The sequence below is a fragment of the Streptomyces sp. NBC_00510 genome (assembly GCA_036013505.1).
Taxonomy (GTDB): Bacteria; Actinomycetota; Actinomycetes; order Streptomycetales; family Streptomycetaceae; genus Actinacidiphila.
This window is the reverse complement of the sequence record CP107851.1, coordinates 5371372-5484014: the sequence shown is the minus strand read 5'-3', so window position 1 is coordinate 5484014 and position 112643 is coordinate 5371372. Positions and strand designations below refer to the sequence as shown.

109 protein-coding genes, 1 tRNA gene and 1 riboswitch (2 of these 111 only partly in view) are annotated in these 112643 nt (G+C 73.2%); of the genes, 44 read left to right on the top strand and 66 right to left on the bottom strand.

Annotated features, from left to right (window positions below; all coding sequences use genetic code 11):
- Positions 1-395, top strand: partial view of a GPP34 family phosphoprotein gene (locus OG937_24765; GenBank protein WUD74676.1) — the 3' portion only. The gene continues 220 nt to the left of window position 1, outside the view; only the last 395 of its 615 coding nucleotides appear in the window; its start codon lies beyond the left edge, outside the window; it ends in the stop codon at positions 393-395.
- A gap of 23 nt (positions 396-418) precedes the next feature.
- On the opposite strand, the gene OG937_24760 is transcribed toward OG937_24765, so the two are convergent.
- From OG937_24760 to dacB, 12 genes are all read right to left on the bottom strand, one after another.
- Positions 419-913: a DUF3180 domain-containing protein gene (locus OG937_24760; protein WUD78867.1), complete on the bottom strand. Its 495-nt coding sequence runs from the start codon at positions 911-913 to the stop codon at positions 419-421.
- A 54-nt stretch (positions 914-967) separates the two neighbouring features.
- Positions 968-1558 (bottom strand): 2-amino-4-hydroxy-6-hydroxymethyldihydropteridine diphosphokinase, encoded by a 591-nt coding sequence (folK, locus tag OG937_24755; GenBank protein WUD74675.1) that lies wholly within the window; start codon positions 1556-1558, stop codon positions 968-970.
- Positions 1555-1914, bottom strand: a complete 360-nt coding sequence (gene folB, locus OG937_24750; GenBank protein ID WUD74674.1) for a dihydroneopterin aldolase — start codon at positions 1912-1914, stop codon at positions 1555-1557. The genes folK and folB overlap by 4 nt, the downstream gene beginning before the upstream one ends.
- Before the next feature lie 217 nt (positions 1915-2131).
- Positions 2132-2617, bottom strand: a complete 486-nt coding sequence (locus tag OG937_24745) for a nuclear transport factor 2 family protein (protein WUD74673.1) — start codon at positions 2615-2617, stop codon at positions 2132-2134.
- 136 nt (positions 2618-2753) lie between these two features.
- Complete coding sequence (gene folP, locus OG937_24740; protein WUD74672.1) at positions 2754-3608, bottom strand: dihydropteroate synthase; 855 nt, start codon at positions 3606-3608, stop codon at positions 2754-2756.
- Positions 3609-3631: 23 nt separating this feature from the next.
- On the bottom strand, positions 3632-5317 hold the full coding sequence (locus OG937_24735; protein ID WUD78866.1) for a phosphatidylglycerol lysyltransferase domain-containing protein: 1686 nt from the start codon (positions 5315-5317) through the stop codon (positions 3632-3634).
- 265 nt (positions 5318-5582) lie between these two features.
- On the bottom strand, positions 5583-6191 hold the full coding sequence (folE, locus tag OG937_24730; GenBank protein WUD74671.1) for a GTP cyclohydrolase I FolE: 609 nt from the start codon (positions 6189-6191) through the stop codon (positions 5583-5585).
- Between the two features lie 133 nt (positions 6192-6324).
- Positions 6325-8379: an ATP-dependent zinc metalloprotease FtsH gene (gene ftsH, locus OG937_24725; protein ID WUD74670.1), complete on the bottom strand. Its 2055-nt coding sequence runs from the start codon at positions 8377-8379 to the stop codon at positions 6325-6327.
- A gap of 192 nt (positions 8380-8571) precedes the next feature.
- On the bottom strand, positions 8572-9111 hold the full coding sequence (gene hpt / locus OG937_24720) for a hypoxanthine phosphoribosyltransferase (GenBank protein WUD78865.1): 540 nt from the start codon (positions 9109-9111) through the stop codon (positions 8572-8574).
- A gap of 36 nt (positions 9112-9147) precedes the next feature.
- Complete coding sequence (tilS, locus tag OG937_24715) at positions 9148-10134, bottom strand: tRNA lysidine(34) synthetase TilS (protein ID WUD74669.1); 987 nt, start codon at positions 10132-10134, stop codon at positions 9148-9150.
- Positions 10135-10311: 177 nt separating this feature from the next.
- On the bottom strand, positions 10312-11490 hold the full coding sequence (locus OG937_24710) for a zinc-dependent metalloprotease (GenBank protein WUD74668.1): 1179 nt from the start codon (positions 11488-11490) through the stop codon (positions 10312-10314).
- Positions 11491-11723: 233 nt separating this feature from the next.
- On the bottom strand, positions 11724-13232 hold the full coding sequence (gene dacB / locus OG937_24705; protein ID WUD74667.1) for a D-alanyl-D-alanine carboxypeptidase/D-alanyl-D-alanine-endopeptidase: 1509 nt from the start codon (positions 13230-13232) through the stop codon (positions 11724-11726).
- Positions 13233-13272: 40 nt separating this feature from the next.
- Here dacB and OG937_24700 point away from each other — a divergent pair, with 40 nt between their 5' ends.
- Positions 13273-13767 (top strand): inorganic diphosphatase, encoded by a 495-nt coding sequence (locus OG937_24700; protein WUD74666.1) that lies wholly within the window; start codon positions 13273-13275, stop codon positions 13765-13767.
- A 76-nt stretch (positions 13768-13843) separates the two neighbouring features.
- Here OG937_24700 and OG937_24695 read toward each other — a convergent pair whose 3' ends face one another.
- The 3 genes from OG937_24695 to OG937_24685 all read right to left on the bottom strand — a co-directional run bounded on the left by OG937_24695 (position 13844) and on the right by OG937_24685 (position 17875).
- Positions 13844-15250, bottom strand: a complete 1407-nt coding sequence (locus OG937_24695) for a wax ester/triacylglycerol synthase family O-acyltransferase (GenBank protein WUD74665.1) — start codon at positions 15248-15250, stop codon at positions 13844-13846.
- 163 nt (positions 15251-15413) lie between these two features.
- Positions 15414-17027, bottom strand: a complete 1614-nt coding sequence (locus OG937_24690) for a threonine/serine exporter family protein (protein ID WUD74664.1) — start codon at positions 17025-17027, stop codon at positions 15414-15416.
- Positions 17028-17140: 113 nt separating this feature from the next.
- On the bottom strand, positions 17141-17875 hold the full coding sequence (locus tag OG937_24685) for a VTT domain-containing protein (GenBank protein WUD74663.1): 735 nt from the start codon (positions 17873-17875) through the stop codon (positions 17141-17143).
- 139 nt (positions 17876-18014) lie between these two features.
- Between OG937_24685 and OG937_24680 the strand changes: the two genes are divergently transcribed.
- Both OG937_24680 and OG937_24675 read left to right on the top strand, forming a co-directional pair.
- Positions 18015-19364, top strand: coding sequence for an ABC transporter ATP-binding protein (locus OG937_24680; GenBank protein ID WUD74662.1), 1350 nt, complete (start codon positions 18015-18017; stop codon positions 19362-19364).
- Positions 19365-19403: 39 nt separating this feature from the next.
- Entirely contained in the window at positions 19404-19775 is a 372-nt protein-coding gene (locus tag OG937_24675) for a YbjQ family protein (protein WUD74661.1), read from the top strand.
- On the opposite strand, the gene OG937_24670 is transcribed toward OG937_24675, so the two are convergent.
- Positions 19756-20529 (bottom strand): MerR family transcriptional regulator, encoded by a 774-nt coding sequence (locus tag OG937_24670; protein WUD74660.1) that lies wholly within the window; start codon positions 20527-20529, stop codon positions 19756-19758. The genes OG937_24675 and OG937_24670 overlap by 20 nt on opposite strands.
- Before the next feature lie 54 nt (positions 20530-20583).
- Between OG937_24670 and leuE the strand changes: the two genes are divergently transcribed.
- The 3 genes from leuE (at position 20584) to OG937_24655 (ending at position 23788) form a co-directional block, all read left to right on the top strand.
- Positions 20584-21243, top strand: a complete 660-nt coding sequence (leuE, locus tag OG937_24665; protein WUD74659.1) for a leucine efflux protein LeuE — start codon at positions 20584-20586, stop codon at positions 21241-21243.
- 66 nt (positions 21244-21309) lie between these two features.
- On the top strand, positions 21310-22761 hold the full coding sequence (locus OG937_24660) for a glutamate decarboxylase (protein ID WUD74658.1): 1452 nt from the start codon (positions 21310-21312) through the stop codon (positions 22759-22761).
- Positions 22762-22789: 28 nt separating this feature from the next.
- Positions 22790-23788 carry a cation diffusion facilitator family transporter gene (locus tag OG937_24655; protein ID WUD74657.1) on the top strand — a complete coding sequence of 333 codons (999 nt, stop codon included), beginning with the start codon at positions 22790-22792 and terminating at the stop codon, positions 23786-23788.
- A 48-nt stretch (positions 23789-23836) separates the two neighbouring features.
- Here OG937_24655 and OG937_24650 read toward each other — a convergent pair whose 3' ends face one another.
- The 3 genes from OG937_24650 to OG937_24640 all read right to left on the bottom strand — a co-directional run bounded on the left by OG937_24650 (position 23837) and on the right by OG937_24640 (position 28334).
- A complete protein-coding gene (locus OG937_24650) occupies positions 23837-25489 on the bottom strand; it encodes a hypothetical protein (GenBank protein ID WUD74656.1) in 1653 nt (550 codons plus the stop codon).
- A complete protein-coding gene (locus tag OG937_24645) occupies positions 25479-27158 on the bottom strand; it encodes a hypothetical protein (GenBank protein WUD74655.1) in 1680 nt (559 codons plus the stop codon). The genes OG937_24650 and OG937_24645 overlap by 11 nt, the downstream gene beginning before the upstream one ends.
- Positions 27159-27275: 117 nt before the next feature.
- Complete coding sequence (locus tag OG937_24640) at positions 27276-28334, bottom strand: M23 family metallopeptidase (GenBank protein WUD74654.1); 1059 nt, start codon at positions 28332-28334, stop codon at positions 27276-27278.
- A 116-nt stretch (positions 28335-28450) separates the two neighbouring features.
- On the opposite strand from OG937_24640, the gene OG937_24635 reads away from it, so the two are divergent.
- Both OG937_24635 and OG937_24630 read left to right on the top strand, forming a co-directional pair.
- The gene (locus OG937_24635) at positions 28451-30178 is read left to right on the top strand and encodes a SpoIIE family protein phosphatase (protein WUD74653.1); all 1728 of its coding nucleotides are present in this window, start codon (positions 28451-28453) and stop codon (positions 30176-30178) included.
- Positions 30179-30294: 116 nt separating this feature from the next.
- On the top strand, positions 30295-31323 hold the full coding sequence (locus OG937_24630) for a rod shape-determining protein (GenBank protein WUD74652.1): 1029 nt from the start codon (positions 30295-30297) through the stop codon (positions 31321-31323).
- A gap of 14 nt (positions 31324-31337) precedes the next feature.
- On the opposite strand, the gene OG937_24625 is transcribed toward OG937_24630, so the two are convergent.
- From OG937_24625 to OG937_24615, 3 genes are read right to left on the bottom strand one after another with little or no spacing between them, the layout of a single operon-like run.
- On the bottom strand, positions 31338-32447 hold the full coding sequence (locus tag OG937_24625; GenBank protein ID WUD74651.1) for a PDR/VanB family oxidoreductase: 1110 nt from the start codon (positions 32445-32447) through the stop codon (positions 31338-31340).
- A 13-nt stretch (positions 32448-32460) separates the two neighbouring features.
- Positions 32461-33333 carry a metal-dependent hydrolase gene (locus OG937_24620; GenBank protein ID WUD74650.1) on the bottom strand — a complete coding sequence of 291 codons (873 nt, stop codon included), beginning with the start codon at positions 33331-33333 and terminating at the stop codon, positions 32461-32463.
- Complete coding sequence (locus OG937_24615; protein ID WUD74649.1) at positions 33330-34229, bottom strand: alpha/beta fold hydrolase; 900 nt, start codon at positions 34227-34229, stop codon at positions 33330-33332. Before OG937_24615 ends, OG937_24620 begins: the two co-directional genes overlap by 4 nt.
- Before the next feature lie 163 nt (positions 34230-34392).
- Here OG937_24615 and OG937_24610 point away from each other — a divergent pair, with 163 nt between their 5' ends.
- From OG937_24610 to OG937_24595, 4 genes are all read left to right on the top strand, one after another.
- Positions 34393-35622 (top strand): amino acid permease, encoded by a 1230-nt coding sequence (locus OG937_24610; GenBank protein WUD74648.1) that lies wholly within the window; start codon positions 34393-34395, stop codon positions 35620-35622.
- A 79-nt stretch (positions 35623-35701) separates the two neighbouring features.
- A complete protein-coding gene (locus tag OG937_24605; GenBank protein ID WUD74647.1) occupies positions 35702-36724 on the top strand; it encodes an LLM class flavin-dependent oxidoreductase in 1023 nt (340 codons plus the stop codon).
- Between the two features lie 206 nt (positions 36725-36930).
- Positions 36931-38472: a von Willebrand factor type A domain-containing protein gene (locus tag OG937_24600; GenBank protein ID WUD74646.1), complete on the top strand. Its 1542-nt coding sequence runs from the start codon at positions 36931-36933 to the stop codon at positions 38470-38472.
- Positions 38473-38490: 18 nt separating this feature from the next.
- Entirely contained in the window at positions 38491-39003 is a 513-nt protein-coding gene (locus tag OG937_24595) for a pyridoxamine 5'-phosphate oxidase family protein (GenBank protein WUD74645.1), read from the top strand.
- Positions 39004-39088: 85 nt separating this feature from the next.
- On the opposite strand, the gene OG937_24590 is transcribed toward OG937_24595, so the two are convergent.
- From OG937_24590 to OG937_24580, 3 genes are all read right to left on the bottom strand, one after another.
- Positions 39089-40300, bottom strand: coding sequence for a DUF2786 domain-containing protein (locus tag OG937_24590; GenBank protein ID WUD74644.1), 1212 nt, complete (start codon positions 40298-40300; stop codon positions 39089-39091).
- A 493-nt stretch (positions 40301-40793) separates the two neighbouring features.
- Positions 40794-41282: a hypothetical protein gene (locus tag OG937_24585; GenBank protein WUD74643.1), complete on the bottom strand. Its 489-nt coding sequence runs from the start codon at positions 41280-41282 to the stop codon at positions 40794-40796.
- Positions 41283-41312: 30 nt separating this feature from the next.
- Complete coding sequence (locus tag OG937_24580) at positions 41313-41543, bottom strand: hypothetical protein (protein WUD74642.1); 231 nt, start codon at positions 41541-41543, stop codon at positions 41313-41315.
- Between the two features lie 112 nt (positions 41544-41655).
- Here OG937_24580 and mptB point away from each other — a divergent pair, with 112 nt between their 5' ends.
- Genes mptB through OG937_24565 form a run of 3 tightly spaced genes read left to right on the top strand, consistent with a single transcriptional unit; the run spans position 41656 to position 45402 of the window.
- A complete protein-coding gene (gene mptB, locus OG937_24575; protein WUD78864.1) occupies positions 41656-42969 on the top strand; it encodes a polyprenol phosphomannose-dependent alpha 1,6 mannosyltransferase MptB in 1314 nt (437 codons plus the stop codon).
- Positions 42970-42977: 8 nt separating this feature from the next.
- Entirely contained in the window at positions 42978-44126 is a 1149-nt protein-coding gene (locus OG937_24570) for a DUF2029 domain-containing protein (protein WUD74641.1), read from the top strand.
- 46 nt (positions 44127-44172) lie between these two features.
- Positions 44173-45402: a S8 family peptidase gene (locus tag OG937_24565; GenBank protein ID WUD74640.1), complete on the top strand. Its 1230-nt coding sequence runs from the start codon at positions 44173-44175 to the stop codon at positions 45400-45402.
- Between the two features lie 34 nt (positions 45403-45436).
- Here OG937_24565 and OG937_24560 read toward each other — a convergent pair whose 3' ends face one another.
- The 8 genes from OG937_24560 to OG937_24525 all read right to left on the bottom strand — a co-directional run bounded on the left by OG937_24560 (position 45437) and on the right by OG937_24525 (position 53208).
- A complete protein-coding gene (locus OG937_24560) occupies positions 45437-45871 on the bottom strand; it encodes a GNAT family N-acetyltransferase (protein WUD74639.1) in 435 nt (144 codons plus the stop codon).
- A 152-nt stretch (positions 45872-46023) separates the two neighbouring features.
- Complete coding sequence (locus OG937_24555) at positions 46024-47376, bottom strand: cytochrome P450 (protein ID WUD74638.1); 1353 nt, start codon at positions 47374-47376, stop codon at positions 46024-46026.
- A gap of 28 nt (positions 47377-47404) precedes the next feature.
- On the bottom strand, positions 47405-48541 hold the full coding sequence (locus OG937_24550) for a terpene synthase (GenBank protein ID WUD74637.1): 1137 nt from the start codon (positions 48539-48541) through the stop codon (positions 47405-47407).
- Positions 48542-48863: 322 nt separating this feature from the next.
- Complete coding sequence (locus OG937_24545; protein ID WUD74636.1) at positions 48864-50291, bottom strand: cytochrome P450; 1428 nt, start codon at positions 50289-50291, stop codon at positions 48864-48866.
- Positions 50288-50914 carry an ATP/GTP-binding protein gene (locus tag OG937_24540; GenBank protein WUD74635.1) on the bottom strand — a complete coding sequence of 209 codons (627 nt, stop codon included), beginning with the start codon at positions 50912-50914 and terminating at the stop codon, positions 50288-50290. The genes OG937_24545 and OG937_24540 overlap by 4 nt, the downstream gene beginning before the upstream one ends.
- On the bottom strand, positions 50895-51254 hold the full coding sequence (locus OG937_24535; protein ID WUD74634.1) for a DUF742 domain-containing protein: 360 nt from the start codon (positions 51252-51254) through the stop codon (positions 50895-50897). The genes OG937_24540 and OG937_24535 overlap by 20 nt, the downstream gene beginning before the upstream one ends.
- Positions 51251-51658, bottom strand: a complete 408-nt coding sequence (locus OG937_24530; GenBank protein WUD74633.1) for a roadblock/LC7 domain-containing protein — start codon at positions 51656-51658, stop codon at positions 51251-51253. The genes OG937_24535 and OG937_24530 overlap by 4 nt, the downstream gene beginning before the upstream one ends.
- A 2-nt stretch (positions 51659-51660) precedes the next feature.
- Positions 51661-53208 (bottom strand): ATP-binding protein, encoded by a 1548-nt coding sequence (locus tag OG937_24525; protein WUD74632.1) that lies wholly within the window; start codon positions 53206-53208, stop codon positions 51661-51663.
- Between the two features lie 729 nt (positions 53209-53937).
- Between OG937_24525 and OG937_24520 the strand changes: the two genes are divergently transcribed.
- Both OG937_24520 and OG937_24515 read left to right on the top strand, forming a co-directional pair.
- Entirely contained in the window at positions 53938-54717 is a 780-nt protein-coding gene (locus tag OG937_24520) for an SDR family oxidoreductase (GenBank protein WUD74631.1), read from the top strand.
- Positions 54718-54840: 123 nt separating this feature from the next.
- Positions 54841-57288, top strand: a complete 2448-nt coding sequence (locus OG937_24515) for a SpoIIE family protein phosphatase (GenBank protein WUD74630.1) — start codon at positions 54841-54843, stop codon at positions 57286-57288.
- Between the two features lie 12 nt (positions 57289-57300).
- Here OG937_24515 and OG937_24510 read toward each other — a convergent pair whose 3' ends face one another.
- The gene (locus OG937_24510; GenBank protein WUD74629.1) at positions 57301-57705 is read right to left on the bottom strand and encodes a glyoxalase; all 405 of its coding nucleotides are present in this window, start codon (positions 57703-57705) and stop codon (positions 57301-57303) included.
- Positions 57706-57800: 95 nt separating this feature from the next.
- On the opposite strand from OG937_24510, the gene OG937_24505 reads away from it, so the two are divergent.
- Positions 57801-58787, top strand: coding sequence for a sigma-70 family RNA polymerase sigma factor (locus tag OG937_24505; protein ID WUD74628.1), 987 nt, complete (start codon positions 57801-57803; stop codon positions 58785-58787).
- Here the strand turns inward: OG937_24505 and OG937_24500 are convergent.
- From OG937_24500 to rho, 3 genes are all read right to left on the bottom strand, one after another.
- On the bottom strand, positions 58689-59096 hold the full coding sequence (locus OG937_24500; GenBank protein WUD74627.1) for an STAS domain-containing protein: 408 nt from the start codon (positions 59094-59096) through the stop codon (positions 58689-58691). The two genes, OG937_24505 and OG937_24500, sit on opposite strands and share 99 nt — an antisense overlap.
- 87 nt (positions 59097-59183) lie before the next feature.
- On the bottom strand, positions 59184-59831 hold the full coding sequence (locus OG937_24495) for a histone deacetylase (GenBank protein ID WUD78863.1): 648 nt from the start codon (positions 59829-59831) through the stop codon (positions 59184-59186).
- 44 nt (positions 59832-59875) lie between these two features.
- A complete protein-coding gene (gene rho / locus OG937_24490; protein WUD74626.1) occupies positions 59876-61042 on the bottom strand; it encodes a transcription termination factor Rho in 1167 nt (388 codons plus the stop codon).
- A gap of 321 nt (positions 61043-61363) precedes the next feature.
- Between rho and OG937_24485 the strand changes: the two genes are divergently transcribed.
- The gene (locus OG937_24485; protein WUD74625.1) at positions 61364-62161 is read left to right on the top strand and encodes a hypothetical protein; all 798 of its coding nucleotides are present in this window, start codon (positions 61364-61366) and stop codon (positions 62159-62161) included.
- A gap of 61 nt (positions 62162-62222) precedes the next feature.
- On the opposite strand, the gene OG937_24480 is transcribed toward OG937_24485, so the two are convergent.
- A complete protein-coding gene (locus OG937_24480) occupies positions 62223-63068 on the bottom strand; it encodes a hypothetical protein (protein WUD74624.1) in 846 nt (281 codons plus the stop codon).
- Complete coding sequence (locus OG937_24475; protein WUD74623.1) at positions 63061-63582, bottom strand: SigE family RNA polymerase sigma factor; 522 nt, start codon at positions 63580-63582, stop codon at positions 63061-63063. The genes OG937_24480 and OG937_24475 overlap by 8 nt, the downstream gene beginning before the upstream one ends.
- A 230-nt stretch (positions 63583-63812) precedes the next feature.
- On the opposite strand from OG937_24475, the gene OG937_24470 reads away from it, so the two are divergent.
- Positions 63813-64343: a TerD family protein gene (locus OG937_24470; GenBank protein ID WUD74622.1), complete on the top strand. Its 531-nt coding sequence runs from the start codon at positions 63813-63815 to the stop codon at positions 64341-64343.
- Between the two features lie 79 nt (positions 64344-64422).
- On the opposite strand, the gene gdhA is transcribed toward OG937_24470, so the two are convergent.
- The 3 genes from gdhA to OG937_24455 form a co-directional block, all read right to left on the bottom strand.
- A complete protein-coding gene (gene gdhA, locus OG937_24465; protein WUD74621.1) occupies positions 64423-65769 on the bottom strand; it encodes an NADP-specific glutamate dehydrogenase in 1347 nt (448 codons plus the stop codon).
- A 190-nt stretch (positions 65770-65959) separates the two neighbouring features.
- Complete coding sequence (locus OG937_24460; protein WUD74620.1) at positions 65960-66469, bottom strand: hypothetical protein; 510 nt, start codon at positions 66467-66469, stop codon at positions 65960-65962.
- Complete coding sequence (locus tag OG937_24455; GenBank protein ID WUD74619.1) at positions 66466-67008, bottom strand: sigma-70 family RNA polymerase sigma factor; 543 nt, start codon at positions 67006-67008, stop codon at positions 66466-66468. Before OG937_24455 ends, OG937_24460 begins: the two co-directional genes overlap by 4 nt.
- A gap of 546 nt (positions 67009-67554) precedes the next feature.
- Between OG937_24455 and OG937_24450 the strand changes: the two genes are divergently transcribed.
- The 7 genes from OG937_24450 (at position 67555) to OG937_24420 (ending at position 72075) form a co-directional block, all read left to right on the top strand.
- Entirely contained in the window at positions 67555-67935 is a 381-nt protein-coding gene (locus OG937_24450; protein ID WUD74618.1) for a hypothetical protein, read from the top strand.
- Positions 67932-68198 (top strand): hypothetical protein, encoded by a 267-nt coding sequence (locus OG937_24445; GenBank protein ID WUD74617.1) that lies wholly within the window; start codon positions 67932-67934, stop codon positions 68196-68198. Before OG937_24450 ends, OG937_24445 begins: the two co-directional genes overlap by 4 nt.
- A complete protein-coding gene (locus tag OG937_24440; GenBank protein ID WUD74616.1) occupies positions 68195-68563 on the top strand; it encodes a hypothetical protein in 369 nt (122 codons plus the stop codon). The genes OG937_24445 and OG937_24440 overlap by 4 nt, the downstream gene beginning before the upstream one ends.
- Entirely contained in the window at positions 68563-68748 is a 186-nt protein-coding gene (locus tag OG937_24435) for a hypothetical protein (GenBank protein WUD74615.1), read from the top strand. Before OG937_24440 ends, OG937_24435 begins: the two co-directional genes overlap by 1 nt.
- Positions 68748-69050, top strand: a complete 303-nt coding sequence (locus OG937_24430; GenBank protein WUD74614.1) for an HNH endonuclease — start codon at positions 68748-68750, stop codon at positions 69048-69050. The genes OG937_24435 and OG937_24430 overlap by 1 nt, the downstream gene beginning before the upstream one ends.
- Before the next feature lie 16 nt (positions 69051-69066).
- Positions 69067-69948 (top strand): hypothetical protein, encoded by an 882-nt coding sequence (locus OG937_24425; GenBank protein ID WUD74613.1) that lies wholly within the window; start codon positions 69067-69069, stop codon positions 69946-69948.
- 87 nt (positions 69949-70035) lie between these two features.
- Positions 70036-72075 carry an ATP-binding protein gene (locus tag OG937_24420; protein WUD74612.1) on the top strand — a complete coding sequence of 680 codons (2040 nt, stop codon included), beginning with the start codon at positions 70036-70038 and terminating at the stop codon, positions 72073-72075.
- 168 nt (positions 72076-72243) lie between these two features.
- Here the strand turns inward: OG937_24420 and OG937_24415 are convergent, their stop codons facing one another.
- From OG937_24415 to OG937_24365, 11 genes are all read right to left on the bottom strand, one after another.
- Positions 72244-72537, bottom strand: a complete 294-nt coding sequence (locus tag OG937_24415; protein ID WUD74611.1) for a hypothetical protein — start codon at positions 72535-72537, stop codon at positions 72244-72246.
- Positions 72537-72962 carry a hypothetical protein gene (locus OG937_24410; GenBank protein WUD74610.1) on the bottom strand — a complete coding sequence of 142 codons (426 nt, stop codon included), beginning with the start codon at positions 72960-72962 and terminating at the stop codon, positions 72537-72539. The genes OG937_24415 and OG937_24410 overlap by 1 nt, the downstream gene beginning before the upstream one ends.
- 329 nt (positions 72963-73291) lie before the next feature.
- Positions 73292-73960 carry a hypothetical protein gene (locus OG937_24405; GenBank protein ID WUD74609.1) on the bottom strand — a complete coding sequence of 223 codons (669 nt, stop codon included), beginning with the start codon at positions 73958-73960 and terminating at the stop codon, positions 73292-73294.
- Positions 73961-73978: 18 nt separating this feature from the next.
- Entirely contained in the window at positions 73979-74365 is a 387-nt protein-coding gene (locus tag OG937_24400) for a hypothetical protein (GenBank protein WUD74608.1), read from the bottom strand.
- Positions 74366-74383: 18 nt separating this feature from the next.
- The gene (locus OG937_24395; protein ID WUD74607.1) at positions 74384-78331 is read right to left on the bottom strand and encodes a phage tail tape measure protein; all 3948 of its coding nucleotides are present in this window, start codon (positions 78329-78331) and stop codon (positions 74384-74386) included.
- Entirely contained in the window at positions 78331-78558 is a 228-nt protein-coding gene (locus OG937_24390; protein ID WUD74606.1) for a hypothetical protein, read from the bottom strand. Before OG937_24390 ends, OG937_24395 begins: the two co-directional genes overlap by 1 nt.
- Entirely contained in the window at positions 78551-78757 is a 207-nt protein-coding gene (locus OG937_24385) for a hypothetical protein (protein ID WUD74605.1), read from the bottom strand. Before OG937_24385 ends, OG937_24390 begins: the two co-directional genes overlap by 8 nt.
- Positions 78758-78931: 174 nt before the next feature.
- Positions 78932-79306, bottom strand: a complete 375-nt coding sequence (locus OG937_24380) for a hypothetical protein (GenBank protein WUD74604.1) — start codon at positions 79304-79306, stop codon at positions 78932-78934.
- A gap of 11 nt (positions 79307-79317) precedes the next feature.
- Entirely contained in the window at positions 79318-81126 is a 1809-nt protein-coding gene (locus OG937_24375) for an ATP-binding protein (GenBank protein ID WUD74603.1), read from the bottom strand.
- Positions 81123-82013 (bottom strand): bifunctional DNA primase/polymerase, encoded by an 891-nt coding sequence (locus OG937_24370; protein WUD74602.1) that lies wholly within the window; start codon positions 82011-82013, stop codon positions 81123-81125. Before OG937_24370 ends, OG937_24375 begins: the two co-directional genes overlap by 4 nt.
- 241 nt (positions 82014-82254) lie before the next feature.
- On the bottom strand, positions 82255-82494 hold the full coding sequence (locus OG937_24365; protein ID WUD74601.1) for a helix-turn-helix domain-containing protein: 240 nt from the start codon (positions 82492-82494) through the stop codon (positions 82255-82257).
- A 120-nt stretch (positions 82495-82614) separates the two neighbouring features.
- Between OG937_24365 and OG937_24360 the strand changes: the two genes are divergently transcribed.
- Together OG937_24360 and OG937_24355 are read left to right on the top strand one after the other, a co-directional pair.
- Positions 82615-83223 (top strand): helix-turn-helix transcriptional regulator, encoded by a 609-nt coding sequence (locus tag OG937_24360; protein WUD74600.1) that lies wholly within the window; start codon positions 82615-82617, stop codon positions 83221-83223.
- Complete coding sequence (locus OG937_24355; protein WUD74599.1) at positions 83223-84416, top strand: tyrosine-type recombinase/integrase; 1194 nt, start codon at positions 83223-83225, stop codon at positions 84414-84416. The genes OG937_24360 and OG937_24355 overlap by 1 nt, the downstream gene beginning before the upstream one ends.
- Before the next feature lie 103 nt (positions 84417-84519).
- Here OG937_24355 and OG937_24350 read toward each other — a convergent pair.
- From OG937_24350 to OG937_24325, 6 genes are all read right to left on the bottom strand, one after another.
- Positions 84520-84593 (bottom strand) — tRNA-Thr (locus OG937_24350).
- A gap of 113 nt (positions 84594-84706) precedes the next feature.
- The gene (locus tag OG937_24345) at positions 84707-86278 is read right to left on the bottom strand and encodes an alpha/beta hydrolase (GenBank protein ID WUD74598.1); all 1572 of its coding nucleotides are present in this window, start codon (positions 86276-86278) and stop codon (positions 84707-84709) included.
- Positions 86279-86379: 101 nt separating this feature from the next.
- Entirely contained in the window at positions 86380-87402 is a 1023-nt protein-coding gene (locus OG937_24340) for a hypothetical protein (protein WUD74597.1), read from the bottom strand.
- A gap of 256 nt (positions 87403-87658) precedes the next feature.
- Entirely contained in the window at positions 87659-88870 is a 1212-nt protein-coding gene (locus tag OG937_24335; protein WUD74596.1) for a DNA polymerase III subunit delta', read from the bottom strand.
- Positions 88871-89635: 765 nt separating this feature from the next.
- Complete coding sequence (locus tag OG937_24330) at positions 89636-90295, bottom strand: hypothetical protein (protein ID WUD74595.1); 660 nt, start codon at positions 90293-90295, stop codon at positions 89636-89638.
- A gap of 145 nt (positions 90296-90440) precedes the next feature.
- On the bottom strand, positions 90441-92477 hold the full coding sequence (locus OG937_24325) for an asparagine synthase-related protein (protein WUD74594.1): 2037 nt from the start codon (positions 92475-92477) through the stop codon (positions 90441-90443).
- Between the two features lie 772 nt (positions 92478-93249).
- Here OG937_24325 and OG937_24320 point away from each other — a divergent pair.
- From OG937_24320 to OG937_24290, 7 genes are all read left to right on the top strand, one after another.
- Positions 93250-94662 carry an MFS transporter gene (locus OG937_24320; GenBank protein WUD74593.1) on the top strand — a complete coding sequence of 471 codons (1413 nt, stop codon included), beginning with the start codon at positions 93250-93252 and terminating at the stop codon, positions 94660-94662.
- Positions 94663-95377: 715 nt separating this feature from the next.
- The gene (gene lhgO, locus OG937_24315) at positions 95378-96598 is read left to right on the top strand and encodes an L-2-hydroxyglutarate oxidase (protein ID WUD74592.1); all 1221 of its coding nucleotides are present in this window, start codon (positions 95378-95380) and stop codon (positions 96596-96598) included.
- 12 nt (positions 96599-96610) lie between these two features.
- Positions 96611-97369: a tRNA (guanosine(46)-N7)-methyltransferase TrmB gene (gene trmB / locus OG937_24310; protein WUD74591.1), complete on the top strand. Its 759-nt coding sequence runs from the start codon at positions 96611-96613 to the stop codon at positions 97367-97369.
- A 193-nt stretch (positions 97370-97562) separates the two neighbouring features.
- Positions 97563-99047 carry a PrsW family intramembrane metalloprotease gene (locus OG937_24305; GenBank protein WUD78862.1) on the top strand — a complete coding sequence of 495 codons (1485 nt, stop codon included), beginning with the start codon at positions 97563-97565 and terminating at the stop codon, positions 99045-99047.
- A gap of 41 nt (positions 99048-99088) precedes the next feature.
- On the top strand, positions 99089-99739 hold the full coding sequence (locus OG937_24300; GenBank protein WUD74590.1) for a DUF6230 family protein: 651 nt from the start codon (positions 99089-99091) through the stop codon (positions 99737-99739).
- 86 nt (positions 99740-99825) lie between these two features.
- Entirely contained in the window at positions 99826-100482 is a 657-nt protein-coding gene (locus OG937_24295) for a DUF6230 family protein (GenBank protein WUD74589.1), read from the top strand.
- A 20-nt stretch (positions 100483-100502) separates the two neighbouring features.
- Entirely contained in the window at positions 100503-102479 is a 1977-nt protein-coding gene (locus tag OG937_24290; protein ID WUD78861.1) for a DUF6114 domain-containing protein, read from the top strand.
- 178 nt (positions 102480-102657) lie between these two features.
- Here OG937_24290 and OG937_24285 read toward each other — a convergent pair whose 3' ends face one another.
- A complete protein-coding gene (locus OG937_24285) occupies positions 102658-102876 on the bottom strand; it encodes a DUF2277 domain-containing protein (protein ID WUD74588.1) in 219 nt (72 codons plus the stop codon).
- A gap of 25 nt (positions 102877-102901) precedes the next feature.
- Positions 102902-103285, bottom strand: a complete 384-nt coding sequence (locus tag OG937_24280; GenBank protein ID WUD74587.1) for a hypothetical protein — start codon at positions 103283-103285, stop codon at positions 102902-102904.
- Positions 103286-103433: 148 nt separating this feature from the next.
- On the opposite strand from OG937_24280, the gene OG937_24275 reads away from it, so the two are divergent.
- From OG937_24275 to OG937_24255, 5 genes are all read left to right on the top strand, one after another.
- On the top strand, positions 103434-103817 hold the full coding sequence (locus OG937_24275; GenBank protein WUD74586.1) for a very short patch repair endonuclease: 384 nt from the start codon (positions 103434-103436) through the stop codon (positions 103815-103817).
- A 55-nt stretch (positions 103818-103872) separates the two neighbouring features.
- Complete coding sequence (locus tag OG937_24270; protein ID WUD74585.1) at positions 103873-104022, top strand: hypothetical protein; 150 nt, start codon at positions 103873-103875, stop codon at positions 104020-104022.
- A 300-nt stretch (positions 104023-104322) separates the two neighbouring features.
- Positions 104323-104802, top strand: coding sequence for a hypothetical protein (locus OG937_24265; protein WUD74584.1), 480 nt, complete (start codon positions 104323-104325; stop codon positions 104800-104802).
- A gap of 18 nt (positions 104803-104820) precedes the next feature.
- Positions 104821-105048 carry a hypothetical protein gene (locus OG937_24260; GenBank protein ID WUD74583.1) on the top strand — a complete coding sequence of 76 codons (228 nt, stop codon included), beginning with the start codon at positions 104821-104823 and terminating at the stop codon, positions 105046-105048.
- Positions 105049-105180: 132 nt separating this feature from the next.
- Positions 105181-105456 (top strand): hypothetical protein, encoded by a 276-nt coding sequence (locus OG937_24255; GenBank protein ID WUD74582.1) that lies wholly within the window; start codon positions 105181-105183, stop codon positions 105454-105456.
- 25 nt (positions 105457-105481) lie between these two features.
- Here the strand turns inward: OG937_24255 and OG937_24250 are convergent, their stop codons facing one another.
- Entirely contained in the window at positions 105482-106351 is an 870-nt protein-coding gene (locus tag OG937_24250) for a PfkB family carbohydrate kinase (protein ID WUD74581.1), read from the bottom strand.
- A 161-nt stretch (positions 106352-106512) separates the two neighbouring features.
- Here OG937_24250 and OG937_24245 point away from each other — a divergent pair, with 161 nt between their 5' ends.
- Both OG937_24245 and OG937_24240 read left to right on the top strand, forming a co-directional pair.
- Positions 106513-107277: a DUF6227 family protein gene (locus tag OG937_24245; GenBank protein ID WUD74580.1), complete on the top strand. Its 765-nt coding sequence runs from the start codon at positions 106513-106515 to the stop codon at positions 107275-107277.
- 99 nt (positions 107278-107376) lie between these two features.
- The gene (locus tag OG937_24240) at positions 107377-107658 is read left to right on the top strand and encodes a hypothetical protein (protein WUD74579.1); all 282 of its coding nucleotides are present in this window, start codon (positions 107377-107379) and stop codon (positions 107656-107658) included.
- A 99-nt stretch (positions 107659-107757) separates the two neighbouring features.
- Here the strand turns inward: OG937_24240 and OG937_24235 are convergent, their stop codons facing one another.
- The 4 genes from OG937_24235 to OG937_24220 form a co-directional block, all read right to left on the bottom strand.
- A complete protein-coding gene (locus OG937_24235) occupies positions 107758-108852 on the bottom strand; it encodes a M23 family metallopeptidase (protein WUD78860.1) in 1095 nt (364 codons plus the stop codon).
- A gap of 185 nt (positions 108853-109037) precedes the next feature.
- A riboswitch (cyclic di-AMP (ydaO/yuaA leader) is annotated at positions 109038-109177 on the bottom strand.
- 217 nt (positions 109178-109394) lie between these two features.
- Entirely contained in the window at positions 109395-110804 is a 1410-nt protein-coding gene (locus OG937_24230) for an extracellular solute-binding protein (protein WUD74578.1), read from the bottom strand.
- Complete coding sequence (locus OG937_24225; GenBank protein ID WUD74577.1) at positions 110801-111070, bottom strand: hypothetical protein; 270 nt, start codon at positions 111068-111070, stop codon at positions 110801-110803. Before OG937_24225 ends, OG937_24230 begins: the two co-directional genes overlap by 4 nt.
- Positions 111013-112643, bottom strand: the 3' portion of a protein-coding gene (locus OG937_24220; GenBank protein WUD74576.1) for a caspase family protein. Its footprint extends 634 nt past the window's final position; the window shows 1631 of its 2265 coding nt (coding positions 635-2265); the start codon falls outside the window, past its right edge; it ends in the stop codon at positions 111013-111015. The genes OG937_24225 and OG937_24220 overlap by 58 nt, the downstream gene beginning before the upstream one ends.

Sequence of the window (112643 nt, the reverse complement as noted above, 5' to 3'; positions counted from 1 at the left end):
CGCCGTACGAGACCCCCGGCGACTGGCTGTGGCGCAGGGGCCGCGGCCTGGCCGGCGTCTACCTGGCCGCCCTGGAGGCCGGGGGCGAGGTCGTACGGGAACGGCACCGGAGCTGGCTGGTCCGCGACACCCGGACCGTGCTGGGCCACTCCCCCGCCCGGCGCCGCGCGGCCGACCGCATGGCGGCGGACGAGCCCGTCCTCGCCGCCCTCACCGGGGCGCTCGGCCTGCGCGGCGGCCCGGCCGCCGACGCGGCACCCGGCGTGACCGACCACGCGAAGGCCCGCGTCCTGGCCGCCCTCGACGGCGCGCTGGCCGAGCTGACGGCCGAGCGCCGACGGCGCTCCCGCCGGCAGGCCGACGCCGCCGCCGAGAACGTCCGGCGCGGTTACTGAGACGGCCCGGCCGCGGCGCGCTGCTAGGCCCGGCCGCCGACCGCGCCGGTGCGGTTGTCGTCCTCGTCCTCGGGGAGGCGGCAGACCCGCTCCAGGAAGATCGCGGCGGCGCAGACCGCGATGCCGGCGATCACCGCGGTGCCCGCGTAGATCGCCTGGTCACGGCGGGGGTCGTTGTCCAGCTGGTACATGACGAGGAAGACGCACGCACCGCCGTACATGCCCGCGACCAGGGCGGCGACCAGCGCGCTGGCCTGGCCGAAGACCACCGCCCGGGCGGCCAGCAGCGGGTCCACGCCCTTGGCTCCCGGACGCCGCTCGCGCTGCGCGCGCAGCCTGGACCGCAACGACAGCGCCGTCGCCGCCAGCACGGCGGCGATCAGCGCCAGCACGATCGGCGCGGCCACGGGCACGCCCGGCAGGGTGCCCAGCGAGTCCCAGAGCTTCGCGCCGGCCCAGGAGAGCACTCCGGCCACCACGAACAGTCCGACCAGGGTCCTGATGCGCAGCGCCTTCACCGAGTGCTCGCTCCCCACATCACATCGACGAACGTACCGACGGGATCGTAACGATTACTCCGGCAGCCTGAGTTCCACGTCGCCCCGGGCCCACACGCTCTCCCGGCCCACGCCCGCCAGCAGACCGGCCACCGGCCCCTGTCCCGGCAGCTCCGCCGCGGGGTCGATGTCGAGCCACGGCGCCAGTACGAAGGCCCGCTGGTGCGCCCGCGGATGCGGCAGCGTCAGCTCCGGGTCGTCGGAGACGACGCCCTGGTAGGCCACGATGTCGACGTCGATGGTGCGCGCACCCCAGCGCTCGGTGCGGGTCCGGGCGAAGGCGTCCTCGATCGCCCGGCCGCGTTCCAGCAGCGAGGACGGCGGCAGCGTCGTCCTGACCAGGACGACGGCGTTGAAGTAGTTCGGCTGCGAGCCCGGCTCGACGCCCCAGGGCTCCGTCTCGTACACCGGCGAGACCTTCTTGACCCGGACGCCCGGGGTGTCCTCCAGGGCGTCCACGGCGCCCTGCAGCGTCTCCAGGCGGTTGCCGAGGTTGCTGCCCAGCGAGATGACGGCGAACTTCGGATTCTGCAGCGTCGAGTCCGCGGCGTCGACCTGCGCGACGACGGAGGCCGGGACCGGCTGCACGGTGGGGTCGTAGCTCACGGGCGCCTCCGGGTGATGGTGACGGACACATCGGCGAACGGGACGGTGATCGGGGCATGTGGCTTGTGCACGGTGACCTCCACCTCCTGGACCAGGTCGTGCTTGAGGACCTGGTCGGCGATCCGCTGGGCCAAGGTCTCGATCAGGTCCACGGGCTCGCCCTCGACGACGGCGGTGACCTCCTCGGCCACGATGCCGTAGTGCACGGTCCTGGTCAGGTCGTCCGTGGCGGCGGCGGGTGCGGTGTCCAGGCCGAGGACGAGGTCCACGAAGAAGTCCTGGCCCTCGCGGCGCTCGTGTTCGAACACGCCGTGGTGCCCGCGGGCCTTCAGGCCGCGCAGCGCGACACGATCCACGATTCACTCCCGCTGGTCGTCGGACGGACGGGCGGGCGCGGTCCGCCCGCCCAGCGGGAGGGGAGGGCCGCTCCGCCCTTACTCGAATGTACCTTCGACCACCGACTGTCCCCAGTACCGGGCACCGAGGCGGCCGACCGCCCCGCGCTTACCCCGGGACACAGCGGCCTACTCCGGCCTTCACCACTTCTTGGCTCGAACGAGTGGTCAGAAGGCCTCAGGCTGACCCCTCGCCGCCGTTGTCGGCGTCCTCCGCGGCGTCCTCGTCGACCCCGTCCGCCATCACCGGGGAACCGTGGTGCACCCACAGCCGCCAACCCTCCGGTGTGCGCCGAAACACATTCGTGGCGACCACCAGGCCGCCCACGAGGGAGCCCATCTCGCCCTCCTCCTCGGCGGGGCCGCCGGTGAGGATGTTCTCGGTGCAGGTGACGAGGGCCGTGTCGCCGTCGACCGCCACCTCCACGTCGGTCAGGAAGAACTGGATGTACTCGGTGTTCGCCATGATCAGGGCGTACGAGCGCATCACCTCGCGTCGCCCGCGCAGCACCGGCCAGCCCGGGTGCACCACGGACACCGTCTCCGCCAGCGGGCCGGTCAGCACCAGCTCCTCCAGCGCGTCCAGGTCGGACCGCTCCACGGCGTCGTAGAACGCCTGGTTCGCCTCCTCGACCCGTGCGGCCTCGGCGGTACGCGGCGTCATCGTGTCCCCCCGTCCGTCGCCCCGCCCGCCCCGCGTCCCGCGGCGGGCACCCTCGTCGTCTGCTCGCGTGCGTCGCTCACCAAGCTCCCTCGTTCCCCTGTCCCGGCACCCTTCGGCACCTGGTCGGACACGTAGCTCACCGAGCCCCTTCCAGCGCCCGTGCGACCCGTACGGCGTCGGCGCTGTCGTGCACCTCGTGCACCCGGACCGCCCAGGCGCCGCGGCCCGCCACGATGGCGGTGACGGCGGCCGTGGCGGCGTCGCGTTCCCTGGCCGGAGGCGGATCGCCGCCCTCGCCGGCCAGTACGCGGCCGAGGAACCGCTTGCGGGAGGCCGCGATCAGCAGGGGGCGGCCCAGGGCCAGCAGGTCCTCGACGTGGGCGATCAGGGTCAGGTCGTGCTCGGCGTTCTTCGCGAAGCCCAGCCCCGGGTCGAGGACGATCCGCTCCGGGGCGATGCCGCCCGCCACCGCGCGCTCGAAGCTGCGCCGCAGCTCGGTGGTGACCTCGCCGACGACGTCCCGGTAGACCGCCCGGTTGTTCATGTCGATGCTCTGGCCGCGCCAGTGCATCACGATGAACGGGCTGCCCGTCGCCGCGACGACCGGGATCATCGCCGGGTCCGCCAGTCCGCCGCTGACGTCGTTGACCAGCGCCGCGCCCGCCTCGACCGCCTTCTCCGCGACCGTGGCCCGCATCGTGTCGACGCTCACCACGACCCCGGCCCTGGCCAGCTCGCGGACGACCGGGACCACCCTGCGCAGTTCCTCCGCCTCGTCCACCCGCGCCGCGCCCGGACGGGTCGACTCACCGCCGACGTCCACCAGGTCGGCACCGGCCGCGACGAGGTCCAGGCCGTGCTTCACCGCCAGGTCCGTGTCGAACCAGTCGCCGCCGTCGGAGAACGAGTCCGGCGTGACGTTGACCACACCCATGACCGCGCACCGGTCCCAGGACGGCAATCCGGCCACGTGGCCGCGCATCGTACCCATGGGGTCAGCCTAGAGCGGGCGGCTCACCGCAGGCGCCGGGAGGCCCACGCGGGGAGCGCCAGGGTGACGAATCCCTCGGCCCGCATGGCGGCCAGGCCGATCCGGGGCAGGTCCCCGGTGGCCCGGAAGACCAGGAAGCGCGGCAGCCACTCCGGCTGGAACTTGGCGTTGAACCGGTACAGCGACTCGATCTGGAACCACCGGGACAGGAAGACCAGCAGACCCCGCCAGGTCCGCAGCACCGGCCCCGCGCCGAGCCGCTCCCCACGGGCCAGCGCCGACCGGAACATCGCGAAGTTCAGCGAGACCCGCCGCACGCCCAGTCGCGGCGCCTCGCTCAGCGCGGCCACGATCAGCAGTTCGTTCAGCCCCGGGTCGGCGGACCGGTCGCGCCGCATCAGGTCCAGCGACATGCCGTCCTCGCCCCAGGGCACGAAGTGCAGCACCGCCCTCAGCGCGTCCTGCGCGTCGTGCGCCGTCACCACCACGCACTCCTCGTCCGCCGGGTCGCCGAAGCGGCCCAGCGCCATGGAGAAGCCCCGCTCGGTGTCCGTGCCGCGCCAGGCGTCCGCGGCGCGGCGGACCGCGTCGCGTTCCTCCTCGCCCAGTTCCGCCACGCGCCGGACCCGGCACACGTACCCCGCGCGCTCGGTGCGCTTGACCATCTGCCGCACGTTGCGCATCGCCCGCCCCGACAAGGAGAAGCAGGAGGTCTCCACCACGGCCTCGTCACCCAGCTCCAGGGCGTCCAGACCGGTCTCCCGGGTCCACACCTCCCCGCCGGTCTCGCTGCAGCCCATGACCGCGGGGATCCAGGCGTGCGCCCGGGCCTCGGCCATGAACCGCTGTATCGCCCCCGGCCAGGCCTCCACGTCGCCGATCGGGTCGCCGCTGGCGAGCATCACCCCCGACACCACGCGGTAGCAGACCGCGGCCTTGCCGCTCGGCGAGAAGACCACGCTCTTGTCCCTGCGCAGCGCGAAGTGCCCCAGGGAGTCGCGGGCCCCGTGCCGTCGCAGCAGCGTCCGCAGCCGCTCCTCGTCCCCGGCCGTCAGTTCGGCGACCGGGTGGGCCGGGCGCAGCGCCAGGTACGCGGTGGTGGCGGCGATGAGGAACCCCAGCCCGCCCAGCGAGTACGCGACGACGTCGGTGGCCTGGCCGGTGGCGTAGGAGACCGGCCCGTCGAAGCCGAAGAGCCCGCAGACCACCTCGGCCAGCCGGTCCGTCCAGGACGGGTCGCCCATCTCCGCCGCCGGGTGGGCGCTGACGATGACCAGTCCCACCACCAGGCTGAGCGCGCTCAGCCCCGCGAAGGCCGCGACCGCCTTCAGCCGGGTACGGGGGTCGCCGAGCGCCGAGAACTCCGCCCGGTACCCGATCAGCAGGGCCAGCAGCACCGCCGACAGCACGGCCCCGCCCAGCGAGTGCCGGTGCAGCACCTGCGCCACCGCGCCCGCCGGCAGCAGCAGCACGGCCGCCCGCCAGGCGCGCTTCTTCCCGCGCTTGAGGGCGTGCGCCAGCATCAGCATCAGGATGCCGGTGACCACCCCCGCCGCCGCGGCCACCGAGGTGACCGTCCCCGGGAAGACCCCGGCGAGCACGTGCATCCGGCTGTGCCGGAACCCGGGGAACACCGCCGCCGCGAGGTCCAGCAGCCCCACCAGCGCGCACGCCCTCCCCACCACGCGGGGCGCCGCCGACCCCGGCATCAGCCGTGGGAGCCGTCGCACCCTGTCCCGGGGAACCCGGACAGCCAGATCTTCCTCTGCCACGACAGACATCAGCCACCACGCCCCGGCGATGCGGTTCACCACCGCACGCCCCACTCTCGTCGGAGATTTGCGCCCTGTAGGACGTGAACTCCGGCGGGCGGGTTCCGTCGCCGGGCGGGAAGCGCGGAACGGGGAACGGAGACCGGGGACCGGGGACCGGAACGCCGACCGGGCCGCGGGCCGGGGCCCGCGGCCCCTCAGGTCACTGGGCCATGATCAGGCTCATCGCCTCCGCGCGGGTCGCGGGGTCGCGCAACTGGCCCCGCACCGCCGAGGTGATGGTCTTCGCGCCGGGCTTGCGAACCCCGCGCATCGTCATGCACATGTGCTCGCACTCGATGACCACGATCACACCGCGCGGTTCGAGTATCCGCATGAGCGAGTCCGCGATCTGCGTGGTGAGCCTCTCCTGCACCTGCGGGCGGCGGGCGAAGACGTCGACCAGGCGGGCCAGCTTCGACAGACCGGTGATCTTGCCGTCCACGGAGGGGATGTAGCCGACGTGGGCGACGCCCACGAACGGCACCAGGTGGTGCTCGCAGCTCGACAGCACCTCGATGTCCTTGACCAGGACCATCTCGTCGTGCCCGAGGTCGAAGGTGGTCGTCAGGACGTCCTCCGGCTCCTGGTAGAGCCCGGCGAAGATCTCCCGGTACGCCCGCGCGACCCGGCCGGGGGTCTCCCGCAGTCCCTCGCGGTCGGGGTCCTCCCCGACGGCGATCAGCAGCTCACGGACGGCGTTCTCGGCACGCTTCTCGTCGAACTCGCCGATGGGGCGCAGATCGCCCTCCAGGGTCACCGGGTCGGTCATGTGTGCCTCGTTCCTCAGACGTACCGAAATGCGTGGACCGCGGGAACCGCGGAAACGCCGCGCCCCCAGGATAGGAAACCTGGGGGGCGCGGCACGCATTCCGATGTCCGTGACCAAGGCCACGTCGCGGACGTCAGGACTCCGGGTTGGGCTCCTCCGGAAGCTCCACCGTCTCGGCGGACTTGCTCAGGGAGGACGCCGTGGTGCTGCCGTTGGCCGTCGGCTGGGTGCCGTTGGTCAGGGCGAGCTCCTTGGGCGAGAGCACCGGCGGGCGGGTCGACGGCGTGCGCCGCGAGGAACCCGTCCAGGCCGGACGCGCCGGACGCTTGACGATCGACTTGAAGATCTCGGCGATCTCCTCCTTGTTCAGCGTCTCCTTCTCCAGGAGCGCCAGAACGAGGTTGTCGAGGACGTCGCGGTTCTCGACCAGGATCTCCCACGCCTCGTTGTGCGCGGTCTCGATGAGCTTCTTGACCTCTTCGTCGACCAGCCCGGCGACCTCTTCCGAGTAGTCGCGCTGGTGGGACATCTCACGGCCGAGGAAGGGCTCCCCGTCGCTCGACCCGAACTTGATCGCGCCGAGCCGCTCGGTCATGCCGTACTGGGTGACCATCGCGCGGGCCGTGGTGGTGGCCTTCTCGATGTCGTCCGCGGCACCCGTGGTGGGGTCGTGGAAGACGAGCTCCTCCGCCGCGCGGCCGCCCATGGTCATGGCGAGCCGGTCGAGCATCTCGTTGCGGGTGGTGGAGTACTTGTCCTCGTCCGGCAGGACCATCGTGTAGCCGAGGGCACGGCCGCGGGACAAGATCGTGATCTTGTGGACCGGGTCGCTGTTGGGAGAAGCCGCCGCGACCAGGGCGTGACCGCCCTCGTGGTACGCGGTGATCTTCTTCTCTTTCTCGGACATGATCCGGGTGCGCTTCTGCGGGCCGGCCACGACACGGTCGATGGCCTCGTCCAGCATCGCGTTGTCGACCAGCTTCTTGTCGCTGCGCGCGGTGAGCAGCGCCGCCTCGTTGAGCACGTTGGCGAGGTCCGCGCCGGTGAAGCCGGGGGTCCGGCGGGCGACGGCCTTGAGGTCGACGTCCGGGGCGACCGGCTTGCCCTTCTGGTGGACCCGGAGGATCTCCAGGCGGCCCTGCAGGTCCGGGCGGTCGACGGCGATCTGCCGGTCGAAACGGCCCGGGCGCAGCAGCGCCGGGTCCAGGATGTCCGGGCGGTTGGTGGCGGCGATCAGGATGACGCCGCCCTTGACGTCGAAGCCGTCCATCTCGACCAGCAGCTGGTTCAGCGTCTGCTCGCGCTCGTCGTGACCGCCGCCGAGGCCCGCGCCGCGGTGCCGGCCGACGGCGTCGATCTCGTCGACGAAGACGATGGCCGGGGCGTTCGCCTTGGCCTGCTCGAACAGGTCGCGGACACGCGAGGCGCCGACACCCACGAACATCTCGACGAAGTCGGAACCGGAGATCGAGTAGAACGGGACCCCCGCCTCGCCGGCGACGGCGCGCGCGAGCAGGGTCTTGCCGGTTCCGGGCGGGCCGTAGAGCAGCACACCCTTGGGGATCTTGGCGCCCACGGCCTGGAACTTCGCCGGCTCCTGCAGGAACTCCTTGATCTCCTGGAGTTCCTCGACGGCCTCGTCCGAGCCCGCCACGTCGGCGAAGGTGGTCTTCGGGGTGTCCTTGGTGATCAGCTTGGCCTTGGACTTCCCGAAGTTCATCACCCGGGAGCCGCCGCCCTGCATCTGGTTCATCAGGAACAGGAAGACCACGACGATGAGGACGAAGGGCAGCAGCGAGAGCAGGATGCCGACGAAGGCGTTCTGCTTCGAGGGCGCGACGGTGTAGCCGTCGGGCAGCGTGCTCTTGTCGCCGTCGTCGACCTTCGCCTGCAGGATCTTGGCCACGTCGACGCCCTGGTCGCCGATGTAGCTCGCCTTGATCTTGGAGCCCAGGTCCTTGTCGCCTACCTTGGCGCCGTCCTTGAGCTCGACCTTGATCGTGTTCTCGTCGCCGGTGGTCAGCTCGGCGGACTTGGCCTGGTTGCTGTTGATCGCCTCAATGGCCTGGCCGGTGTCCACCGTCTTGTAGCCACCGGAAGAACCGACGACCTGCATCAATACGACCACGGCGAGGACAGCCAGCACGATCCACATGACTGGCCCACGGAAATAGCGCTTCACGTCCATCCATGCGGGGCGATATCGCCCCGTCCCTCCTGCCACAGTGAGGCACCGCGGCCTGGGGGCCGCCGGTGCATCCGGTGTATGAACCGACCTTCGGACGGTACCCCAGCATTGTCACCCGAAGTCGCCGGAGACCATAAACAAACAGCGTTACCCCCCTCCAACGCGGAGGAGGGCGTCGGGGTTCCCGGAGCCTCAGCCGCCGTACACGTGCGGCGCAAGGGTGCCGATGAACGGCAGGTTCCGGTACTTCTCCGCGAAGTCGAGGCCGTATCCGACCACGAACTCGTTGGGGATGTCGAAGCCGACGTACTTCACATCGATCTCGACCTTGGCGGCGTCCGGCTTGCGCAGCAGCGTGCAGACCTCGAGCGAGGCCGGACGGCGCGAGCCGAGGTTGCTGATCAGCCAGGACAGGGTCAGTCCGGAGTCGATGATGTCCTCGACGATCAGGACGTCCCGGCCGGCGATGTCGGTGTCCAGGTCCTTGAGGATCCGCACGACACCCGAGGACTTGGTCCCGGCGCCGTACGAGGACACCGCCATCCAGTCCATGGTGACCTGGGAGGACAGGGATCGCGCGAGGTCCGCCATCACCATGACGGCGCCCTTGAGGACGCCGACGATCAGGAGGTCCTTGCCCTCGTAGTCCTTGTCGATCTGCGCAGCCAGCTCCGCCAGCTTGGCGTCGATCTCTTGCTTGGAGATGAGCACCTTCTCGAGGTCGGTGCCCATGTCGTTCTCGTTCACCCGCACAACTTCCGGCTCGGTCTACAGGGCCTGGAAGAACAGTCTGCCATTCCGCCGGCCGACGACGACGCCGCCCGGGAGGTTGAGCGGCTTCTGACCGCGCCACGCGGTGAGCAGGCGGTCGGTCTCCTCGACGTGCCGGGCGAAGAGCGAACCGGCGGGAGAGCCCGCCGCGACGGCCGCGCGGCGCAGCACCCGGCGGCGCACGGCGGCGGGGAGGGTCAGCAGCCGGGCGACGTCCAGCCCGCCGTCGGCGTCGACGGCGGTCCGCTCGGCCTGGGCCGCCCACTGGTCGAGGGCGTCGGCGTCGTCCCGGGAGAGCTGGGCGGTGCGGGCCAGCGCCTCCACGACACCCTTGCCCAGGGACTTCTCCAGCACCGGCAGCGCCTCGTGGCGGACCCGGGAGCGGGTGTAGGCGGGGTCCTGGTTGTGCGGGTCCTCCCACACGTCGATGCCCTGCGCGAGGCAGGCCTTGCGGACCGTGTCACGGTCCAGCAGCAGGAAGGGACGGCGGTAACGGCCGTTCACGGCGGGCATGCCGGACAGCGACCGGATGCCGGAGCCGCGGGCCAGCCCCAGCAGCACCGTTTCGGCCTGGTCGTCCCGGGTGTGCCCGAGCAGCACGGCGGAGGCGCCGGCGCGTTCCGCGGCGGCGTCGAGGGCCGCGTACCGGGCGTCGCGGGCGGCGGCCTCCGGGCCGCCCTGGCGGCCCACGGTGACCGCGACGGCGTCCACCGGGTCGAGTCCGAGACCGCGCAGCCGGTCGGCCACGTCGACGGCGCGGGCCGCCGAGCCGTCCTGCAGGCCGTGGTCGACGGTGACGCCGCCGGCCCGGATGCCGAGCTTGGGCGCCTCGAAGGCGAGGGCGGTGGCGAGGGCCATCGAATCGGCTCCGCCGCTGCAGGCGGCGAGCACGAGCGGGCTGCCGCCGGGGTGGTCGGTCAGGACGTCCTGGAGTACGCGGCGGACCGCCAGGCGTATCGCCGCGACCGCGGGGTGGGGACCCATGTCCGGTTTCCCTCCTGGAGAGGCTGGGGGAGGCGTCGGGACGGTGAAGATGACGCAGGGTAGCTAGATGGTGACAGACAGCGGGCAATACTCGAGCATCGCACGCTTACCCTGCGCCCACGGTCCCTCGGACGGGTGAACCGGGAGGCCCCGGGGCCTGTTGTGCCCCGGGTCGACTCAGGTTTCGCTCCGCCCGTGCACCCGTGCCACCCAGTCCGCGGGTTTGGCGATCTCCTGCTTGGTGGGCAGGGTGTTGGGCGAGGTCCAGATCCGGTTGAAGCCGTCCATCCCGGCCCCGTCCACCACGGCCCGCACGAAACGCTCGCCGTCACGGTACTGGCGCAGCTTGGCGTCCAGCCCCAGCAGCTTGCGCAGCGCCATGTCCATCCGCCCGGCACCGCTCTGCCTGCGGCGCTGGAACTTCTCCCGGATCTCCGCCACGGACGGCACGACGTCCGGGCCCACCCCGTCCATCACGTAGTCGGCGTGCCCCTCCAGCAGCGACATGACCGCGGTCAGCCGCCCCAGGATCTCCCGCTGGTTCGGGGTCTGCACCAGGTCGATCAGGCTGCGGCCCTCGTCGCCGTCCGCGTCGACCGACGCCTCGTCCGCGTCGGGCCGGTTGCCGGAGGAGAAGGCCTGGAACGCCTCGCGGAGCCGCTCGATCAGCGTCGACGGGTCGATCTCGGTCTCGCCGAGGAAGGCCTGGACCTCCTGCTCGATGTGGTCCCGCAGCCAGGGCACGGCCGTGAACTGGGTGCGGTGGGTCTCCTCGTGCAGGCACACCCACAGCCGGAAGTCGTGCGGGTCCACGTCGAGTTCGCGCTCCACGTGGACGATGTTGGGGGCCACCAGCAGCAGCCGCCCGGTGCGCGGCTCGCCCGGACCGGGCGCGGCGGGGCCGGCCGGCATGTCACGGGTCGCGGGGGCGAAGGTCTCGTACTGGCCCAGCACGCGGGAGGCCAGGAAGCTCAGCAGCATCCCGACCTCGACGCCGGTCACCTTCCCGCCGACGGTGCCCAGCACGGCGCCGCCGGGACCTCCCGGCTTGCGCGCCTGCATCTTGTCCAGCAGCGGCTTGAGCACTTCGCGGAAGCCGGCGACGTTGGCCCTGATCCACCCCGGGCGGTCCACGATCAGCACCGGGGTCCCGGTGTCGGCCGGGTCCTCCTGATCGCCGAACATCCTGGTGAAGGCCCGGACGTGCGCCTCCGACTCCTTTGCGTGCCGCCGCAGTTCCGCCACGACCGCGCGCGCCTCGTCCCGGCTCACGTCCGGTCCGGGCCGCACGAAGCGGGTCGCGGTCGCGACCGCGAGGTTCCAGTCGACCATCTCCGCACCACCGATGCTCGTCATTCCTTCACGGTACGTGCTTGTCCCCCTCCCCGGGAGCGTTCCTCGCGGGGGCGGTGTCGGGCAGTCGTCGTCCCGCTGGGCGGGACGGGTGGGCGCACCGCACCCACCGGCGTGCAGACGCCGGCGCAACCCGCGGCACCGCACAGGTGCGGCGCCGCTGGGGTGTGCCAACCCTCCCCCAGCCTTCGGCCGGGGGGACCCCCATGCCTTGCGGAACGACTTCCCACAACCCCCTATGTGCGGCAGCCGCACGTGGCGAGGCCGGCGGCGAGGCGGTCGAGGGCGGACTGCGCGGCCGTGGGGTTGGTCGTGCCGTTGGTCAGGAAGGCGAACGTGAGCAGGCGGCCGTCCGCGTCGACGACCGTCCCGCCGAGCGCGTTGACCCCGGTGAGCGTGCCCGTCTTCGCGCGGACGAGCCCCGCGCCCCCGCCCGCGGAGGTGAAGCGTTCCCGCAGGGACCCGGTGAAGCCCGCCACCGGCAGCCCGGTGAGGACGGGGCGGAGCTCGGGGTGGTCGGAGTCGGCCGCCAGCGCCAGCATCCGCGCCAGCTGCTCCGCCGTGAGGTGGCCGGCGCGGTTGAGCCCGCTGCCGTCCACGAAGCGGGCCCCCTTGAGCGGGAGCCCGAGTTCGCGGAGTGCGGAGCCGATGGCCTTGGCGCCTCCGGAGAAGGACCCCGGGCGGTCCGCGGCGAGGGCCGTGTGCCGGGCGAGGGCCTCGGCGATGTCGTTGTCGCTGTTGGTGAGCATGCGCTCGACCAGGTCGGCCAGGGGTGCGGACCGCGCCTCCGCCAGCCGGTCGGCCGCGTGCGTGCGCGTGGGCGCCTTGCCGGCCTTTACCGCGCCGTCGATCTCGATGCCGCGCTTGCGCAGCAGGTCCGCGAAGGCCGCCGCCGCGTCCGCCGCCGGGTCCCACCCGCGGACGGCCGGGCCCTTGAAGCTCTTGCCGTCGGTGCGGCCCTCGTCGGCCATCAGGGCGGTGACGGGCGCGATGTTGTCGTTGTGCCCGATGGGGTGGACGGCGGGGCCGGTGAAGAGCGAGGTGTCGTACGTGAGCTTCACCGAGCGGACGCCCTTGGCGCGCAGCGCGCGGGCGGTGTCGGAGGCGAGGGTGCGCAGGGAGGCCGCCGTCCATCCGCCCCCGGGCTTCGCGCGGGCGGTCAGGGTGGGGTCGCCGCCGCCGACCAGGACGACGCGGTCCTTGCCCGCGGCGACCACGGAGGTGGTGAGCCGGTGGTCGGCCCCGAGCAGCGACAGGGCCGCGACGGCCGTGGCGACCTTCGTGGTGGAGGCGGGGACGGCGGCCGTGGCGGGGCCCTGCCCCCACACGGTCCGGCCCGACACGGCGTCGACGACGGCGCCCGTCGTCAACGCGCCGAGCGCGGGGTCGTGCAGCAACGGGCCGAGCCGGCCCGTCAGTCCGGCCTTGGTCGGCAGCGGCGCGCCCTGCGGCCCGGACACGGCGGTGAGCACCTCGGGGGCGGGCGGCACCGGGGCGACCGCCCCCTTGTGGCCGCCCCCACCGGCCTTCTTGTGGGGACGCGCCTGCTTCCCCTGACCGTCCCGGGAGGCGGCGATCGCCCGTTCGGCCGTACGCTGGCCTGACTCCCACGGTCCTGCTGCGGCCACAGCCGTCAGCGCCACGGCAAGTCCTGCGACAGCCGAACCTGCCACCACCTGCCAGTTCTTCGAGACGGGCACCCCGGACCAGCCCCTTTCGCGACCACACACAAGCGTGGGAGACACTTAATCACCAGAAGTATGTGCTGATCATGGAGGACAGGCTGTGCTCGAGTTCGACGTAACGATCGAGATCCCGAAGGGTTCCCGCAACAAGTACGAGGTGGACCACGAGACCGGTCGTATCCGCCTGGACCGGCACCTGTTCACCTCGACGGTCTACCCGGCCGACTACGGCTTCGTGGAGAACACCCTGGGCGAGGACGGCGACCCGCTGGACGCCCTGGTCCTGCTCGACGAGCCGACCTTCCCCGGCGTCCTCGTGCGCTGCCGCGCGATCGGCATGTTCCGCATGACGGACGAGGCCGGCGGCGACGACAAGCTCCTGTGCGTGCCCGCCTCGGACCCGCGGGTCGAGCACCTGCGTGACATTCACCACGTCTCCGAGTTCGACCGCCTGGAGATCCAGCACTTCTTCGAGGTCTACAAGGACCTGGAGCCCGGCAAGTCCGTCGAGGGCGCCAACTGGGTGGGCCGCGCCGAGGCCGAGGCCGAGATCGAGGCGTCCTACAAGCGCCTGAAGGAGCACGGCGGTCACTGACCCCGTACGCTCCCGCGGCCATGAGGGCGGCGCGCTCCCTGCCGGGGCGGGCCGCCCTCACGCTTGTCCGGAGGCGTCACCCGCAGGCGTCGAGCAGTTCGGCCAGCGCGCCGTGCAGAGCCCTGGCGAGCGTGTCGGCGTCCGGCAGGGACTCCGCGTCCGCGAGCAGCCCGATGTGGACCCGGCGGCGGTACGTGGAGACGGCGACCGCCAGCGACTGCCCGCGGGCGAGCGGGGCGATCGGGTAGAGCTCCGTCATGCGGCAGCCGTCCAGGGTGAGCGGCACGTCGAGCATCGGCACGTTGGTGATCAGCACGTCGAACAGCAGTCGCGCCGAGGCGGCGAGCAGCGGCGCGGCGAAGCGGTGCGCGAGCGGCGGCACGCTGTCGGCCAGCAGCGCGACGGCACCGGGCCCCGAGTCGGGTCCGGCGTCCTTGTTGCGGTCCATGCCCGCGCGGACGTCGCGCAGCCGGGCGAGCGGGTCGGGCTCGCCGACCGGCAGCCGCAGCAGGTAGCCGGAGATGCGGTTGCCCCGGCCGCCGCGCACGCCTCTGCGGCGGCGCCGCGCCACCGGGATCAGGGCGCGCGGGCCCGGACCCGCCGGGTCGTCGCCGCGGGCCTGCATCCAGCGCCGCAGCGCGCCGGCGACGACGGCCATGACGACGTCGTTGACGGTCCCGCCGCTGGTCTTGCGGACCCGGTGCAGGTCGTCGACGTCGAGGGAGGCGGTGGCGAAGCGGCGCTCCGCGCCGCCGGGCGTCCAGGCCGCGCCCAGCGCGGCGGGCCCGCCGGGGTCGAGGGAGGCGCGCAGCACGGCCGAGCCGATGCCCAGGGCGCGCCCGGCCTCGCGCACCCGGTCCGGCAGGGAGGCGACGACCTGCCGCGGATCGGGCAGCGGCAGCGCGGGCAGGTGGATGCCGAGCCCCCGGACCTGGGCCGGCACGGCCGCCTCGGCGCCGGACCGCGGCGCCGGAGCCGCCGGGGCGGGAGGCTCCGGGGCGGGGGCGGCCGCCGTGGTGCGGGCCCCCTGGTCGAGCAGGGCGGCGCCGAACTCCACGGCGCGCAGGCCGTCGGCGAGGGCGTGGTGCAGCTTGACCAGGACGCTGAAGGGCGCGTCGGGGGCGCCCTCGATGACGTAGACCTCCCACGGCGGCCGGTCGCGGTCCATGGGCCGGGACATCAGTTCGGCGACGGCGGCCCGGGCGTCGGCCCGCCGGACGGCGTGGACGTGGTGCCGGGCGTCGAAGTGCTCGTCGGCCGCCCAGGCGGCGCCGCCGACGCCGTACCAGACGTCCTTCACGCGCTGCCGCATCCGCGGTACGGCCTCGGCCCGGGCGGTGAGCAGCGCGGCGAGTCCGTCGGCGTCGACCGGGTGCTCCGGGTCGCGGTCGAAGACGGCCACGGCGCCCAGGTGCATGGGGTGGCCCGGCGAGTCCAGGTTCCAGAAGGCGAGGTCCAGCGGGCTCAGGTGCTCGTCAGCCAAGGCTCCATGCCTCCGAAAGGTCGGGTTTTGCCCCGGAACGGACTCCAGTTGGTGAAGTGAAACCCCTAAAACCGATTACAGTCAACTACGACCACGATACGGACAGTTAACATCAGGTTGCCCGTGCGATCTCCGGGCGGCGAGGCGACGGGGCCCGGAGGGCTCAGAAACCGCGGGTCCGCTTGGCCGCCGCGCGGCGTCGTGCCTGGTCAGGCCCACCGGGCAGCTTGATGAACAGCCGCGCGATCTCTCCTCCCAGGTTCACCCCGATGGCCACGGCGAGCGCCAGCGCCGCCGCCTTCGTCAGCGAGGCGAATCCCTGGTCCAGGTGACCGCGGGTCAGCCCGAGGAGCCCGAAGTACGTCGCGGAACCCGGCAGCAGCGGGCCGATGGCCGCCGTGACGTACGGCAGCGCGGAGGCGTAGCGGTAGCGGGAGAGCACCTGACCGAAGAGACCCACCAGGCCGGCGGCGACGGCGGTGGCCGCCACCGGCGACATGCCGATGCCGATCTTCTCCTGGTGCAGCGCCGCGTAGACCGTCCAGGCGACACCGCCGTTGAGCGCGGCGACCACCAGCACGCCGCGCTCGCACTGCAGCAGCACGGCGAAGGCCAGGCTCAGCACCATCGCGGCGACCAGTTGCACCGGCGGGTTCTCGTAGGGCCGGAAGACCTGGTCGGGGTCGAGTCCGGCGCCCAGGCTGACCCCGGCGTAGAGGATCAGCGTCACGCCGACGACGATGCCGGTGAAGAGGTACATCACCTCCAGCAGGCGTGCGGAGGCGGTGATGTAGAAGCCGGTCAGGCCGTCCTGGACGGCCGCGACCAGGGCCCTTCCCGGGATCAGCGCGAAGAGCCCACCGGTGATGACCGCCGAGGCCTGCAGGGTGCTCGTACCGGGCAGGTGCTGGCCGAACCGGGCGACCAGCACCCCCATCACGGCCGCGGGCATCGCCGCGGCGACGAACTGGTAGAACTCCGGCAGCCCGCGGCCCGCGCACAGCCAGGCCAGCCGGTCGCCCAGCATCGCGCCGAGCGCGGCGATCGCGAACACCAGCGGACCGCCGCCGCCGACCAGCATGCTCGCCGCGCCGGCGAGGAGCCCGGCCGCCACGGTCAGCAGCCAGCCCGGGTACGGGTGCCGGTTGCGGCGGATCTCGGCGAGCCGCCGGTAGGCGTCCTCCAGGCTGAGGTCGGCCGCGGTGACGTCGTTGATCAGCCGGAAGACGGCCGCGAGACGGGTGTAGTCGGTGGCCCGGCGGCGCACCGTGCGGTTGGCGGTGACCGGCGCGTCCACGAGCGAGGGCTGGTACGAGATGCCCAGCAGGGTGAACGTCACGGTCGGTTCGACCCGTCCGAGCCCGTAGGCGTGGGCGACGCCGAGCATCGCGGCCTCGACGTCCTCCGCGCCCTCGCCGCCGGCGAGCAGCAGCTCACCGATGCGCAGCGTGAGGTCGAGCACACGCGGGACCGGCGGGCCGCCCTCCGCCTCCGGCCGCCGGGCGGGCTGCTCGGGAGCGGGGCGCTCGCCGACGGGCATGCGCAGCATCGTGCGCATCCGGTCGGGCCAGGGGGTCTCCTTGGAGAGGCTGACGACCGGGATGCCCTCGGGGGGCGTGAAGGCCGGGTGGGACAGCTGCGACGAGGTCCGCGTCCCGGGGCGGGCGAAGGCGGAACCCTGCGGTTCGGGCCTGGGCAGTTCCACGCCCAGGGGCGGGGTGAACTCCGAGCCGCCGGTCGGCTGCTCGGGCCCGTCGGGCTCCTTGGGGTGCGCCACGGGATCCTCCTTTCGACGCGCGATCACTCGACGGTGCCGGGGTGCGCCAGAGGGGAGGGTGCGGTCACCCTCCCCCCTGGCACAGCGGGACGACTGCCCACTCCCTCCGTCGGCTAACGGCGGTTCGCGCGGTGCCGCCCGCCGGAGCCCCGCTGGAGCGGGGGCTGGCCGGCCTCGTCCTCGGCCTCGTATTCGGGAGCGCCGGGCAGCGGCCCGGGTCCGGCCTTGCGGGAGGCCGCGCGGGCGCGCAGGAACTCGATGGCGATCGGGACGACCGAGAGCAGCACGATGCCGACCAGGATCAGCTCGATGTGCTCGTGGACGAACGCGATCTGGCCCAGCCAGTAGCCGAGCAGGGTCACGCCGGCGCCCCACAGCAGGCCGCCGACGATGTTGTACGTCACGAAGACGCGGTAGTTCATGCGGCTGACGCCGGCGATGATCGGGGTGAAGGTGCGCACGATCGGCACGAAGCGGGCGAGCACGATCGACTTGGCGCCGTGCCGCTCGAAGAACTCGTGGGCCTTCTCGACGTTCTCCTGCTTGAAGAGCCTGGAGTCAGGGCGCCGGAAGAGCGAGGGCCCGACCTTGCGGCCGAAGAGGTAGCCCACCTGGTCGCCGGCGACCGCGGCGAGCACGACCAGCACGCAGACCAGCCAGATCGGATAGTCGAGCTTGCCGCCCGCGACCAGCAGGCCGCCGGTGAAGAGCAGGGAGTCACCCGGCAGGAAGAAGCCGATGAGCAGACCCGACTCGGCGAAGACGATCGCCAGCAGGCCGATCAGGCCCGCTGACGAGATGAGGTAATCGGGGTCGAGCCATTGCGGGCCCAGGGCGATAGTCGTCACGGGCCAAAAGTATCAACGTGGTCGCGACCGAACCGTTCCCAGTCCGCGAACGCTCGGCTACGGTCCTCCCAAGCGTTTTACCGTGCAACACCGCAAGTCGCCCGTCACTCCTGAATCATCATGATCCGGCGGAACCCACATGACTCGCGCCATCTCCCTGCACGACGTCTCGAAGACCTACGGCCGCGGCGTGCGCGCCGTGGACCGCTTCTCCCTGGACATCGCCCCCGGCGAGTTCCTGGTGCTGCTCGGCCCCTCGGGCTGCGGCAAGTCCACGGTGCTGCGCATGATCGCCGGCCTGGAGGACATCACCTCCGGGGAGCTGCTCCTGGACGGCGAGCACGCCAACGACCTGGCGCCGGGCGACCGGAGGATGGCCATGGTCTTCCAGAACTTCGCCCTCTACCCGAGCATGACCAGCCGGGAGAACATCGGCTTCCCGCTGCGCTTCGAGATGCCCGGGCAGGACACCGGGCCCCGGGTCGCCGAGACCGCGCGGACCCTGGGCATCGAGGACATCCTCGACCGCTACCCGGGCCAGCTGTCCGGCGGCGAGCGGCAGCGGGTCGCGATGGGCCGGGCCATCTCGCGGCACCCGTCCGTCTTCCTGATGGACGAGCCGCTGTCCAACCTCGACGCCAAGCTCCGCTCGCACCTGCGCGCCGAGATCGCCCGGCTGACCCGCGGCATGGGCGTGACGACCGTGTACGTCACCCACGACCAGGCCGAGGCGATGTCGCTGGGCGACCGCGTGGCGATCATGCGCAACGGCGTGCTGCAGCAGGTGGGCACCCCGCGTGCGGCGTACCACCTGCCGCAGAACGTCTTCGTGGCCGCCTTCATCGGCACCCCGCGTATCAACCTCATGGAGGCGACCGTGGTGGCCCCGCTGGACGGCGGGATGTGGATCGACCTCGGACGGCAGCGGCTCGTCCTCCCCCAGCCGCTGAGCAGGGACCACCAGATGCTCCGCATCCAGCAGGGCCGGCCGGTCATCGTCGGCCTGCGCTCGGAGGCCGTGCGCATCGACCGGCCGAGCAGCGCGCGGCCGGGCGAGGTGGTGCTGAGCGGTGTCGTGGAGCACGTGGAGTACCAGGGCCACGAGTCGCTGGTGCACCTCGGCACCGGCGCCCGCGCGGCCGTCGTGCCCGAACTGGAGTCCGCCCGTCCGGGCACCGGGCGGCAGCGCTCCCGGGCGGCGTCCCGGCAGGGCGGTGCGGCAGGCCTCGGCCGGTTGGTGCAGAAGGCCGCCGCACGGGTCTCCGGCCAGGGCCAGACGGCCGTACTGGACCCGCCGGGGCAGCGGCCGGAGACCGAGCGGCCCGCCACCGGGGGCGGCGACCTGGTCGTGCGCACCGGGCCCGACCTGCGGCTGCGCGCCGGACAGCACGTGCCGCTGCTGGTCGACCTCGCGCACCTGTACGTCTTCGACCACGCGGGCCACCGGATCTGCCCGGCCCCGGACCGGGCACCGCACCTGGAGTACTGAGACCGCGCGGGACGGCGGCGGGGGGACGACGATGCCCGTATGGGTATCGACGAGTACGGCGGCGGACAGTCGCCCCGGTCCGCCGTCCTGGTGGTCACCACGAACGACGTGCCGGGCTACCGGGTGGAACGGGTGATCGGTGAGGTGTTCGGCCTCACCGTGCGCTCCCGCCACCTGGGCAGCCAGATCGGCGCGGGCCTGAAGTCCCTGATCGGCGGCGAGCTGAAGGGACTCACCAAGACCCTGGCCCAGACCCGCACCGAGGCGATGGAGCGGCTGGTGGAACAGGCGCAGTCGCGCGGCGCCAACGCGGTGCTGGCGATGCGCTTCGACGTCGGCGAGGCCGCCGACGCCGGCACCGAGGTGTGCGCCTACGGCACGGCGGCGGTGATCAGCCCCGCGCCCGCCTAGCGTTGGCGACGATCGCGTCGTGGACGTACTGCGCGGTGCCCGGCGCGATCGCCTCGTAGAAGGCGTTGAAGCGCGGGTCCGCCAGGTACATCTCGGCGAGACCGGTGTGGATCTCGTACGTGCAGTCGTAGTAGTGGTCCACGATGAACTGCCGGTGCTCCTCGGCCAGGTCCATCGCCGCCTCGCCGTCCGCCGGGGCGCCGGACCCGCGCAGCGCGACCAGCCGGGCGCCCCAGTCCTCCTGCTCGGCCTTGATGCGCAGCCAGTCCTCCTTGGTGTACGAGGCGGCGCGGCGCTGCGACTGCTCGTACGCCTCGGTGTCGCCCCAGCGCTCCCGGGTCTCCTCGGCGTGCCGGTCGGGGTCGTAGTCCCCGAAGACCTCGAACTTCTCCTCGGGCGTGAGGTTGATGCCCATCGTGCGTGCCTCCATGGCTCGTTGGACGGCGTCGGCCATCTCCGTCAGCTTCCCGATCCGCGCGGTCAGCAGTTCGTGCTGGCGCCGCAGGTGCTCCCGCGGGTCCGCGGCCGGGTCGTCGAGGAGGACCGCCACCTGGTCCAGGGGGAAGCCGAGCTCCCGGTAGAAGAGGATCTGCTGCAGCCGGTCGAGGTCGGCGTCGCCGTAGCGCCGGTGGCCCGCGTGGCTGCGGGCGCTGGGCGAGAGCAGTCCGATCTCGTCGTAGTGGTGCAGCGTGCGGACGGTCACGCCGGCGAAACCCGCCACCTGCCCGACCGGGTAGCCCGTGCTCGTGTTCATGACCACACCCTCCGGCCTCACGCCACGTGAGGTGCAAGTGCCATATTGGTGCCCATGCTGGGAATCACCGACCTGTCGACGTACGTGCTGGGCACCGTACTGATCGTGCTGCTGCCGGGGCCGAACTCGCTGTACACCCTGTCCGTCGCGGCGCGCCGCGGCGTCCGGACGGCGTACCGCGCGGCCCTGGGCGTCTTCCTCGGCGACACCGTGCTGATGACCGCTTCGGCGGCGGGCGTGGCCGGGCTGCTCCAGGCCAACGCCGTGCTGTTCGGCATCGTGAAGTACGCGGGCGCCGGCTACCTGGCGTGGATCGCCGTCGGCATGGCGCGGGCCGCCTGGGGCATGTGGCGCTCCCGGGGCACCGAGCCGGTGGCACTGGCGACCGCGGCCGAGGAGGTGGCGGACGCCGAGCGGCCGTTCCGGCGGGCGCTGGTGATCAGCCTGCTCAACCCCAAGGCGATCCTGTTCTTCATCTCCTTCTTCGTGCAGTTCGTGGACCCCGGCTACGCCCATCCCGCGCTGTCCTTCCTCGCGCTGGGCGCCATCGCGCAGGTCTTCAGCTTCTGCTACCTGACGCTGCTGATCTTCGGCGGCACCTACCTGGCCGCCCAGTTCCGCCGTCGCAAGCGCCTGGCGGCGGGACTGACCTCGGGCGCCGCGGCGCTCTTCCTGGGCTTCGCGGCCAAGCTGTCGATGTCCTCGGCGGGCTGACCGGCCCCCGGCCGGGGCGTTCGCCGCCGACCTGCCGGTGACCGGTTTCACACGTATCGTGACGGTATGTCGCTGCACAAAGGTGCCGAGGGCCTGCCGAAGCTCGCCGTGAACCCCTTCTACGCCGGGGCCGACCCGGTCGCCGGGATGCGCGCGGCGCCACCGAAGCACCGGCTGCCCGACGGTCCGATGGCGCCGGCCACGGCGTACCAGCTCGTCCACGACGAGCTGATGCTCGACGGCAACGCCCGGCTCAACCTCGCCACCTTCGTCACCACGTGGATGGAGCCCGAGGCCGGGGTGCTGATGGGCGAGTGCCTCGACAAGAACATGATCGACAAGGACGAGTACCCGCGCACCGCCGAACTGGAGCGGCGCTGCGTGTCGATGCTCGCCGACCTGTGGCACGCCCCCGATCCGGAGAGCGCCGTCGGCTGCTCCACCACCGGCTCCTCCGAGGCCTGCATGCTCGCCGGGATGGCCCTCAAGCGCCGCTGGATGAGGCGTGCCGGCGACGGCACCCGCACGTCCCTCGCACGCCGCCTGACGAGGCGCGCCGGCGACCGCCACCCGGGCACCGGCCGCCCCAACCTCGTCATGGGCGCCAACGTGCAGGTCTGCTGGGAGAAGTTCTGCAACTTCTGGGAGGTCGAGCCGCGCCTGGTGCCGATGGAGGGCGACCGGCTGCACCTGGAGGCGGACACCGCCGTCGCGATGTGCGACGAGAACACCATCGGGGTCGTGGCCGTCCTCGGCTCGACCTTCGACGGCTCCTACGAGCCCGTGGCCGAGATCTGCGCCGCGCTCGACGCCCTGCAGGAGCGCACCGGCCTCGACATCCCCGTCCACGTCGACGGGGCCTCCGGGGGCATGATCGCGCCCTTCCTCGACGAGGACCTGGTCTGGGACTTCCGGCTGCCCCGGGTGGCCTCGATCAACACCTCCGGCCACAAGTACGGACTGGTCTACCCCGGCGTCGGCTGGGCGCTGTGGCGGGACACCGACGCCCTGCCCGAGGAACTGGTCTTCCGGGTCAACTACCTCGGCGGCGACATGCCGACCTTCGCCCTGAACTTCTCCCGGCCGGGCGCCCAGGTCGTCGCCCAGTACTACACGTTCCTGCGGCTGGGCCGGGACGGCTTCCGCACCGTCCAGCAGACCGCCCGCGACGTGGCCGTCTACCTCGCCTCGCGGATCGAGGAGTGCGGGGACTTCCGGCTGATCACCCGAGGCGACCAGTTGCCGGTCTTCGCCTTCACCACCGCCGACCACGTCACCGCCTACGACGTCTTCGACGTCTCCCGGCGGATGCGCGAGCGCGGCTGGCTGGTGCCCGCCTACACCTATCCGGCCGACCGCGAAGACCTGGCGGTGCTGCGCATCGTGGTCCGCAACGGCTTCTCCGAGGACCTCGCCGACCTCTTCCTCGCCGACCTGAAGCGCTACCTCCCCCAGCTGCGCGAACAGGAGCACCCGCTCCACCCGCCCGGCGAGGCGCCCACCGCCTTCCACCACTGAGGGCCGCGTCGCGGGGCACACGCTCCCCATGGGGAAGGACGAACAGACCAAGGGCACCGTCTTCATCGCCCTCGCCGCGAACCTGGTGATCGCCGTGGCGAAGGCGGTCGGCGGGCTGCTCACCACCTCGCCGGCGCTGCTGTCGGAGGCCGCGCACTCGGTGGCCGACACCCTCAACGAGGTCTTCCTGCTGGCCGCGCTGCGCCGCAGCCGGCGCAGGCCCGACGCGCGGCACCCCTTCGGCTACGGCAAGGAGCGCTGGTTCTGGTCGCTGCTCGCCGCCGTGGGGATCTTCGTGATGGGCGGCTGCTTCTCCTTCTACCAGGGCGTGTCCGCGTTCCACGAGCGCGAGCCGCACACCACGCAGGCCTTCCTGACCGCCGTGGCCGTCCTGGTCGTCTCCCTGATCGCCGAGGGATCCTCGCTGTTCAGGGCGCTGCTGCAGGTACGCGGCGGGGCCCGCGAGCACGGCCGCCCCTTCCGCACCGAACTGCGCGAGGGCGACGACCCCACGCTGCGCACCGTGCTCGGCGAGGACAGCGCCGCGGTGCTCGGCGTGCTGCTGGCGCTCACCGGCGTGGTGCTGCACTGGACGACCGGCGACCGCACCTGGGAGGCGTACGCGTCCCTGGCGATCGCCGTCCTGCTGATGTACGTCGCCTACCGGCTCGGCAAGGACTGCCGGGACACCCTCATCGGCGAGGCCGCCGACCCCAGGCTGCGGCAGCGGGCGCACGAACTGCTGACCCTGCAGCCGGAGATCGACACGGTCACCGCGCTGCTGACGATGCGCCTGGGGGTCGACTCGGTGCTGCTGGCCGCCCGGGTGGACCTGACCGAGGGCATCGACAGCGAGACCGTGGAGGAGGCCGCGGTCCGCATCAAGCGCACCCTGGCCGGGGAGTTCCCCGAACTGGACCAGATCTTCCTGGACGTCACGGACGCCTCCGACGAGGACCGCCGCGCGGCGCACCGGCTGCGGCGGTCCCTGCGCGCCGAGGCGGGCAAGGGCGAGGGCGGGGGCTGACCGGTCGCCCGGCCGGCCCCCGCCCTCGTGCGGGTGGTGCCGCGTGCGTCAGCGCACGTCGACGTAGACGGCGGTGCCGTCGCTGTCGAAGTGCTTGGAGTCACCGAAGTGCTGGATCAGCCACTTGCCGTCGGAGGACGGCTTGCCCTTCACGGTGGCCTTGCCCGTCGAGCTCGTGGTGCCCGAGGCGACGTACGTCCACTTCGTCGAGCCCTTCTTCTGGAAGAACAGCTCGACGTACCGGCCCTTGTACGGCCGCCAGGAACCGGAGACGTACTCCTTCAGCGTGCCGGTGAAGGTGACGGTGGCGCCCTTCTTCACCTTCGTCGCGGACGCCTTGATCGAGTACATCCGGGTGTTGGTGCGGGTCAGCCGGACCGGCTTGGTGGTGCTGTCGGCGAGCTGGTCGGAGACGTAGTGGTGCAGCCGGTAGTAGCCGTCGAGGTGACCCCACTTGGTGATCGTCACCACGCTGCCGTTGTTGTCGGCGTGCGCGGTGCCGAGGTCCTGCCAGCCCGTCTTGCCGTCCTTGGAGTACTCCAGGTGGACGACCTGGGGCTGGTAGAGGGACGTCACCCGGTCGTACGCGGCGTACAGCCGGGCGGACAGGGTCACCTTGGTGTCCGCGGCGATCTTGGCGCTCGCCTCGGTGAAGACGGAGTCCGCCGGGAGGACGATCGAGCCGCCGGCGGAGACGGAGGCGGTCAGGTAGGGGTCCGCCTCGCCGGCCGACCAGGACCCGTACACGGCGGGAGCCGCGATCACCTTGCCGGTGAAGGCGCCCGAGGCGTCGGTGGTGACCGTGACCTGACCCGTGCCGCTGAGCGCCAGCGCCACCGGCACCCCGGCGACCGGCGCGCCCGTGGTGTCCTTGACGTGGCCGCTGATCGTCACCGCCTGGCCGGGCACCGCGCGGGTGCGGTCGGCCGTGGCGGTGACGATCACGTCGGTCTGCCGGATCTCCGGGCTCCCGGCCTCCGCGGTGACGGACCCGTGCACCCGCCCGCCGTCCACGGAGAGCGCCGCCCTCAGCCCGGACCACGCGACGACCGGGAACTCCTGGGAGGTGAAGGACCCGTCCGCCCCGGTCACGGCCTGCCCGGTGCTGTCGGGCCGCCCGTCCACGGAGTAGTAGGTGCGGGTCACGTCGACCGTGGCGCCCTCGACGGGCACCTGGTCGCCGCTGCCCGGCTGGACGCCGAGGAGCGTGCCGGTGACGGCCGTCGTGCGGTGGTCCTTGTCCAGCACCGTCCGGGTCAGGGCGGTGCCGGTGAGGACCGGCCGCAGGGTGAAGTCCAGGGTGCCGGCGCCCGTGCGGGTGACGGTGTGGCCCTGGTCGTCGGTGGCGGTGACGTCGATGGCGTACCGGCCCAGGTGCGGCATGGCGCCGCCGTCCTCGGTCAGCTTCAGCGAGGCGCCGGACGGCACCGACCACCGCTCGCCGGCTCCGGCGAGCGACAGCGCGTCCACGACCACCGCGTCGCCGTCGCGCACCGTCGCCGTGACCGAGGTGACCGCGGCGCCGGGGACGTCCGTCCACACCGGCACCGTGAAGGAGCCGCGCTCGGCGTCGGCCGTGCGGGCCACACCGATGCCGACCGGGCCCGCGTCGTCGGCGAGGGCGGGGGTGACGGCGAGACCGCCGGAGAGCGCGGCCACCGAGGCGATCAGCGCGAGGGCGCGCCGGGACTCAACGGGCATTGACGTACTCCGTCTTCGACTCGCTGTAGAAGTGCGTGGAGTCGGCCTCCAGGTAGGCGCCCCACGTGCCGTCGCCGTAGGCCTTGGTGCCGAGGCTGAAACGGCCCGAGGAGTCGGTCTTCCCCTTCACGGTCCAGTACCAGGTGCTCTCGCCCTTGGGCCGGAAGACGATGACGACCTTCCCGCCCTTGTACGCCTTCCACTTGCCGCCCGACTGGTACTGCAGCGTGCCGCGGGCCTTCAGCGCACCGCCCACGCGCGGGCTGTTGGGCGTCATGTCGAAGGAGACGATCCGGGTCACCGTGCGGTGCAGGCGCTTCTTGGCCGAGGCCACCGCGAGCATCCCGTCCGACTCGGCGTGGTACAGGCGGTAGTAGCCGTCCGTGTAGCCGTAGGCGTTCACCGAGAAGGAGCACTTGCCGCCGGAGGAGTCCCCCGCGGAGCCCGACTTGAGGGTCTTCCAGCCGGTGCTGCCGTTCTTGGAGTACTGCAGGGAGACCTGCGCGTTCCAGCAGGATCCCGCCAGCTTGCCCTTGGCGGTGACCTTCCCGTAGGCGTCCAGCGACATCGTGACGCCCGAGTAGGAGCCGGCCGTGGGCACGTTGACCAGGTGCTCGGCGTAGGCGAAGCCGGACACGTACTCCGACGGCTTGACGTAGGTGTAGTGGTGCGTGGTCTTCGTCGCCGTCACCGCGAGCGAGAAGTTCCCCGAGGCGTCCGCGGTGCCCGTGCCCATCAGGCCGGGCGTGGTGTACCGGTACACGTCCGGGGGCTGCGGGGTGGTGACCAGGGGCGCGCCGGCGAACGGCTTCCAGCCCTCGTCGGTCAGCCGCTGGACGGTGCCCCGCATGGTGAAGGTCTTGCCCTGGTGGACCCGCTTGGCCGACGGATCGGCGCTGATCCGGTACTGCACCGCCTTGGCCGGCAGCTCCGGGAGGGCGGCCGGGGCCACCGGGTCGGTGTCGGCCCCGCCGCTGACGACGGCGGTGCCCGCGGTGAGCGCGCCGCCGGGCGTCACGCCGACCGAGAAGGTGCCGTCGGCTCCGGACGTCGCCGTCGCCGAACCGTGCTTGGTGTCGACCCCGACGCGCGCGGTCCAGTTGACCCGCACCGGAGTGCCGGGCGCGGCCGGACCGGTCGTGCCGGTCGCCGGGTCGAAGGTCGTGACGGCGCCGGTGAGCACCGCCGACTGGTGGTCGAAGTCGGTGTGGTCGCGGTCGTAGGCGAGCGTGCCGACCCCGGTGTGCAGCCGGTAGCCGAAGAGCCCCGCCCCGCCGTGCGCGGCGCCGCTCCAGTGCTGGACGGTGCCGCCGGGCAGGCGGTAGTCGACGTCCACCGGGTAGTCGCCGAACGCCGTGCCCGCGGGCAGGCCGACGGGCCGGTCGGTGTACCAGCCGCGCTGCCACGAGAAGGACAGGTCGTCGGTCGAGGCCAGTACGGGCGCGTCCACGGCCGCGGAGGCCCGGACGCTCACCTTGACCCACAGCGCCTCGCCGTCGGCCAGGCCCACGGCCAGGGTGCCGTCGTCGCCGGTGGTCAGACCGCTGACCGTCACGTCGTCGGCGAAGGCGGGCCAGGCGGTCAGCGGTCCGGCCGCGAGGCCGGTGGTGAGAAGGAGAACGGATGCACTTCGGAGGACGGCAGCCCGATGTGCGCGCGGAATGCGCATGCAGGACCCCCCACAGGTCAGAAAGCGGCGCCGAAACGGTCAGCGCCGGAGGCCGAACAATAGCGAACCTGTGGGGAAGCTGTGGGGGGTGGGGTTCCCGTGCCGGTCGGCGGCCGGTCAGCTGCCGATCCGCACGCCGTGCCGGGCCAGCCAGGGCAACGGGGCGACCGACGAACCCATCTGCGGCGTGACGCGGACCTCGAAGTGCAGGTGCGGTCCGGTGGAGTTGCCGGAGTTGCCGGACCGGCCGATCCGCTCGCCGGCGCGGACCCGCTGCCCGGGGACGACCTCCAGGACGGACAGGTGGGCGTAGTGCGTGCAGTAGCCGTCGTCGTGCCGGACGACGACCTGGTTGCCGAAGCCGTCACCGCACGCGGCCACCACCACCGTGCCGTCGCCCACCGCGCGGACCGGGGTGCCCGGCGGCACCGCGAAGTCCTGGCCGGTGTGACGGTGCGCCCAGTGCGCCCCGGAGGCGTCGTAGCCGGCGGTGAGCGTGTAGTGCGCCACCGGGCGCACCCAGTGCGGGGCGCCCGGGCGGTGGGCGGCGGCGGACGACCGGGGCGGGGTCCGGGGGAGGTCGCGCGGGCAGTCCACCGAGAGTCCCTCGTGGGCCATGAGCGCCAGGTCCCGGGCGGACAGCCCGGCCCGGGCACGCAGCAGCCGCGCCTCGATGCGCCGGCGGAGCGCGTCCTTGCGGCGGGCCTCGCGGGCCAGCACCGCCAGCGTCCGGTCGACGGCCTCGGTGTCCGCCGCCAGCCGGCGCTCGGCCAGCATCCGCTCGGCCAGCAGCGCCGCCTGCGCGTGGTCGCCCTGCCGGGCCAGCGTCGCACCCTCCAGCAGCCGGTCGGGCCGCCCGGACAGCAGCAGCCGCGCCGAGGGTCCCAGCCCCCCGTTGCGGTACTCGCTGCGCGCCATCGCCCCGATCCGGTCCCGCAGCACCTCCAGCCGCCGCCGTTCCACCGCCGCGGCCCGGTGCAGCAGCCGCAGGTCGGCTCGCTTGCGGCGGACCGCCCGCTCCGCGTCCTCGTACGCCTGCACCGCACGGGCCGCCTGCGCGTACAGCCGCTCCACCCGGGCCGGGGGGCCCGGGCGCGGCCCGGGGTGCTCGCCGGCCACCGCCGGCGAGGCGGTCAGCAGCAGGCAGAGGGCCACGGCCGCCGTCCTCCATCGCATCGCCCGATCCTTTCGGGCCGGTCACCGCAGGGCCGGGACGACACGCCCCGCCGCCCGGCGGCCACCCGGCGGGGTGACCGCATCCGGGCGTGCGCCCGGCCGGGGACCGCCCGATCATGGGAACGGGCACACTCGGCGGACAGGAGGGTGACCGGGTGAGCGGTGACGGTGAGCCCGGCGGCTGGTCACCGCCGGACGACGGGGTCCTGCGGCAGGTGCTGGACGGCAGTCCCGCGGGCGTGGGCATCTACGACCCGCAACTGCGCTACGTCTACGTCAACCCCGCCCTCGCCCGGATGAACGGCCTGCCCGCCGAGGCGCACCTCGGCCGCCGGATCACCGAGGTGCTGCCGGACCTGGACGACGCGGGCGAGGAGGCGCTGCGCCAGGTCCTGTCCGACGGCAAGTCGCGCGAGGTGCCCTCCAGCGGCCGCACGCACGCAGAGTCCGGGACGGGCCGGCGCTACTGGCAGGGCGCGTACCACCGGCTGGACGCGGCGGACGGCACGATGCTCGGCCTCGTCGGGATCATGCTGGAGGTCAGCGCGTCGCGCCAGCACCAGCAGGAGCTGGAACGGGCCCGGGAGCGGCTGGCGATCCTGGACCGCGCCGCCACCTTCATCGGCACCACCCTGGAGATGGACGAGACCTGCGCCGAGCTCGCCGGGTTCCTCGTGCCGCTGCTCGCCGACATCGCCACCGTCGAGGTCTTCCCCACCGAGCGCTGCACCCCCTACAACCGCGGTGTGCTGCGGCTGCGCCGGGCGGCGATGGCCGCGCTGCCGAACCTGCGCGAGCAGGTCAAGATCTTCGGCGAGCCCGGGGAGTACGTGGAGTACCCGTCGGGCACGACCATCCCGCGCTGCCTGCAGTCGGGCAGCCCGGTGGTCCAGAGCCTCTTCGAGGACGACGCCCTGGGCCACGGCGGGTCGGCCCGCGAGCGGATGGACGCCTTCCGCTCGGTGGGCATCCACTCGGCGCTCGTCGTGCCGCTCGCGGCGCGCGGCGAGCCCATCGGCACGGTGACCCTGGTCCGCTGCGGCGAGTCCCCGGGGTTCACCGAGCGGGACACCGAGACCGTCCAGGACATCGTCCGGCGGGCCGCGATCTACCTCGACAACGCCCGCCGCTACACCCACGAGCACGGCATCGCCCTGGAGTTGCAGCGCGCCCTGATGTCGGAGCCGGGCTCCCCGCACCCCTCCGTGGAGGCCGCGTTCCGCTACCAGCCGGCCGGCAGCACCGCGCTGGTGGGCGGCGACTGGTACGACGCCGTACGGCTGTCCTACGGGCGCACCCTGCTGGCCATGGGCGACGTCATGGGGCACGGGGTGGAGGCCTCGGTCGACATGAGCCAGTACCGCTCGATGCTGCGCTTCGTGGCCGCGGCCGACCTGCCGCCGCACCGCATCCTGCGCCGGCTGGACACCCTCATCTCGGAGACCGAGTCGGGCCGTCCGGCGAGCTGCCTGCTGGCCCTCGTCGACCCGGTGCGCAACACGTGCACCTTCTCCAGCGCCGGTCACCTGCCGCCCGCCGTCATCCGGCCGGACGGCACGGTCGACATCGTCGACGTGCCGGTCGGGCCGCCGCTGGGCACCGGCCACGGAGGCTACGAGCCCGTCGCGGCCTCCTGCCGGGCCGGTGACGTCCTGCTGCTGTACACCGACGGTCTGGTGGAGCGGCGCGGGGAGGACATCGACGCCTCGCTCGACCGCCTCGCCGGGTTGCGCCTGCACTCCGACGGCGATCTGGGCGGACTGGTCGACCGGGTGCTGTCCCTGCTGGTCGTGGAGCCGGCCGACGACGACATCGCGGTCCTCGCGGCACGGATCATGCGATAAGCGGATCAACCGCTCGGAGTACCACAACAGGCGGATCCCGACTTGCGCCCGCACGATGATCAGACGGGCCGCCGCAGGGGCGGGCCCGGGAACCGGCCCCTCGGGGAGGATCTGCCGTGACCGTCAGTCTGGCGCATCTGCGTCGTTGCTCCGTTGCCGTCGACCTCGGGGCGTCGCGCACCCGTGTCTACCTCAAGCACCAGGGACTCGTCGTGGACGAGCCCAGCGTGGCCGCCGTCAACGCGCACAGCGGTGCCCTCATCGCGGTCGGCTCGCTCGCCGAGAAGATGACCGGCCGCACGCCCGAGCACATCCGCGTGGTCCGCCCCATCCAGGCCGGCATGGTCGTCGACATCGAGATGGCCCAGCGCATGCTCCGTCACCTGCTGGGCGGTCAGCTCCGCAAGGCGTGGCGGCGCAAGCCGATGCTCCGGGCGGCCGTCTGCACCCCCAACGGCAGCGGGCCGCTGGCCCAGCGGGCCGCCGTCGAGACGATGTACGGCCTCGGTTCGCGGCGGGTCGAACTCGTCGACTCCGTCATCGCGGCCGCCATCGGGTGCGGACTGCCGGTCGAGCAGCCCGAGGCGACGATGATCATGCTCGCCGGGGCGAGCACCACGCAGATCGCGGTCATGTCGATGGGCGCGATCGTCGCGGCGGAGACCATCGCGGTGGGCGGCGAGGCGATCGACCACGCCGTCGTCCAGCACCTGCGCAACACGCACGAACTGGTGCTGCCCAGCCAGTCGGTGCGGCCCCTGCACGAGATCCTCTCGGCGCCCGGCCCCACCGCGCCCAGCGCCGAGGTCCAGGGGCGCGACGTCGCCAGCGGCATCGCCCGTACGGTCCGCGTCGACACCGAGGCGGTGCGGCAGGCGATCCGGATGCCCATGGCGACGCTGGTCGACGGGATCGGCCAGACGCTCAGGCGGTGCCCGCCGGACCTGGTCGCCGACCTCACCGACCGCGGCATCATGCTCGCGGGCGGCAGCGCGCTGCTGCCCGGCCTTGACATGATGCTCCGTCAGGCCACCGGGATGCCGGTCACGATCGCGGACCGGCCCGACGTCTGCGCGGTGCGCGGGCTGGGCGCGATGATGGAGGGCCACCCCGTCCCGATGCCGCTCGACCCGCTGTCCGTGTAGGCCCCGGGCCGGGTTCAGACGTCCAGGACGAGACGGGAGCCGGCTGCTCCCCGCGAGACGCAGACGAGCATCGCGTCGTCCGTGCGGCGGGCGGCCGCACTGCCGCCGTGGCGGACCGCGTCCGCGCCCGCCAGGACCCGGACCCGGCAGGTGCCGCAGAAGCCCTGGCGGCAGGAGTACGACGTCGCGGGCCGCGCCCCCGTCAGGACGGAGAGCGCGGTGCGGTCGGCCGGGACGGGGAGCACCTCCCCGTCCCGGCCGAGCTGTACCTCGAAGGCGGTGCCGTCCGTGATCGGCGGCGGCGAGAAGCGCTCCACGTGCAGCACCGGGGCCGGGCGCAACGCCGGGATCAGCGCCGGCGGACCGCAGAAGTAGACCGCCGTACCCGCGTCCGCGCCCGCCAGCAGCTCCGCCCCCGTCGGGGGACCACCGGCCTCCTCGTCGGTGCGGACCCGCACTCGCCACGGCTCGTGCGCCGCGAAACCGGCCAGCTCCGCCAGGAACGGCAGCGTCGCCCGGCTGCGCCCCGCGTACACCAGGCGCCAGTCCGCCCCGGCGGCGGCCGCGGCGCGCACCATCGGCAGGACCGGCGTGATCCCGATGCCGCCCGCGAGGAAGAGCAGCGACCCGGAGCCGGTCAGGGCCAGGGGGAAGGCGTTGCGCGGGCCGAGGGTGCGCAGGACCGCGCCCGGGGCGAGGGCGTGCATCTCGCGGGACCCGCCCTCCCCGTCCGGGACGAGCCGCACCGCCACCCGGTAGGCGTCCCGTTCGGCCGGGTCGCCGCACAGGCTGTACTGGCGGCGGCGCCCGGACGGCAGGTCGAGGTCGAGGTGGGCACCGGGGTGCCAGGCGGGCAGCGCGGCGGTGCCGCCGTCCGCCCGCACCAGCCGCAGCCCCACGACGCCCTCGGCCGCCGTGGTGACCTCGGCCACCCGCAGGGCCAGCGAGCGGTCCACGGCGGCCGGTTCGCGCACCGGCCGCCGCCCGCTGCCGCGCACCAGCAGCGGAGTGATCCGGGCGAGCAGCGCGAGCAGCGGCTCCGGGCGGGAGCCACCGGCCCGGCGGGGCGGCGGGGTCGCCCATGCCGGAGGCGGGGGAAGGGTGCTCGGGTCGGGCAGGGACACGTGCGGGGACCCCCTAGTGGAGCGCCGCGCGCGCGGCGGGCGAGGACGCGAGGTAGGCGACGGCCTGCGTGGTGGACCCGTACTGCGACGGGTGGTAGCCGGGCCGCAGGTAGGACAAGAAGAGCCGGACGACCGCGCGCGGCGGCGGCAGCAGCCCCCGCCGGGCACCGCGGTACCAGTCGCGCCAGCGCGGCTTCCCGGCTCCCACCGGATCCTCGGCCATAAGGCAGCGCAGCCCGCGCACCCACCAGTAGAGCAGCACGGGGAAGGCGACCAGGTGCGCCCGCACCCGGTGCCGGTAGCGGCCGTCGAGATGGGTGAACAGGTCGTACGCGACGGCGCGGTGCTCGACCTCCTCCGCCCCGTGCCAGCGGTAGAGGTCGAGGACGGCCCCGGCCTTCTCGTGCTTGTCGAGGGCGTCCAGCGCGTGCGCGTTCAGGATCCAGTCGCCGAGGAAGGACGTCACGTGCTCGATGGCGGCGATGATCGCGACCCGCTCGACGAGCCAGCCGTGCGCGGCCCTGCTGGTCAGACCACGGTCGCCGAGCATCTCCTGGAAGAACCAGCGCAGTTGGGCGACGAACCCCTCGGTGTCCAGACCCGCGTCGTGGAAGTGGCCCAGCAGTGACTGGTGGGCCTGGGAGTGCATGGCCTCCTGGCCGATGAAGCCGATGACGTCCTCGCGCAGCCGGTCGTCCCCGATCATCGGCACGGTCTGCTGGAAGACGGTGAGGAACCAGTCCTCGCCCTCGGGGAGCAGGATGTTGAGGACGTTGGCGAAGTGGGTGAGGAAGGCGTCGTCGTCCAGGTAGCGGACGGGCAGGCCGTCCCAGTCCCAGTGCACGTCGCGCGGCTTGAGGACGAGGTGCTCGGGCTCGGCGGTCATGCCGCGGTCCTTTCCTTCTCGGCACGTTCGACGAGGCGGGCGGCGTGCTCGGCGACGAGGTCCGGGCGGTGGGACGGCAGCCAGTGGCCGCCGTCCACGTGGTGGACCTCGGCCCCGGGCGCCCAGTCGGTGATCTCGGTCTGCCAGGGCGGCAGGACGAACACGTCCTTGGACGGGGCCAGCACGACCGCGGGGAGCGCGGCGTGCCGGACCCGGGGGCGGAACATGCGGGGCAGCACGTTGGCGCGGTAGAGCTTGAGCCCGGCGCGGTTGCGGGCGGCGAGCCCGGGGCCGTAGCCGGAGGGGGCCTCGCCGGTCTCCAGGCGGCGCAGGGCCGTGACGACGCCGTCCAGGAGGCCGCTGCGGCAGGCGAGTTCGGCGATCCCCGCCAGGTGGAAGAAGCCGACGTACTGCGAGGCCAGCGACTGCTTGGCGAGCTTGAGCAGGCGGGCGGGCGTCGGCCGGCGCAGCTGGGCGCGGTACCAGCGGCCGGTGTGGTCCAGGTCGGGGCCGGAGATCGAGGTGATCGAGGCGTAGCGGTGGGCGAGCTCGGGGGTGCTGACGGTGTGCCAGCTCTGCACCGACCCCCAGTCGTGGGTGAGCAGGTGGACCGGGGCCCGCGGGCTGACCGCATCGGCGACGGCGGTGGTGTCGGCGGCGAGCTGCGGCAGCCGGTAGGCGCGGGTGCGGCGCGGGACGTCCGAGGCGCCCGAGCCGCGCACGTCGTACGTCACGACGTGGAAGCCGCGGGCGGCGAGGCGCCCGGCGACGCCGTCCCACACACCGTGGTCGTCGGGGAAGCCGTGCACGCACAGCACCGTGGCCCCGGCCGGGTCCCCCTGCTCGTACACCGCCAGCCGCACCCCGTCGGAGGCCGTGACCCAGCGCTGCGCCATGTCCGCCGCCCTTCGTCTTCGCCTTCGCGTCACCGCGTCGTCGGTTGGTCGTTCCGTCGCCGTTGCGCTGTCGTTGCGCTGTCGTTGCGTCGTCGTTCCCGGCGGCCACGATGGCAGCTTGTTGACGTCGTGTCTAGCAGTGGGACGGTATAGCTTTGCCGCCGTGACCGGTGAGAACGCGATACTGCGACGACGGCTCGGCGTCTTCGACGCCACCGTCGTCGGACTCGGCTCGATGATCGGCGCCGGGGTCTTCGCGGCCTTCGCCCCGGCCGCCCGCGCGGCAGGGTCCGGGCTGCTGCTCGGGCTCGCGGCGGCCGCCGCCGTCGCCTACTGCAACGCCATGTCCTCGGCCCGGCTCGCCGCGCTCTACCCCGCCTCGGGCGGGACCTACGTCTACGGGCGCGAACGGCTCGGGCCGTTCTGGGGCTACCTGGCGGGCTGGTCCTTCGTCGTCGGCAAGACCGCCTCCTGCGGGGCGATGGCCCTGACGATCGGCGCGTACGCCTGGCCGGAGCAGCAACGGGCGGTCGGCGTCGCCGCGGTCGTGGCGCTCACCGCCGTCAACTACGCGGGCGTGCAGAAGGCGGCCTGGCTCACCCGGGGCATCGTCGCGGTCGTCCTCGCGGTGCTCGCGGCCTTCGTGGTCGCCGCGTTCACCGGCGGCGACGCGGACGCCGCCCGGCTGGACATCGGGGCCGACGCGACCGCGGGCGGGGTGCTGCAAGCGGCCGGCCTGCTGTTCTTCGCCTTCGCCGGGTACGCCAGGATCGCCACGCTCGGCGAGGAGGTCAGGGACCCGGCGCGCACCATCCCCCGCGCGATCCCGCTCGCCCTCGGCATCACCCTGGCCGTCTACGCCGCCGTCGCCGTCGCCCTCCTCGCGGTGCTGGGCCCACAGGGGCTCGCCCGTTCCGCGGCGCCCCTGGCCGACGCCGCGGGCGGCCTCGCGCCGCTGATGCGGGTGGGCGCGGCGGTCGCCGCCACCGGATCCCTGCTCGCGCTGATCCTCGGGGTCTCCCGCACCACCCTGGCCATGGCCCGCGACGGGCACCTGCCGCGGACCCTGGCCGCGGTGCACCCCCGGTCCGGGGTGCCGCACCACGCCGAACTCGCCGTCGGCGCGGTCGTCGCCGTGCTCGCCGCCACCGCCGACCTGCGCGGGGCGATCGGCTTCTCCTCCTTCGGCGTCCTCGCCTACTACGCCGTCGCCAACGTCTCCGCCTGGACCCTGGGCCCCGGCGCCCGGCGCACCGTCCCCGCCCTCGGCCTGCTCGGCTGCCTCGCCCTGGCCTTCGCCCTCCCCTGGACCTCCGTCACCGCGGGCGCGGCCGTCCTGGCCATCGGGGCAGCGCTGTACGCGGCACGCGCCCGCCACACCCGGCCCGCCTGACCTCCGCTGCCTCGTCCGAGGCGCCGGCGACACGACCTGGGGCGGGAATCAAACGTGGCCGCCGGGCGCTGGGCACGGGGTGAAGAAGATCGGATTCCTCTCCTTCGGTCACTGGTCGCCCAGCGAGCATTCCCGGGCCCGGTCGGCGGCGGATGTCCTGCACCAGTCGATCGATCTCGCGGTCGCCGCCGAGGAGCTCGGCGTGGACGGTGCGTACTTCCGCGTGCACCACTTCGCCCGGCAGGCGGCCAGCCCGTTCCCGTTGCTCGCGGCGATCGGCGCGCGGACCTCGAAGATCGAGATCGGCACCGGCGTGATCGACATGCGCTACGAGAACCCGCTGTACATGGCCGAGGACGCGGGCGCCGCAGACCTCATATCGGCCGGTCGGCTGCAACTGGGCATCAGCCGCGGCTCACCGGAACAGGTGATCGACGGTTGGCGCCTGTTCGGCCACAACCCCGAGCCGGGCGAGACGGACGCCGACATGGCCCGCCGCCACACCGAGGCGTTCCTCACGGTCCTCGGCGGCGAGGGCTTCGCCACGCCCAACCCGCGGCCGATGTTCCCCAACCCGCCCGGGCTGCTGCGGATCGAACCGCACTCCGAGGGACTGCGCGACCGGATCTGGTGGGGCTCCGCGTCGAACGCCACCGCCGTCTGGGCCGCCGAGCTGGGCATGAACCTGCAGAGCTCGACGCTGAAGAACGACGAGACGGGCGAGCCGCTGCACGTCCAGCAGCGCAAGCAGATCGAGGCGTACCGCGAGGCGTACCGGAAGGCGGGCCACACCCGGGAGCCGCGGGTGTCGGTCAGCCGCAGCATCTTCGCCCTGACCGACGACCTCGACCGGGCCTACTTCGGCCGCGACCGCAACTCCCGCGACCAGGTCGGCATGCTCGACGACACGACCCGGGCCGTCTTCGGGCGCTCCTACGCCGCGGAGCCGGAGGAACTGGTGAAGCTGCTGCGGGACGACGAGGCGATCCAGGCCGCGGACACCCTGCTGCTGACCATCCCGAACCAGCTCGGGGTCGACTACAACGCGCATGTGCTGGACAGCATCCTCACCCACGTGGCTCCGGAACTCGGCTGGCGCTGAGCATCGGGCACCGCGAGGCCATCCACCACGGGTCCGAGACCGCCCCGCTGCGCGACCTGTACCGCGCCCGCCAAGCCGCCCCGGGCGAGAGGGCGTTGCCCGACTGAGATCCATCCGCAACGGCCCCGATGCCACCCGCCCGCCCCCTCCTGCGTCACAGTCGCAGAAGGCGCAGGGGGCGCCCCCGGGGGAAGCAGGTGACGGTGATGCGGCGGATCACGGCGGCGGTGCTGGCGGCGGTGGCGGCCGGAGCGGTCCTGACGGGTTGCGGCGCGAACACGGACCGGGGCCACGCCGGTGACACGCGGCGGCCCGGACCGGTACGGGGCGCGGACGGCGCCCCCAAGGACGGTGGCTCCGAGTGGAACGGGCAGGGCACGGACGAGGACCGGGGCCTGGAGCGGGCGCCCGACGCGTCACAGCTGTCGACCTTCGCGCTGGACGTCGACACCGCCTCGTACGGCTACGCCAAGCGGCGGCTCGACGAGGGCTCGCTGCCCTCCCCCTCGGACGTGCGCTACGAGGAGTTCGTCAACAGCTTCCGCCAGGACTACCCCACCCCCGCGGGCGACGGCTTCTCCGTCACCGTCGACGGCGCCCGCATCGGCGGCGAGGAGGGCTGGTCCCTCCTGCGGGTCGGCCTCGCCACCCGCCCCGCCGACGAGGGGAACCGGCCGCCGGCCGTGCTCACCTTCGTCGTGGACGTCTCCGGCTCCATGGGCGATCCGGGCCGGCTGGACCTCGTCCAGAAGGCGCTCCGCGCCGCGGTCGGCGAACTGCGGGACGACGACTCCCTGGCCGTCGTGACCTTCAGCGACCGCGCACGGGTCGCCCTGCCGGCGACCCGGCTCGGCACCGGGGGCGCCCGGCAGCGCGCCCTCTCCGTCGTCGACCGCCTCGCGCCGGAGGACTCCACCAACCTGGAGGCGGGCCTGCGCACCGGCTACGACGTGGCCCTGGAGAGCGCCCGGCGCGGGGCCACCAACCGGGTCGTCCTGCTCTCCGACGCCCTCGCCAACACCGGGCAGACCGACCCCGACGCCCTCCTGGAACGGATCGACCGGGCCCGCTCACAGCACGGCGTCGCCCTGTTCGGGGTCGGCGTCGGCAGCGAGTACGGCGACGAACTGATGGAGCGGCTGGTCGACAAGGGCGACGGCCACACCTCGTACGTCTCCACCCCGGCCGAGGCCCGCGCCCTGTTCGTGGACCGGCTGCCCGTCAACATCGGCCTGCGCGCCCGCGACGCCAAGGCCCAGGTCTCCTTCGACCCGAACACCGTCGAGCGCTATCGCCTGATCGGCTTCGAGGACCGCGCCGTCGCCGACGAGGACTTCCGCGACGACCGCGTCGACGGCGGCGAGGTCGGCCCCGGCCACACCGTCACCGCGCTCTACGCCGTACGCCTGAAGGCGGGCGCCCGGGGCCACGTCGCCACCGCGACCGTGCGCTGGCTCGACCCGCACGACCGCTCCCCGCACGAGGCGGCGGGCGCCGTCGAGGCGGACCGGCTGGCCGGCCGGCTGTGGGACTCCGGCACCTCGTCGCGGCTCCGGGTGGACGCGGTGGCCGCCTACTTCGCCGACGCGCTGCGCACCTACGACACCGGCGACGAGCAGCTGCCCGGCGCCCCCGGCCTCGCCCGGCTCGGCGACCGCGCGCACGCCCTGGCGGCGACCACCGAGGACCCGGCGGTACGCGACCTGGCGGAAGCCGTGGACAGCGCGTACGCGCTGCGCGCGGGCTGATGGAGTATCAGTGAACCCATGACAGAAGAGAAGGAACCCGAGCCCCAGCTCGACGCCCGCTTCAGCAGCACCGGCGCGGCCCCAACGACCTGGCACGACGCCCGCGGGCACCTGGCCGGTGCCGAGATCTACTGGCTGACCACCGTCCGTCCCGACGGCCGCCCCCACGTCACCCCGCTCATCGGGGTCTGGCTGGACGACGCCCTGCACTTCTGCACCGGCGCCGACGAGCGCAAGGCCAAGAACCTCGCCCGCAACGGCCGGGTCGTCCTCACCACCGGCAACAACGCGCTCGGCGAGGGCCTGGACGTGGTGCTCGAGGGCAAGGCGGCCCGCGTGCGCAGCGAGAACCAGCTGCGCCGGATCGCCGCGGCGTACGAGGCCAAGTACGGCTCCGGATGGCACTTCGAGGTGGGCGACCAGGTCTTCGTCGGCGACGGCCACGAGGCCCTGGTGTACGAGGTGGAACCCACCACGGCCTTCGCGTACGCCCGCGGCACCACCTACAGCCAGACCCGGTGGCTCTTCTAGGCGTACGCGGCCGGGACGTGGACGACGCCGTGCCGGAGGTCCGGTCGCCGGAGCGGGCGGGTGCCCCGGGGCTCGGGACGATCCCTCACCCCCGGGAACCCGGGGACGGACCCGGGCCCCGGCCGCGCTCCCGTCCCGGTCCGGCGCCGGCCGGGCCGTGGAAGGCGGCACGGTCGGCGGCGGCGGTGCCGCGTTCCCAGCCCTCGCGGTCGCGGCCCCTGAGCCGCTGCGTGCGGGTCTCGGGGAACATCGCGTCCGCGGCGCGGCCGACGGCGACCTCGCGGGCCGCCAGCACGGGGAGCACCTCCGTGGACCCGCCGGCCTCCGCGGCTTCCTCCGTCGCGTCACGGGCGGCGGCGGCCAGGCGCTCGCCGATCCGGCCCGCGTAGGCGATGAGGAAGGACTCGCGGAAGTCCCGTGACAGGTCCCCGCCCCTGGCGCCGCCCTTGCCGCCCTTGCGTCCCGGGCGACGCGTGGCCGGCCCCGGGGCGCCGCCGCCGCGCATGGCCGCCTCGGCCTGCACCAGCAGCGAGGTGTACAGCACCTCCACGGCCTCCAGGTCGGCCTCCCAGCCCACGACGGTCGAGAAGCCGAACTCCGCCGACCACACGGCACGGCAGCGGTTCGCCGCCGCGACCGCGTCCAGCAGCAGCGCCTTCGGCGCCTCGTACGGACGCTCCACGCCGATCCGCCGCGCGCCGGGACCGCCGCCGCCCGGTGCCGTACCCGCGACCAGCGCCTCGTCCACGCTGTGCCGTGCCATCAGGTGCTGGGCCTTCGCGCTCAGCGCCTCCGCCTCCTCGGGGAAGGCCGTGGACTCCGCCTTCGCCAGCAGCGCCCTGATCCGCCGCAGCATCGGATGCCCCGCACCGCCCGCAGCGGGCGCGGGCGCCGCCGGCGGCGTGATCCCGGGCAGCCGCCCCAGCAGGCGGACGAGCTCCAGCACGGCCGTCGCCACCGTGAAGCGGTCCAGCCGCTCGGCCGCCCCGTACGCCGTCAGGAGCCCCGCCGTGTCACCGCCTCCGTCGGCGGTCAGGCGCCCGGCGAGCCGCACGTGCTCCGGGCGCAGCTCGCGGCGCACCATCCGCAGCAGGTCGGCGTCCTCCCAGCCGCGCGCCCGGCAGCCCCGCAGCAGCCCGGCGACCGCGGTCGCCACCGCCCGGCCGACCTCGTCCCACCCGGCCTCCGCCGCCGCCATCGCCGACGCCCCGGCGTCCAGCGCCGTCTCGACGTCCCCCTCCGGCGCCCCCAGGACACCGGCGAACGCCGCCTCGACCACCGTCATCGCATCTCGCACGCGGTTCAGGATCGCACCGACACGCCGCGCACGGAGCACGGTGCCCGCCCCGGCGGGCCGGGACATCCGCACGACCGGGTTCCACGCCGACGTCACGGCCGAGCCCGCGCCGGCGGCCGCCGGATCCGGCCCGGTGGCCGTCGCCCTGCCCGGTCACGGGCGCGGCCCCGCTCCCGGGGACCTGTCGACGGGAACCGCGCCCGCCTCATGGGACGGCTCGCCGCCGACACGGGCTGCGACGTCGTCGTCGGCCGCAGCCTGCCGGCTCGCCCAGCCACCAGTGCTGGGCACGGCGGCCTGGGCGGTCGCGCTGAAGACCCTGCCCCGCCGCTCCCTCGTCGCCCGGCTGCGCGCCGTCGGCGGCACCGCCGACGACATCGGCCTCACCGACCGGGAACGGCTCGACCTCGGCACCTGCACCGCGCCGGGCACGGCGTCCTCTTCGAACAACCCGGCCGCGTCGCGGAGATCATCGTGGCGGTCCCCGCCGGGATCAGCCGACCGCGCCGCCCCGCTCCACCAGGACCGGCCACAGGCGCTCCGCCAGCACCGGGTCGGCGCGGGCCACTTCACGCCCCAGGGCGGACGCGGCCGCGGCGAGCGCGCGGCGCAGTTCGGCCGGCTCCGCCGAGCGCACCAGCGTCGCGTGCAGCGGCCCCGTGACCTCGTCCGGCAGCAGGTGGGCGCTCTTGGCGTAGGCCGCGGGGTGCCCAAGGCGCAGGCAGGCGAGGGCGATGACCTGGGTGCGCACCGCGCCGATCCAGTGCTCTGCCTGCCACAGCCGGCCCCGCTCGATGCTCGCCGCGGCGTGCAGGACGTGGTGCCAGCCGAGCCCCACCGGCGTCCCCGGGTCGGCCGGCGCCGCCTCCGGCACCCGGCCCGCGGCGCCGAACACCGTCCGCCACTGCGGCCCCCGGGGCCCGAACTCCTCCTCCGGCGTGAACGCCACGTCCGCCTCCAGCGCCCCCGGCAGCAGGAACACCCGGTAGACGGTCGCCCCCGCCGGCAGGTCCTAGTGGTGCAGCGCCCCGAACCCGGGCCCGTACAGCCACCCCGTCCAGCGGCCCAGCGCCGTGCCCACCTCGCCCCGCACCCCGAGCACCAGGTCGACGTCGGACCACCGGTCGCCGCCGCCCGGCACCGCGAGCGAACCGGTGAGCGCGGCCCCGGTGACGTCCGGGTCGTCCGCGGCGAGACCGAGCAGCCGGGCCCGTACGCGGTCGCGTTCCCCGGGTGTGAACATGCCCTCACCGTAGCGAAGCGGGCGCCGCGCGTCCGGGCCGGTCATCCGCCGGTCGCCCGCCGGTCGTCCGGCGGACATCCGGTGATGGGAGCGTGCGGGCGTGACTCGCACGATGGCTCTCGGACTGGCCGGTACCGCCGCGCTGGCGGTCGGCGGCAGGGCCGCGGGGGCGCTTCCGGTACGGGACGGGATCGCGCTGCCGCAGGGGCAGGCGGCGGCCGGACTGCTGGTGGCGTACTTCGGCCTCGGGCTGCTCGTCGCGGCGTGGTGGCAGCTCGGCCGACTGGTGCGCGGGCCCCGGCCACCGTCGATACGCGCGCTGCTGACGACGTTCGCCGTGTGGGCGGCACCGCTGCTGCTGGCCCCGCCGCTGTTCAGCAGGGACGTCTACAGCTACCTGGCGCAGGGCACGATGGTGAACGCGGGCATCGACGCCTACACGCACGGGCCAGGCGTGCTGGGAGGTACGGCGGCGGCCGAGGTGCCGGCGATCTGGCGGAACAGCCCCGCGCCGTACGGGCCGGCGTTCCTGGCGCTGGCACGCTTCGGGGCGCACGCCGGGGTCGCCGGGATGCGGGCGCTGGCGCTGCTGGGGGTGGCCCTGCTGGCCACGCTGCTGCCGCGGCTCGCCCGGCGCTGCGGCGCGGACCCGGCCGCGGCCGTGTGGCTGGGGGCACTCAACCCGCTGGTGCTGCTGCACCTGGTGGCGGGGGCGCACAACGACGCCGTGATGCTGGGCCTGCTCGGCGCGGGCCTGGGCGCGGCACTCGCCCGGCGCCCGGTCGTGGCCGCCGTGCTGGTGACCCTGGCCGCCCTGGTCAAGGCGCCCGCGGCGCTCGGACTGCTGGTCGTGGCCAGCCTGTGGGCGGAACAACTGGAGGGCCGCCGGCGCCTGGCGCGCGCCGGGGCGGCCACGGCGGCGGTCGCCGGCGCGGCCACCGTGGCGGTCACCGCCGTCACCGGCGTCGGCTACGGCTGGATCGGCGCGCTGACCACGCCCGCCTCCGCCTCCAACTGGTCCCTGGTCAACGTCCTGGGACGGTTCGTCGGCACCCCGGACGTCTGGCGGCTGCTCGGCATGGCCGCGGCCGCGCTCGTCATCGCCGCCGTGTGGCTGTACCGCGAGCGGCTCGGGCCGGTGTACGCCCTGGGGATCAGCCTGCTCGCGGTGGCGCTGCTGGGCCCGGCGATCCGCCCCTGGTACCTGCTGTGGGGGCTCGTGCCGCTCGCCGTGGCCGCCCCCGACGGCCGGGTGCGACGGCTCGCCGCGCTCGCCAGCGCGGTGCTGGCGCTCGTGGTGCTGCCCAGCGGGTTCGCCGCGACGCCCCGTCAGATCGCCCTGGCGGCCACGGGTGCGGCCCTCGCGCTGCTCCCGCTCGCCGCGCTGCGGCTGGTCCGGCTCGTACGTCCCGCGCTCGCCTCATGAGGCGGATCGTGACGGCAGCCGCCGCCGTGGCCGCGACCGCGCTGTTCCTGGCGACCGTGCCGCTGCACCGGCACTGGTTCGACCTCGGCGTGTACTGGGGCACCGTCAACGCCTGGACGCACGACGGCGTCGGCGTCTACGACTACCTCAGTCCCGGGACGACGTACGGCTTCACCTACCCGCCGTTCGCCGCGCTGTGCATGCTGCCGCTGGCCCTGGTGAGCTGGCCCGCGGCCGTCGTCGGCGCGGCCGCCCTCAACATCTGCGCCGCGGCGGCCGTCCTGTGGTGGACGGTGTGGCCGATCGTGCGCCGCGAGGGCTGGACCCCCTGGTACGCGATGGTGCTGGCCGTGTGCCTGATGGCGCTCCTGGAGCCGGTCCACGACACCTTCACCTTCGGGCAGGTCAACCTGGTCCTGCTCGCCCTGGTGCTCGCCGACACCGAACTGCTGCGCCGCGGCAGCCGCTGGGCCGGGTGCGCGATCGGCCTCGCCGCCGCCGTGAAGCTGACGCCCGCGCTGTTCATCGGGTGGCTGCTGCTCGCCGGGCACCGCCGCGCCGGCCTCACCGCGGCCGCCACCGCGACCGGCGCGACCCTGCTGGCGGCGCTGGCCGCGCCCGGTGCGTCCCGCGACTTCTGGACCCGGGCGATGTGGGACACCGACCGCGTCGGCTCGCTGTCGTACGCCTCGAACCAGTCGCTGCGCGGCACCTTCGCCCGGCTCGACGCACCCACGTGGGTATGGGCGGTGGCCGTCGTCGCGGTGCTGGCGGTGTGGGCGTACAAGGTGCGCCGGACCGGCGTCACGACGGGCGTCGCCCTCACGGGGGTGACGGCCTGCCTGGTCAGCCCGGTGACCTGGGTGCACCACCTGGTGTGGCTGATCCCGGCGCTGGCGGCGCTGGCCGGCGAGGCGCTGCGGGTGCGGACCCGGGGCCTGACGGTCGCGGCGGTCGGCGGCTACGTCCTGCTCTGCAGCAGCGTCGTGTGGCTGTGGCGGGGCGACCCCGGCACCGGCGGCCTGGGCACCCTCGTGGGCGGCAGCGCCTACGTGTGGATCGGCCTGGGGCTGCTCGTCGCACCCCGGCCCGGATGGCGTAGCAGGGCGCGCCCGCGTCCGATCCTGGCTGACAGGGTGGGGGAGAGGACCGGCTGACGGCCCGTCGGCCGAGCTGTCCGCCGAGCCCCGAGGAGATCGACACATGCGTGTGTCCCTGCGCCGGACGTTCGCCGCGCTGCTGATGACCGCCGTCCCCGCGCTGGCAGCCCTCCCCGCGCCGGTGCCCGCACAGGCGCACTCCTCCGTCGCCCTGGCACCCCTGCTCGGCGTCGGGGCGCCGAACTCCATCCCCGGCCGCTACATCGTCACCCTCGCCCCGGACAGCGACCCCTCCGCCGTCGCGAGCGCGGCCGGGATCACCCCGGCCCATGTGTACGACAGCGTGATGCGGGGCTTCGCCGCCCCGCTCACCGGACGGCAACTGGCCCGGGTACGGGCCCTGCCCTCGGTGCGCGGCGTCGAGCAGGACACCACGGTCACCCTGCCCGCGGAGGACCGGATCCCGAAGTCGACCAGCCGCCGGCTGCCGGGCAGCCCACCCCCGGCCGACGGCACCGGCCGGTTCTGGGGCCTGGAGCGCGTGAACAACCGCGCCCCGGCCACGCACGGCTTCACCGTCCGCGCGACCGGCGCCAAGGTCACCGCGTACATCATCGACAGCGGGATCGACTTCACCCACCCGGAGTTCGGCGGCCGCGCCAAGCCCGGCATCGACGAGATGGACGACGGCCGGAACGCCGCGGACTGCGCGGGCCACGGCACGCACGTCGCCGGCACGGTCGGCGGCGAGCACACCGGGGTCGCCCGGGCGGTCTCGCTGGTCTCCGTACGCGTGCTGGACTGCGAGGCGCGCGGCCCCAACTCCGGCATCATCGCCGGGATCAACTGGGTCGCCCAGCACGCGGTGAAGCCCGCCGTGGCCAACATCTCGCTGGGCGGCCTCTACTCCCCGACGATGAACGAGACCCTGGACGCGCTGGCCCGGGCCGGGGTCTTCCCGGTCGTCGCGGCCGGCAACGACGACGTCAGCTCCTGCGTCGTCTCCCCGGCGAGCGCGACGGAGTCCTTCACCGTCGCCGCGACCGACCGGGCCGACCACCGGGCCGCGTTCAGCAACTTCGGCAGCTGCGTCAACCTGAACGCGCCCGGCGTCGACATCGCCTCCGCCTTCCCCGGCGGGCTCTACGCGATCATGAGCGGCACCTCGATGGCGGCCCCCCACGTCACCGGCATCGCCGCGCTCTACAAGGACACCTACGGGGACGCCGGCTTCGAGGTGCTGAAGAAGTGGCTCCTCGACCACGCCACCCGGACCGCGGTCCCCGAACCGTGGGGCACCCCGCAGCTGGTGGCCTTCACCGGGGACCTCTGAACGGCCCCGCCGTCCCGCGCCGCGCCCGCGCCCGTCAGGTGAGTTCGCGCGCGAGGTGCAGCGCCGTGATCGCCATACGGCGTGCGTGGAAGAAGCGGTGCGCCCCGTGGTTGGCGACGCCCGCGTCCAGCTCCAGCCGCTCGCAGCCCGCCGCCCGGGCCCTGGCCTCCACCTCCGCCAGCAACCGCGTACCCACCCCCGCGCCACGCGCGTCCAGCGCCGTGACCAGGTCGTCGACCAGCAGCAGCCGCCCCCTGCTGGTGGTCAGCACCCGGTGCGTGGCCACCCCCAGGTAGCGCTCCCGCTCGTCCAGCGCCGCCGTGAAGACCACCCCCTGGTCATGCGCCTCGGCGGCGAAGGCCGCGAACCCGTCGGCGGTCAGAGCCGGTCTCAACGCCCTGATCAGCGGCCCGACTTCAGCGGTCATGGCCGGTTCACCAGACTTCACGTCCACGAACGTCAGTTCCATGGCGTGATCCTAGGAGGCGCCGGCGCCCGCCGCGCTCCCGTACGGATCAAGTGGCCCCGGCGTTCAGCACGGCGAAGGCCGAGCGGTTGTGCGCCGCCGTTGATCGGCGAGACGGCGCACTCCCACCCGGCCCGGGGGGGGGCGGACGGCCCCTAGACCTCGACCCGCTCCCGGACCTCGACCACCATCGGCAGCCGGTCGGGGTGCGGCACCGCCGCGGTGACCTCCCGTGCCGTGTGGCCCGGGGCCGGCCGCAGCCGCCGCCGGCCCAGCACCGTGGCCAGCGAGATGATCATCTGCGTCCAGGCGAAGGAATCCCCTATGCACTTGCGGGTCCCCGAGCCGAACGGGACGAACGCCCCCCGCGGCAGGTCCGCACTGCGCTCCGGCAGCCACCGGTCCGGGTCGAAACGCTCCGGGTCCGGGAACGAACGGCGGTCCCGGTGCAGGGCGTAGAGGCTGAAGGCGACCTCGGTGCCGGCGGGCAGGGTCACCCCACCGAGTTCGACGGGCTCGACGGCACGGCGCATCAGCAGGGTGACACCGTGCAGCCTGACCACTTCGTTGATGACCCGCGGCAGGTACTCGTACGCGGCGACGTGCTCCAGCGCAACCGGGCCGGAACCCGATACCGCCGCGATCTCGGCCAGCAGCCGCTCCTCGACCTCGGGGTGCCGTGCGATCTCGTGGAACGCCCAGGTGAGCGTGGTCGCGGTGTTCTCCGCACCGGCGAAGAGGATGGTGCTGAGTTCGTCCCTGACCTCCACGTCCGTCAGGGCCTCGCCGGTGTCCGCGTCACGCGCCGCGAGCAGTGTCGACAGCAGGTCGGGCCGGTCCGTGTCGCCGGACTCGCGGGCGGCGGCGACGACGTCGTCGATGACCCGGAGGAGTTCGCCCGCCGCGGCGTCGAAACGGCGGTTGGCCGGGATGGGAACCCTGTCGAGGAACCTGGGTGAGGCGGTGCGCAGGAGCAGGGTGTTGACGATGACCGGCAGGTGCACCCGTATGGCGTCGACCGCGGGCTTGCCGATGTCCGTCGAGAACATCGTCCCCGCCAGCGTGTTGACCACCATGGCGGCCATCTCCCGCTCCACGGCGACGGTGTCCCCCGGGCGCCACGAGTCGGCCGTCGCCCGTGCCTGAGTTGCCATGACCTCGGCGTAACCGGCGATGCGGGTCCGGTGGAACATCGGCTGCATCAGGCGGCGGTGCCGGCGGTGGGTGTCTCCCCCGGCGGTGACCAGCCCCTCCCCCACCAGGACCTTCAGCCGGTCGAAGAAGCGCCCCTTCTCGAAGCTGCGCCCCTTGGTGACCAGCAACTCGTTCACCAGCGCGGGGCTGTTCACGAAGTAGACGGGCATCGTGCCGACGTCGACCCGGACCAGGTCACCGGTGTCGCGGAGCGACGAGACAAAACCAAGGGCATTGCGCGCCAGCGGCCAGACGTGGCCGATGAGCGGAAGCCGACCGGGGGCGCGCGGAACCGAGCGCAAGTCTGCATTCACCCCGAGAACTCCTCTTCTTTCGCGGAACCTACGCCGTGCGCTGTGCGATCGGGTGTATGAAGGAGTCGACGGTTGCCGTTTGGGTGAACTCGTGTGACGGACGGGACGGTCCCCTCTCGGGAAGCAGATCCCACCACCAGTCGATCGCCGGGATGCCCAGCGGATCCAGACTGTCGTCGCTGGGTGTGTCACAGAAGGTCGAGGGGAGGTTCGCCGGATCATCGGGTGTGGTGTAGCGGACCGAGCTGACGCCCCAGTCCTGGGCCCCGCGTATGAAGTGGCCGAGGCTGTCGAGGAACTGTCGCAGCTGTGGACTGCCGAAGATCCTCAGATGGTCCGAGACGCGGAGGAAGAGGTTCATCACGCGGTCACGCTGTGCGATGGCCAGGGTGAGGGCCTTGTCCTGCGGAAGCCCCCGCTCCTCGGCGAGCACGCGCACCACGTTCAGGTAGAAGCCGCCTGCCCGCTTCTCCTTGTGGTGCGAGAAGATGTCGTTGTCCCAGCAGATGATGAAGTACGCCATCTCGGCCGCGGCACGCACCGCGGTGAGGTCCCTCTCCAGCGGCTGGAGCTCGTAGCCGTGCCCCATCTCCAGCAGCGGCATCATCACGGACGTGGCGCCGTCGTAGATCCGCATGAGCGTGTAGTCGTTGAGGTCCGGTACGGTGCCGCGACTCCTGAAGGACGCCTCCCACACGACGGAGGAGAAGTACTCGCGCAGGGCGTCGACCCAGCGGGCGACCTGACCTGGAGTGCCGAACACATCCATCCGGTAGCGGAGGTCCCGCAGCCCTTGCGCCAGCGGATCGTCCGCCAGCATCGAGACCTCGGGGTTCTGGGCTATGCGCAGCAAGCGGGAGAGCGCCCCCATGAGATCGCCCGGCCGGGTCCCGATGTCGCCTTCCTCGCAGTAGCCGTCGTCAACGCCGAAGAGCCAGATGATGAAGTCCGCGGCGATGGTGATGACCTCCTCGCGGCCATCCGGGAGGATGCGTGCCGCGAAGGTACCGATGTCGTGCTGCACGAGGCGGCTGCGGAGCGCGTCGGAGCCGATGGAGAAGTGGTCGGCCCATTCGGCGGTCCGCGCATCGATGGCGGCGTGGCTGGGATGGATGGCCGGACTGAGTGGAGAGTAGATCGGTGGAACTATCAGGTCGGGCCCCACTGACGGTCACCTCTCAGTTGTCAACCCTCTGACCACCAGCAATTTCGCCTGGCACATGCCCAAGCGGAACACGAGTGGATCATTTACAGCGACCATTACTCCGGCATATGGCCATGCAGTCAAGTGGCCAGATCTCGCCATGTGAACGGTAGTTGGCCCACGCAATGCTTGCGCCGGGCGTGCGCCGTGTGCGCGGACGGCGCGCCCTCGCGCCGCGACCAGGCGGGAACGGCCCTCCGTATACACAGAGGCGCACGGCGGGCGCACGGGCGCATCCGCCCGTGCGCCCGCCGTGCGCGGGTCACAGAATGAGACGTTCGGTCTACCGGCGCAGCCAGCTCCGCAGAGCGCTCCACCAAGACCGCCTGCGCGCCGGAACCGAGGGCATCGGCGCTGCGGCCACCTGCGCAACCGGTGCCGCAGAAGGCTGAGGCACCGCCTGCGGCAAGGGCTGGGGGATCACTTCGCGCGGTGCCGGCTTCACGCTGGCCCCGGTGTCCTCCTCCTCGCGCGGTCGGCGCGGCGTGAATTCCACGGGGAGTTCGGCGAGATGGTGCGAGGTCCACGCCGGAATCCGGGCGAGCTCGTCCGGGTCGACCGTGAGCCGCAGATCGGGAAGCCGCGCCAGCAGGACGTCGATGCCGGTCTCGGCGATCGCCCGACCGATGTCCTGGCCCGGGCACTCGTGCGGACCGCCGCCGAAGGCGAGGTGGGACCGGTTGCCGTGCATCGGGGTCACGAGGTCGGGACGGATCGCGGGGTCGGTGTTCCCCGCGGCAAGCCCCAGGAGGAGCATGTCCCCCTCTTCGATGCGCTGGTTGCCCAGCTCCATCGGGCCCGTGGCGTACCGGGCAGGCATCACCCAGAGCGGGGGCTCGTCCCACAGCACCTGTTCCAGGCCGTCAGGCAGCGTCATGTGGCCGCCCGACAGGTTGCCACGGAACCGTGGATCGGTGAGCACCAGTTTCACCATGCCCGCGATCAGGTTCGCGGTGGTCTCGTTCGCGGCCACGAGCACGAGACGCAGGTGCTGGATGACCTCGTCGTCACTGAAACCGGCGGCGTCGTCGATGAGCCAGGACGCCAGGTCGGGACCCGAGTCGGCGTGCTTCTCCGCCACCAGCCGGGTCAGCGACTCCAGGATGTGGACGTAACTGGCACCGGAGGTCTCGGTGCCCTTCATCAGGTCACGGCACGCCTCGGCGAGCCGTGGCCCTTCCTCCTCGGGGAGACCGAGCAGGTTCGTCATGACGAGCAGAGGAAGCTGCTCGGCGAACTGGGGCACCAGGTCGGCATTGCCGGCGGCGGCGAACTCGTCGATCAGCTGGTTCGAGACCCGCGTCACGTGGCGGCGGATGCCATGGCGGTTGAAGCGCCCCATGCCGCGGCTGACCGCGCCGCGCAGCCGCTTCTGGTCCTCACCGTCGGCGAAGACGACCAAGGGCTGCCAGGTGATGGTGGGGGCGAGCGGGTGCTCCGGCTTGAGCTCCCCTCGCTGGAAGACGTTCCAGCGCCGGGAATCGGAGGAGAACCGGGACGGGGTGCGGAGCACCTCGAGGTTCTCCCGGTAGCCGAGCACCAGCCACGCCGGCAGGTCGTCGTGGAGCAGGACGGGAGCCACGGCTCCGTGCTCGGCCCGGAGCTTCTCGTAGACGCCCATCGGGTCGGCCTCGGCCTCGGGGTCGTAGAGGCGGCGTATGCCGCCGGCACCGGAGGCGTGGGCGGGGCACTCGGGGGGTGGGGTTGTCACGATGCCTCCGTGGAGAGGGCGAGGGAGTGCAGATATCGCATCAGGGTGAGCAACACGTCGCGGCTGGAGTCCCGCTTGCGGGCGTCGCAGTGCACGATCGGGACGTGCTCGGGAAGGTCGAGGGCGGCCCGCAGGTCCTCGACGGGGTGCGGAGGCGCCTCCGGGAAGGTGTTGATGGCCACCACGAAGGGCACCCCGCGCTCCTCCAGCCGCCCTATGACGTCGAAACTGACTTCGAGGCGGCGGGTGTCGACAAGGACGACCGCGCCCAGCGCCCCCTCGAAGAGCCCGTTCCAGAGGAACCAGAAACGCTGCTGGCCGGGGGTGCCGAAGAGGTACAGCACCAGTTCCCGGTTGATGCTGATCCGGCCGAAGTCCATGGCGACCGTGGTGGCGGTCTTGCGTTCCACTCCGGCGGTGTCGTCCACACCGACACCCGCCTGGGTCATGGTCTCCTCGGTCGTCAACGGCCTGATCTCACTCACCGATCGGACCAGGGTCGTCTTGCCGACCCCGAAACCCCCGACGATCACTATCTTGACCGCGGCGGTGGCGGTTTCCGGCAGTGCGTCCTCGCTCCGCGGCCCGGTGACGACGAGGGGGTCAGAGCTTCTCAAGTCCATGCATCACCGCCTCAATAAGAGCGACGTCGGGAAGGTTGGCGGGCGGAATCGGCGAGCGCGCCTCCACCCTTTTCTCGGCCAGCAGGTCGGTGAGGAGCACCGTGACCACGCTGACCGGAAGATTGAGGTAAGCGGAGATCTCAGCCACGGAGAGGGGCGAAGTGCACAGTCGCACGATCGCCGCCTGCTCCGGCGGCATCCCCGGCGGTGGCCCGGTACGCGCCCGGACCAGCGTGACCAGGTCGAGGGTGGAAGTGTCGGAACCCCCGCTCCGACCTCCCGTGATCACGTAGAGCCGCTCGGGGCTTCCTTCCTCCCATCCCTGACCCGATTCGCTCATCCGGCATGCTCGTCGCTACGCGGCGGACTGCTCAGGTGCTCACCGATGCGCGCCACGAGGTCGCGCATCCGCTGCCCCATCAGTCCGGCATCGACCCCCTCGTCGGCGAGCACCGCGAGGTACGCTCCGGCGCCGGCCGCCATCAGGTAGAAGAAACCGCCCGACATCTCGATCACGACCAGCCTCATGCGGCCGTCACCGTGCGGGAACTCCGACGCGACGGCCGCCGCCAGGCTCTGCAGACCGGCACAGGCCGCGGCGATCCGGTCGGCCGCGTCCGTGTCCGTTCCCCACTGAGCCATGCGCAAGCCGTCCGCGGAGAGCACCACCACGTGGCGGGTCTGCGGAACGCTGGTCGCCAGGTCCTTGAGCATCCAGTCCATGTTGGCCCGCTGCTGAATCACGGCTACTCACCCTTATCTAACGACTCGTCACTGTTGCTGACGGGAGCGGCAGCGGGCGTCTCCCCGGAAACGCCGCTCTGGAAGGCGGCCAACCACATGCCGGGCTGCACCGGCTCTTGGGCCGGTGGTTTGGCATGGGAAGCAGTGACGGAACCGGCGGCCGAGCCCACGGGGGCGGACTGGGCGGGCGGGATGCGCCGACGTCGCTGGGGCAGCCCGTTCGAGGTGCGCTCGTGGACGACGGGGATGTCGTCCGCCATGTCGGCCGTCACGGGCGCCGAGGCCTGGGGCCCCGTCGTTCGCGCGGCACCGGAACCGGAACCCGAACCGGTGCGCGGCGCCGGCACTGACCGCGGACCGGAGGCGGCACCGATGCCGTGCGCCAGGCCCGTCGCGTTGGTGGTGGTAGTGATCAGGTCCTGCGGGACGATCAGGACCGCGCGCACACCGCCGTAGGCGGAGGTCCGCAGCGAGACCTGGAATCCGTAGGCCTTCGACAGACGGCCCACGACGGCCAGGCCCAGACGGGGCGTCTCACCGAGGCCGTTGAGGTCGATGCCGGCCTGCGCCTGGGCGAGCATCTGCTCGGCCCGCTGACGGGCCTCCTCGCTCAGGCTGACGCCGCCGTCCTCGATCTCGATCGCGATGCCCGACTGCACCTCGACCGCGGTCAGGTGGACCCGGGTCTGCGGCGGGGAGTAGCGGGTGGCGTTGTCGAGCAGCTCGGCGACCGCGTGGATCAGCGGCTCGACCGCGGGGCCGATGATCGCGACCTCGGAGACCGAGTGCAGCTCGACCCGCTGGTAGTCGGTGATCCGCGACATCGCGCCGCGCAGCACGCTGAAGAGAGGAACGGCCTTGCTCCACTGACGCCCGGGGCGGGCCCCGCCGAGGACGGCGATGCTGTCGGCGAGACGGCCGATCAGGGCGGTGCCGTGGTCGAGGCGGAGCAGATCGCCGAAGACCTCCGGGCTCTGGCCGTGGCGGTCCTCCATCTCCCGCAGGGCACTCGCCTGCTGGTGGACGATGGCCTGCACGCGGCGGGCGATGTTCACGAAGGCGCGCTGCGACGACTCCCGGATGTCCTCCTCGGCGGAGACGGCCGTGAGGACGGAGTGGAGAACGGCTTGGTGCGCGCTGTGGAACTCTGCGGTGAGGCCCTCGGTGCGGGTCTCGACGCTCTTGAGCACGTCCTCCAGGAACTCGCCGCGCTGGAGCCTCGCCATGGCGTCGGGCAGCTGTTCCTTGGCGAGGCGTACGGTCTCGGCCTCCTGCTGGGCCAGCCGGTACCGCAGCTCGGCGTCGTGACGGGCCACCTCGGCACGGAGTTCCGCGGTCAGGTGCCCTCGGCGCGCGACCTCGACGGCGAGGACGGCGACGGCCACCGTGGCGGTCACCCCACACCACAGCACCGCAACCCTGGCGGACGAGGGGACGGTCCATACGGCGACGGTCGCGACCGCCGCGACTATGACGACCGGCAATAACCACGCGGACGTCGCGGTGGGCCGGTGGTCTCCGGGGGACGATCCAGCACGAACCATCAGCATCCTCAGGTGATCGCTAGTCATGGAACGAACACGGCACGAGCAGCGGATTGCGGCGTCAACGGAGTGGGCAATCAGCAGGCCACGCCTGACCTGGCGTAATTGCTACAACACGCTGAGCCGCAAGTAGCATAGCCGCTTCCATTCCCTGGCTGATGCCGCCTCACGATGCCCTTGGCACATGCCGTTTGACGTATGGTTATCGGTTCTCGAGCGTCGGCGCAAACCCCTCCCGGGCGCTCCCTCACCATCTGTGCGCCCACGATTCGATCATGAGTAATGACCGATATAAACTGTTTGACCACGGATGGCTCGATCGACGGCGACGCCGGTCCCCGCGCCCCGGGAGGCCCTCATGAGCGAGCAGGAACACGCCGAGCCGAACTGCCCGGCGAGGGCCCCGGAACACCGCTTCCCCATGTCACGCGCCCCCCGCGGGATGCGTACCGAGCCGGGCGGCGGGCGTCGGCGGGCGGTACGGGCGGGCGCCGCGGAGGGCGGCGGGGCCGAACCGGAGCGACCGGCTCCACGGCTCGCGCCCGGGCGGTACGGCGGGACCCCCGGCGGCACGGCGGAAAGGCCCCGGCGTGCGCCGTCCGGCCGCGCGCGGTGCGCCCGCGCCGCGGGGTCCCGGAGGGGCGCGAAAATTGGCTTCACCCTTAAGAGTGATGGGTACTTGCGCCCGGCCCGTTCGGGGAGCAATGTCACGCGCGCGGAGACCGGGGCCGGCCGATGACCGCCGGGGAACTGCAGGGGCTCGCCGCGATCGTCACCGGCGGCGCCACCGGGATCGGGCTCGCCACGGCGGAGACACTGGCGGCGCGCGGCGCGCGGGTCGCCGTGCTGGACCGGGCCCCCGGCCGGGCACCGGCACACCTGCACGCGCTCGCCGCCGACATGGCCGACGACGCCTCCGTGCGGTGGGCGGTCGGCCGGGCCGTGGAGGACCTGGGCGGGCTGGACATCCTGGTCAACAACGCGGGCACCGGGGCCGTCGGCACCGTGGAGGAGAACCCGGACGGCGAGTGGCGCCGGGTGCTGGAGGTCAACCTCCTCGGCGTGGTCCGGGCGAGCCGGGCGGCGCTTCCCTACCTGCGCCGCTCCCCCTACGCGTCGATCGTCAACATCTCCTCGGTCACGGCCACGGCCGGGCTCCCGCGCCAGGCGCTGTACGCGGCGAGCGAGGGCGCCGTCCTCGCGCTCACCCTGGCCATGGCCGCCGACCACCTGCCCGAGGGCGTCCGGGTCAACTGCGTCACCCCCGGCACCGTCGACACGCCCTGGGTGGAGCGGCTGATCGCGGCCGCCCCAGACCCTGCGGCCGAGCGGGCCGCGCTCCAGGCCCGCCAGCCCAGCGGGCGCCTGGTCACCGCCCAGCAGGTCGCCGACGCCGTCGCCTACCTCGCCGGACCCTCGGCCGCGGCGGTCACCGGCACCGCGCTCCCCGTGGACGGCGGCCTGCACGCGCTGCGCCCCACCCCTCCGCCCCTTCCCCCGGAACCGCTGCCCTGAGCGGTGCCGGACCGGTCCGGGGCCGCTCCGGGGGCCGGTCCGGGGCCGGTCCGCGCGAGGAGCCCCCGCGGACGGGACGTCCTAGCATGAAAGACACGGATCGGCGGAAATGAGACGCCCCTGATGGTCACGCCGGAGGGAAGCGCGGCGGCGCCGGCGAAGGCGCCGTTCGACCTTGCCCACGCCGCGTCGGCGCTGATCGACGGCGAGGGGACGATCGTCGGCTGGACGGCCGCCGCGGAGCACCTGCTGGGCTACCCGGCCGCGGAGGCGCTGCACCGCCCCGCCGCGCAGCTGCTCGCCTCGTCCGGCCAGGCCGCCAAGGCCGCGGAGGTCGCCGCCCAATGGCACGACCAGGACATCTGGGGCGGTCTGGTGGCCGCCCGGCACCGTGACGGACGCCGGATCGAGCTGGGCCTGCGGGTGTCCCCGCTGGCGGCGCCCGACGGGCACGAGCGCTGGCTGGTGTCCGGGATCGACCTGGCCAGGACCCCGTCCTGGGCGGTGAGCAGCGCCATCCTGGAGGGCTTCCTCACCCGGTCCCCGATCGGCATGGCCGTGCTCACCCCCGACCTGCGGTACGTGTGGCTCAACGAGACCCTGGAGCGCTTCGCCGGCGTGCCGCGCGAGCACCGCATCGGGATGCGCATGAGCGACTCCCTGCCCGGTCTGGACACCGAGGCGCTGGAGAACATCATGCGCGAGGTGCTGCTGACCGGTGAGCCGGTGATCGACCACGAGTACCAGGGCTGGACGCTGGCCGCCCCCTACCGGGAAAGGTCCTTCTCCACCTCCTTCTACCGCCTGGACGACGCCGAGGGCCGGGTGATGGGCGTCTGCTACATGGGCATGGACGTCACCGACCGCTGGCGCGCCCGGGGCCGGCTCGCGCTGCTCAACGAGGCCGGGGCCTGCGTCGGCAGCACCCTGGACGTCACCCGCACCGCCCAGGAACTGGCCGACGTGTCGGTCCCGCGGCTCGCCGACTTCGTCACCGTCGACCTGCTGGAGCCGGTGCTGCGCGGCGACGAGCCGCCGGCCGGCGGCGCGCTGGGCCGCGTGCCGCTGCGCCGCGCCGGGATGCGCTCGGTGCACCCGGGCACCCCGGAGTCGATCGTCGCGCTCGGCGAGCGGATCAACGCCGGCGCCACCTCGCCGCACGTGCGCTGCATGACCTCCGGCCGGCCCGAGATCGAGGCCGACATCGCCATCGACCGCGCGTCGTGGCTCACCGACGACCCGGCCCGCGCGGCCAAGATCCGCGAGTTCGGGATGCGGTCGGTGATGTGGGTGCCGCTGCGGGCCCGGGGCACGGTCCTCGGCGTGGTGACCTTCATCCGGTACCGCCGGCCCGGCCCCTTCGAGCCGGACGACCTGCTGCTCGCCGAGGAGCTCGTGGCCCGCGCCGCGGTGTGCGTGGACAACGCCCGGCGCTGGACCCGCGAGCACGAGGCGGCGCTCACCCTGCAGCGCAGCCTGCTGCCGCAGACCCTGGCCGGCGGCACGGCGCTGGAGGTCGCCTCCCGCTACCTGCCCACCGACATCCAGGACGGCGTGGGCGGCGACTGGTTCGACGTCATCCCGCTGTCCGGGGCGCGGATCGCACTGGTGGTCGGGGACGTCGTCGGGCACGGGCTCACCGCGGCGGCGACGATGGGACGGCTGCGGACGGCCGTCCACACCCTCGCCGACATGGACCTGCCGCCCGACGAACTGCTGGCGCACCTGGACGACCTCATCATGCGGCTCACCGAGGAGGAGAGCGCCGACGCGTCCGTGGCCACCACCGTCACCGGCGCCACCTGCCTCTACGCCGTCTACGACCCGGTGACCCGGCGGCTGACGATGGCCCGGGCCGGGCACCCGCCGCCCGCGGTCGTCGACCCCTCCGGCCGGGTCACCTTCGCCGAACTGCCCGCCGGCCCGCCGCTCGGCCTGGGCGCCATGCCCTTCGAGTCCGCCGAACTCGAACTGGCCGAGGGCAGCATCATCGCCCTCTACACGGACGGCCTGATCGAGACCTTCGGCGAGGACGTCGACGTGGGCCTGGAGCGGCTCGCGCACGCCCTGGCCCACCCCGAACTTCCGCTGCAGGACCTGTGCTCGGCCGTGCTGGAGCGTCTGCTGCCCGGTCCGCCCGCCGACGACGTCGCCCTGCTCGTCGCCCGTACGCACGCGCTCACCACGGACCGGTTCGTCGCCTGGGACCTGCCGGTCGACCCGGCGGTCGTCAGCCGGGCCCGGGCGCTGGCAGCGCGCCAACTCGCCGAGTGGGGGCTGGAGGAGCTGCGGACGACCACCGAACTGGTCGTCAGCGAGCTGGTCACCAACGCCATCCGGCACGCCTCGGGGCCGATCCGGCTGCGGCTGATCCGGCAGTCGGTCTTCATCTGCGAGGTCTACGACGGCAGCAACACCGTGCCGCGGCTGCGGCACGCCCGGACCACCGACGAGGGCGGCCGCGGGCTCTTCCTCGTCGCCCAGCTGACCCGCCGGTGGGGCACCCGCTACACCGCGGACGGCAAGCTGATCTGGGCGGAGCAGGAGATCCCGGACGTCCACCCGGGCTGAGCGTGCGGCGCGTCAGTCCTGGAGGGCGGCCGGGTCCATGTACACGACCTCCCACAGGTGGCCGTCCGGGTCCTGGAAGCTGCGGCCGTACATCGGCCCCTGGTCCATGGGCTCGTTCGAGGGCGACCCGCCCGTGGCCAGGGCCGCGTCGGCCAGCTCGTCCGCGCGCTCCCGCGACTCGACGCCCAGGCAGAGGATGGACTCCGTGGTCTTCGTGGCGTCCGCGACCTCCTTCTTGGTGAACTGCCGGAAGAAGGGCTCGACGAGCAGCATCGCGAAGATGCCCTCGCCGATCACCATGCACGCGGCGTCGTCGTCGGTGAACCGGGCGTCGAAGGAGAAGCCGAGGCCGCCGAAGAAGGCCTTCGACCTGGGCAGGTCCTGCACGGGGAGGTTGACGAAGATCTGGGTCGGCATGGTCCGCCTCGTTCCGTTCCGGGGTTTCTGTCAGTGGTCTGTGCTGAAGTAGACCCGTGGACGCTCCGGAACTCATCGGAAGGCGGAGGAGAACCATGAGCGATCTCGCTGCACCCCCGGACGTGGCGCAGGAGCTGGAGCGCTACCGCGCGGAGCTGACCGGCTACTGCTACCGGATGCTGGGCTCGGCCTTCGAGGCGGAGGACGCCGTCCAGGAGACGATGGTGCGCGCCTGGCGGGCGTACGACCGGTTCGAGGGCCGCTCCAGCCTGCGTTCCTGGCTCTACCGCATCGCCACCAACGCGTGCCTGGACATCCTGGGCGGCACCGGGCGCCGGGCCCGCCCGATGGACCTGGCCTCGCCCGGCAGCGCCGACGGCCCGCTGCCCGGCACCCTGCCGGAGAGCACCTGGATCTCCCCCGCCCCCGACGGCCGCGTCCTGCCCGAGACGGGCGACCCCGCCGACCTCGCCGACCAGCGCGAGAGCGTGCGCCTGGCGTTCGTCGCCGCCCTGCAGCACCTCGCGCCGCGCCAGCGGGCCGTGCTCATCCTGCGGGAGGTGCTGGCCTGGAAGGCGGCCGAGGTCGCCGAGCTGCTCGACACCACCGTCGCCTCGGTCAACAGCGCGCTGCAGCGGGCCCGCGCCGCCCTCGCCGCCGCCGGCCCCGCCACGACCGACCCGGCCCGTCCGCTCGACGAGGAGCAGCGCGCCCTGCTCGGCCGCTACGTCGCCGCCTTCGAGTCGTACGACCTCGACGCCCTCACCTCACTGCTCCACGAGGACGCCACGCTGTCCATGCCGCCCTTCGGCCTGTGGCTGCGCGGATCCGCGGACATCAGGGCCTGGATGCTCGGGCTCGGCTCCGGCTGCCGCGGTTCGCGGCTCGTCCCGGTCACGGCCAACGGCACACCGGGCTTCGGGCAGTACCGGCCCAGCCCCGACGGGGGTCACGAGCCGTGGGCGCTGCAGGTCATCGAGATATCAGACGGCCGGATCACCGGGCTCAACTCCTTCCTCGACACCGAGCGGCTCTTCCCGCTGTTCGGCCTCCCCGCGCGCCTCGGACCCGAGGCCCGCTAGCCCGCCCAGCCCGGTGAGCGCCAGCAGTTCCCGCAGCGCGCCCCCGGCGCCCCGCAGCCGGATCCGGCCGCCGTGGCGCCGGGCGGTCAGCTGCAACCGCGCGATGGCGTCGACCAGCACGACGTCCGGAGCGCCGTCGAGCCCGCCCACGTCGCACAGCACCGTCCCGCCGCCCCGCTCGGCCAGCAGCGCGCGCAGCCGCTCCACCAGCGGCGGGATCCCGGCGCGGTCGAGCCGCCCGGTCAGGACGAGCACGGCGGGCCCACCGCCCGGTCGGGACGCGGGCGGGGGCGGCGCGGGCCGGGCCATGGGCGACCTCCTGGGGCGGATGCGGGGATGCGTACCGCGTACGTCCCTAGGACCGCCGGCGCCGCCGTAATCCATCGGCGCCGCGTGTCACCGTCCGAGCAGCGCCGTGATCTCCCGCGGGTCCCAGGCCCCGTCGGCGCACTCCGCGAGGTAGGCCGCGATGCCGGGCAGGTCCCAGGCGCCCGTCTCGGCCAGGCCCTCGGCGATGTGCCGCATGTAGTTCCCGGACGGCCTGACGTGCTCGGCCCCGCCGGAGCCCCAGGGCGCGGTGAAGGTGAGCACCGGGTGCCCGTCCACGTCCCCGGGGTACAGCAGCGTCTCGTACCGCCCGTCGCCCAGCCGGGCCCTGCCGTGCCGGAGCACCTCGGCGAGGTCGAGGTCGGAGCCCGGCGACCGGTACATCTCCTGGGCCGCGATGTCCGAGAACTGACCGACCGTCAGCAGATGGGCCCTGGCGCGCACCCCGCCGCCCGGCACGTCGCCGTCGTAGAAGGCCCGGCCGCCCGACCAGACCGGCGACCGCGTCGCGAAGTACATCCGCCCCGGCAGTTCCAGCGGCACCGACCGCAGCGGCGGGCGCGCGTCCCGGCAGCCCGGGTACTCCCGGCCGCCGCCGGGGGGCACCCCGCCGGCGAGGTAGCTGTTGAGGCGCACGAGGTGGGTGTTGGAGCCGTAGGCCGCGTACCAGACGAAACCGGGCGGCCGGTCCCGCCGCACGGCACCCCGGGGCCCCACGCGCTGCGGTGTGGTCACCGCTCCATCATGCGGGCGCCGCGGGGTCAGGCGGCCGGCACCGTGCCGCGGATCTGCCGCAGGAAGGCCGCGTTGTCCGGGGTCGCCCGCATCCGCTCCAGCAGCGTCTCGAAACTCCCCGCACCACGCAGCGCCCGCCGCAGACCGCGCGCGGCCGCCAGTTCCGCAGGACTGAGCAGCAGTTCCTCACGCCGGGTCCCCGACGGGCCGACGTCCACCGCCGGGAAGACCCGCCGGTCGGCCAGCCCCCGGTCCAGCCGCAACTCCATGTTGCCGGTGCTCTTCATCTCCTCGAAGAAGTAGTCGTCGGCGCGCGATCCGGTGTCGACCAGCGCGGTGGCCAGGATGGTCAGCGAACCGCCCTCCTCCGCGAGGCGCGCCGAGCCGAACAGCCGCTTCGGGCCGAGCAGCGCCGCCGCGTCGACACCTCCGGACAGCGTCCGGCCGCCCGAGGAGGCCGCGTTGTTGTGCGCCCGGCACAGCCGGGTGAGGGAGTCCAGCAGCACGACCACGTCCCGGCCGGTCTCGACCAGGCGCTTGGCCCGCTCGACGGCCAGTTCGGCGACGGCGATGTGCTGCTTGGGCGTGCGGTCGAAGGTCGAGGCGACGACCTCGCCCCGCACCGACCGCCGCATGTCGGTGACCTCCTCCGGCCGTTCGTCCAGGAGCACCACCATCAGGTGGCACTCGGGGTGGTTGTCCGCGACGGCGTCGGCCAGCCGCCGCAGCAGCATCGTCTTGCCGGCCTTCGGCGGCGCCACGATCAGCCCGCGCTGGCCCTTGCCGACGGGGGCCAGCAGATCCACGACTCGGGTGGTCAGACCGCCCTGCGGGCACTCCAGGCGCAGCCGCTCGGACGGGTGGAGCGGGGTCAGGTCCGCGAAGTGCCGCCGCCCGCGGGCCAGGCCGGCGGGCAGCCCGCCGACCTGGTCGGCCCGTACGAGGGCGCGGGAGCGGCCGGCCGTGGCCACGCCTTCGACGGCGTCGCCCTTGCGCAGCCCGTGCCGCCTGATCACCTCCGGCGGCACCGGGACGTCGTGCGGGCCCTGCGCGTAACCCGCGGTGCGCAGGAAGCCGCGCCCGCCCTCGACGTCGAGGACCCCGGCGACGGCGACGAGCCGTTCGCCCGAGGGGGAGGAAGCGGGAGTGGGGGTGGGGGTGGGGGTGGGGGTGGTGGTGGGAGCTGTGGACATACGTGGTCCTCGGGGGAAGGGCGCGTACGGCGGCGGAATGGGCCGGCCGCCGGGACACGCGGCGCAAGAGGCGGAGCCTCGGGAAGATCGCCGACGCGGGGCGTGGGCGAAGGGGAACACCGCAGTGGACTGCGGGAGCGGACCGCCGGGCGGTCACGCGGAGGAGCACCGGCGCCGAAGAAGGGCGCACAGCCGTGCTCCTCGCACTGTAGCACCACCACCCCGGGCGGGGGACCGCCTCGATGTCGCGAACCTGTCACGCCCCGGTCCGGATACGGCACGGCCAACCGCCCCGGACCCGGGGGCGGTTACGGTCGCCGGGTGAAGTCCGTGCCGATCGCCGCCGTCGCCGTGGCCGCGCTGCTGGCCGTCCCCGCGTGCACGGCGCCCTCCGGCGGAGGGCCCTCCCCCGCGAACCCCTCCGCCGACGGACAGGAGGTCAGGGCGGTCATGCCCACCTGGATCCACGGGCTGCGGGTCATCGGCGCCCGGGGCACCGGCGGCGCCTGCCGCTGGTCGACGAGCTACCCGTCCGTCCCGGGCGCACGGCCGCTGACCCGGACGCTCGACCGCGAGGTGCGCCGCGGGTTGCGGGACTTCCTGGCCGCGCACGGGCACGGTGCCGCCTGCGCGGGCGAGTTCACCATCTCGTACACGTTCCTGGCCGCGTCCGGGGACGTGCTCGGCGTCCAACTGACGACGGCCGAGGGCACCGCCGCCGGGGACGGCACCACCTCCGGGAGCGGCACCACGACGGCCACGTACTGGTACGACGGCCGCTCCGGCGAGGTGCTGCCCGCCCTCGCCATGGTCGGTCCGGACGCGGCCGGCGACCTCGCCGGGCACCTGGTCCGGGCGCTCGCCGCCCGCGCCGGTCACGACCCGCGCGGGCTCCGCGCGCTGCAGGATCCGGCGGCGCGCCGCGCCGTCCTGGACGACCTGGCCTTCACCGGCTGCGGGAACCTGGTCGTGACGTTCGACCGGGGCGAGGTGGCGGCCCCGCCCACGGGCCGGCAGAAGGTCGTGCTCCCGCGCGCCGCCGTGGAACCGCTGCTGTCCGCGTTCGGGCGGCGCGTCCAGCGGCAGGCGATGCGTCCCCGCCACGAGCAGGGCGGCTGACACCGGCCGGAGGGACTCCGTGGAGCGGACGGTCCGGTCCCCGGCCGGTCAGCCCAGTGGGTCAGCCCGGCGTTCCCGTACCGGTCGGACGGCCCGGACCGGTCGGCCCGCCGGGGGACGCCGAGGTGTAGCTCGCGGTCTTGAGGCCGGTGGTGACCGCGGCGATGGTGTCCTTCGCCGTACGGTTGAAACAGGCGCTGACCACGAGACCGACGGAGGACGCGGGGTCCGGGTCCTCCCCCCAGGCCGTGAGCTCCCACTGGCCGCCGAGCGCGCGGCAGCCCTCACCCGCGGACGCCACGCCCTTCACCACGAACCGGCCGGACCTCGTGCCGTCGCCCACGGGCGCCCCCACCTGTTCGAAGGCGATCAGCACCCCGCCCTCGGCGACCTTGTCCACGGGCGGGCAGACCGAGTAGCGGATCATCTCCTGCTTCGTGCACCCGCCGCGCTCGTGGAGCGGCCCGGAGCCGACGAACCCGACCACCAGGCCCCGCGGGTCGGTGGTCACGAGGGACCGCCAGCCCTCGCCGGGCAGTTTCAGCGTCAGCCCGGACAGGGCGTCCAGGCTGACCAGCGCGTAGCCGGGGTGCGCGCTCCTCGTCGACGTCGGCAGGGGGGACCCCGGGGCGGGCACCGCGCGGGACGGGGACGCGGCGGGGAGGACGTGCTGCCCCCGGGGCGTCACGGGACCCGCGGGCTGCAGCAACGCGGCGGCCACCACCGCCGCCGCCGTGACACCGCCGACCGCGGCCACCGCCCCGGCGACCACCCGGCGCCGCCTGCGCCGCCGTACCCGCCGCCTGATCTGCGCCATCCGGTCGTGGGGCGCGGCCGGCTGCGGCACGGCGCGCTCCAGCAGCACGCTCAGCTCCCACTCCTCCTCCGGCTCAGGCTCCTCATCCACACCGCTCACCACCCTTCGCCAGGCTCGGCACTGCCGCGACCTGCCCCCGCAGCATGGCCAGCGCCTTGGCGGCCTGGCTCTTCACCGTGCCCGGCCGGCAGCCGAGCACCTCGGCGGTCTCCTCGACGCTCAGGTCCTCGAAGTAGCGCAGCACGACCACCGCCCGCTGCCGCGCGGGCAGCCGGCGTATCAGCACCGCGAGCGACTGCTCCAGGTCGACCGAGGCGAACGGGTCCGCCACCGCCGTCACCGTGTCCGGCACCTCGCCGTGCGGCACCTCGCCCCGCCAGCGGCGCTGCCACCACGAGGAGGCCGTGTTCACCAGGGCCCTGCGCACGTACGCTTCCGGGTTCTCCGCGGCTATGCCCCGCCACTTCGGCCACACCTTGGCCAGGACCGTCTGCAGCAGGTCCTCCGCCAGGTGCGTGTCCCCGGTCAGCAGCCAGGCGACCCGCAGCAACCGCGGCCCGCGCGCGGCGACGAACTCCTCGAAGTCCGTCTCCGCATCCCTCACCGTGGTGTCCTTGCCATCGTGTTCCTGTCCGTGCTCCCAGCAGCCTCACACCCGCATGAACCGTCTGGGACCCCGGACCGGTTGCCAGGAATCCGGGATCGCCCTCGTTCGTTGCCGCCTCGGACGGGCGCGCGGCACGCGGTCGTCCCCCAACTGACGGCAGACGAAAGGGCGTTCCCCGTGACAGCCGCCTCCGCACCCGACCAGCCGGAAGCAAGGAGAGCCAGCCAGTGAGCAATGTCACCAAAGGCCTCGGCAAGGTCGAGGTCCGGCTCAAGTGGGACCCCAGCCCGCTCGGCGCACCCGCCAGCGACCTGGACATCGTCGCGGCCACCTACAGCGCCGCCGACCCGCACGGCGTCCCGGCGTACCTCGTCCACTTCGACAGCCGCTCCCCGGACGGCACCATCACGCTCAACCGCGACAGCAAGACCGGCAAGGGGCTGGGCTTCGACGAGATCATGACCCTCGAACTCGACCGGCTCGGTGCCGCCTACCACCGGGTCGTCGTCGGCGTCGTCGTGCAGCAGCGCGACGGCCGGATGACCTTCGGCGACGTCGCGGGCACCGGCGTGCACGTGGTCGAGGGCCACACCGACCTCGCCGCCTCCGACCTCGGCGAGGTCGCGGCCGCCACGGCCGCCACCGTCGGCGAGTTCCGCCGGGGCGACTCCGGCGAGTGGCGCTTCCGCTCCGGCGTCCGCGGGTACGACGCCGATCCGGTGGCCTTCGCCCGTGTGATGGGCGGCAGCGCCTCCTGATCGCCGCCGGGAACGCCCGTGCCCTCCCGCGCGCGTCGCGGAAGGGCACGGGCACCACGGAGGGCGGAACCCGGAGAACCTAGACGACGCCCTGCGCCGTCATGGCCTCGGCCACGCGCAGGAAGCCCGTGACGTTGGCGCCGAGGACGTAGTCGTCCGGCGTGCCGCCGTACGCCGCGGCGGTGGCCCGGCAGTGGGTGTGGACGTCGCGCATCACCTGCGCGAGCCGGGCCTCGGTCCGCTCGAAGGTCCACAGCTCACGGGACGCGTTCTGCTGCATCTCCAGCGCCGAGGTCGCCACGCCGCCCGCGTTGGCCGCCTTGCCCGGGCCGAAGAGCACGTCCGCCTCCCGGAACACCTCGATCGCCTCCGGGGTGCACGGCATGTTCGCGCCCTCGGCGACCGCCAGCACGCCGTTCTTCACCAGCGTCCCGGCGTCCTGCCCGTCCAATTCGTTCTGCGTGGCGCAGGGCAGCGCGACGTCGCACGGCACGTCGAAGACCGAGCCGCGCTCGGAGTACCGCGCCGAGGGCTTGGCCTCCGCGTACGCCGACAGCCGCGCCCTGCGCACCTCCTTGATCTCCTTCAGCAGCTCCAGGTCGATGCCGGCCTCGTCGACGACGTAGCCGCCGGAGTCCGAGCAGGCCACCACCGAGCCGCCCAGCGCACGCACCTTCTCGATCGCGTAGACGGCGACGTTGCCCGACCCGGAGACCACCGCCCTGCGCCCCTCGAAGCCCTGCCCGCGCGTGGCCAGCATCTCGGCCGCGAAGTACACCGCCCCGTACCCCGTCGCCTCGGTCCGCGCGTGCGAGCCGCCCCAGGCGACGCCCTTCCCGGTCAGCACGCCCGCCTCGAAACGGTTGGTGATCCGCTTGTACTGCCCGAAGAGGTAGCCGATCTCCCGGCCGCCCACGCCGATGTCACCGGCCGGCACATCGGTGTGCTCGCCCAGGTGCCGGTGGAGCTCGGTCATGAACGACTGGCAGAAGCGCATGACCTCGCCGTCGGAACGGCCCTTGGGGTCGAAGTCGGAGCCGCCCTTGCCGCCGCCGATCGCCAGCCCGGTCAGCGCGTTCTTGAAGATCTGCTCGAAGCCGAGGAACTTCACGATGCCGAGGTCCACGCTCGGGTGGAAGCGCAGACCCCCCTTGTACGGGCCGAGCGCGCTGCTGAACTCCACCCGGAAGCCCCGGTTGACCTGCACCCGTCCCTGATCGTCCACCCACGGCACCCGGAAGATCACCTGCCGCTCCGGCTCGCACATCCGCTCCGCGATCCGGGTCCCCAGGTACTCCGGGTGCCGTTCCAGCGCCGGCGCCAGCGAGCGCAGCACCTCCCCCACCGCCTGGTGGAACTCCGTCTCGCCGGCATTGCGCCGGCAGACGTCCGCGTAGACGGCCTCGATGTGAGCACTGACGTTCATGCGCGCCTTCCCTCGTCCGATGTCCCGGACGCGCCCGCCGTGGCGCCGCGTCCGGCCGTTGCCGTGTCAACGAGTACGGATGGAAGAAAGCAAGGTGTCAGCCGGAGCAACTCCGCACACCGAAAGTCACCGGGTCACCCGTACGGGCCGCGCCCTTTTGGTATGGGCGCGGCCACGCGACGCGGACGGGCTACCCGACGGGAATCGGCCGCGCCCCGATGCGGGCGCAGGCCTGGTCCTGGTCGAGGCCGTCGGCGGGCCAGACGACCTTGCCGGCGGCGCCGGGGTAGTAGCAGGCCGCGAAGGACGTGGGGACGGGCTCGGACGGGCCCCACATCTGCTCCCAGCGCCCGGCGCAGGCCTTGCCGGGGTCCCTCGGGTCGAAGGCCTTGATCGCGTCGGACGGCAGACCCGAAAGGTCCGCGTCGCGCGCCAGCGTCCGGGCGCACATCACCTGCGCCCCGGCGTCCTTCCCCCACGGCAGTCCCCCGGCGACGGCGACGACCCCGCCGCCGGCCAGCGCGGCGACGACCGCGCCGCCGGCCACGGCGACCCGCAGCGACCGCCGCCGCGTGCTCCGCGGCGCCGCCCGGTCCAGCACGGACCGCAGCGTCTCCCGCCCGTCCGCCGACCGCGCCCAGCCGTCGGCGCCCTGCGGGCGCAGCTCCCGGACGGCGTCCAGGACAGGGTCGTTCGTCATGCGTGTACCTCCGAATCGAGCGGGGTGAAGGATGCGGGTCGCGGCTCCAGGGCGGCGCGGAACCTCTTGCGGGCCCGGTGCAGCCGCAGCGCGTAGGCCGCCCTGGTGCAGCCCAGGGCCTTGGCCGCCTGCTGCGCGCTCAGGTCGTACCAGCCGGTGAGCAGCAGTACTTCGCGGTCGTTCTCGGACAGCGACATCAGCACCCGGAACACGCGCTCACGGTCGCCTATGCGGTCCTCGAACACCTCCTGCGGCGCGCGGTCCATCACCGCGGCCATCCGCGCCGCGAGCGCCTGCCTCCGCAGGTCCGACCGCACCCGGTTGGCGAGCAGCCGGCGCGCCGCCGCCAGCAGCCAGGGCAACGCGTCCTCCGGTACGGCCCGCTGCTTGCGCCAGGCCAGCAGGAAGGTCTCCGAGAGCACGTCCTGCGCGGTCTCGCGATCCGTACGGTGCATCAGGTAACCCATCACCCGGTCGGCATGGGCCTCGAACCACTCCTCCACCATCCCCTGCCCTCGCGGACCCTCACGTGCCGTCATGCGCACCCTTCCCTCCCAGAACAGGCTGTCACTGGGGAATGTCCGGCACGGCCCCGCCGATTACAGCGCGCCTGCGGCCCTGCCCCGGGTCCCGGGCTCCGGCCCCCGTGGTCACGGCGGGGGGTGACGGCCGCCCGGAAGATCACGTCGGAGGGCTGATCGTCCGGGGAACGCGAAAGGGCCGGGTCAGCGGAACTGACCCGGCCCTTCACTGTGGAGCCGCCTAAGGGAATCGAACCCTTGACCTACGCATTACGAGGTCTTGCAAGCCGTCTTCCTGGCCAGCACCGGAGCGCGATCACGCCTTTGACCTGCGAATTTCTCTTCCCGGCCTGTCTCGGGCTATCCCGGGTCATCCCGCAGTCACGTGTACGGCATGTGTACGGGGACTTCCCGGACTCCATATCCACTTCACCTCAAAGGGTATTCATTCTGGATACCTGAGTGGTAGTGTCGGAGCCGCGCCGCTAAAACGGCGGCGGCCCCGCCCGGTGCTGGAACACCGAAACGGGGCCTAGGAACGATCCCTGACTGGAGGGCTCGCCCATGCGCAACACCGTACCGAACCCCGTCAACCCCTCCGCTCTCACCGTCGACGACATAACGCGCCGGGAGATCAGCGACCTGCTGAACACGGCGCACGCCGAGATCATCGAGAGCGACGAGCTGGCCCGCGAGGACAAGTTCCTCGGCTCGATCTACCAGCGCAACGACGGCGCCGTCTTCCTGGTCATGCCGTCCGGGCAGGAAGCGGGCGTCCGTGACCACATGGCGCGCGGCCTGATCGCCGCCCTGTTCGACGTGAAGGTCCCCGGCTGGCCCGGCAAGGGCTCCACCGCGTACCGCGCCCGCGCCAAGAGCCCCGTCGTCGACGACATCCCCGGCATCCCGGTCCCGCCGGCCGACCCCGAGGCCGGTGCCGCGTGAGCGCCCTCACTCCCGAAGTGCGGGAGCTGCTGCAGGCCGTGCACGACGCCCTCAGCCTCCCCAAGCCGGCCATCACCGAGCGGGACGTCGACGCCTTCAGCGACCTCGTCCAGAGCCGAGCCGCCGACGTCCGCATCAAGCTCGACAGCCTGCTGCGCGCCCCGGACCTGTTCACCCTCACCGAGGCCGCCGAGCAGCTGCGCGAGTGGACCGCCCAGACGCCCGCCACGTACACCGTGCGCCAGGACGGGGGGCAGTCATGAGCCCTCGCCGCGTGACGCTGGAGACCGCCGACTACGGCGAGGTCACCTTCGACTGCCCCGCCTGGTGCGTCATGGACCACCGCAGCGGCGCCTACCTGCAGGACATCGGTCACGTCGCCGCTGAGGAGCGGTTCGAGGTCCCGACGTCCATGGGCCCGGCTTCGGTGCAGGTCGGCCAGGGACGGTACGAGTACGGCACCCCCGAGCGGACCGTGCCGTACCTGTCACTGGACCTCGACGGCATCGTCTACCCCGAGCGGCTGGGCCAGCTGGAGGAGTTCGCGCAGGCCCTCGAAGGCCTCGCGGTGTTCGTCCGTGACCTGGTGCCGCGGCTGATGGAGCTGCAGGCGGAGGGTCGGGCGTGATGGCTGCCTGGCCCGTCCGCCGGCCGACCGAGGACGCCGCGGTGTACGCGGTATCCCGGTCGCCCCGGCCGCTACCGCCGATCACCGTTCTCGCGGACCTGCTCATCGTGGCCCGTGCCATCGGTGACCGGCACGGCGAGCAGCGGTTCGACCGGATGCTCGACCGCAAGTTGCGGGGCGCGTGATGGCCCGCCGTCGAACGCTGAACCCGGAGGACCGGCGGCACGTCCGCCGGTCCCTCGCCGCCCGTGACGGCGCCCGCTGCTTCTACTGCCAGCGCCCGTTCCCGGACATCGACACGGCGACCCTCGACCACTACGTGCCCTACAGCCTGTGGCGGACCTGGCGGCAGCGGAACCTCGTCCTCGCCTGCGGCCCGTGCAACACGGCCAAGGCCGACACGCTGCCGTGGCTGGTCGCCCTACTGATCCTGCGCAACGTCCGTCAGCACGCCCTGTGGCGCAACGCCTGCGCCGCTACCAACTGACCCGAAGGGGAGAGCAGTGAAGTTCAAGGAAGAGATCCGCCGTCGGGCCGTCGAGCACACCGTCGACGGCGTCACGCACACCATCAGCCGGCCGCAGAAGGTCCGGGTGCCGGTCCTGCCCCGCGACTGGGACCAGGCCGCCATACGGGCCGCGTCGTCCCTCGTCCTCGGGCTGACCGCGCTGGCCATCGTGTGGTCGACGTACAGCATCGGCCAGCTGCTCAACGGCGGCATCGGCTACGCCGCCGCGGCCATCTTCGACATCGCCTGGCTGGTGAACGTCCTGCTGGAGTGGCTGTCCCGCTTCGACGCCTCCAAGCGGGCGTTCTCCCGCCGGCTGGGCTGGGCGCTGCTCGCCTGCACGATGGGCGCCATCTTCTGGCACGGCCTGCTGATGGGCAGCGTCGCCCTGGGCGTCGTTGGCGCCGCGGTGTCGCTGTTCGCGAAGGTGCTGTGGATGGGCATCATGCGGTTCGTCGACAAGGACCTGTCGCCCGAGGACGCGGCGTGGGTGCGGGCTGAGATCTCCGCGGCGAACGCGAAGCTGGCCATCGCCGGTGTCCGTCGGCAGGTCGCCCGGGCCGAGCAGACCGCGGCGCTGGAGCTGCTGGCCGCCGAGCAGGTGCGTAACGAGGTCGACCAGGCGCGGGCCGAACAGGACGCGAACACGCCCGTTCAGGCCGAGGTCGCCGAGGCGCCGAAGGTGCCCCTGAACAGCGCCGAACATGTTCAGCCGTCCATGCCGTCCATCGCCGAGCTGGCCCGCAAGCAGGTCGCCAAGGGCCTGGGCGACAAGGACGCCGTCGACGCGATCCTCGCCCAGCTGCCCGGCGCCAACGTCGAGTCCGTCGCCGCCACCCTGCGCCGCGCCCGTCGCCAGGCCGGCCCGTACATGTAGCAACGCCCCGGGGCGGCCGTACCTGGCTGGACACCACCGGCCGCCCCGGGTCCCCAGCACCCCTACGAGCAACTGGAGATCCCCAGCATGACCGTGACCATGCTCAAGACGCCAACAGAACCGCCGTCCGAGCAGCGCCGAGAGCGCCGCCGGGCGCACTTCCGTGCGGCAGCCAAGGCTGCCCTGACCGACGAGCGGACACGCACCGCAGGCCGTATCACCGTCCGCCACCTGTCCTACGTCGTGGGCGGTACCCGCGTCGTGTTCCGCCGCGCCTGGGACGGCCGCAGCGCCGCCCGCTACGAGCGGATGATCCGCGCCGCCGAAGCCGCAGGCCTGATGGACCAGGTCGCCCTGTGGGAACAGCGCGGCCACGCCTTCCGCATGGCCCGGCACCGGCGACGCGTCGACACCCTGCAGATGATGATGAACCTGCCCAAGGCGATCGTGTCCGCCGTCGGCGCGGGGACCGGGCTGCTGCTGTTCGTCGGTGTGCTGCTGGCCTGGGCGAACCACGATGTTCGGGATGTTCTCGCCCCGCTCGAGGCGGTCATCGACCTCGTGCAGTGGGTGGCGTACATCGCCGGTGTCGTGTGGGATCCGCTGCTGCTGGCCGCGCCGTGGCTGGCCCTGGCCGCAGTGTGGGCTGTCGGCCGCGGCAGGCACACCGCCCCGCAGTGGGCGCTCCCGGAGAGGCAGCGGGACAGCGGCGGCCCCATCACCCCGTCCATCGTCGTCGTCGCCTTCCGTGACCTGGGCATCTCCGCCCTGCGCAAGGCCATCGAGGACATGGGCGACGTCGGCGCGGCCATGCTCGGCCCCATCACTCTCGCCGGCTGCGGCATAGAGGTCGACGTCACCCTGCCGTCCGGCGTGAGCACCGAGGAGATCCTCAACCGGCGCCGGAAGCTGGCGGAGAACCTTGGCCGGCACGAGCACGAGGTGTTCCTCACCATCCCGCCGCAGCCCCGCACCATCCGGCTGTGGATCGCCGACAGCGGCGCGCTGGACGAGCCCATCGGCCCGTCCCCGCTGGTCGTTGAACAGGATGTTCGCGCCGACTACCGGCTCGGCCGCGCCCCGTGGGGCCAGTCCCTGCGCGGCGACGCCGCGTCCCTGAGCGTCTACCAGCGGCACCTGCTCATCACCGGTCTGTCGAACCAGGGCAAGACCGCCAGCCTGCGGGCGCTCGCCCTGTGGCTGGCCTTCGACGCCTCGGTCGAGTTCTGGCTGGGCGACCTGAAGGGCGTCGGCGACTGGGCCATGTTCGAGGGCATCGCCTCCGTCCTCATCCAGGGCCCCACTGACGAGCACGCCTGCGCCGTCACCGAGATGCTGGAGGCCGGCGTGCAGGAGATGGAGCGCCGCCTCCAGGACCCGGGCGGCGAGCACCCGCCGTTGGTCATCCTCGTCGACGAGGCGCAGGTGGCGTTCATGAACCCGCTCAAGGGCGACGACGGCCGCCCGTTCGGTGGGAAGAAGGCCACGTCGCGGTACTTCATGGCGGCGCGCCGCATCCACAACCAGGGCCGCGCGGTGAACGTCACCCTGTGGCAGGGCACTCAGGACCCCACCGACGAGAACCTGCCGAAGCTCGTCCGTGAGGGCGCGCACATCAGGTCTTCGCTGGTCCTGGGCACCGAGTCGCAGGCCCGCATGGCGCTCGGCGAGGCCGCGGTCGACGCTGGCGCCGCCCCGCACAAGCTCCGCCAGGGCAAGGACAAGGGCACGGTCGTCGTCGTGGGTGACGGCATCGACATCCCGGACGGCGAGCCGTCCATCACGGTGCGGACGCACTACCTCAGCACCGAGGATGCCACCGAGGTTGCGGAGCGGGCGCTGCAGGCCCGCAACGGCCGCGCCACCGTCCGTCAGCTGCAGCCGGTGAAGGAGAGCGACCCGCTCGCCGACATCGTCCACGTCATCGGGCAGGACCCGCGGGTGCTGACCCGGGAGGTCCTGCAGCGCCTGGCCGAGCTCAACCCGCCGGTCTACAAGGTGTGGGGTAACAGCGACCTGAAGGAGTACCTGGAGGGCTTCGACGCTGCCCCGCACAAGAGCGACGGGAAGATGGTCGTCGACCGTCAGAAGGTCCGTGACGCCCTCGCGCGCCGGGAAGCGGCGTAGAGGGAGGCGGCAGGGTTCAGGGAGAAGTCCCTCAGGGCCTCCCTGACCCGCCTCCCTATGCCTGACCAGCGCAAATGATCGATTAGGGAGGCGAGGGAGGTACACGCCAAGGGGCGTCCAGAGACCCGGAAACGGGCCTGTGGGCGCCCCTTTGTGCTTCCCTCCCTGTCAGCGCTCCGGCCGGCGCAAGACACGGTGCGGCTCCTGCTGCTCGATCTCCTTGAACTCCTGCCACGTCAAGCCGGCCATGCCGTACACGACCAGGCCCCGCTCGGCCAGCCACGCGTCCCGGGCCTTCCGCCAGCGACCACGAGCCTTAATGAACGCTTCTACCGTCGCGTCCTCGCCCTCTTCTCGGGTCTCCCGGAACCATCTGCTCGCCTGGAACTTCCACAGCCACTCCGGCGGCTCGTCGTTGCTGACACGCGGCGCCATACGGGCCGCACGACGGGCCGACACCATCACGCACCACCCCGAAGCGGCACCGCGGCCAGAGCAGGCCCAGACGGTGCCGACGGAGCCATCTGCCAGCCCAGCGACGCCATGCCCTGCGGCGTCAGGCCAAGCCGATCGGATAGATGCCGTGCTTCCTGGGCCTGCCAGGCCGAGCCGGCGCCCGACAGCACCGCAAACGTGTTGGAGACGTACATGGCCACCGCCATGACGAACGAGTCGTCCCACATGTTCGCCTGCGGGCCGGTCCACAGCGTCTCCCACATCTCCCGCTCGGCGTCGGTCCAGTCACGGCCCGGCGGAAGCTTCGGGACGAGGTCCTCACAGACCGGGGGGAGCACAACGACGCCGCGCCGGGCGCTGGGCTGCTCGCTGGCGCGGCTGGCGGTGTAACGGGACCGGCCCTTGGCCGGGTTGGGCAGGGGTCCGGACACCGGAACCACCTCACTTTCAGTCACTAACGGGTCGTGATCTTGAGGCCATCTGGGATCGCAGATAGCGAGCGCTCTCCCCGGCGGTCCCTACGGAGGGTGACGGCGGAGTCGCCCCCCTGGCCCTCTGACCTGCGGTCACCGGAGCGTCGTCACGCTGTGTGTCGAACAGCTCCGGCCCGGAGCGCGTCGGGTGACGGCTCCGGACCGGTCGGCGCTGGCCGGGTCTGCGCAGGGAGAAAGGAGGACCCGCTCTCCGGCCATCGCTCCCGCACGGCCGGCCGTACATGCATGCCGTGCGGGTGACGTTGACGCCGGATCCATGGGCCGCGTTAGGCGGCGTCGGCGGGCTCGGGGTCGGCGAGCTGGGCGATGTCCTGGTCGCTCACGCCTCGCAGCTCGTCGGGCTTGTGGACGACGTACTGCATGCCGTGCTGCATGCGGCCGCCGGTGTCGTTGTGCCGGTGCCAGATGTCGGCGGCCTGCTGGTAGGTCTCGGTGCTGCTGGGCCGGGTGGCGAGGTAGTCGTGGAGCACGTCGCCCCAGTCCATGTCGTGGGCGCGCTTGGCGATGGCGCGGGCGAGGACGTGGTCGCCGGCCTGCTCGGCGTCGGCGAGGGCGCGTGCGGCCTTGTCGGGCTTGGTGAGCTTGCTGGCGCGGTCCTGGGCGTCGCGGACGGTGGCGTCGAAGGTGGAGCGGTCGCGGGCGAGGGCGCGCTCGTCGTCGTAGCCCCAGAGCTTGCGCTCCAGCTTGGTGAAGGTGGTGTTGTCGGTGTCGGCCTGGTCGCTCTTGAGCTTGGCGAGGGCGGCGCGGGTGGTGGTGTAGAGCTGGGCGGCTTCGACGCGCTTGCGGTCGGGGTGCATGTTGCGGTTGCCGCGGATCTCCTGCAGGCCCTGCTTGTAGAGGGCGTGGATGTCGGCGGCCTTGCGGTGGCCGGCGGTGGGCTGGGGCTGCTGGACGCGGGTGGCCTCGGCGAGGGCGAGAGCGAGCTTGCTGGGCATGGTGGTTCTCCTTCTCGGTTAGCTGCGGGCGCGCTGGTTGGTGCGGGTGGTCGGGTTGGTGATGGCGTCGGGCTGGGCGGTGCCTGCGATGACGGCGGCGACGGTGTAGGCGTCGGCTTCGGTGTCGCTCTCGGGGGACCATCCGTTGAAGCCGTAGGCCTGGGGGTTGCCGCGGCCGAGGGCGACGGACGGCGACCCGGTGGCGGTGGCCGTCAGGGACATGGTCGCGGCGGTGTCGGAGGCGACGGCGGTGATGGTGGAGCCGGCCTGGATGCCGGTGCCGGTCACTGTGCGGCCGATGTCTTCGGGCTTGGTGAACGTGCCCGCGGCGGCGGTGATGTTGGCCTGGCCGCTGGTGGTGTTGATGGTGACGGTCTTGGGCTCGTTGGTGCGTCCGGTTGCCATGGTGGTTCTCCTTGGGGGTTAGCGCCGGCCGGTCTTGGCGCGGTAGGCGGCGGTATCGATCGCGTCGCGGACGACGGGCTTGACCTCGACGCGGATGAGGTTCTTCAGTGCGGGGTCGTCGACGTGGACGTGGACGTCCCACACGGCGGGCTGGCTGCTGGCCGTGGGTGCCGTGAACGCGCCGGGGATGGAGGCGGCGGACATGCGGGTAGCCGCAGCGGCGATGTGGCGCTTGGTGGCGTCCATGCCGACGACGACACCCATGCCGACCTGCTTGCCGACCTCGTCCCGGGTGACCTGCGACGGAGACTTGATCTTCAGGGACTTCTTGATGGAGGCGACGAGGCTCTTGCCGAGCCTGTCCATCTCCTTCTGTAGGGCCTTCTCCTGGGCTTGGAGGCCGGCGAGGAAGCCGCGGCCTGCCTGGGCGCCCGCGTCGTACATGCCGTCGGCGGCGAGGTTGCCTATGGAGGTGGCGAGCTTGCCGCCCTTGCCTGCCAGCTGGTTGATCTGGGCGAGCTGGCTGTTCGTGGCGGACAGCAGCGTCTGGGCGAGGGCGGACCCGGGGCCTTGCTCGATCACCTGCTGCAGGAGGTCCCGGTTCAGGCCGCGCTTCTGCAGCTTGGCCAGGTCACTCTGGAAGTGGCCTGCGGTCGACTGCTCCGTCTTCATCTGGGCGATCAGGTCGCTGGCCGACCCGCCGCCTTCCACACCGAGGAAGTCCTTGATGTTCCCGGCCTCGGTGCCCGCGTAGTCCTTGGCTTCGGTAATGCGGGCCTTGACCTTGTCGCGCTGGTTGGCCAGGGACTGCAGCTTGCGGCTGGTGGCGTCGACGCGGGCAGCGAGGGCAGCACCGGACTTGCCGAGCTTGCGCAGGTCGGTGGTGAGGGTCTTGGCGGCGCTGGAGATGTCCGACGCGGACTTGGTGAGGGACTTGCTGAAGCCGCTGAGGTCGCCGGGGACTTCCTTGCGGGCGGCGACGCCGCCCGAGGCGTACCAGGCGATCCCGCGGCCACCGAGACGACGCACGGTCTCCTCGGCGATACGGCGGGACCGGGCCCGCTTGGACGCAGCAAGCGGGATGTAGGCCTCGCCGCCGGTCTCGTCCTCCGCCCACACCCGCCACGTGCCGGCCTTCGCGATCTGCGCCACGTGATTCTCGCGCCGCATGCCGCCATCGGCATAGAAGTCGATGATGTTGCCGTTAGCGCTGGCACTGGCGGCGTTCCGCCGTCCGGTGCCGCCGCCGGACGTGACGGTGTTGTTGTAGTGCGTGGTGATGACGATCGACTTGTCGTGCAGGGCCCGGATCGCGGCGGCGAGAGCGTCGACGTTCGCTTTCTGCGTGCCGGTCGGCACGGTGATGACGACGTTCTTGCCCTTGGTCCGCTTGACCTTGTAGCCGAGGTCTTCGAGGGCCTTCTCGCCTGCCTTGGTGAGGGCCTTCACCTCGACCGTCTTGCCCTTAGTGTTCTTGAGCTTCTCCTGGACGTTCTCCAGGTCGCTCACGGCCCGGGAGGTCTCGACGTCGACCTTGGGGGTGGTCTTGGCGGGCAGGCTGAGGAACGACTCGAGCAGGGCGTCGACGGCGTCCTTGGAGAACCCGGCCTGCAGCATCTGCTTCCGCAGGATCTTGATGTCCTTCTCCAGGACCTGGTTGCCGGCCTCGACGCTGTTCTTCTGCTCGGCGACGGCCTCGGCATGTTCCTGGGCGGCCTTGGCAGCGTCGAGGAAGGCGGACTTCACGGCCCGGCCCTTGGCGGTGGTGATGTCGAGGCTGTGGCCGTTGTCCTTCACGGCCTTGGTGAGGTCGGCCAGGGACTGCCGGAAGCTGATCTCTTGCTGGGCGGCGTCGATGTTGAGGCCGTTCAACAGCTTGAGGGCGTCGGTGAGCTGTTCGGCGGCGTCGGCGGTCTGCTGCAGCTGCGTCTTCGTCAGCAGGACGTCCTCGCTCATCTCGCGCTGGCTGTCGCCGGTGAGCTGGGACTGGGTGTCGAGGTCGGCGAGAGCATCCGAGTAGTGCGGGAGCAGGGTCATCAGCTTCTCGGCGCTGGTGCCGTTGCGGATGGCCTCGTCGGCGAGGGCCTTGAAGGACTTGGAGGCGGTGTCGGCGTTGCCCGAGGACACGAGGCCGGCGAGGGACTGGTCGAGGCTGTCGAGGGCGTCGTGGGCCTCGTCGAGGGACACGCCCGCTTCGCCCATGCCCTTGGTGATGCCGAAGGTGAGGGTGTCGACGACGTCGGTGGTGCGCTTCTTCCAGTCGGGGTGCGCAACCCGGGCGACGATCTCCCCGAACCGGTTGAGGTCGGTGCCGAACACCTTCAGGGCCTCGCCGGACACCTTGCCGTTCCGGCCGAGTTCGATGAGGGCGTTGGCCATCTTCGACACCGAGGGCGGGGCGTCCTTGAAGGCGTCCTGGACCTTCTGGGCGCCGTAGGAGATGGCGGTGAGGGCGGCGATGATGACGGAGGCCCGGCCGAGCATCGTCATGGCTGCGCGGGTGCGGGCGGCGGTGACGCCGAGCGCGGCGAGTTCGGTGCGGGCCCGGGCGATACGGGGCAGCAGGAGCAGCGCGGAGGCTGCGACGAAGCCGATGGCTCCGGCGAGGCCGGCGAAGAGGGTGATGCCGGACTGCAGGGACGGCGGGAGGCTGCTGTAGGCGTTGATGAGCCGGGTGACGAACTGCACCATGTCGCGGAGGACACCGTTGGCGGCAGTGCCGGACTGGATGAGCGCGGTCTCCAGGGCGCCCTGCAGCCGCTCCAGGTCGCCGACGAGGTTGTTGGTCTGGGTGGCCGCGACCCTCGCCGCGTAGCCGGTGTCGTCGACCGCGGACACGTACCGGTCGATGCCCTTGGAGCCCAGCTGGTAGAGGATCGTCGCGGAGCGGACGGCGTCCGAGCCGAAGATGACGCCGAACGCAGCGTTGCGGGCCTCGGGGGTCAGGTTGGCGAACGACTTCTGCATGCGGCCGGCGAGCTCCGACAGCCCGACGAAGTTGCCCTGGCTGTCGTAGGCCGAGAAGCCGAGCTTGTCCATCGCAGCCTGGGCCTCTTTGGACTGCGGCGTCAGACGCTGCAGCATCACCTTCAGCGACGTGCCCGCGTCCGAGCCGACGAGGGCCCGGTCGGCGAACGCGGCGAGAGTGCCGACGGTGTCCTCAAGACTGAGCCCGGTCTGGTCGGCGACGAGGCCACCCATGCGGAGACCGAGGGCCAGGCCGTGCACGTCCGACGCGCTCTTGTTGGCCGCGGCGGCGAGTACGTCGGCGATGTGCCCGACGTCCTTGCCCTTGAGGCTGAAGGTGTTCATGGCCTGCGCGGTGGATATCGCGGCTTCGGACAGGTCGAGCTGGCCGGCGGCCGCGAGGGACAGGGCGCCGGTGAGGGCGCCTCCGACGATGTCGGCGGTCTTGATGCCCGCGCGGGCGAGTTCGGCTTCGGCGTCGGCTGCCTCGGTGGCGCTGTACTGGGTGGCGCTGCCGGCGTCGAGGGCTGCCTGGCGGAGCTGCTCAAACTCGCGACCGGTGGCACCGGACACGGCCTTCACGTTGCTCATGGCCTTCTCGAACCGGGCGGCGGCCGCGGCGGCGAGTGCGAACGCTGCCACGAGGCCAACGCTGGTGATGCGGGCGGCCTTGAGGCTGGTCTCGGACCGGGAGGCTGCGCGGGTGAGGCGCTGCAAGGCGGTGCCGTGGCCGGTGGCTGCGGCAGTGGCCCCACGGGAAGCGGCTGCGGCTGCGGTGGACGCAGCGGCTGCGCTACGGGTTGCGCTGCCTGCCGCCCGGGCGGCGGTGGTGGCACGGCGAGATGAGGCCTCGGCGCGCGAGGTGGCCTGGATGGAGCTGCGGCCGCTGCGCTCCATGGCGGCCGCTGTACGGCTGGTCTCGGCTGCGGCCTGGGCCATGCCGCGGGTGTAGCTGCTGACGTCCGCGACGAGGCGGACGGTTACGGTGCGGTCTGCCATCACGCACCCCCTTCCTCGAAGAGGCCGACCTCGTAGGCGTCGGCCAGCAGGTGCGCGGCGTAGGACTTGACCGGGTCGCCAGAGGCGTCGGCCATGGCGATGAGCCGCTGGTGCTCGGGCGTGAGGCGGGTGCCGCAGATCGCTTCCTGGATGACGGCGTCGGCGTGCAGGCCGTCGAGCGTGGCCGCCACGTTCAGGACGTCCTCGTCGGTGATGGGCTCATCCACGGGAGGCCTCCTGTCGTGCGAGCTTGGCCCGGTGCCGGGCGGCCACGCCGTGACGGCGGGCCTCGGCGAAGCGGGCGCGGCGCTTCCGGGCCGCTTCGATCCGGCGAGCCGCGTCGGCTATCCGGATCTGCACGAGGTCGTTGACGCCCTTGGTTTCGTACGATTCGGGAAACGAAGTTCGTACGTTGATCTTGGTCATGCGATCTCCTCGATGGGCTGGTGGTTGGGGCACTGGCCGCCGTGGAGGTCGGTGCAGTGGGGAATGTGGGGGGCCCGGCACAGGTGGACGCCGCACCCGCGGACGCACGGCCGGCCACGGCCAGCCCGCAGGGGGCGATCGCAGGCAGCGCAACGGCGGCGGGTGCGGGTCACTTCAGTGCCAGCTCAGGTGCGTGCCGGGTACGTCGAAGGCTCGGATGCCGTCGGGCCGCATCTGCCCTGTCAGGTCGCGGTAGAGGTCGTGGGTGGCCTCGTTGCGGTGGTCGTCGCAGACGGGGATGCACAGCGGCAGCCCGTCGGGGCCTTTGGCCAGGTAGAGGCCGAACCCGTCGTTGTTGTCGGCGGTCTCCTCGACGGCGAGGGTGGCGAGGGTGGCGGTTTTGTTGCAGCCGTCCGGCTCGGAGCAGGGCAGGCCGCGGACGAGGCGCGGGATGCGCTCCACGCGGGTCTGGAGGATGGCGTAGCCGTGGTCACGGACGTCGTCGGCGATTGCGGTGAGCGGGCCGGGGGTGAGCGTGCGTTCGGTCATGTCGGGACTCCTCAGGCGCACATGGGGTGGGCGGTCTCGCCGTCGCGGACCAGAGACGGGTGCAGGTACTCGCCGCATTCACGGCAGGGAATAGAGAGAAGGTGCATTTCAGCGTCCCCAGCGTCCCCAGCGTCCCCCCGGGGCGATTCCCGCAGGTCAGGGGCGGCCTGACGGGGGGACGCTAGGAAGAGGGCAGCGTCCCCCCGGGGGTTTGCAGCGTCCCCCCGGCCTGGTGGGGGGACGCTAGCGTCCCCCTCGTAGCGTCCCCCCTGAACTCCCTGGTCAGAGCCGGTTTCAGGGGTGCCGGGGGACGCTGGGGACGCTGTTTCGTACCTTCTCTCTGCTGTGGCGGTGAGGTGGTACAGGCGCTGCTTCTTCGGCTTCGGCCCGCGCTTGCTGTCGTCGACCTCAATGCCGATGGTGCGCAGGGCCGGGGCGAGCCGCTTGAGCTGGCCGCCGGCCCGCGTCGGGTCCTTGGGCCACTTCTTCGGCAGGCGCTCCGGCGTGGGCACCTTCTCCAGCAGCTCGGAGGCCGTGAGGATGATGCCGGGTTCGCCAGCCCGGTCGACCAGGGCGACGACGGCCTGGGCGAACGGCTCGCCGTCGAGGACGTCCGCGACAGCATCGCGGGCGCTGGACTTGTAGGAGTCGAGGGTGTTCCAGTCCTGCACATGGTCGACGGCTGCGAGGATCCGGGCGAAGTCGGCCATGCGCGGACGCTCGGTGAGCTGCACGTCGGGCAGCACCTTCAGTACCTGAGCGAGCAGGTCGAACAGGCTGGCCAGGATGGCCGCGTGGGCGTCGGCGTAGGCCGCGTCGAGTTCGGCTTCTTCCCGGCGCTTGTGGTCGGGGATGAGGTGCAGCTCGATGGTGAGCAGCCGTTCGGCGAGGTCGCCGGCCAGGGCGCCCGCGTCGATGGTGGTCATCGCCAGGACGCGTCGGAACTCGAGGACGACGACGTCGTCGTCGGTGTACAGGGCGCGGTCGACGATGCCGTCTCCGGTGACGGCACGGCACAGTGCGTCGGACAGCCAGTCCGCGACGATGGAGACGTTGTCGAGGCACAGGGCCCACGAGTTGAAGGCCTGCGTTGCCCACGCCTTGATGTCTCGCGGCGCGGTCCGCTTGGGTGCCCCGGACGGGTCGATGAGCCCGATCACCATCTTTGCCGAGTAGGACTTGCCGGTGCCCTGCTCGCCGCGGAAGGTCAGGATCGGGTGGGGCAGATCGGGGATGAAGCAGGCGACGAGCCACGCGACGAGCAGCCGGAAGCCTTCCTCGTCCGTGTTCAGCAGGTCCTGGAGCTTGGCCAGGCCGTCACCGTCGCGGACGGGGGCGGGCAGTGGCTTCATGGCGCCGGAACGGCGGAACAGGACGGGGGATCGCGGGGCGCGCTGCCATCCGTCCGGGCTGACGATGACGCACGCACCGTCGGAGGTGGCGAGGTCGACGACCATGCTGTCGCCGTGGCGTGCGACGCGCATGTGGGGCACGCGCGGGTCGGCGTCGGCGGCCACGCCTTCGAGGACGGTCATCGCGTCGGCCAGGGCGCTCTGCGAGGGTACTGATCCGCCGTTGGCGTCGGTGTAGATGCGGGCCAGCTGGGAGCGCAGGCCGGCCTTTCCGCGGAGCGGCAGGGCGATGTTCGGCCCGTCCTTCTTCCGGCCGTAGGGGCGGCCGTCTTCGGACATGAACAGCTCGTACCGTTCGCGTGCCAGGGCGGCGAGCTGCGAGGCCTGCGAGGGGCGCTTCTCGGTCTCCACGCCCTCGTCCTGCACGATCTCCCGGGCACGGTCCGCGCTGGTCTTCTCTTCGCTCATCGGGCGGCTCCCACGATCGTGCCGCGAGCAGACGCGACGGTGCCCTGTGCTTCGTTCTCCGGCAGGCCGACCTCGACGGCGGCGCGGACGAGGGCGCGCTCGGCGGCGTCAGCGTCAACCCGGCCCGCCGCCGCGTGCTCGAAGGCCTTGCAGGCAGCCCAGTACAAGCGGCTGTTCCGCTGCCCCTCCTGGGCGTCGAGGACCAGGCGCACGAGGCCGACCAGCGCGCTGCCGCCGCTGACCGGTCCGGACGGCTGCCGGAACGTGCCCTGCTGCGGCTGGCGCTTGGGGCGCACCATGAGCTGCAGCAGCTGCTCGGGGATGGGCGCGATGACGATGTCGTTCGGGTCGGAGGCGAGGGTGTAGATGCCTCGAACGCTGCGGCTGCCTGGGCCCACGAGGTATCCGCCCTCGCCGCGGACGTCGACGCCCGGCGCCATGTGGCCAGCCCGATTGGGCACCTTGACGTCGCTGGGCCCGGTCCACCACGCGTGGTAGCCGCCACGGGGGGTGCGGATGATGACCGTGCGCGGGATCGCAATGTGCCGCTGGGCGGCGAGTCTGCGCAGCTCCCACACGCCGTCGACGTCCTTCTCGGCGTCGCGGTCAAGGTCGAGACCGATCAAGTAGTGCGGCGGCCGGCCGCACGCGATCCCGTAGCCGGTGGCGTGGGGTGCCGCGGTGAACAGGGCGCGGATGCGCTCCGGGTCGTTGGACGCGTCGCGCCAGCCGTGCCCGGGCTGGCCGCACTCGCCCTTGCAGCCGTGCCCCTTGTCGTGCGGGGACTTGATGGCCGGCAGCTTGGTCAGGCCGAGGGGGAGAACCTCGAAGCCGTGGCGTGCCGCCGCCTGCAGGGCGTTGTCGAGGGCGTTCTGCCAGTCGGTCATGCGGCGGCACCCCTCTGCTTGGGCTGCAGGTCGTATGCGGCGCCACAGGGGCCGGTGACCTTGCCGAGGTGGGTGTGCCGGTGCCAGTCGCTGCAGCGGGGGCAGTGAGCCAGAAACTCGACGCGCCCCCTTGTGATCAGGACGAGCGGTCGCGCTACGCTTGCAGCGTCTTCACCGCCGCCCGCGAAGAGGACTTCCTGAGAAGGGCCAGTGCCGAGCTGGCCCTTCTTTGCGTTCTGGGTCACGCCGCCCGGCCCCCGACCTGCACCGTCTGTGCGGTCAGCCACCCCTCGATGGAGCTGCGGCGGTACTTGATGCGGCCACCCTTGCCGGGGGTCTGCTTGATGTAGTCGGGCCCCTGGCCCGTCCAGCGCCAGTTGGCGAGGGTCTGCGGGCTGAACCCGTAGTCGGCGTGGACCTGCCGCGGGCTGAGCAGCTCGTCCCGCTTCTCAACGGCGGTCCGCGCGATCTCTCCGTTCATCACTTTCCTCTCTTTGGTATTCAACTCGACTACCAAAGTTCGTATAGTGGCTCCATGACAGAGACGAAGGTAGCACCAGTCAGGCTCGAATGGACACCCCCACCGCCTAGGCTGTGGACCATGAGCGATGAGCAGCGCAAAACGCGCCCGGCAGCCCAGTACGGATCGACCGCCGTAACCGTGGCGGACAACGTGAGGCGCCTACGCGACCGCCGCGGGATGACCATCTACGAGCTGTCCGCGCTGCTCAGGGCGGCTGGGCGCCCCATCACTCCGGCGGCTGTCGGCAAGATCGAGCGACAGCAGCGGCAGGTGACCGTCGATGACCTGGCCGCGCTCGCTGTGATCTTCGGTGTGTCGCCGTCTGCCCTGCTGCTGCCGTTGACCAGGGAAGGAGCGGTCGAGGTCACCGGTGCTGGCACCGTGCCGGCGTCAACAGCTTGGGAGTGGGCGGACGGTCAGCGGCCGCTCGTCATCCCGCCGGGCGACAAGGGCCAGGCCATGCTGGAGTACCGGCTTTGGGGCCGGCCGCCAGCCGCAGAGGGGGCGAGCCTCTCTGCAGCTGATCGCAGGTTCTTCGACACTGTGGCGGGCCGTCGTGCCTTCGCGGACAACCTCGAAGCGGCCGGCCGCGAGGTGCAGCGGTACGAGGACGGAACCATCAGGACTTGGCGTCACCCTGGGCAGGACTGGGTGGAGCCGCTGCCGCACGTCGAGGAGGGCCGCTGATGGCGCGAGTGTGGATTGAGGACCGCGCTGGCCATGCCGAGTACGTGGCCGCCATGGACAAGTGGAACGAGGCGAAGAAGGCGGGCAGTAAGCGGCAGCCGCCGGGTCGGTGGCGGGTCCGCTGGTACGGCCCGGACGGGAAGCCGAAGGCGAAGACGTTCGGGAAGCTGCCGCAGGCTGAGGCCGAGAAGGACGCCATCACGGCCCGCCTCGACAAGGGCTCGTACCGGGACCCCAAGTCCGGTAAGGCCGCGGTGAAGCTGGTCGCTGAGGAGTGGTTCGGCTCCAAACGGAAGATCGGCCGCACGACCCAGCACGACTACCGCGAGCTGCTGGACACCTACGTCATCCCCCGCTGGGGGGCGTGGCAGGTCGGCGCCGTGCAGTGGGAGGACGTGTCGGCGTGGCTCACTGAGCTGTGCACGCAGCCGGGCAAGGCCGGCAAGGTGCTGGGCCCGGCCCGCATCATCAAGACGTACCGCGTGTTCTCCATGGTGATGAAGCACGCTGTGCTCTCGAAGCGCATCTCGACGAGTCCGTGCCACGACCACGAGCTGCCGCGGCCCGATGACGACGACGAGCACGTGTATCTCACCTACGACCAGCTGGAGCGCCTGGCCCTGGCCGCGGGGGAGTACCGACTGCTGATCCTGGTCCTGGGCTACTGCGGCATCCGGTGGGCGGAGGCGTCCGCCATCAAGCGCGGCCGGCTGCTCGTACCGAAGCGCCGGATCCGGATCGTGCAGAACTACACCGACGTCAAGGGCGTCCTCGCCTTGGGCCCGGTGAAGAACCACGAGAAGCGGTCCGTGCCGCTCCCCCGGTCGTTCGCCGACGAGCTGGGCAGCCTGGCCGCTCCCATGGGCTTGGATGACCTGCTGTTCACCGCGCCCGGGGGCGGCCCGCTTCGCTACAACAACTTCCGGAACCGGGTATTCGATCCCGCAGTGAAGGAGGCGGGCCTTCAGGGCATGGGCATCACGCCGCACAAGCTCCGGCACACCGCGGCATCACTGGCCATCGCGGCCGGCGCGGACGTGAAGGTCGTGCAGACGATGCTCGGCCACAAGGACGCGTCCATGACGCTCAACGTCTACGGCCACCTGTTCCCGGACCGGCTGGACGAGGTCGCCGACGCGCTCGATGTCGGCCGGAAGGTCGCACTCGCAATGAGGGGTGCGCCGCTCACGTAGGCGGAGCGATCAGATCCACGTGTACTGAATGTGTACGGGCCCCCCGGAGTGATCTCCGAGGGGCCCGTCTCTACGTGGCCTGTGACCAGCCACTTTCTCTCTGAGCCGCCTAAGGGAATCGAACCCTTGACCTACGCATTACGAGTGCGTCGCTCTGGCCGACTGAGCTAAGGCGGCAGGCTGCCGAGACAGCTTCGCATCGGCAGCGGGCACAAGTCTACACAGTTCTTGAGGGGCCCCTGACCAGGGTGCTGTCGGGTCGGGACGGGGCGATCGGGCCCCTCACGGGGTCAGCAGGTCTTGCCGTCCGCCGGGGGCGTGCCGTCGAGGAGGTAGCGGTTGACGGCGGAGTCGATGCAGCTGCTGCCGCGGGCGTACGCCGTGTGGCCGTCGCCGTTGTAGGTGAGCAGGACGCCGGAGTCGAGCTGGCCGGCGAGGGACTTGGCCCAGGCGTACGGCGTGGCGGGGTCGCGGGTGGTGCCGACGACCAGGATGGGGTCGGCGCCGGTGGCCTCGATGCGGTGGGGCTTGCCGGTCGGCGCGACGGGCCAGTAGGCGCAGATCAGGCTGGACCACGCGAGGTTCTTGCCGAAGTGCGGGGACTCGGCGGTGAACGCGGAGACGGACTGCTCGGCGGCCGGCGGGCCGGACAGCGCCGGCGGCAGGTCGAGGCAGTTCACGGCGGCGTTGGCGTACATGAGGTTGTCGTAGCGGCCGCGGTCGTCGCGCTCGTAGTACGTGTCGGACAGCGCGAGCAGACCGCTTCCGTCGCCCTTGTTCGCCTTGGTGAGGGCGGTGCGCAGGGTGGGCCACATCGACTCGTCGTACATCGCGGCGATCACGCCGGTGGTGCCGAGCGCCTCGGTCAGCTTGCGGTCGCTGCCGGTGTTCAGGGGCTTGGCGTCCAGCTGCTTGAAGAAGGCGTCGAGGCGGTGCCCGGCGTCGGCGGAGCTCTTGGTGCCGAGCGGGCAGTCGCGGTGGCCGACGCAGTCCCGGGCGAAGGCGTCGAAGGCGGTCTCGAAGCCGGAGGCCTGGCCGCGGCTCGCGTCGAGGGCCGAGATCGACGGGTCGACGGCGCCGTCGAGGACGAGCCGGCCGGCCTTGTCGGGGAACAGCTCGGCGTAGGTGGCGCCCAGGAACGTGCCGTAGGACTTGCCGACGTAGTTGAGCTTGCGGTCGCCGACCAGAGCGCGGAAGACGTCCATGTCGCGGGCGGAGTCCACCGTGCTGATGTGCTTGAGCAGTTTGGCGGAGCGCTGCTCGCAGCCACCGGCGAACTCCTTGTCGGCGGCGACGAGGGCGTTGACCTCGGCGCCGTCGTCCGGGGTGACGTCGGTCGCCGTGAAGGCGTCCATCTGGCGGTCGCTGAGGCACTCGACGGGCTCGCTGCGGGCCACACCGCGTGGGTCGATGGCGGCCATGTCGTAGCGGGAGGTGACCGCCGACGGGTAGCCGAAGGCCGCGTACTGCAGGTAGTCGATCGCGGAGCCGCCGGGGCCGCCCGGGTTGACCAGCAGGGTGCCGAGCCGCTTGCCGCCGTCCTCGGCCCGCTTCCGGGTGACGGCGAGCTTGAGGTCGCTCGCGGCGGACGGGTGGGCGTAGTCGAGGGGGACCCGCATGGTGGCGCACTGCATGCCCGGCATGTCCTTGCACTCGCGCCAGGACAGGCGCTGCTCGTAGTACGGCCGGAGGTTGCCGTAGGCGTCCGCGGGAGCGCCCGAGGGCGGCGGCCCGCCGCGCGAGCCCGTCGGGGACGAGGCGGCGGCACTGTGCGTGCTGCCTCCGGTCGTGCACGCGGACAGCATCAGCCCGGCGACGGCGAGGACGGTGCCGGAGGTACGGAGCAGGCGCGGGGTGTGCATCGGAGCCTCGGTTCCTCGTGGTGGTCATCTGGAGCGTATCCGGAGGGCCGGTGGCGAACCGTCCTCCACAGTCCTCGTACGGGTGATTCCGGCCCGCGCCCTCAGGGACGGTCCGGGCCGTCGAGCTTCTCGGTCGCGTACCCGGCCACGAGGGCGAAGAGCCGCCGTCGCGGGGCGATGCCGTCCAGCACCCGCACCCCGGCGGACACGCCGCGCACCCGTTCCCGCAGGGCGAGGGCGGAGCGCCGCGCGTCCTCCTCTCCGGAGGGTACGGCGAGCAGCAGCGCGGGGCGCGGCATGTCACCCCCGGGGTAGCCGCGGTCGGTGGAGGAGTAGTACGGCGGCGGGCCGGACCGGTCGATCCCGTCGTAGCCGCCCGAGACGCCGATCGCCGCGGTGTACCCCTCGGGGTCGGTCAGCTGCTGCCGTACGACGCAGGCCGCGTCCCCGTCGGCGCCCAGCAACGCCCGCGCGGGGCGGCCGGGCAGGACGCGGTAGAGCCGGGCGACCGCGACCGGGACGGCCGCGGGACGGGCGCCGGGGCCGGTGTCGCAGTGGGCGGGCAGCACGACCACGAAGGGGTCGGCGATGCCCCGCAGCGACTGGGCGGCGAAGCCGGCGAACAGATCCGGGTCGGCGGGGTCGATGTGGGCCACGACCAGGGGGAAGTACACCCCGACGGAGTCCGGGTAGTCGTACTGCGGGGGCAGCCAGACCCGCGTGCCGTCGGACAATTCCTGGAGCGTGCCCCCGGCCGGGTGACCGAGGGTGCGCGGCGGCTCCAGCCCGGCGTCCACGGGGTCGGACGGCACCGGCCGCGGGGGTGGCGCGGCCGGCGGCCGGGACGGCGGAGGGGCGGCGGCGGTGACCGGGCGGGGCGACGAGAGCGACGGATCCGCCGGGCCGGACGGCGACCAGACGGCCAGCGTGACCGCCACCGCGGCGGCCAGCGCGGACCCCGCGCCGCGCAGCACCGTGCCGGTGCGCTCGACGGGCAGTTCGTACGCGCGGCCCGCGCGCTGCTCCCACCAGTGCCGCAGGGCCGAGCGGGCGAGCGCCACCGCCACGGCCCCGGCCACGGTCAGCAGCGCGTACAGAACGACGACCTCGGCCACCTCGGGCACGTGCGGCACCACCTCGGCAGGTCCCCCACGGCGCTTCGGGCACGGGCGCGGCACCCGCGCCGAAGGCAGGGGGGAGCGCACCCCGTGCGCTGGGATCACCCCCGCGGGGACAGCGGCCGGGGGCACCGCACAGCAGCCTGCGGCAAGGCCGGGCGCACCGGGGAGCGGCGACGCGCGAGCGCCGCAAACGATCACCCGTCCGCCGGATGATCAAGCCGCGGGGGCGGTCCGCGCGGCCGGTCCCGCGCGCCGGCGGTCAGCCCGCGCGCAGGGCCAGCGTCATCGCCTCGACGGCCAGCAGCGGCGCGACGTTCCTGTCCAGGGCCCCACGGCAGGCGAGCACGGCCTCGATGCGGCGCAGCGTGTTCTCCGGCCGCGAAGCAGCCGCGATCCGCTCGACGGCGTCCCGCGCCTCGACGTTCGCGATGGCGACGGACGTGCCGACCTGCACCGCCAGCACGTCCCGGTAGAAGCCCGCCAGGTCGGTGAGGGCCAGGTCGAGGGTGTCGCGCTGGGTACGGGTGGACCGGCGCTTCTGCCGGTCGGCGAGCTCCTTCATCACGCCCGCCGTGCCGCGCGGCATCCGGCTGCCCGCCCCCGCGGCCGCGCCGAGCGCCGTGCGCAGCTCCTCGGTCTCCTTGGCGTCCATCTCCTCGGAGACCTGCTTGGCGTCCTCGGTCGCCGCGTCCACCAGCTCCTGCGCGGCCTTGAGGCAGCCCCCGACGTCGTCCACGCGCAGCGGCAGCCTCAGCACGGCCGCGCGGCGGGTGCGCGCCCCCTCGTCGGTGGCGAGCCGGCGGGCGCGGTCGATGTGCCCCTGCGTGGCACGGGCGGCGGCCTCGGCGATCACGGGGTCGATGCCGTCGCGCCGGACCAGCACGGCGGCGACGGCGTCCACGGGCGGGGTGCGCAGCACCAGGTGCCGGCAGCGCGAGCGGATCGTCGGCAGCACGTCCTCGATGGAGGGCGCGCACAGCAGCCATACCGTCCGGGGCGCGGGCTCCTCCACGGCCTTGAGCAGCACGTTGCCGGCGCCCTCGGTGAGGCGGTCGGCGTCCTCCAGCACGATCACCTGCCAGCGGCCGGAGGCGGGCGACAGCGTGGAGCGGCGGACGAGGTCGCGGGTGTCCTTGACGCCGATGGAGAGCAGGTCGGTGCGGACCACCTCGACGTCGGCGTGCGTACCGACCAGGGTCGTGTGGCAGCCGTCGCAGAAGCCGCAGCCCGGCGCCCCGCCCAGCGCCCGGTCCGGGCTCACGCACTGCAGCGCGGCGGCGAAGGCGCGCGCGGCCGTGTCACGGCCCGCGCCGGGCGGGCCGGTGAACAGCCAGGCGTGCGTCATCTTCGACGCCGTCGGCAGCGCGGTGCGCGCGGCAGCCGCCGTCACGTAGGCGTCGGCGTCCCGTGCGGCGGCAGCCAACTGCTCCGTCACCCGGTCCTGGCCGACCAGGTCGTCCCATACCGCCATCGTGCCCGCCCGTCCTGTGGTGCCGCTGCCCTTGCGTTGTCCGGCCCCACCATTGTCGGGTACGCCACGGACACCCTGCGGGGCGCGGGGGGCGGGGGGTCACGTCGTTGTTCCGGCCGGTTGTCGTGTGCGGGTTGTTCGCGCCTGCGGCGGGCGTCCACCCGCCCGCCCTCCCGATTGCCCGGCGCGGTCAGTGACCGCCTCGCTGCGTACGTGTGGGGTCGGTGCCGCGCCGGCGCACTCCCCCAGCCTTCGGCCGGGGGGACCCCCACAGCACTCGCGGTTTACCCCTGCGTCGTTCGGCACCGCGTTCGCCGCTCGTCTCCCCCAGCCTTCGGCCGGGGGGACCCCCATGGGCGCACCCCGCCACACCCCCTCCCACGGGTTGGGGCGACTGACGGCCGGTGGGGGGTGAGTAAGGCACCTGCGGCCACCCCGGAGCGCTTCCTCACCCCCCACCGGCCGTCAGTCGCCGCTCGATACGAAGGGGGCGGGGGAGGTGGGGGCACCCCCGGCCGAAGGCTGGGGGAGGGTGGGCGTTCTGGACGCTGACGTGTATTTGTTGTGCGGCACGGACGGCAAGGACCTGGACCGCCCGCCATGCACATAAATTTGCGGTCCAGAATGCCCAGCCCCGCAGGCCCCGACCCCGGCCCACCACGAACCGCGCGAGCCCCGCACCAACCGCGCCGGGCAATCGGGAGGGCGGGCGGGGGAGAAACCCCAACCGCAACCACAACGCACCCGCACGGCAGCGCCAGACGGTCAGCCGGAGGCGCGACGGTGGCGGCGGGGCCCGGGTCGCGGGACGGGCTTGCGGCGGAGCATCACGAATGTCGCCACCGAGGCGATGCCCAGGGCGACCAGTACGGAGGCCACGCCCGCGGTGACGTCGGAGGGGCCGGTGGAGGTCGACGCGGAGGTGAGCCCCGCGGCGGGGAGGCCCGTGCCCGGGCCGGTGGACGCCGCCGCCGTCACCCCGGGCACGGCGCCCGCGGGCGCGGAGGGGCCGGTGGAGGCGGTGCCCGGCGACGGGGTCGCCGTCCCGGCCGGACAGGCCACCGTGAAGCGCTGCGGCTTCGCGTCGGAACCGGCCCACCGGAAGCGGTAGTCGCCGTCGGCGAGGACGACGCGGCCGGTGCTCCCGGTGCCCCGGGCGCCGGTGACCAGCGTGCCGACGACCGCGTCCTCGCCCCGGGCGTACGAGACCGTCCAGTTGACCGGCTGCTCGGGGCCGAAGCCCTCGGCCTTGAAGTAGAAGGTGCACACCGTGGCGCCGTCTTCGCGCGTCCTGCCCAGTGCCTCGTCGTAGAGGCGGACCCCGGACCGGTCGGCGGGCGCGCCGGAGGCGTGCGCGGCCAGGCCCAGGAGGGCCGCGGCGGCGGCAGCGGCGGCGAGGGCCGCCGCCGTGGTACGGATGCGCATGTTCAGAGTGTCCCGGAGACCCGCGCGCGGGGCTGCGCCGGGGTCCTTTTCCGGCCAGTGACATATGTGGAGCAACGGCGTCCATATCCCCCCGGACGGCGCACCCGTGGGGCGCACGCACCGTCAGATGACCGCCGGCGCCGGCCTACAGCGACAGCCGCTGCACCCCGCTCGCGACCGCGCGCTGTTCCGGCACCTCCGTGCCCGTCCAGCAGGAGCCGCGCCGGGCCAGCAGCCGGCGCAGCCACACCTCCGTGGCGACCAGGTCGGCGAGGCCGTCGACGGGCACCGGTTCGCCGTCCGCCGCGGCGCGCAGGGCGGCCCGTACGACCCGGGCCTCGACGAGCCCGGCGTCCGCGAGCAGCGGGGCCTCGAAGAGGTCGAGCAGGTCGTCGACGGCCGCCCGCAGGCCCGCACGGACGGCGACGGCCGTGGAGACGTGGGAGTTGGCGCCCCAGCCGGGCGGCAGTTCGCGGATGCCCGCGCCCGCCAGCACGGAGCGCAGGATCGTGGTGCGGGCGCCCGGCTGGACGCGCAGCGTCTCGGGCAGCGCCCGGCAGGCCCGCACCACCTGGTTGTCCAGGAAGGGCGCGTGCAGCCGCTGGCTGCGCACCTCGGCGGCCTGCTCGAAGACCCGGTGGTCGGCGGCGTGCCGGGCGAGCGCGGCGCGCGCCCGGCGCTCTCCGGGGCGCTCCACCGTCGTACCCGGCCGGGAAGCCGCCTCCTGCAGGCGAACCGATACTTCGGCCAGCGCCTCACCGGTCAGCCAGCGCGCCGCGGGGCCCGGCCGGCACCACGCGAGGGCCGCCAGCGACGCGGCCAGGGCGTCCCCGTGGTCCTCGAAGCGCCGGGCCAGCAGCCGTGCCGCGGCGTCCTCCACGCCCTGCCGGTAACTGGTGCGGGCCAGCCGCCGCGCCGCCCGGTACACCGTGAACGGGACGAAGACCGAGCGCCCCGAGGGCCCGTCCGCCCGCGCCAGGGCCGTGACGGGACGCAGCAGGCCGCGCCGCCGCCGGTCCATCAACAGGTCCGCCAGGCGCGCCGGATGGGCGTCCAGCACCTGCCGGGCACCGTGCCCCACGAAGTGGTCGGCGCCGCCGGCCGCCAGGCGCCGCCGGTGCCGTTCCGCGGTGACCAGCGAGGGGCCCGGCTCGTCGGTGAGCGGCCCGCTGTCCAGGAGGTCGGCGTACGGCAGGGACTCCGGCCCGCCCGGTACGACGACGTGGTGCAGCCGCGGGTCGGCGGCCATGCTGCGGGCGCGCTCCAGCTCCGCCTCGCGCCCGTGGACTCCGCCCGTGGTCAGGTCGTTGAAGGTCACCGCCAGCAGGCGCTGCCCCGCGGCGGAGCCGTGCCCGAGCGGTGTGCCCGGCATCCCCGGCAGACCCGCGGCGAGCAGGGCGAGCGTGGAGGAGGCGCTGCCCCCGGACAGGTCGGCGCCGATGCCCGGCGCCGGGGCCTCGCCGGGGTCCGGTACGAAGCGGGGCTGCGCGAGCCGCGTCCGGACGGCGTCCACCAGGGCGTCCCGTATGCCGGCGAGCGCCCGGTCCGGGTCGGCGAAGGACGCAGGGGTGCCGGCGACGGCCAGCGAGGCGGTGGGCTCGTAGCCGCTGACCTCGGGCACCCCGTCGCGCATGATGAGCGCGTGCCCGGGCGGCACCCGGCGCACCCCGGCGTACGGGGTGCCCTCGCCGAGCGCCTCGGGCGAGTCGGGGCAGGCCAGCAGCGCCGCAAGGTAGGTCACGTCCAGGGCGGCCTCGGTGAGGTCGGCGAGCGGCAGCGCGGCCGTGCCGTACGCCGTGCCCCGCGCCCACTGGGTGTGGAACACCGGCCGGGCGCCCGCGAGGTCCCCCAGCACCGTGACGCGTCGGCCGATCTGCAGGACGCAGGTGTAGCTCCCCGCCCAGGCCGTCAGATGGCGCAGCGCCCCGCCGCGCGCCGCGAACAGCCCCACCCGCAGGTCGGCGTCGGAGGCGGCGCAGCGGCCCAGCACGGCCAGCCGCGCCACGGAACCGTTCTCGGCGTGGACGATCCGCACCTCGTCGGGGCGCCAGTCGCCCACCATCCACAGCGGATCGGGGTCGCCCCACAGGAGTTGTGCGCCGACGGGCTGCAGGGTGCGGCCGGCGCGCGTGCCGGGAACCTGTCCCACGGCAGCGCTGCTCCACCCCACCAACCACCGCATCGCCGCCTCCACAGGTCGTGGATTACGTGGGCCACCGTGGCCAACCGGCCCCGCGGCAGGCCGAACTGCCGCCCCGTCCGAGGAACATGCTGCCACGGAGCGGCGCACAAAGAGGCGCATGAGGACATGGTTGAGCGCCGGACCGCGCGTCACGCGCGGTCCGGCGCGGGCCGGTTCGGCCCAACTCCCCCCTGATCATGGTCACTTGGAATGGGCCACCGGATTTCAAACGTCATTTTCCGGTCAATGTCCGGGCAGCCCGCATTCGTCCGTTCTGCGACGTGTGGGGGTCGCGGTCCGGGAGGCGTGGCGCACCTCCCGGACCGGTCCGCCACCCGCGGGGATTGTGGTGGCGGAGCCCCCTGGCCCGCCACTACCCCCCATAGCCGCACATGAGAGCCGCGGGCCAACCCACCCCACCATGGAACCCCTACCGCCCGAACCGGCACAGAGCGCGCGGATGGGCGCACAGCCGCATACGCCGGTAGCACGCGCCACCAGCAGGAGTCGCCAGGCCGCATTCAGGGCAGGAATCTCGCCATCCGGGACAACAGCTCTTAACGGGCGGGATACGGCGAACTACGCTGGGTTCACCCGAGAAGCGATGGTCCCGGCAGCTCGGGGTCCGGCGCATGCCCGGTGGCGGGCTGCGGCGGACCCGGCACGCCTCCACAAGAGGCGCCGGGCCAGCCGTTGTTGTGCGTCGAGAGGGTGTGACAGGCGTGGCAGGCGTACGCGGCCCTCGCGCTTACGGCGAGAGGTGGTAGTGGTCATGACCAAAGAACCCCGAGGGCCCAACGAGAAACTCGGCACCCTTCTCGCCCTGGCCGGCATCAGCAACGCGGGACTCGCCCGCAGGGTCAACGACCTCGGCGCCCAGCGCGGTCTGACCCTGCGGTACGACAAGACCTCTGTCGCCCGCTGGGTCACCAAGGGCATGGTGCCGCAGGGCGCCGCCCCGCACCTCATCGCGGCGGCCATCGGCAGCAAGCTCGGCCGTCCCGTGCCACTGCACGAGATCGGCCTCGCCGACGCCGACCCCGCGCCCGAGGTGGGCCTCGCCTTCCCCCGCGACGTCGGGGAGGCCGTCAAGTCCGCCACCGACCTGTGGAAGCTCGACCCCGGCCGGCGCGGCCCGGGCGGCGGCGGCATCTGGCAGAGCCTCGCCGGCTCCTTCGCGGTCAGCGCGTACGTCACGCCGGCCTCCCGCTGGCTGATAACCCCGGCCGACGCCCGCGTCGCCCGCGAGGACCCCGCCCCGGGCACGCACCACGTCGGCCACTCCGACGTCGCCAAGCTCCGCGAGGCCGCGGAGGACGCCCGGCGCTGGGACTCCAAGTACGGCGGTGGCGACTGGCGTTCCGGCATGGTCCCCGAGTGCCTGCGGGTCGAGGCGGCCCCGCTGCTGCTCGGCTCGTACAGCGACGAGGTCGGCCGCTCCCTCTTCGGCGCCACCGCCGAACTCACCCGGCTCGCCGGGTGGATGGCCTTCGACACCGGCCAGCAGGAGGCCGCCCAGCGGTACTACATCCAGGCCCTGCGGCTCGCGCGCGCCGCCGCCGACGTCCCCCTCGGGGGCTACGTGCTGGCGTCGATGTCCCTCCAGGCCACGTACCGCGGCTTCGCCGACGAAGGCGTGGACCTGGCCCAGGCCGCCCTCGAACGCAACCGCGGCCTCGCCACGGCGCGCACGATGTCCTTCTTCCACCTCGTCGAGGCCCGCGCCCACGCCAAGGCCGGCGAGAGCGCCACGTGCGCCACGGCCCTGGCCGCGGCCGAGTCCTGGCTCGACCGCGCCCGCGACGGCGACGCCGACCCGCCCTGGCTCGGCTTCTACTCCTACGACCGCCTCGCCGCGGACGCCGCCGAGTGCTACCGCGACCTGCGCGTACCCGGGCAGGTGCGCCGCTTCACGGAGACGGCCCTCGCCCGGCCCACGGAGGAGTTCGTGCGCTCGCACGGGCTGCGGCTCGTGGTCTCGGCGGTCGCGGAGCTGGAGTCCGGCAACCTGGACGCGGCTTGCGCGGCCGGGGTCAAGGCGGTGGAGGTGGCCGGGCGGATCTCGTCGGCCCGGACGACGGAGTACGTGCGGGACCTTCTGCACCGGCTGGAGCCGTACGGGAACGAGCCGCGCGTCGCGGAGCTGCGCGAGCGCGCCCGCCCCCTGCTGGCGGCCCCCGCGTAGCCCTCCGGGGTGCGGGGGGGGGTGCCCCTTGCTGCCGGTCGTCGTGTGCGGGTTGTCTGCGCCTGCGGCGGGCATCCCCCGCCCTCCCTCCCGATTGCCCGGCGCGGTCAGTGCGGGTCTCGCACCGTGTGCCCGGGTCGGTGCCGCGCCGGGGCACGTCCTCAGCGCTCGCGGTTTGGCCCTACATCATTCGGCGCCGGGTTCGCCGCTCGTCGCTTCCGGGCGCACCCCGCCACACCCCCTCCGCTTGTGTGGGCGCATAACGGCCGGTGGGGGGCCAGTAGGCACTTGCACCCCGGACCGCCTTCTCAGCCACCCTCCGGCCGTCAGTCGCACCGACAACCGGAGGGGGTGTGGCGGGGTGCCCCCGCAGGGGACGAGCGGGGAACCCGGCGCCGAACGACGTGGACGTAAACCGCGAGCCCCGAGGTGGGGGTCCCCCCGGCCGAAGGCTGGGGGTGTACCCCGGCGCGGCACCGACCCCACAACGAACGCAGCGAGGCGGTCACTGACCGCGCCGGGCAATCGGGAGGGCGGGCGGGGGACGGCCCGCCGCAGGCGCAACGCACCCGCACACAACAACGGGCAGCCCGGCGCAGCCGCCCGCAGGCGCAAACGAGCCGCACACAACCACCCGGCGCGAACAACACGCCCCGCCGACAGGTTTGCACGCGGCGCGGACGGGCCAAGCCTTACGGGGGAGGTGACCGCGCGCATGGACACCACGGACGTCGTCGTCATCGGCGCCGGCATCGTCGGCCTCGCGACCGCGTACGCGCTCACCCGCACCGCCCCCGGCACCTCCGTCCTGGTCCTGGACAAGGAGGACGGCCCCGCCCGCCACCAGACCGGCCACAACAGCGGCGTGATCCACAGCGGCATCTACTACCGCCCCGGCTCCCTCAAGGCGCGGTACGCGACGCAGGGCGCCGCCGAGATGGTGAAGTTCTGCGCCGGCAACGACATCCCGCACGACGTGACGGGCAAGCTGATCGTCGCCACGGAGCGGGACGAGCTCCCCCGGCTGCACGCCCTCGTCCAGCGGGGCCGGCAGAACGACATCCCGGTGCAGGAGCTGGGCCCGGCCCGGATCGCGGAGCGCGAGCCGCACGTACGCGGCCTGGCGGCGATCCACGTCGGCACGACGGGGGTCTGCGACTTCACCGCGGTCGCCGCGGCCATGGCCCGCCTCACGACCGAGGGCGGTCGCGCCGACGCGCGCATCGCGTACGGCACGGAGGTCCGCGCGATCCATCGCGACGGGCGGACCGTGATCGTCGAGCCCCACGACGGCCCGCCCGTCCGGGCCAAGGCGCTGGTGAACTGCGCCGGCCTGCACTGCGACCGCATCGCGCGCATGGCCGGGGAGGACACCTCCGGCGTCCGCATCGTGCCGTTCCGCGGCGAGTACTACGAGCTGCGCCCGGACCGCGCCGGCCTCGTCCACGGACTGGTCTACCCCGTCCCCGACCCCGCGTTCCCGTTCCTCGGCGTGCATCTGACCCGCGGCTTCGACGGCTCCGTGCACGTCGGCCCGAACGCCGTCCCCGCCCTGGCCCGCGAGGGCTACCGGCGGCGCACCGTGCGCCCGCGCGACCTCGTCGAGACCGCCGCGTTCCCCGGCACCTGGCGGATCGCCCGCCGCCACTGGCGCTACGAGGCCGGCGAGATCCGCCGGTCGCTGTCGAAGCGGGCCTTCGTGGAGTCCGTGCGGCGGCTGCTGCCCGCGGTGACCGCCGACGACATGGTGCCGGCCGCGGCCGGGGTGCGGGCGCAGGCCGTGCTGCGCGACGGGACGCTCGTCGACGACTTCCTCATCACGGGCGACGGACCCTTCGTCCACGTGCTGAACGCCCCCTCGCCCGCCGCGACGGCCTCGCTGCCGATCGGCCGGGAGATCGCCCGCAGGGCACTGGCGGTGCTGGGGCGTACGTAAAATCGACGCATCATGTCGAAGCCCCGCACCCCCCACTTCCCGGGCGGCCCCGCCTCCCACCCGCATCCGGACGCGCACACCGAGCAGCGCATCCGCACCTTCCATCCGCGCCGCGGCCGGGTCACCCACGGCCAGCGGGCGGCGCTGGAGCGGCGCTGGGCGGACTGGGGCGTCGACCTCGACGGCACGCCGCTGGACCTGGACAAGCTCTTCGCCGACGCGGACCTCGCCCCGGACCGCCCGGTGGTCCTGGAGATCGGCTTCGGCATGGGCGACGCCACCGCCGCGATGGCCGCCGCCGACCCCGGCACCGGCATCCTCGCCGCGGACGTGCACACCCCCGGCCAGGGCAACCTCGTCCACCTCGCCGAGCGCGAGGGCCTGCGCAACGTCCGGGTCGCCAACGGCGACGCCGTCGTCCTGCTGCGCGACATGCTCGCCCCGGGTTCGCTGGCCGGCCTGCGGGTCTACTTCCCCGACCCGTGGCCCAAGGCCCGGCACCACAAGCGCCGCATGATCCAGCCGGAGTTCGTGGCGCTCGCCGTGTCGCGGCTGCGGCCCGGCGCGGCCGTGCACTGCGCGACCGACTGGGAGCCGTACGCCGAGCAGATGCTCGAGGTGCTGACGGCGGAGCCCGGACTGGCGAACGCCTACGCGACCGGCAGCGGCTACGCCGAGCCGCGTCCGGCCTTCCGCCCGATGACCAAGTTCGAGCGCCAGGGGATCGCCAAGGGCCACGTCGTCCACGACCTGGTCTTCGAGCGCCGCTGAACGTCCGGCCGTGCGACGCGCCGGGCGGTACGCAGGGCGGTTATCCGTAACACCATCGCGCCACGCGGCCACCGCCCCGTAAGGTCATTGGGTGTCCTCGTACTCGCATTCGCCAGACTCGCCCCTCCCGAGCCCGGCGGCCCGGCCGACCGTACCCGAGTATCCGGATCACCAGCAGCAACCGCAGTTCGCGCTGCCCGCCCCCGGGCAGTGGCACTACAAGCCGCGCCGGCACTTCTGGGAGAACCGGACGTTCCGGCTCGTGGCGCTCTTCTCCGTGCTGGCGCTGTGCGGGGTGATCATCCTCGCGCTGGTGCGCCGGCAGACCGGCACGGAGGGCCTCCTGGTCGGCCTCCTCCTGGCGGTCCTGCCGGTCCCGCTCCTCGGCGGGGCCTTCCTGTGGCTGGACCGGGTGGAGCCGACCCCCCTGCGCGACGCGGTCTTCGCCTTCGCATGGGGCGCGTGCGCCGCCACGCTGGTCGCCATCCTCGCCAACGAGTACGCGACCGAGCTGCTCGCCACGACCTTCACGGCCAGCGACTCGCAGAGCGACATCTGGGGCGCCACCTTCGTCGCCCCCGTGGTGGAGGAGAGCGCCAAGGGCGCCGCCGTCCTGCTGCTCTTCCTCTTCCGCCGCCGTGACTTCACCGGGATCGTCGACGGCGTCGTCATAGCCGGACTCACCGCCACCGGCTTCGCGTTCACCGAGAACATCCTCTACCTGGGCTCCGGCTTCGCCGAGGACCAGGCGTACGGGACCGACGGCGGGCTGGGCACGACCGCGGCGATGTTCGTCGTCCGGATCGTCATGACGCCCTTCGCGCACCCGCTGTTCACCTCGCTCACCGGCATCGGCTTCGCCATCGCCGCCACCTCGCGCCCCGGCCAGGCCCGCCGCTGGCTCGCCCCGCTGGGCGGCTGGCTGCTCGCGATGGTCCTGCACGGCACCTGGAACGGCTCCGCCTCGCTCAGCCCGCTCGGCTTCCTCGCCGTCTACGCGACGCTGATGATCCCGCTCTTCGGCCTGCTGGTCTGGCTCGCGATCTGGTCCCGCTCGAACGAGCTGAAGACCATCCGCACCCAGCTGCCGCTGTACGCGGTGGCCGGCTGGCTCAGCCTGCCCGAGCCCGCCGCCATCGGCTCCATGAAGGGCCGCGGCCTCGCCCGCTCCGCCGCCCGCGGCGCACAGGGCAAGGACGCCGCCCGCACCGTCCGCGAGTACGTGTCCTTCGCGACCTCGCTCGCCTTCCTGCGCGCCCGGGCCAACCGCGGGGCCGCCGGCGCCGACTTCCAGGCCCGGGAGCAGGAACTGCTCCACCACCTGTGGGAGCGCAAGGCCGTCGCCCAGCCCGCGCTCACCCACGCGGCCCACGCCATCCGCCCCGCGTTCCCGCCCCTGTACCCCTGGGCGGCGCCCCCGCCCGGAGCGCCGTACGGGCCGTACCCGCAGGTCCAGCCGTACACGCAGCCGTACACGCAGCCCTACGGGCAACAGCCGTACGGGCAGCCCTGGCCGCAGCAACCCCAGGGCCCCCACGCGTGGCCGCAGCAGCCCGCGCAGCCGGGGGCGCACCCGCAGCGGTGGGGCCCGCGCCAACCGCAGGTGCCGCCGCAGCAGGGGTGGCACCCGCAGGCCGCGGCCCCGTACCAGGACCCCCGGGGCGGACAGCACCGCTGACTCCGGTTGCCGGGCCCGGTGGCCGGGGTTGCAATGACCGTGTGAGCCCGCTGATACGACGTACGATCCGTATCGGCCGTCCGTCCGGCCGCACCAGCTGGACGCGGACGGCCGTCGTCCTGATACCCACCCTCGCCGTCTCCACCGCCGTGGCCGTCGGCGCGGGTGCCGGGGTGGTGCCCGTCTCGCTCGCGATCTCACCGACCACGACCGCCCTGTCCGGCCAGAGCATCCAGATCGCCGCCGACCGCCTGACCGGCACCGGCTTCACGCAGTACGTGACCGTCGACCACACCGCCGAGGGCGACTTCCCCCAGGCGGTCTCCGCCATCAGTTCCGCCGAACTGCGCAACATGTGCCAGTCCGTGGTCGGCACCGTCCCCGGCTTCGGCCAGGTCACCCTGCTGATCACCGCGGGCGGCGGCGACAAGCCCGTCCACGCCGACCAGCTGATCGTCGACACCGACGACCTGGCGGGCGACGCCGAGTTCCACGACATCCGGATCGGTGTGGACGCCTCCACGACGGACACCGAGGGCCGGGCCAAGGGCCCGGCCGGCGCCCTGGGGCAGCAGGCCGAGAGCGTCACCATCGACCACCTGCGGCAGACCACCAAGTCCGTGAGCGCGGCGACCTTCCGGCTGAACGGCCTGCACATGACGGTCAAGAAGGGCGCCGACCCGTGCTTCTGACCCGAATGGGCGAGTGCGTACGACCATCGGGGTGATTACGTACCGCCCCCGAGCGACCGATCAGACCGTCCCACGGTTGACGGGACGTGCTGACCACCGAGCCCACCGGGTCCCGGCCCGCCACGTCCCAGGCCGCCGTCGCCGTCTCCGGCCGCACCAGCTGGAAGCGGCTCGCCCTCGTCATGGTGCCGACCGTCGCGGCCGCCGGCGCCGTCGTCGCGAGCCTGGCCACCGGCGCGCTCGCCGCCTCCTTCGGGGTCTCGGCCAACTCCTTCACCGTCGCCGGAGAGAGCTTCCAGATCTCCTCCTCCCTCCTGGAGGGCGACGGCTTCGTCCAGTTCGGCGTCCTCGACCGGGGACGTGACGCGGTCTACCCCGAGGCGCTGTCCGCCATCCGCCGGGCCACCCTGCACGACCTGTGCCAGTCCGTCGTCCAGCCGGTACCGGTCATCGGCCCGGTCACGCTGCGGCTGACCGCGGACCCGGCGAGCGCCGACCGCCTCATCGCGGACGCCCACGACATCAAGGGCGACGCCGTCTTCGAGAACATCCACATCGGCCAGGACGCCTCGACGGTGGACCAGGTCCCCGGCGTCCGGGGGCCGGCCGGGGCCTTCGCCCAGCAGGCGACCTCCATCCGCGTCCGCGACCTGCGGCAGACGAACCGGTCGGTCAGCGCGGCCACGTTCCGGCTGCCGGACCTGCACGTGCAGGTGCTGCGCGGCGACCACTCCTGCTTCTAGGAAAGGCCGCCGTGACCCGCATGCTGAGCCGCGCCGGAGCCCTCCGGTCCCGCTTCCGCGCCTGGCGCCGCAGCCGTCCCTTCTGGGCCGGCGTGTGGACCCTGCTCGCCGGCGTGGAGATCCTCTCCATCCCGCTCGCCCCGCTCGCGCTCATGATCCACGAGGGCATCGCCGGTGTCTCCGGCCTGCTCATGGGCGTCTTCCTGGTCGTCCTGGGCCTCACCCTGTGGCTCGCCCCGCACTACCGCGCCTTCGCCGGGATCGCGACCCTGATCTTCTCCGTCGCCTCGCTCGTGCTGTCCAACTTCGGCGGCTTCCTGATCGGTTTCCTGCTGGGCGTCATCGGCGGGGCCATGGCCGTCAGCTGGGTGCCGGACGGGGACGGCGACGGAGGCCGCGGCAGGCGAGCCCGGCCGGTGCCCGACTGGGGCGGTGGGCACGGCGGCACCACCGGGCCCGGCGCGGGCGCACCGCAGGGCGGCGCCCCGGACGGCGCCCTGCCCCCGGCGGCACCACCGGCCGCCGCCGCGGGCGGCACGGAGCCGGCGCCGCCCACGGCCACGGGCTCCGCCTCGGGTCAGGACGCCCCGGGTCAGGACGGTGCCGGCACCCCAGCGGTCCGCTCGGCCGTCCGCAACCGGGCCGTACGGCTGCGGGCCATCGGCGCCCTCCCGGTCGGCGGTGCGCTGCTCGCCGGCGGGCTGCAGCCGATGGCACCCATGGCCATGGCCCACGACGCGGGCGCCTCCAAGGGCGACGGCACCGCGAAGTCCGCCGAGGGCTACCACAGCGCGGACGAGGCCGTGTGCGACGTGCTGGACGGCCTCTACCAGGCCCGCAACCCCACCGTGCACGGCACCGGCACCGGCACCGCGACCGGCAAGGCCAGGAACCGCGCCCGGGGCGGGCTCCACGTCGGCGTCGAGACGGAGGCCCCGCTCCCGGTCCGCGGCTCGCTCGACGTCTCGCCCGGCGGCACCCCGAAGGGAGCCGGCCCGAGCCCCGTACCGTCCCAGCGCGCGGCCCCGCAGCAGCCGTCGGGCGGGCTGCTCGGCGCGGTGGGCGACCTGCTGGGCCTGCGGGGCGAGCAGCCGTCGGCACAGGCACCGGCGACACGGCGACCGGGCGCCACCCCGTACGCGCCGCCCGCACCCCGCGCGGGCGGATCCGCCCGCCGTACACGGCCCGAGGTCCCCGCCCCGTCCGCGGGCGCGCCCCCCACCGGCATCCTGTCGGGCAACAAGATCGGCCCCGACTCGCTGCTGGACCTGGTCGTCCCCCGCCACCCCTCCGACGGCGGTATGGACGAACCGCTCTCCCTGCTCCCCGCCCGCATCCGCCTGGGCACCCCCGACTCCCCCTGGTGCCTGCCGAAGGCCTCCCTGGAGCTGTCGATCGGCGCGGCCCACTACCGCGACCGCGTCATCACCGCCGAGCAGCCGTTCCGCGTGCTCACCCCGCTGCTGGTCCTGACCGGGCTGACGTACCACGGGATCACCGCCGTCCCCACCCGCGCCGGCGCGGAACGCGTCCTGGTCTTCACCGCCTGGCGCGCCGACATCGCCAGCCTCCGCCAGACCGCGGGCCTGCTCTCCCCCGCCTGCGCCCGGCGCCACGCCCGCGACTGGACCCCGCCCTTCCACGGCCTGCCCGGGATCGGCCTGCCGCTGCTGGACATCGGGCTGCCCGGCATCGGCCGCGTCTCCCCCGAGCCGCCGCCGTGGGCCCCCTGCCAGGGCGAACTCGAGTCGGACGCCCGGCCCTGGAGCACCACGACCGCCACCGGACGCCCGGTCGTCCTGCTCACCCGCGTCCTGAGCGGCAACCTCCTCGGCCTGCTCCCGGTCACCTTCGCCCCGGACACACCGCCCCCGCTGCCGCCCGGGCTGACGATCCCCATCCCGGTCTTCTTCACGCAGGTCGTGGCGTACAACCAGCTGCTGACCGCGCAGCGGCTCACGATCCCCGGACTGCACCAGCAGGCGTCACTCCGCTGACTGGCACACGACGGCGCTGGCCAGCAGCACGGCGGTGAGAGCGGTGACGACGAGGGCCCTACGGACAACGGACATGGCACACCTCAGTGCAGCGGCGGACTGTTTCGAGCAGGAGATAACCTACCGTCACCCGGCCACCACTCAACGTCACGCCGCTGCGGGGAACCACCCGCAGGGACTAGGAGGCCCTCTGGCCCCGCACCTGGATCCCGTCCAGCAACTCCCGCGTGGCCGCCGCCACCGCGTCCACCGCCTCCTCGAACGCCTCCCGGTTGTGCGCCGCCGGCGCCCGGAACCCGGAGATCTTCCGCACGTACTGCAGGGCCGCGGCCCGGATGTCCTCTTCGCCGACCTCGGGCGTCATCGGCGGGCGCAGGGTCTTGATGCTTCGGCACATGGCTCCAGTGTGCCCGCACCCACTGTCACGCCCACCCTGCGCGCGGCCGCCGCCCCCACCACCAGCCGCCCTCACCGCCCGGCGCGGCCGCGTCCTCCACCGTCAGCTCGATGTACCGGCCGTCCACCTCCCCCAGCGACTCCCCGAACAACTCCGCCACCGGCCCCGGCAGCCTCCGCACCAGCCCGGCCACCCCGTCCCGGCACACCAGCTCCCCCCGCGCCGCCCCCCGCCCCGCCTCCAGCCCCCGCACCACCCGCTCCCACGCCTCCAAATGCCCCCGCACCTCCCGCAACACGCTCCCCTCCACCTCCCACAACGCCTCGTCCACCGCCCCGTACGGCGCCCTCCGCAACGCCTCCATCGCCTGCTCGAACCCATCCGTGACCGGCGTCTCGCTCTGCCTCATGGCCCCATGCTCCGCCCGCGGCGCGTGCGCGTCGCGCGGGACGCGCACACGGGCCACAAGCCGGTCGAGCGCCGACGGCCGTCGGCGTCACAAGCGGCAGAATGGGCGTGTGAGGCGTTTGGAGACGACCCCCCAGATTCGAGCCCGGATGAGCCGGCAACGCAGCCGGGACACGGGGGTGGAGATGGCGCTGCGTCGCGCCCTCCACGCCGCCGGACTGCGCTACCGCGTCCACAAGAGGCCCGTCAAAGGCGTGCGCCGCGAGGCGGACATCGTCTTCGGGCCGTCCCGAGTCGCCGTTTTCGTGGACGGCTGCTTCTGGCACGCCTGCCCGGAGCACGCGACCTGGCCGAAGAACAACCAGGAGTTCTGGCGCGCCAAGATCGAGGGCAATCGGTCCCGCGACCAGGAGACCGATGCCCGGCTCGCGGAAGCGGGCTGGCTGTCGGTGCGGGTGTGGGAGCACGAGACGGTCCAGGACGCGGTCGTCCGTGTGCGTGCAGCCGTCGAAGGCCGTCGCGCCCTCCGGTGACGGTGGCCATACCGCGCCGCGCACGTCCGCATCTCGGCGCGTCCGATACGCAGCCTTGAGCCGGCTGCCCGGCGGCCTTTTTGACGGGTCCAGCGACTGCACGCCGAAGTTCATGTACTCCGTGCCGCCGCCGGTGATGGCCATGTCCAGCTCCTCCTCGGACATCGCCTTGCCGTCGTCGATGACCAGCAGGCTGACCAACTGATCCCCGTCCCGGACGTCCTTGGCTCGGGCGTCGATCGAGTTGTCCACCAGATCCGCGACGGTGACCTCGAACCCGTACCCCTGACTGCCAGGAGCCCAATGACCAGAGGACCACGCCGTGGCCGTGCCGTCAGGAATGCGGCAACCTCGGTTGCAGGACTGTGGCTTAAAGGTTCCTGCACCACTCCCCCGAGCGACCTTGTGTCACCGGCACGCAACACCACGTATCGCCCGAATCCGATCCGCCGTTCCTGGTGCGTCACGACATCAAGAGCAGCATCGGAGGGATCCCATGGGTCGAGTGAACGCGGTGACGCGATACGTGTCGCAGGTCGCCCTGGCCACGTCCACGGCAGTCGCGACGGTGATCAGCTTCTCGACGCCCGCGTCGGCAAGTGCCGTGGGGTACGGGAAGGTCACCGGCTTCTGCTTCGACGCGAAGGGCGTCGAACTCTGCCTGCCGACGACGTCCATCGGCCATTTCATCCAGGGCTCGGGGCGCACGATCACTCGGGAGGAGGCGTCCATCCAGGACACCCTCGGCGGTGACACGGCCGGCGGCCGCTGGTGCAACTGGCACATCGACTGGCGGTACTCCGACACGGATGGTCGCACGTACCTCGTCAGCAAGGGCCCCGTACATCAGAGCTGCGCAGACCTGAGCCCGATGGGCCGCATCGACACGACGCGACGGACGTTGAAGCACTACGGAAAGGCGTGCGCAGACTTTTTCGCCGCCGGAGCCAAGCGCGGAACCCAGTGTCACAACATCATCAAGTAGCAAGACCGGAGCACCAGAATGAGCAATGGCATGCAGTCAGCAATGCGCAGCAGGATTCTTCGCGGCGTGCTGACACTCGTCGGGAGTTACATGGTCGCGGCCATCTTCGTGCCTGTCGGCCTGGCTCTCCTCCCGGATGCCACGCAAGCCTCGTTCTCCGACGCCGAGGTCGGATGGCTGGTGTTCCTGATTGGCACCGCGATCAGCGCGCTCGTCTTTTGGGCTACAAGGCCACGCGAGCGATGAGGCCACGGCATCCCACCGGCCGCCGATAGCCCATTCACACCAGTCCCGTGAGCAACACCCGTGAATTCGCGACTTCGTGCGCCCGTGTCGGGGACTGTGGGCGGGCGTTGAAGCACTGCGGAGGGGCCGGGCGTGACCGGCCCCCGGTGTCGCGACATCGTCGAGGAACAGGGCGGGATCCCCATGGGCAAACAGTCGCCGAACGTGCGGTCGGGCCGGATGATGCGGTGGGTGCTGACGGCGGGGCTCAGTTACCTGGGGGCGATGTTCGTCGTGCTCGGGTGCCTGTCGCTGCTGCCGAAGCGGACGCAGACCTCGTTGTCGGAGACCGCCGTGGGGTGGGCCGTGCTCGGGGTGAGCGTGGTGTTGTTCACGCTGTTCGCGGGGCGGAGCCGCGGGCGGTCCTGAACGCCGGTCCCGGGGACGGACGGGCTCACGCCCGCATCCACGCACGCGTGCCGAATGAGCCGCAGGAGCGGGACGCGACGTCCGCCGCGAAGGCGAGGGCGGTGTCGAAGGCGGGTGGGGTGAGGCGGGGCGTGATGTGGGCGGCGAGGTGGTGGGCGAGGGCGCCGTGGAGGACGTCGCCGGCGCCGAGGGTGTCGACGACGGGGGTGACGGCGGGGACGGGGATCTGCCCCTCGGGCCGGAGGATGGGGGACGGGCCCTGGGTGACGGCGGTCCAGCGGACGCCGGCGTCGTGGAGGAAGGCGAGGACCTCGGCCGGGGTGGAGGTGCCCGGGGGGTGGAAGTCGGCGGAGCAGACGGCGACGTCGACGTAGGGGAGCAGGGTGGGCGTGGCGGGGCGCCAGCTGCCCGCGTCCAGGAGGGTGGGGACCCCGGCGGCGCGGGCGAGGCGGGCGGCGGGGACGGCGAGGGCGGGGTGGTGGGCGTCGACGAGCACGACGTCGGCGTCGCCGACGAGGACGGAGAGGTCTCCGGGCGGGGACACGGAGGTCCCTGAGGCCACGTTGGTGGAGGCGACGGCGCGGTCGCCGGTGGCGGCGGTGACCAGGATGGTCGAGACCGCGGGGGGTGCGGGGGAGTCCGCGGTGAGGTTGATGACGTCGACGCCGAGGGCCGCGAGGTCGGCGTCGATGGCGCCGGCGAGGGCGTGGCCGCCGAAGGCGGTGAGCAGGACGGCCTCGCCGCCGAGGTGGGCGAAGGTGGCGGCGGCGCCGGTCGCGGGGCCGCCGGCGGCGACGGTCTGGGTGCGGGCGGTGAGTTTCTCGTTCGGGGCCGGGACGTGGTCGACGAGGGTGATGACATCAAGGGTGCAGAGGCCTACGAAGAGTGCGCGCATGGGCGCATAGTGGCAGCAGGGAGCGTACGTTTCGCGTCTTACGCGCCTCCTACGGGTAGGGGTGCACCATTTTTCCGGGAGACCCGACGCGCAGAGCGTCGATGCCACTACGCTGAGTGCTCGCAATGGTGCGCGGGGAATGCCGTGAGCAGGAGGACCGCATGGGGAACGCGCGACCAGGTGGGGCGGGTCCGGCGGACGTCGAGGTGGTGCTGGCCAGGGCGCAGAACGCCTTCGACGTCGACGACCGCGTGCTGGGACGGCTGGCCACCGCGCTGATGGGCTGCACGGAGCTGGCGTCCTTCCGCCAGCGCAAGGGCCCGCCGCGCAGGCTGAGCCGCAGGACGTTGCGGCACACGTTCCTGCTGGCCGACGGCAGCACGCAGCTGCTGTGGGAGATCGAGCACAACACCGGCCCGGGCGACGACGAACCGCTGTACGAGGTGTACTCCGACCCGGATGAGCTGGCCGCCGCCCAGCACGCGATCGACGCCCGCTTCGGTGAGCCCTCTCCGGAGGAGCTGGAGGCGGAGGCGGCGGACTGGCTGGCGCGGCTGCCGCAGATGGCGATGGACCTGACGCCGGGGCCCCGGCAGTACACGGCGGACCACTCCGCGGAGCACGCGTGGCGGGTGCTCCGGCGGGCCGAGAACACGGACGTACCGGGCGAGGAGCTGCGCAGCCGGCTGGGTTCGGCGGTGGGCCACGACATCGCGTACGTCACCGGGCGGCACACGCGGATCGGCACGGGCAGGGTCGCCGGCTGGACGCTGTACGAGCACGCCTTCCTGCTGGAGACCGGCGAGGAGATCAGCCTCTGGGAGGTCGAACACACGATGACCCCCGACGGACGTCCGGTGTGCGAGGTGTACTCCGACGAGACGGCGGCGTGCGACTCCGCGGACGTCCGGCTGGAGGCGCTCTAGCCTCGTCGGCCTCGTCGCCGGACCCCGGCCGGATTGCGGCCGGGGTGCAGCCGGAGGAAATTGGGGCGTAGGCGTGTCGGTGGGAAGCGGGAGGTCCCCATGCCGATCCTGGCGGAGGTCGAGTTCCCCGGTGTGACGGCGCTGCAGTACGAGGAGGCGAACCACCGCGCGGGGTTCGGGCCCGAGCATCCTCCCGCGGGGCTGCTCTCGCATGCCGCCGTGATCACCAACGAGGGTCTGCGGCTGGTGAACGTCTGGCAGTCCGCGCAGGCACTCGAGGCCTTCATGGAGATCATGTTGCCCGCCGCCAAGGAGTCCGGTTTCCCCGAACCGAGCGGACCGCCGAGGATCGCCGAGCTCTACAACTTCGTCGTCCCGTAAGCGTCCGCAGGCGTCCCGTAGGCGTCCCGCGAAACGGACCGGCGGCCCTGGGTGACGGGGGGTGTCACCAGGACCGCCGGAGTCCGTGGGGCCGGTCGCTCAGACGGACAGGCCCTTGCTGCGCAGCCAGCCCATCGGGCCGATCGGGTCGCCTCCACCGGGGCGCACCTCGAGGTGCAGGTGCGGGCCGGTGACGTTGCCCGTGGCGCCGACTCGGCCGATGGTGTCACCGGTGTTGACCTTGCCGGAGGTGACGATCATCGAGGAGAGGTGGCAGTACCAGAGCTCGGTGCCGTCGTCGAGGGTCAGGATGATGCGGTAGCCGTACGAACCGGCCCAGCCGGCCTCGGTGATGGTGCCGCTGTGGATGGCCTTGACCGGGGTGCCGGTCGGGGCGGCGAAGTCCTGGCCGGTGTGGGTGTTGGCCCACAGCGAGCTGGACTCGCCGAAGCCGGCGGTCAGCGTGTACGAGGTGACCGGCTTGACGAAGCTCTTGGCGAGCTCGGCCAGGCGGGCGGCCTCGAGCTTCTTCGCGGCCTCCGCCACGGCCTTCTTCTTGGCGGCGGCCTCGGCGCGGACCCGCTCCGCCGCCGCGGACTTGGCGGCCTTGGCCACCGCCTCCTGCTGTGCGGCGTTCCGGGCGGACCGGTCGGCGGCGTTCCGCTGCTGCTGGGCCTGGTCGAGGATGCGGTTGCGCAGCGCCTCACCCGCGTCGGGGCTGAGGGCCTCGGCGACCTGCTTGGCCTCGGGGGCGCTGTCGTCGTCGACGAGGGCTCCGATGCCGGGCAGGTGGGAGACCTCGGGCAGGGAGACGGGGAGCGGGTTCTTGCCCTCGGCGGTGGCCACCCCTCCGACGCCCAGCACGGCCACGGCCGCGACCCCGAAGACCGCCGAACCACGGCCCATGGAGCGCTGCTTGGCGACGCGGTGCCGGGCGCGACGGGGGCCGGCGGACTCCTCGGTGGGGTTCCACGGCTCGGCCTGCGGGCCCTCGTAGGGCGCGCTCTCGAAGGTGTCGGGGTCCTCGAAGTCCCCGGCGCCGTCGAAGGCCTCGATGTGCTCGGGGAGCGGGTGGGCGGGGGCGGGGCCGGCGACCTCAGGCGCCTCGTACCCCGCGGCCTCGTACCCCGCGGACGTGGTGTCCTGGGAGGTCGTCGCCTCGGCGGCCGCCGCGTCGAACCAGCCGGCTGCCATGTTCCACTGGCCGGTGTCCCAGCCGTCGATCGCGTTCTTCGTCGGCGGTGCCTGCTCGGCGGCCGGGGGATTCCAGCCGGCGGCGATGTTCCACTCGGCGGTGTCCCACTCGGAGTACGCGGTGGCGGACCCCTGTTGCTGTCCAGGTATCAGGGCAGGCTCGTTCGACGCCACGCGGGCGCGCTCCTTTCCTTCCTTCTCGCCTACCGGGTTAGCTGACGGGTTCGGAGCAGGAAGGTCTCCTACGAGGACCGCGGAGGGCCCCCGATTCACCCCAGGAAGTGGTTCCCCGGTTCCCGCGGACGGGATTCGGCAAGCGCACGGCGCCGCCCTGTCGGCGGCGGGATGACCGCGCTGCGTTATCGAACGTTAATAGAGGCGCCCGCCAATTCCAAGCCACTCAAGCGAGTTCATGACGGGAATCTATGGGGATGGACGGGACATACATGGACATTGGGCCGTGACTGCCGTGACCTACGGGAAATGTGAGTGTGCATCAGTCGTTATGCGGAAGGGAGTGCCGCGCTCACGAGGAGTGATGGTCATCCCGGACCCCGGCCGCCGAGCGCGCGCCCCAGACGGGCGTCGAGACGCTCCGCGGAGGCGTCGGCGCTGCGGTGCGCCGCGAGCATTCCGTGCACTTCACGCTGCAGGACCCGGGTGAACGTGACGTAGTGCGCGGTCGCCGGACGGGCCCTGGCGGCCTGCAGCGCGCACCACAGCAGGGTCGTGTAACCGGGGGTCGCGGCGGACGGCGAGGGCGAGGGCTCCGAGCCGCGCCCCGCGGGACGGTCGTAGAACCACGCACGGGGGTCGTGAGGATCGTCACAGTTGACATCCCCGGCTCCGTATGCAGACCGCCGCGCGGGGGCGAAACCCGCCCCGAGCAGGGCATGTTGGGCGCCGCGTCCGGTCAGGAAGCGGATCAGGTCCGCGGCGTCGTCCGGGCGGTCGCTGGTCGCCGCCACGCCCAGGCTCTGGCCGCCGAGGGCGGCGACGCCGGGGAGCCGGGCCACGCCGAAGCGGACGCCGGGGGCGAGGGTGGCGTCCAGCCGGTTGTAGGCGTACGGCCAGTTGCGCATCAGCACGCTCTGCCCCTCGGTGAACTGGGCGAGGGTGACCGACTCGTCGGCCTCCAGGGACTCCGGGTTGAGGTTGTTGGCGGCACCCAGCCGGCCGAGCTCGTCCAGGCCCTCGCGCAGCCCGTCCTCGGTGCCGATGTAGCGGCCGTCGCCGTCGACGAGCGCGACGCCCGCGGTCCAGAAGGCCTCCAGGGTGTTGACGGTCAGCCCCTCGTACGCGCGCAGCTGGGTGGTGTAGGCGGCGTGGCCGAGCGGGCGTACGTCGGCGAGCAGGTCGCCGATCTTGGCGTAGCCGCGCAGGTCGGCGGGACGGCGCCCGGCCTTGGCGAGGTCGTCGGTGCGGTAGTAGAGCAGGCCGACGTCGGTGTTGAAGGGCACCGCGTACGTGCGGCCCTTCCAGCGGCCCGCGTCCGCGGCCTGGGGCAGGAAGTCCCCGTCGACGAGGGCGGGGTCGAGCGGGCGCAGCAGCCCGCTGTCGGCGAACTCGGGGAGCCAGCTGATGTCGAGGTTGACCACGTCGTACGCGGCGGTGCCGGACTGGAAGGCGCCGATCAGCTCGCTGCGCTGCTCGTCGGAGGCGGAGGGGAGCTCGACGAGCCGGGCGGGCCGGTCCGGGTTGCGCCGGTTCCACGCGTCGATCAGGGCGCGGCGGACGCCGGGCTGCCCGCCGGCGGTCAGGTCGGCGTCGCTCGCGACGATCAGCGGCCGGGAGCGGTCGGGTGCCGGGACCGGCGCCGCGGCGGGGCCGCTGCAGGCCGCGGCGGCCAGCAGGAGCAGGACGCCCAGGGCGCGGCGGCGCCGTCGCTGCCGGCGGACGGGGCGCGGGGGCGGGAGGATGCCGCCCGTGCTCCTGGGGCCCGGGGCTGTCATGACCCTCCCGAGGTGAGGCGGGTGATCGTCTCCGCGACCCGGTCCGGAAGGTCCTGCGTGGCCGCCAGGCAGGCGCCGCCGCCCTCCGTCACCGCCTTGTTGAAGCGCAGCGAGCAGCCGTAGCTCTCCAGGGAGACCACCAGCACGGGGACGTCCACGTCCGGCGGCTCCACGCGGGCACTGTCCTCGTCGTCGGTGATGAGGACGATCAGGGCGCCGGGGGAATCGGCGAGGGCGCGGGACCAGCGGCGCAGGGTGGCGGCCACGGGCGCGTCCCGCTCGACCGGTGCCAACGCGCGGATCGCGGCGTCCCGCGCGGCCGCGTCGTTCGGCCCCGGCGCCAGCAAGGTGCGGCCGGGCACCGCGGCGATGCCGTACCGGTAGCCGGACGCGCGGGCCAGGACGGAGCGCACGACGGAGACGTTCGCCCCGGAGTAGGAGGAGCTGGAGACGTCGACGGCGAAGAGGACGTCGCGCCGGGTGCCGGCGGCCTCGCCGTGGTCCCGCAGGGCGGCCTCGATGGCCCTCCTGGTGGCGGTGCGCCGCCCGTCGGCGGGTCGGCGACGAAGATCGCGCTGTCCAGCGGGGTGTCGTCGGCCGCGGCCGTCCCGGTGACGTCCGTACGGAAGCCCTGCGCGGCCAGCGCCCGTTGTCCCGGACCGGAACGCAGCCAGACGGCGAGCCGGTGCACCGCCTCGGCACGTACGGCGCGGTCGGCCCGGCCGGTCTCCCAGGTCACCGGTACGAGGGTGAGGTCCAGGGGTGGCACGTCGGCGGGGTAGTAGGCGGTGTAGGGGTCGGACTGGTTGCCCAGGCACGGGGGACGGGACTCCAGGGCCGGGGTGACGAGGTCGGCGAGGGTGGACTCGGCGATGACGAGGGCCTGCTGGGTGCCCCGCCGTTCGACCAGCCAGGTGCGGGCGGAACAGGCCAGGGCCCGGTCGTCCGCAGGGGGCACGGCGTCGGTGGTGACCCGGGTGCCCGGCGTCAGGTGCAGCAGCTGGTCCAGGGCGGCGTCCGAGGAGTGCGGTTCGGCGCTGCGGACGACCACGTCCTGCGCGTGGGCGGCGTCGACCAGTTGCTGCGCGGTGCTGCCGGTGCGCCCGACGCCCTCCAGCGAGGTGGTCGCGGCGAGGACGGCCGGGGAGTGCGCGAGGGTGACCGGCCGGCCGAGGGCGACGACGCTCTCCGGGCGCCGCGTCTCGGCCAGCACCTGGGTGGGGGCGGTGCCGGCCGCCGGTATCCACACGTCCGGGTGCGGCCCGACGTCCCGCAGCGGCAGCGCGCAGTCCCGGCCCTCCTCGCAGGCGCGTTCCGGTTCGGCCCAGGCGGCGGAGGCGCGGAAGGCGGCGAGGGTGCGGTCCGTGGGGGCCGCGTACACGGTGGTGTTGATCTGGCCGCAGCCCTCGGGCCGGCCGCCGAGGGAGGCGGTGGTGCCGGCGGCGTCGCTGTCCTGGAAGGCGTCGAGCACGGAGGTGAGCGCGGCGCGCGTCTCCGGCGAGGTGAGCACGCGCAGTTCGAGCGGGGCAGGGCACAGCGGTGCCGGGCGGTGCGCCCACGTCCAGCCGGTGACGGCGCCCGCGAACAGTGCCAGGGCGGTGCCGGCGCCCACGGCCCGGTGCCAGAGCGGCTGGTGGGGTCCCGCCGTCCAGGTCCAGGTGAAGCCGGCGTACTGGGCGAGCCGGCGCAAGGGCGTCAGCCAGCGGGTCCCGCGGGCGGGGCGCGGGGTGAGCCGGGCCTGGGACAGGACGGTGTCGCCGGCGCTGTTGCTGGAGCGCTCGGTCGGGAACCAGGGGTCGTAGTCCACCCGCTCGTCGAGCGTGGCGGCGTACTCCCCGG

What these genes read in the sequence shown, in the direction of transcription:
- OG937_24745 (WUD74673.1), bottom strand. Translation starts at nt 2,617, where the DNA reads ATGACGCCGCGTACCGCCGAGGCCGCACGGGTCGAGGAGGCGAACCAG.
- folP (WUD74672.1), bottom strand. Translation starts at nt 3,608, where the DNA reads ATGGGTACGATGCGCGGCCACGTGGCCGGATTGCCGTCCTGGGACCGG.
- OG937_24735 (WUD78866.1), bottom strand. Translation starts at nt 5,317, where the DNA reads ATGCCGGGGTCGGCGGCGCCCCGCGTGGTGGGGAGGGCGTGCGCGCTG.
- folE (WUD74671.1), bottom strand. Translation starts at nt 6,191, where the DNA reads ATGACCGACCCGGTGACCCTGGAGGGCGATCTGCGCCCCATCGGCGAG.
- ftsH (WUD74670.1), bottom strand. Translation starts at nt 8,379, where the DNA reads ATGGACGTGAAGCGCTATTTCCGTGGGCCAGTCATGTGGATCGTGCTG.
- hpt (WUD78865.1), bottom strand. Translation starts at nt 9,111, where the DNA reads ATGGGCACCGACCTCGAGAAGGTGCTCATCTCCAAGCAAGAGATCGAC.
- tilS (WUD74669.1), bottom strand. Translation starts at nt 10,134, where the DNA reads ATGGGTCCCCACCCCGCGGTCGCGGCGATACGCCTGGCGGTCCGCCGC.
- OG937_24710 (WUD74668.1), bottom strand. Translation starts at nt 11,490, where the DNA reads ATGACGAGCATCGGTGGTGCGGAGATGGTCGACTGGAACCTCGCGGTC.
- OG937_24680 (WUD74662.1), top strand. Translation starts at nt 18,015, where the DNA reads ATGACTCGCGCCATCTCCCTGCACGACGTCTCGAAGACCTACGGCCGC.
- OG937_24675 (WUD74661.1), top strand. Translation starts at nt 19,404, where the DNA reads ATGGGTATCGACGAGTACGGCGGCGGACAGTCGCCCCGGTCCGCCGTC.
- OG937_24670 (WUD74660.1), bottom strand. Translation starts at nt 20,529, where the DNA reads ATGAACACGAGCACGGGCTACCCGGTCGGGCAGGTGGCGGGTTTCGCC.
- leuE (WUD74659.1), top strand. Translation starts at nt 20,584, where the DNA reads ATGCTGGGAATCACCGACCTGTCGACGTACGTGCTGGGCACCGTACTG.
- OG937_24660 (WUD74658.1), top strand. Translation starts at nt 21,310, where the DNA reads ATGTCGCTGCACAAAGGTGCCGAGGGCCTGCCGAAGCTCGCCGTGAAC.
- OG937_24655 (WUD74657.1), top strand. Translation starts at nt 22,790, where the DNA reads ATGGGGAAGGACGAACAGACCAAGGGCACCGTCTTCATCGCCCTCGCC.
- OG937_24650 (WUD74656.1), bottom strand. Translation starts at nt 25,489, where the DNA reads ATGCCCGTTGAGTCCCGGCGCGCCCTCGCGCTGATCGCCTCGGTGGCC.
- OG937_24645 (WUD74655.1), bottom strand. Translation starts at nt 27,158, where the DNA reads ATGCGCATTCCGCGCGCACATCGGGCTGCCGTCCTCCGAAGTGCATCC.
- OG937_24640 (WUD74654.1), bottom strand. Translation starts at nt 28,334, where the DNA reads ATGCGATGGAGGACGGCGGCCGTGGCCCTCTGCCTGCTGCTGACCGCC.
- OG937_24635 (WUD74653.1), top strand. Translation starts at nt 28,451, where the DNA reads ATGGGAACGGGCACACTCGGCGGACAGGAGGGTGACCGGGTGAGCGGT.
- OG937_24620 (WUD74650.1), bottom strand. Translation starts at nt 33,333, where the DNA reads ATGACCGCCGAGCCCGAGCACCTCGTCCTCAAGCCGCGCGACGTGCAC.
- OG937_24615 (WUD74649.1), bottom strand. Translation starts at nt 34,229, where the DNA reads ATGGCGCAGCGCTGGGTCACGGCCTCCGACGGGGTGCGGCTGGCGGTG.
- OG937_24600 (WUD74646.1), top strand. Translation starts at nt 36,931, where the DNA reads ATGCGGCGGATCACGGCGGCGGTGCTGGCGGCGGTGGCGGCCGGAGCG.
- OG937_24595 (WUD74645.1), top strand. Translation starts at nt 38,491, where the DNA reads ATGACAGAAGAGAAGGAACCCGAGCCCCAGCTCGACGCCCGCTTCAGC.
- OG937_24580 (WUD74642.1), bottom strand. Translation starts at nt 41,543, where the DNA reads ATGTTCACACCCGGGGAACGCGACCGCGTACGGGCCCGGCTGCTCGGT.
- mptB (WUD78864.1), top strand. Translation starts at nt 41,656, where the DNA reads ATGGCTCTCGGACTGGCCGGTACCGCCGCGCTGGCGGTCGGCGGCAGG.
- OG937_24565 (WUD74640.1), top strand. Translation starts at nt 44,173, where the DNA reads ATGCGTGTGTCCCTGCGCCGGACGTTCGCCGCGCTGCTGATGACCGCC.
- OG937_24560 (WUD74639.1), bottom strand. Translation starts at nt 45,871, where the DNA reads ATGGAACTGACGTTCGTGGACGTGAAGTCTGGTGAACCGGCCATGACC.
- OG937_24540 (WUD74635.1), bottom strand. Translation starts at nt 50,914, where the DNA reads ATGGACTTGAGAAGCTCTGACCCCCTCGTCGTCACCGGGCCGCGGAGC.
- OG937_24535 (WUD74634.1), bottom strand. Translation starts at nt 51,254, where the DNA reads ATGAGCGAATCGGGTCAGGGATGGGAGGAAGGAAGCCCCGAGCGGCTC.
- OG937_24525 (WUD74632.1), bottom strand. Translation starts at nt 53,208, where the DNA reads ATGCTGATGGTTCGTGCTGGATCGTCCCCCGGAGACCACCGGCCCACC.
- OG937_24520 (WUD74631.1), top strand. Translation starts at nt 53,938, where the DNA reads ATGACCGCCGGGGAACTGCAGGGGCTCGCCGCGATCGTCACCGGCGGC.
- OG937_24515 (WUD74630.1), top strand. Translation starts at nt 54,841, where the DNA reads ATGGTCACGCCGGAGGGAAGCGCGGCGGCGCCGGCGAAGGCGCCGTTC.
- OG937_24510 (WUD74629.1), bottom strand. Translation starts at nt 57,705, where the DNA reads ATGCCGACCCAGATCTTCGTCAACCTCCCCGTGCAGGACCTGCCCAGG.
- OG937_24505 (WUD74628.1), top strand. Translation starts at nt 57,801, where the DNA reads ATGAGCGATCTCGCTGCACCCCCGGACGTGGCGCAGGAGCTGGAGCGC.
- OG937_24500 (WUD74627.1), bottom strand. Translation starts at nt 59,096, where the DNA reads ATGGCCCGGCCCGCGCCGCCCCCGCCCGCGTCCCGACCGGGCGGTGGG.
- rho (WUD74626.1), bottom strand. Translation starts at nt 61,042, where the DNA reads ATGTCCACAGCTCCCACCACCACCCCCACCCCCACCCCCACCCCCACT.
- gdhA (WUD74621.1), bottom strand. Translation starts at nt 65,769, where the DNA reads ATGAACGTCAGTGCTCACATCGAGGCCGTCTACGCGGACGTCTGCCGG.
- OG937_24460 (WUD74620.1), bottom strand. Translation starts at nt 66,469, where the DNA reads ATGACGAACGACCCTGTCCTGGACGCCGTCCGGGAGCTGCGCCCGCAG.
- OG937_24455 (WUD74619.1), bottom strand. Translation starts at nt 67,008, where the DNA reads ATGACGGCACGTGAGGGTCCGCGAGGGCAGGGGATGGTGGAGGAGTGG.
- OG937_24450 (WUD74618.1), top strand. Translation starts at nt 67,555, where the DNA reads ATGCGCAACACCGTACCGAACCCCGTCAACCCCTCCGCTCTCACCGTC.
- OG937_24440 (WUD74616.1), top strand. Translation starts at nt 68,195, where the DNA reads ATGAGCCCTCGCCGCGTGACGCTGGAGACCGCCGACTACGGCGAGGTC.
- OG937_24435 (WUD74615.1), top strand. Translation starts at nt 68,563, where the DNA reads ATGGCTGCCTGGCCCGTCCGCCGGCCGACCGAGGACGCCGCGGTGTAC.
- OG937_24430 (WUD74614.1), top strand. Translation starts at nt 68,748, where the DNA reads ATGGCCCGCCGTCGAACGCTGAACCCGGAGGACCGGCGGCACGTCCGC.
- OG937_24420 (WUD74612.1), top strand. Translation starts at nt 70,036, where the DNA reads ATGACCGTGACCATGCTCAAGACGCCAACAGAACCGCCGTCCGAGCAG.
- OG937_24415 (WUD74611.1), bottom strand. Translation starts at nt 72,537, where the DNA reads ATGGTGTCGGCCCGTCGTGCGGCCCGTATGGCGCCGCGTGTCAGCAAC.
- OG937_24405 (WUD74609.1), bottom strand. Translation starts at nt 73,960, where the DNA reads ATGCCCAGCAAGCTCGCTCTCGCCCTCGCCGAGGCCACCCGCGTCCAG.
- OG937_24400 (WUD74608.1), bottom strand. Translation starts at nt 74,365, where the DNA reads ATGGCAACCGGACGCACCAACGAGCCCAAGACCGTCACCATCAACACC.
- OG937_24395 (WUD74607.1), bottom strand. Translation starts at nt 78,331, where the DNA reads ATGGCAGACCGCACCGTAACCGTCCGCCTCGTCGCGGACGTCAGCAGC.
- OG937_24385 (WUD74605.1), bottom strand. Translation starts at nt 78,757, where the DNA reads ATGACCAAGATCAACGTACGAACTTCGTTTCCCGAATCGTACGAAACC.
- OG937_24380 (WUD74604.1), bottom strand. Translation starts at nt 79,306, where the DNA reads ATGACCGAACGCACGCTCACCCCCGGCCCGCTCACCGCAATCGCCGAC.
- OG937_24375 (WUD74603.1), bottom strand. Translation starts at nt 81,126, where the DNA reads ATGAGCGAAGAGAAGACCAGCGCGGACCGTGCCCGGGAGATCGTGCAG.
- OG937_24370 (WUD74602.1), bottom strand. Translation starts at nt 82,013, where the DNA reads ATGACCGACTGGCAGAACGCCCTCGACAACGCCCTGCAGGCGGCGGCA.
- OG937_24365 (WUD74601.1), bottom strand. Translation starts at nt 82,494, where the DNA reads ATGAACGGAGAGATCGCGCGGACCGCCGTTGAGAAGCGGGACGAGCTG.
- OG937_24360 (WUD74600.1), top strand. Translation starts at nt 82,615, where the DNA reads ATGAGCGATGAGCAGCGCAAAACGCGCCCGGCAGCCCAGTACGGATCG.
- OG937_24355 (WUD74599.1), top strand. Translation starts at nt 83,223, where the DNA reads ATGGCGCGAGTGTGGATTGAGGACCGCGCTGGCCATGCCGAGTACGTG.
- OG937_24345 (WUD74598.1), bottom strand. Translation starts at nt 86,278, where the DNA reads ATGCACACCCCGCGCCTGCTCCGTACCTCCGGCACCGTCCTCGCCGTC.
- OG937_24335 (WUD74596.1), bottom strand. Translation starts at nt 88,870, where the DNA reads ATGGCGGTATGGGACGACCTGGTCGGCCAGGACCGGGTGACGGAGCAG.
- OG937_24330 (WUD74595.1), bottom strand. Translation starts at nt 90,295, where the DNA reads ATGCGCATCCGTACCACGGCGGCGGCCCTCGCCGCCGCTGCCGCCGCC.
- OG937_24325 (WUD74594.1), bottom strand. Translation starts at nt 92,477, where the DNA reads ATGCGGTGGTTGGTGGGGTGGAGCAGCGCTGCCGTGGGACAGGTTCCC.
- OG937_24320 (WUD74593.1), top strand. Translation starts at nt 93,250, where the DNA reads ATGACCAAAGAACCCCGAGGGCCCAACGAGAAACTCGGCACCCTTCTC.
- lhgO (WUD74592.1), top strand. Translation starts at nt 95,378, where the DNA reads ATGGACACCACGGACGTCGTCGTCATCGGCGCCGGCATCGTCGGCCTC.
- trmB (WUD74591.1), top strand. Translation starts at nt 96,611, where the DNA reads ATGTCGAAGCCCCGCACCCCCCACTTCCCGGGCGGCCCCGCCTCCCAC.
- OG937_24290 (WUD78861.1), top strand. Translation starts at nt 100,503, where the DNA reads ATGCTGAGCCGCGCCGGAGCCCTCCGGTCCCGCTTCCGCGCCTGGCGC.
- OG937_24285 (WUD74588.1), bottom strand. Translation starts at nt 102,876, where the DNA reads ATGTGCCGAAGCATCAAGACCCTGCGCCCGCCGATGACGCCCGAGGTC.
- OG937_24280 (WUD74587.1), bottom strand. Translation starts at nt 103,285, where the DNA reads ATGAGGCAGAGCGAGACGCCGGTCACGGATGGGTTCGAGCAGGCGATG.
- OG937_24275 (WUD74586.1), top strand. Translation starts at nt 103,434, where the DNA reads ATGAGCCGGCAACGCAGCCGGGACACGGGGGTGGAGATGGCGCTGCGT.
- OG937_24260 (WUD74583.1), top strand. Translation starts at nt 104,821, where the DNA reads ATGAGCAATGGCATGCAGTCAGCAATGCGCAGCAGGATTCTTCGCGGC.
- OG937_24250 (WUD74581.1), bottom strand. Translation starts at nt 106,351, where the DNA reads ATGCGCGCACTCTTCGTAGGCCTCTGCACCCTTGATGTCATCACCCTC.
- OG937_24245 (WUD74580.1), top strand. Translation starts at nt 106,513, where the DNA reads ATGGGGAACGCGCGACCAGGTGGGGCGGGTCCGGCGGACGTCGAGGTG.
- OG937_24240 (WUD74579.1), top strand. Translation starts at nt 107,377, where the DNA reads ATGCCGATCCTGGCGGAGGTCGAGTTCCCCGGTGTGACGGCGCTGCAG.
- OG937_24235 (WUD78860.1), bottom strand. Translation starts at nt 108,852, where the DNA reads ATGGCAGCCGGCTGGTTCGACGCGGCGGCCGCCGAGGCGACGACCTCC.
- OG937_24230 (WUD74578.1), bottom strand. Translation starts at nt 110,804, where the DNA reads ATGACAGCCCCGGGCCCCAGGAGCACGGGCGGCATCCTCCCGCCCCCG.